This is a genomic window from Stenotrophomonas rhizophila (assembly GCF_001704155.1).
GTDB lineage: Bacteria > Pseudomonadota > Gammaproteobacteria > Xanthomonadales > Xanthomonadaceae > Stenotrophomonas > Stenotrophomonas rhizophila_A.
This window is the reverse complement of sequence record NZ_CP016294.1, coordinates 1,746,623-1,856,624: the sequence shown is the minus strand read 5'-3', so window position 1 is coordinate 1,856,624 and position 110,002 is coordinate 1,746,623. Positions and strand designations below refer to the sequence as shown.

Sequence of the window (110,002 nt, the reverse complement as noted above, 5' to 3'; positions counted from 1 at the left end):
AGCCAGCGGCTCGACCGCCTCGGCCGCACCGAAGTGAAGAACTTCGTGGTGTTTTTCGAAGGCGACCAGGTCACCCGTTGGGAAGGCGACTACTTCCCCAACAACGATGCCCAGCTGGCCCGGGACCAGGTGCGCCAGTTCGGCCGCAACCTGGCCAAGGACAAGAAGAAGCAGCGCAGCCGCTGATCCGGCGCACCGCCCGGCAATTCATTGACCGGGCGGGTGGCGACGCGGCATCAGCGCGCGCGGGCCCGCCTGCGCCGGTTGTCCTTCGGATCGGCCAGCAGGGGCCGCAGCAATTCCACGCGGTCCCCGTCGTTGAGCACCTGGCTGGCCTTGGCCAGCAGCCCATGCACGGCCACGGCCGGGCAGTCCTCGCTGCCCTCGATGGCGGCGGCGGCAATGGCGTCGGCTACGGTGGCGCCGTCGGCCAGTTCCAACGGGCGCGACTCGGCCCGGTCGGGCCAGGCCAACACCACTTCCACCCGGATCACGGCTCAGTCCTGTTCGTCGGCGACGCGGACGAAGTCATTGACCATGCGGTCGGCCAGGCCCTGGAAGCCCAGTGCCAGCGCCGGCCCCAACAAGCGTGAGTTGGGTTCGAACTCCAGGGTGAGGGTGACCTTGCAGGCATCTTCGGCCAGCGCATGGAATTCCCAGCGGCCGTGCAGGCGCTTGAACGGGCCATCGCGCAGCTGCATGTCGATGTGGTGCGGGCGCTGCAGGGTGTTTTCGGTCATGAACCAGGTGGAAAACGACCCCAACCCCAGGTCCAGCCGCGCCACCAGCCGGTCCGGACCGGATTCCAGGATCTGCGACGCCGAGCACCACCGGAAGCGGTGCGGGTAGGCCTCGATATCATTGACCAGGTCGAACATGCGGGCAGCCGAATGTTCGACCAGGGCACTACGTTTGATGGTTGGCATGCGAAGGCTTGGCTGGCGAATCGACCGCGGGGGCCCGAATCGGAGACAATAGGTAAATGAGCAAGAACAGCGGCAAGGATAAAGCAAAGAACGCGACGGCCAACAAAACCATCGCGCTCAACAAGCGTGCCCGCCACGAATACACCCTCGAGGACCGTTTCGAGGCCGGCCTGGCCCTGCAGGGCTGGGAAGTGAAATCGATCCGCGCCGGACGCGGCAACATCATCGACGCCTACGCCTACGTCAAAAGCGGCGAGATCTTCCTGATCGGCGCCCAGATCACCCCGTTGATCCAGGCCTCCACCCACGTGGTGGCCAACGACCGCCGCGAGCGCAAGCTGCTGCTCCACCGCAGCGAGATCGACAAGCTGGTCGGCAAGGTCGAACGTGACGGCTACACCATCGTCCCCACGGCGATGTACTGGAGCAAGAACAAGATCAAGCTGGAAGTGGCGCTGGCCAAGGGCAAGCAGACCCACGACAAGCGCGACGCCGAAAAGGACCGCGACTGGGCCCGCGAAAAGCAGCGCACCATGCGCCGCCACAACCGCGACGCCTGAGATCCACCCCATCCGTAGAGCCGGGCCCTGCCCGGCTGCCCTACCCGCCCCAACTGTCCGGAGCATCGCGTGACCCAGGAAATTCCCCAGGAGACCGCCCCGAGCGCGGACCCCATCGCCGTGCTCCAGGCCGACGTCGCCGCCTACGAGACCATCTTCGGCGAACTGGCCCGCGCCATGGACCCGGCCGCCCTGCTCAAGGTGCTGACCTACACCCTGCGCAACGCCAAGCGCGTGGCCTCGGAGGCCCAGAGCTACGACTCGCTCGAGCACCGCCGCCTGGTCGCCCGGATCGAGGCCCTGATGGCCCGGGCCGAACCCGAAGCCCGCAAGCAGGCCATGACCCAGCGCAACGCCCAGAACCACGACCGCAAGGTCCGGGCCAAGCACCAGGCCGACAGCAAGCGCCAGCGCGAAGGCCGGTAGATCCGACAGGGCCGTGACGTTTTCAGGTGACTGTTCAGCTGAATCGGAGTAGGATCAGTCCCATCAAGTAACGTCTGGGTCGCCAGACGCCTTGCAGTTCTTGAAGAAACCGGGGGTGCATTGGTTTCGACGGGGGTTGTGAAGTCACTTGGTGCATGCCGAGGGGGCAGCTTTCCTCGTTAATCCAGCAGCAAACTTCTAGTTGCCAACGACGACAACTACGCTCCGGTCGCTCTCGCAGCCTAAAAGCTGTTTGAGTTACCTTCTGCCGACTTAGGCGGAGCCCCGAACCCACTTGTGTCCATGCTCGTCGGTGTAGGGTCATTATCATGGAATCGGTCGTGATGGCTGCCTGTCAGTCGCGACCTAACCTAAAGCAGGCTGATCCTGGGGTGCGTTTCGCACACCGTACTGCCACAGGACGACACCAAACGGTGAGCTAAGCATGTAGAACTGGGGATGGAGTGCCTTCGGACGGCGGTTCAATTCCGCCCACCTCCACCAATGACGGGCCCGCAAGGGTCCGGAGAAGCCCGGGAATCCTCGCAGAGGGTCCCCGGGCTTTTTGCTTTTTTAATCCTTGATTCAGCGTCGCATCCCTTAACATACCGTCCGGTCGGTATCTTAAAGCGAGCACGCCATGTCTCCCCTGTTCACCGCCTACCTGTTCCTTGCCGGCGCCATCGTCTCTGAAGTGACCGCCACCCTGCTGCTGCAGAAGACCGAGCAGTTCACACGGCTCGCCCCCACCGTCACCATGGTGCTGTTGTACGGACTCTCGTTCTATCTGCTCAGCCATGCCCTGAAGACACTGCCGCTCGGCATTGCCTACGCGATCTGGGGCGGCCTGGGCATCGTGCTGACACTCATCGTCAGCGTCACGGTCTTCAAGCAGACCCTCGACTGGCAGGCGGTTACGGGCGTGGCGATGATCGTCGGCGGCGTAGTGATGATCAATGCGTTCTCGAAGGCGGCCGCGCATTGAACGCCGAGCTCAAACGACGCAGGCAGCCAGCCCTCGTCCGCGCGGCGCTGCTGGATGCGGTGGTCCACGAAGCGATCGTCGGCGGGTTGGCGGGCGTGACGGTGGTGGGCGTGGCAGCGCGCGCCGGTGTCAGCAAGGGCGCGTTGTTCCATCACTTTCCCAGCCGTCAGGCACTGCTGGAAGCGGCCTACGCCGAGTGCCTGCTGCGTTTCGACCGCGAACTGGATGAGTGCATCGCACGCGATGGCGCCGGGGCCGGTCGTTTCACGCGCGCCTATGTCACGGCCACCTTCAACGCAATCAATGCACCCGAGCGCGATTGGGCCCGGTTCTCGTTGACCGCACTGGTCGAGCCGGCCTTTGCCGATCTGTGGCGCACCTGGCTGACCGCCCGCCTGCACAACGCACCGTCGGAACGCGAGGATCCCCGGTTGCGGGCCGCCCGACTGGCGGCCGACGGCTTCTGGCTGCAGATGCTTACCGACCCCGAGGCGCAGAGCGCGCCAGGCCGGACCGATGCCCTGCTGGCCTGCATCCTGGCCTTGGCGTCTCCTGCCACGTAGCGGGAGCACCTGACACGTTCACGGCAGCGTGAACTTCCGCGCCATGCGGGTCGGCCACAGCGAGGTGAACTGCGCGCCGCCGACCAGGCGGTAGGCGGCGGATACGCTGTGCATCACGCCCATACGTTCCAGCACATCCTTGGCCTTGCGAAAGGTCGGGCGCGGGTCTGCGGTTCCCATGAACAGGTTGATCTCTTTCGCGCTCACGTCGTAGCCGTCCAGTTTCGCTGCGCTGCCCAGCGCCGCGCCCAGGTCCGCCTCCAAGGTCGCCAGGAAGGCCTCGTCGTCCAGCGACTTCCGCCAGAATTTGATGATCAGCTCGTATTCCATGGGGCGTGCAGCCAGTGATGGGGACTGCCCAGAGTACGCTACCGCACCTTCCACAGGTCAGCGGCGCAGTAGCGCCACACGCCGGGCAGCAGATACATTCCCGCCACGATGAGGGCTACTGCCACCCACATCGTGAGGATTTTTGCCCATCAGTACGCCGGGTGGACGCTTATACGCTGACCTGCCGGCCTGTTCCACTGCCAGCACTCACGCTCTGAACACCCATCGTGGTCGATGTAAGGGTGAGACCCGACACCCCGCCGTTCCGGAGCGCGAGCGCTGCCCACCTGCCGGCATCCTCCATGCCGCAATGATCTCGATGAATGCCGCCTCTCTACCAGTCAGCTTCCATTAGCGTTGTCGATTGCAGCGTGCAAGGCCATACGTAGGATCGGCGCCCTCCCCGCGCCCCCTGCGCCTGTCGTGATGCCTTTGCCTGTGCCGACGATGTCCCGTTGCCCGATGCTGCCCGCTGTTAATTCCGTTGCGCTTCAGAACGCCGCTCCAATCTCATCGCACGCGCATCCAGCTGCAACCCCCAAGCAGGTACACAACTGCGTGCAGGCACGGCCAATCCTGCACGTGCCGCTGATCGGCGTGCCGCGCGCGCGGTTATTGGCATTGGCCGACGCCCTTGCGCAGGGGCCGATCGACACGGCGCTGCTGCAGTCCCTGCTCGAGGGTGGACTGCCCGGCACCCCATTGGGCACTGCACTGTCGGAGTGGCTCGCCGCACGGTGCGCCTTGCCGGCCTGCAGCCAGGACGAAGCGGCGGCATGGCGCTGCGTGCTGCAGTACGCCCTGCACCTGCCGCAAGCGCACTGGGAGGTGGAATGCATGGCCGAACGGCCGCGCCTGCACGCCGCCACCGCCGCCCGCGATCCGCTGCTGCAGTACCTGCACGACGCGCTTTACCGCCCCTTGGAGGTCGCGCCGGGCGCGTGGCAGTCACATCTGGCAGCGCAGCGTGGGCAACAGGCAGGCACCGATGCGCGGCAGCTTGCGCGGCAGCATCAGCGCTCGCGGTTCCTCGGCCAGGACACACCCGCGCGCCATGCATCCATGGCCGCGCAACTCGCGCAGCTCGCGCCGGATGCATCGCCGCAGACCCTGCAGCGGGCGCTGCACTGCATTCGCCAGCACGAGCAGCGCGATGCAGGGCTGCTCGACCTGCGGGCGGGATTGCCGGTGGTGTTCTCCGAGGCGCGCGATGCCGCGTCTATGGCGGCGATCCGGCAACGTCTGGCCGCCTTGCAGCGCGGTACGGCCGAGGTGCAGTTCCAGGCACCGACAGCGGCTCCCGCGCTCGCCGTGGCATTGCTGGAGGTCGCGCGCGAGGCCAGCGTCGACCTGCCCGCCTGCGTACAGCCGCTGGGCCGCTACGACAGCGCCTCGCGCGCGCTGGTCAGCCTGCTCAGCGCGCCATTTCAGCTGCAGCATCTGCTGAAGACCGGCTTCGACCTCAGCTTTGCGGCCGCATCCGGCGCCGCCCTGCTGGACGGCACGTCGCTGCCGCGACCCGACGCGGTGGCGAACGCGGCGCAGCCGCTCGGGCAAGGCGGCGCGTGGGCCGGTCCGGTCGATGCCGTCGTGTGCACACCGGTCGCGGGCCATCCGGGGCTGGCCGATCATGGCCGTGCGCTGCTGGGCCGCCAGCGCCCCAGTACTGCCATTGCCGTGCCCGGGCAGTGTTGGGAGCAACGGCACCGGGTGCCCGGAATGCTGCGCGAGCAGGCCGCCGCAATCGGCGACTTCCTGGCGGCGCAGCCGAGCGGGCCGGCGGCCGCGACGGTGGCGGAAGACCGACATCCGGCGCCGCTCGATCTGGTGCGGTGGCAACAGGCAGCGCTCGCCCCGTGCGCCGCGGCAGGCGCTTTGACCGACCTGGGCATTCCCGTGTCGAGTGCATCCCCGTCCGCGGGGGTGTTCAATGGCGCCGCCGCGCAGGCGATGGTGCCGGTACAGGGCAGGCTGCCGCTGCCGCTGCTGGCGCCACTGATCGATCGCCTCGCCCCAGGCGATTGGTGGGACACGCTGGACTGGCAGGTTCCGCGTACGCCTGGCGGCCTGCATGCGGCCGTAAACGATGCCTTCGCGCAGGCCGGCCTGGACCTGCAGCACCGCGCCCCCGATCCGGAAGCGCTTGCGGCTTTCTTCGATTCGCCCCCGCTGCGCGCGTGGTACGCCGCGTTGCAGCGCCTGCCGATGCTGCCCGAGGATGCGCGTCGGGACCTGGCCGACGGCGGCAACCTGGCACGCGCGTATGCATTCACCCGTATGCTGGAGCTGCTCACCCACACGGCGCGTGCCACGGGCGAACGGCGCGCACTACATGGCCTGGCCGGTATCGGTCGTGCGACCGCAACATTCCTGCAGGCGCAGGAGCCGGGCGTCGTCGCCGACGCGCAGGCGCACTTCGATGCACTGGCCTGGACCACCGATACCGTTGCCGGCCGACTGGCGATACCGCTGACCGAGGCGCAGCTGCAGGCGCACCGCACCCGCATGCACCAGGCCTACGGCTGGCCCCTGCCGCATGGCGCCAGCGTTGCCGACATGCGCGCCTGGCTGGTCCAGGCACAGCCTGCGCTGCTGGACGAGACCGGCTTCAACCTGCTCGACCGTGCCGACACGCTGCTGGCCGACCTGCTGGTCACGCTGCGCCGGGACCTGGATCCGCTGCGGTTCGGCGCAGGCTGGGTCTGGCGCGGGAAGGCACCGACCGCAGCCGACTGGCGCGATCACCTGGAACGGAAGGCGGCCGTTACAGGCACGCACTGGGTCACGGAACTGGGCGCGCTGTTCCATCGCATCGCCGCCTCGTTGGCCCGTTATGAGGATCTGGAGCCACCGCCGCAGTCGTTGATCGATCCCCGCCGCAACGACCTGCGCGTACTGACCGGCGCACTGATCGCACCGGTGCTGCATCTGTATGCAGGCGTTGACCTGCCGATGGCGCAGGCCGATCCCTGGTATCGACGGGCCTACCCGGCGTTCTCCGGGTTCTTCGCCTGGACCGGCGGCGCCCGCGCGTCCAGCGCCCTGGCGCGCCTGGAGGCGCTGGACCTTGCAAATACGCCCGAACGACTCCGCCCCCTGCTGCGACCGATGACCGTGACGCTGCCCTTGCCGGCTGCCGTGCTGCAGCACCTGCTCGGTCGCGACCGGATCGCGGACGATCCGCAGCAGCAGGCGCGCGACCTGCTGCGCCTGCAACGCGGGGGTGAGAGCCTTCAGTTGGTGGCGCAAGCCGTGGAGATCTCGGTGGACGAGGTCACCCCCGAGCTGGTCCACGGCTTCTACCGGCAGCTGGCAGCGGCGCCCGGGGCGGACGCGCTAGGCATCTGGCGCGACCGCTTCCAGCGCGGATCGATCTGGCAGCTGTCGCCGGACGAATGGCTGACCCTGTTGCCGGACAGCGCGCTGGCGGCGCTGTGGCGCGCGCCGGGCATGCGCAGCAACCGCGAAGGCGTGGTCCACACCGTCAAGCATGCCATCGCCATCACTGCGGACGCGCGCACCTCCGCGCCGATGCCCACTCTGTGGACCCGGATCATGGACGCGCCGCAGGCGCTGGACCTGTGGTGCGCCAGTGACGATGCGCAGCAGCTCGTCTGGCAGCGCCTGCTCGGCTCGGTGGCCGGGCGCAGCGCGGGATCACGCCTGGACCGCCAGACGCCATTGTCGGCCAGCACCTGCGCCGCCCTGCTTGGCGCGTCGGCCGAAGCACAGCTGGCAGTCCCCGGCGTCCGTTGGGACGTGCCGGGCGATCCGGCCGTGGACAGTGCACCGGTGTTGTCGCTGGCGATCGAGCTGCGCGCGCGCCATCCCGCGCTGACCGTCGATGAAGCCCTGGCGTTCGGTGCAGCGTTGCTGCCGCCCGCGTTACGCGCCGCGCCGGCCCCGCGTGCACCGCTTTCGTTCCCCGTGCTGCCCCAGGGCAGCACATCCGATGCGGGGGCCCACAACCCTGACGATGCGGCCCTGCCTGAATTCGCGTTGCGGGCGCCGCCGGAACGCCCGCACGCCGCCGGGCCCCATGCAGTGGAGCTGCCACCGCTGGATGACCTTCTCGAGCAGTTCGGGCTGTCGCTGCTGCACCCCGATGAGCACGATGGCAGCGATGCCGAGCCACTGACTGCCCCCGATGCCTGGGCGCTGATGTCGCGCACGCGCCAGTTCGCGGAAGTGTGCCGACCGCTGCTGGCCGAGGCGGGGTGGCTGGGCGGCGACGGTGAACCGGAGGTCTCGATGCGCGGCGCGCAGACGCTGCTCGCACAGCGGATGCTGGAGCGCTACATTGGCCGTGCGCGAATCGACGGGTTTCGTGAGCGTTTCGCCGCCCCCGCGGTAGTGGAGGTGCCGGTCATCCAGCTCGTCCACGAACTGCGCGCCAGCATTCTCGACACGAACATCAACGCGTCGCCTGCGGCACTGGAGGTGATGTACTGGCTGTTGACCAGCGAGCTGGACCAGCCCGCGTTGCAGGTGGGCGGTGTACCCGACTGGCTCACGTACGGCCGCTCGCTGCAGAGCGTGGCGCTGCGGCACGGCGCAACCCTGCTGGAGGCCATGCAGCCCGGTGCCTGCAGCCGCGTTGGTTTCGATGCGGTCTGCGCGCTGCCCGCGCAGTTGGCGCAGCCCGCAATACCGCCCGGCGGGCACGACGACCTGCATGCGATCTGGGCACGCGCGCTGGTGCCGGCGGCGCTGGCGTATGCAACCGCACATGGCGGGATCGGCAACCTCACCCGGTTCGAGGCGGCTACCGGCCAGCAAATGGCCGATGCGCTCGTTCTGCTGAAGGCCGACCAGGACGCACATGCAGTCCACGTACAGCAGCTGGCCAGCCCGCCGCCACAGCGCATGGCGATCGCCGCGCAGACCCTGCGCGAGGCCGGCGTGGAAGAGGCGCTGTGGTCGCAGCGACCGGCCGACATCGGCGACGCCCGCCTGGCACGCCACGGCATCGTGCCCTCACGCCTGCTCGGGTACGCGTTGCATCTGTACGGACTGGACACACCGGATGGGCCGGGCGCTGGCGTGGCCGGCGATCCACGCCCGCGTGCAGTGGTTACCAACAACGACACGCTGCAGGCGCTGGTGGTGGCCGACGCCTGGGTTTCAACCAATGGTCCAACCACGGCCAGCCGTTTCGAGAGCGCCTTCGACGCCTGGCAACGCACGGTCGAAACGGGGCTGGCAGGGTTGATCGGCACGGTACTGGACGGCCTGCCTGCTGCCGATCGGCAGCTGATCGAACGCGCCGAATGCACGCCCCTGCGCGTGGGCTGCGATGAGCGGCAGGCCGACCATGGGCTGCTGCTGCGCTGTCGGCCCCCGGAGCCCGGCGCTGAACCGGTGCACTTCGAGATCATTCCCCAGGCGGGCGTGGCGCGCCGCGTGTGGCAAGCCGATGCGCTGGGCACTCTGGTCGATTTCAACGGCCTGTTCGACGGCGCGGTCCAGCGCCGTCGCGATGGCGACCAGCTCACGCCATTGGCTGGATTGACCCTGACCCCGTACAGCGTCACGGTCGCCGGTGACGGTGTGCGCACCTATCCCCGCGTCGCCACCGCTGCCGCTGCGCACCTGTGGCAGGCACGGCTGGACCAGGCGCGCACGGACGAGTTGGGCCACCTCACCGGGCTGGAAGAGCGTCGCCAGCAGGAGCTGCACCGGCTCAATCTGCTGGCCGAGGCCCTCGCCCCCTTCTACCAATGTGTCGAGGAGCTGCGGGCGGGTGAGCTGTCGGCCGGCACCCTCTTCGGCTGCGCAATGGACGCTGCCTCGATGTTGGTGCCGTTGAACGAATTCCTTGCCACTACGGTGTGCATGGTGCGCACTGCCGGCGAACGCGGCATCCAGTCGATTGCCGCCGAAGCGGGAAGCGCCTTGCAGGCACTGGGCACATCGCTGGTGATGGCAGGCGGTGTGGGCACCGTGCGCGACGTGGCCAAGGGCAGTTTGTGGTTCGGTAGCCATGCCTGGAACCTCGCACTGCAGGGCGCGGAGTGGTTGAAGCAGGTGCTGCGCAGCAGCCCGACGGCGGAACGCACGGCGCTGGCGTTTGAGCAGGCGCTGGCAAGCGGCGGCGTGCCGGAGGCGGACCTGCAGGCACGACGCGCGCTGACGCCGTCGTTGGCCGAGGCACGACTGTCCGATGGACGCACGGTGCTGGCCATGGCCCGAGGCCGCGCGTGGCACCGCTACGACGTGTACAGCGGTCAGCCCTACGGGCCGGCGCTGGAGGCATTCACACTGGAACATGGCCTGCCGCCATCGCTTCCCGTCACGCGAAGCGAAAACGGACTGCAGGTCGCCATCGGCGATACACCGGCGCAGTTCCTCGATCACGGCCGCGACGACTGGGAAGTGGTGATCCGAGACCAGCACTACCGGCTCACTACCGCCGGCGATGCATTCGAACGGATCGACAAGCCGGAGGATCGCGGGCTCGCCGGCCGATGGCGAGAGGTGCCGGTACGCTGCCGGCCACGCCGATCGCTGGAGGCTATACCCTGCGTGCTGCAATCGCGGCTGCGGTTCGTACCAGATGCGGCCAAGGACCTGCAGACCGACGCACTGCGGCCTGCGCGCCTGCAGGGCATTGCCGCTGCCTCGCGGGAATTCACCCTGGACCTGGCCCATACGGCACCTGAAGGCGAAGGCCCCCTGCGCCTGATGGTGCACAAAGGCCAGGTCTGTTCGTATACGCCGGGTCCGAAAACGCCACAACTGGTGCCGGTGCCGGCCGCGGTGCGTGAGGCCCTGGGCCTGCCCGCCAGCGTGATGTATCCCGCTACGCTTCAGGGCACGCTGGCGGACGCGCGTACGTTCGGCCTGCCCGGATCGCTGGCGGACGCGGACATCGACCGTCTGCAGCAGCGGCTGCCCGTGGTGGATGTCGGCGCACTGGTGAAGGGAATCGACGATGCGCGCCGGCTGCGCGCGATCCGTATCGAGTCGCCGTTCCAGCGCGCCCTGTGCATCGAACCGGACGACGGCGTGTTCTACCACGCCGCGCTGCCGGCAAGTGAGGACGCGGGAACCTCCCTGCACTTCACCCGCCTCGAACCGGGCCGTGACGACACCGAAATCAACGAGTTCCTGCGCGCTTCGGAGACCTATCGTGTGCAGCTGCTGCGCCCCTATCTCGAGCAGGACCGGGAGAACATCGCGCGGCTGGTCTTCGGTTACATACAGCCCACGTTGAGCCCCGAGCTCGCCGAACGTTTCCCGACCTACGAAGCGTACGTGTCGTGGTTCGCCGACCGCGGACGTCCCGATGTGCTCGGCCGCTATGCGGACAAGGTGCTCACCGGTCAAAGCGAGCAGCGCACATTCCTGCGCCTGGCCCGCCAACGCGTTCCCGACTGGAAAGCGTTGGGTAGCGCCAGCGAGGAGGAACGGGCGTCGGTGGCCGAGTTCCTCAACGCACTGCTGCCGGCCACCGGCGGCAAAGGCGCCTGGTCGGGCATCGATGCGGCGGCGCTGGCCCTGCCCGAGGCGGGGCGGCCGATCCTGGACCATCTGAAAGGGGCGAACCTGGCGTTTGCAGAGGTAGTGGAATCGGACGGGACCCGCACGATTTACTACGCCCTTTCCGGCGGAAAACGCGCACGCAACATCCACCTGCGCACAAACCCGAGCCTGCCCGACGGTACCCGCTTCGTGGATGCCCGCGCTGCCATGCAGGGGGTGGCACCGTTGCCCGAGATCACCAGCCTGCCGGTGCTGCGCCATGCCGATGACACCCGCACGCTGGTGTTCGACCGCAGTGTGGATTCCGAGCGATTGATTGCCAGCTGCATGGGCACGCACCGAAACGTGGTCAGCTTCAGACTGAGCACGATACTGGGCGCCTGCCCGTCCTGCGGCGGCGTGGTCATCCCGCAGATGCGTGAAGTGTTCCCAGACGCGCAGACATTCTCCGTCCGCTACCTGGAGGAATACGGGACGCCCTCCCCGGCTTCCATCGAACCCGCACTTCCCGAGGCAGTCCACACCGTACCGTCTCCGGAACTGCTTACCTTTTTCCGACAGTGGCGGCAGGACCGCGGCCTGTCGTGAAGGCAACGCAGCCCTGTACGGCACGGCGGCGTTAGGACATGCTTGGGCTACTGCGCCCTGCGTGCCAGTGCCCACCCCGAGGCCTGCATGGATTTCCTCAAGCTGCTGCGTTCGCTCGAAGAGTTCCTGTACGAGCTCTGCACCTGGTTCCTGTTCTTCCCGCGCACGCTGTACCGGGTGGTGATGCATCCGCGGCGGATGGCGCAGTACGTGAACACCGAACTGACCCAGAAGCTGGAGCGCCAGTTCGACGATGCGATCAGCCCGCCGATGTTCCTGATGCTGGCGGTGCTGGTCGCGCACGGGGTGGAGCTGCTGATGCACCAGACCGTGGCCGGCACCAGCGAGCTGTCGCGCACGGTGATGGGCAACGAGGAAAGCCTGCTGCTGTACCGCTCCATCACCTTCGCGATCTGGCCGCTGATCGCCACCGTGCACCTGCTGCGCCGCAAGCGCGTGCCGATGACCCGCGAATCGCTGCGCCGCCCGTTCTTCATGCAGTGCTACCTGACCGCGCCGTTCGCGGTGGCGCTGTCCACCAGCATGGTGTTCGTGCGCCTGCCCGGCGAGCTCTCCACCACGCTCGGGATCGCCACCGGCGTGATCTCGGCCGGCTGGTACCTGGTGGTCCAGGCCGGCTGGCTGAAGGTCGCCCTGCAGCGCTCCTGGCTGAACTCGGTACTGTCGGCGCTGTGGGTGTTCGCGCTGGGGACGGCGATCAACATGACGGTCGGGATCGTGCTGCTGGGCAGCTGAGCCGCTGCCCGCCGCTGCCGCCAACGTCCGCATAGTCGGGCCCGGTCATTCCATGGCACCCTCTGCAAACGATTTCACGGAATGGAGGGATTCCCATGCTGTCTGCTTTTCGTCGTCCGGCCCTGCTGGCCCTGATCGCGCTGGCGTTGCCGCTCGGCTGCGCCCTGGCCAAGGCGCCCGAGCCGCTGCGGGTGATGTCATTCAATGTCCGCACCCCGGTGGACACCGAGCCGAACAAGCGCTGGGAGGACCGTCGCGATGCGATGGTGGCGCTGCTGCGCGAGCAGCACCCGGTGGTGTTCGGTACCCAGGAGCTCAAGACCAACCAGGCCGACTACCTGGTGCAGCACCTGCCCGGCTACCGGTGGTTCGGCGAGCCGCGTGGGCCCGGCGACAATGAGGAGCACATGGGCGTGTTCTACGACAGCGCCGCATTGAAGGTGGTCGAATCGGGCAATTTCTGGCTGTCCGATACACCGGAGGTGGCCGGCAGCATCACCTGGGGCAACCTGATGCCGCGCATGGTGACCTGGGCGCTGTTCGAACGTGCCGCCGACGGCAAGCGCTTCTACCTGTACAACACCCACCTGCCCTACCGCGATGAAGACGAGCCGCGCCGCGTACTGGGCGCCAAGCTGATCACCCAGCGCCTGGCCGCACTGCCGAAGGACATCCCGGTGGTGGTCACCGGCGATTTCAACAGCGAACCGGGCAGCACCACGTATGCGGCGTTCACCACTGGGCTGGCCGATGCCCGCAAGCTGGCACGCAAGGTCGAAGGCCCGCGCCTGACCTTCCAGAACTTCAGCGATACGCCCACCGCCGAGATCGACTGGATCCTGGTCCGCGGCTTTGGTGTGAACCGATTCGCTACGCTGGACCAAAAACCGGGCGGCGTGGTGCCGTCGGACCACTACCCGGTCCTGGCAGAACTGGTGTTCCCGGCCGCGTCCACGCCTTGATCGGTAACGCGTGACGCTCAACGGAGCACAGGCGGTTCCCGGAAACCCAACGGCAGTCGATCGGGATGCGAAGCTACCCCCGGCGCAGGCCCTCGAGTGCTTTGCACAGGGCCTGATGCTGTTCGCGGGCCTGGCAGATCCGGGCGCTGATGGCCAAGAATACGCCGACGCCCACTACGCCGATGCCGAGCAGGCTGTCGGGCAAGCGCGCGAAGCCAAGGCTCACGGTGAGGGCGGCGACAACCAGCAACACAATCACGCCTGGGGACAGTCCAGAGGACGCCGAAGCCTGTTCTTCCTTTCCCGCACGTGGCGGCTTCCAGCAATTCCGTTGCATTACACATATCCCCGGGCAGGGACTGTTTTTAGCACCGGGTCGCTCCTACCCGGCAGAGGCAAAGCCGTCAGCGCGGGGTTCTCCGGTACGCCATTGCGGCGAACCATTACAAAAGGTGCAGGGGGCGACTGTTGCCGCCCCCCGCGTTCCTTCACCGCATCGTGCCGGCCACCGCCGGCGGGGTTGCATCCTGCTGCTGGCCCCAACCGCCCAGCGCCTTGTACACACCGACCACGCTGACGTTCACTGTCGACTCGGCCGCCGCCAACGCGTCATCCGCCGCCAGCTGGGTGCGCTGTGCATCCAGCAGGGTCAGGAAATCTTCCGACCCTTCGCGGTAGCGGATCTGCGCCAGCTGTTCGGCACGCCGGGCGGCCTGCGCCTGCTCGGCGACGATGGCCAGGCGGGCCTGCTGCTTGGCATAGCGGGTCAACGCGTTTTCGGTGTCTTCCAGCGCCAGCAGCACCGCCTTCTCATACTCGGCCGCCGCGCCGTCGGCCTGGGCCTTGCTGGCCCGCAGGCGCGCCTTCACGGTACCGAAATCGAACGCGGCCCAGCTGATCGACGGGGTCACAGACCACGCCTTGTTGTTGCCGTTGACCAGCCCGCTGGCATCGCCGGACAGGAAGCCGACAAACCCGCTCAGGCTGATCCGCGGGAACAGATCGGCGGTGGCCACGCCAACCCGCGCCGTGGCGGCGGCCAGGCGACGCTCGGCGACGCGCACGTCGGCACGCTGGCGCAGCAGGTCGGTGGTATCGCCGAGCGGCAATGCCTTGGCATACGGTGCGGCATCACGCGGTTCCAGCAGCGTGTCCAACGCGTCCGGGCGCTGCCCCAGCAGCACCGCCAGGCGATGCCGCGACTGCACTTCGGCCACTTCCAGCAGCGGAATGTCGGCCTCGATCGCCTTCAACCGCGCCCGGCTGCTCTGCACGTCCAGTTCGCTGCCCGCCCCCAGGTCCCACCGGGTTTCGGTGAGCTTCTGGGTGTCGCGCAGGTTCACCAGCGTGCGCTTGGCGACTTCGATGCGCTTCTGGGTGCCGCGCAGTTCGAAGTAGTTGCGCGCCACTTCGGCGGCCACCGTGACCTGGGCGTCGGCCAGATTGTCCTGCTCGGCGCCCAGGTCCGCACGCGCCGCTTCGGCGGCACGGCGCTGGCGACCGAACAGATCCAGCTCCCAGCCGGCGTCAAAACCAAGCTGGTAGGTTTCGCTGAAGACACGCTCGCCACCGGCGGTCAGGTCCGGCTGCTTGCGGCGGTCGTAGCTGCCGCCGCTGGTCACGTGCGGCAGCTGGTCCAGGCGCTGCTCGACGAACACCGCACGGGCTTCGCGCACGCGCGCCATCGCGATGCGCAGGTCCAGGTTGTCGCCCAGAGCGTCGTGCACCAGTTGTTCCAGCACCGGGTCATCGAACTGCGCCCACCAGCTGGCCACCGGCGAGGTGGTGCTGAACACCGGCGCGGCGGCGCCCTGCAGGACCACCGGCTGCGCCGGTGGTGCCTGGTAGTTGGGGCCGACGCTGACGCAGCCGGCCAGCAGCGCGCTGGCAACGGCGGCGGTCAACACACGGATCACCATGGCAGCACCTCACCCAGGTAGGTGAAGCTGCCGTTGGGGCCGTCGGCGCCGATCAGCGCCATGCCCACGCTGGAGCGCGCGCCATCGGCAATTTCGATCTCGCCTTCGCCCCGGTTCATGTCGGTCTTCACGTAGCCCGGGTGCACGGTGTTGACCTTGGTGGTGCCCTCGCGCAGCTCATAGGCCAGCTGCACGGTCCAGGCGTTCACCGCGCTCTTGGACGCGTTGTAGGCCGGCACCGCGAAACCGTAGATCGGTGAACCCGGCTGGCTGTGCAGGGTCAGCGAGCCCAGGATGCTGGACACGTTGACGATACGCCCGGCCGGCGATGCCTTGATCAGCGGCAGGAACGCCTGGGTGACCGCAATCACGGCGAACACGTTGGTGTCGAAGGTCTGCCGCCAGGTGTCCAGGGTCTGCGCCGACGGCGCCAGCGCGGGGTCGTCGAGCAGGATGCCAGCGTTATTGACCAGGATGTCCAGCCGGCCATGGCGGTCGGTAACCTCCTGTACGGCGGCAGCGATGCTGGCGGCATCACCGACGTCCAGCTGGATCGCCTCCACCGGCAGGCCTTCGGCCTGCAGCTTCAGCGCTTCGGCCACGGCGGTGTCGCGCTTGCGCCCGGCCAGCAGCGTGTGCACGCCGGCCTGGGCCAGCTGGCGGACGGTTTCCAGGCCGATGCCACGGGTGGCACCGGTGACCAGGGCGATCTTGGAAGTAGCGGTATTCATGGGTGATTCCTCGTAGGGGTCGGGATCAGTGATGCAGGGTGGATTCGCCGTGGGTGACCAGCTTGCCGCCGCCATTGCGGCTGACGAACTTGCGCAGCGCCACGTAGAACACCGGGGTCAGGAACAGGCCGAACAGGGTCACACCGAGCATGCCGGCGAACACGGTGATACCGGTCACAGAGCGCACCTCCGCACCGGCGCCGTGCGACACCACCAGCGGGATGGTGCCGGCGATGAACGCGATGGAGGTCATCACGATCGGACGCAGACGCAGGCGGCACGCTTCCAGCGCGGCTTCCACGATCCCCTTGCCGCCCATTTCCAGCTCGCGGGCGAATTCGACGATCAGGATCGCGTTCTTGCACGCCAGGCCCATCAGCACCACCAGGCCCACCTGCACGAACACGTTGTTGTCACCGCCGGTCAACCATACGCCGAACAGGGCCGACAGCAGCGTCATCGGCACGATCAGGATCACCGCCAGCGGCAGCGACCAGCTCTCGTACAAGGCGGCCAGCACCAGGAACGCCAGCAGGATCGCCACCGGGAACACGATGAAGGCGGCCTTGCCCTGGGTGGCCTGCTGGTAGCTCAGGTCGGTCCATTCGGTGGTCATGCCCACCGGCAGCACCTTGGCGGCGATTTCGGTCAGGTTGTTCATCGCTTCGGCCGACGACAGCAGGCGCGGGTCGGCTTCGCCGGCCAGGTCCGCGGCCGGGTAGCCGTTGAAGCGCAGCACCGGGTCGGGGCCGTAGGTTTCCTTGACGGTCACCATCGAACCGATCGGCACCATCTCGCCACGGTCGTTGCGGGTACGCAGCTTGCCGATGTCTTCCACGCTGTTGCGGAACTGGCCGTCGGCCTGGGCGATCACCTGCCAGGTACGACCGAACTCGTTGAAGTCGTTGACGTAGGACGAACCCAGGTAGGTCTGCAGGGTGTCGAACAGCTCGGTGAGCTGCACGCCCTGCGCCTTGGCCTTGACCCGGTCCACTTCGGCATCCAGCTGCGGCACGTTGGCCTGGTAGCTGGTGATCGGGAAGGCCATGCCCGGGGTCTGCGCCACCGCACCCTGCATCTGGCTCACCGCCGTCTGCAACGCACCGTAGCCCAGGTTGCCGCGGTCTTCGATGAACATCTGGTAGCCGTTGCCGTTGCCCAGGCCCAGGATCGGCGGCGGCATCATCGCGAAGGCGAAGCCTTCCTGCAGCCCGGCGATCTTCTGGTTGATCTCGGCGTTGATCTCGGCAGCGGTGCGACCATGGCGCTCGTTGAACGGCTTGAGCGGAATGAACGCCACGCCGGTGTTGGGCGTGTTGGTGAACTGCAGCGCGTTCAGGCCCGGGAACGAAATGGTGTGCGCCACGCCCTCGGTTTCCTGGGCGATCCTGGCCACCTTGCGCAGCATTTCATCGGTACGGGCAATGGACGACCCTTCCGGCAGCTTCACACCGGCAATCAGGTACAGCTTGTCCTGGGTCGGGATGAAGCCCGGCGGCACCACCTTGAAGATGAAACCGGTGGCGACCAGCAGCACCGCATACACCAGGAACACCGCACCACGACGACCGAGGATCTTCGACACGCCGCGCTCGTACTTCTCCGAGCTGGACTTGAAGAAGCGGTTGAACGGACGGAATACCCAACCGAACAGGCGGTCGATGATGCGGGTGGGGCCATCCTTGGGCGCGTCATGCGGCTTGAGCAGGCGCGCGGCCAGGGCCGGCGACAGGGTCAGCGAGTTGATCGCCGAGATCACCGTGGAGATGGCGATGGTGACGGCGAACTGCTTGTAGAACTGGCCGGTCACACCGGACAGGAATGCCATCGGCACGAACACCGCACACAGCACCAGCGCGATCGCGACGATCGGGCCGGACACTTCCTTCATGGCCTGGTGCGCCGCGGCAAGCGGGGTCAGACCTTCTTCGATGTTGCGTTCGACGTTTTCCACCACCACGATCGCGTCATCGACCACGATGCCGATCGCCAGCACCAGCCCGAACAGGCTCAGCGTGTTGATCGAGAAGCCCAGCACGTACAGCGCGGCAAACGTACCCACGATGGACACCGGCACGGCGATCAACGGAATGATCGAGGCGCGCCAGGTCTGCAGGAACAGGATCACCACCAGCACCACCAGCGCGATGGCTTCCAGCAGCGTGGAGACCACCGCCTTGATCGAGTCGCGCACGAAGATGGTGGTGTCGTACACCGCTTCGTACTTGACGTCGTCCGGGAAGGTCTTCTGCATCTCGTCCATCGTGCCGATCACCGCATCGCGGATCTCCAGCGCGTTGGCACCCGGGGCCTGGAAGATACCGATGCCCACCGCGTTCTTGCCATCCAGCTGAGAGCGCAGGGTGTAATCGCCGGCACCCAGTTCCACCCGGGCCACGTCGGACAGCCGCACCACTTCACCGTCGGTACCGGCCTTGAGCACGATGTCACCGAACTCCTGCTCGCTGCGCAGGCGGCCCTGGGCATTGATCAGGGTCAGGAACTGGCTGTTGGGCATCGGCTCGGCGCCGAGCTGGCCGGCCGAGACCTGCACGTTCTGTTCGCGCATGGCGCGCACCACGTCGCTGGCGGTCAGGCCGCGCGCGGCCACCTTGTCCGGGTCCAGCCAGGCACGCATGGCGTAGTCGCCGCCACCGAAGATCTGCGCGTCGCCCACGCCCTGGATGCGCGCCAGCGCGTCCTTGACGTGCAGGCGGGCGTAGTTGCGCAGGTACAGGGTGTCGTACTTGCCCTTCGGCGAGGTCAGGTGCACCACCATCAGGAAGGTGGGCGACTGCTTCTGGGTGGTCACACCCTGCCGCCGCACATCTTCCGGCAGGCGTGCCTGGGCCTGGGCCACGCGGTTCTGCACCTTCACCGCCGCATCGTCCGGGTCGGTGCCCGGGCGGAAGGTGACGGTCATCTGCAGCACGCCGTCCGAACCGGCCACCGACTTGAGGTACATCATGCCCTCAACGCCGTTGATCGCCTCTTCCAGCGGGGTGGCCACGGTTTCGGCGATCACCTTCGGGTTCGCACCCGGGTACACGGTGCGCACCACCACCGAGGGCGGCACCACTTCGGGGTACTCGCCGATCGGCAGCATGGGTATGGAGATCAGGCCGGCGGCGAAGATCACGATCGACAGCACCGCCGCGAAAATCGGCCTGTCGATGAAGAAACGGGAAAAGTCCATTAGGGGATTCCTGGGTTTTCACCAACGCCGGCGTGCAGCACCCCTGCCGCTGTCGAAGACGACAGCGGGAGCGGTGCCCCACGGGGCGTTGAAAGACACGGTAGAGCCGACCATTGGTCGGCTGCTCTTCAATTCAATGCAACAGGCGCAGCCGCCGCAGCCGGCTGCATCGCAACCGCCTTGGCCTGCACCGGCATCCCCGGCATGAACACCTTCTGCACGCCATCGATGATCACCCGGTCGCCGGCCGCCAGCCCCTGCTGCACGATGCGCAGGCCTTCGGCGGTGCGGCCCAGCTGGATGTCGCGGCGCTGCGCCTTGCCTTCCTTGTCGACCACGTACACGTACTTGCGGTCCTGGTCGGTGAGCACGGCCTTGTCGTCGATCAGCATGGCCTGGAACTCGCCACTGCCGAGCAGCTGTACGCGGGCGAACAGCCCCGGGGTGAAGGCGCGGTCGGCGTTGTCCAGCAGTGCACGCACGCGGATGGTGCCGGTGCTCCGGGTGACCTGGTTGTCCAGGAAATCGACCTTGCCTGCATGCGGGAAGCCCTCTTCACCGGACAGGCCCACCTTCACCGGCAGCTCGCTGTCACGCTCGCTCGGGCGCTCGCCCTTGCGTGCCATCTGCGCGTACCGCAGGAAGGTACCCTCGTCGGCATCGAAGTACACGAACACGGTATCCAGCGAGACCAGCGTGGTCAGCACGCTAGCGCTGTCGCCCGCGGTGACCAGGTTGCCGGCGGTGACCATCGCGCGGCCCGCGCGGCCGTTGATGGGCGCGCGCACCTTGGTGAATTCCAGGTTCAGTGCCGCCGCATCCAACGCGGCCTGCGCGGCCTGCACGTTGGCACCGGCCTGGTCGGCGGCGGCGCGGCGCTGCTCCCAGGATTCGGTGGAGATGGCCTGCTGCTCGGACAGCTTCTTGGCGCGCTCGGACTCGCTGCGCGCCAGGGTGGACTGGGTGCGGGCGCGGGTGAGTTCGGCACGGGCGCGGTCGTACTCGGCCTGGTAGCTGCGCGCGTCGATGGTGAAGAGCACATCACCCTTCTTCACTTCGTCACCTTCGACGTAGTTGACCTTGTCGATGTAGCCGGACACGCGCGGGCGCAGTTCGACGCTCTGCACCGCCTCGACGCGGCCGCTGAAGTCGTCCCACTGGCTGACCGGCTTGACCAGCACCGGCGCGGCGCTGACCTGCGGCGGCGGCGGGCCGGCGGTTTCGGCCTGGCTGCCGCTGCACGCGGTCAGCACCGCGGCGGCCAGGATCGACACGCCGGCCATGGCCAGCCGTCGGGAGAAGCGATGCGGAGTGGAATTGGAGGAAGTCATGGAATGCATCCGTACGTAGGGGTGGTCAAAGAAAAACAAAATCACGTGGTACTGCCGGGGGCGGTAGCCTGGGACCTGAACCTAGGTAAAGGTCAAGCGACACCGGCGATGTCGCGCCAGGCGGGAGGTCGGTCCAGTTGCAGCAGTCCACGCGGAAGTTCCGCATCGCGGGTGTCGCAGCGCACGATGGCGCGGTTGTCGACGCAGTTGTCGAGCAGGGAAACCACGCGGCGGCCGACCAGCAGCGCGCTCGGCCATTCGATGCACGCGTTCGCGGCGTTGCTCGGCGTGCACACCGGGTTGCACACTTCCAGCATCTGCGCGCGCACGCCCAGGGCCTGCGCTTCCTGGTGCAGCACCTGCGCGTACATGCGCGTGGCGGCGCCGGTGATGGAGCTTTCGCCATAGCCGGCCCACGGCTTGAAGCCGGCCGGGCTGCCGACCAGCACATAGCGGCGCGGGTGGCCTTCACTCTGCAGCAGCGGCAGCAGGCGGCGGCCGGCGTGCACGTGCGGCATCACGTCGGCCTGCAGCGCCTGCAGCAGCGCATCGCCGCTGCGGTCGATGACCCGGCCGCGGTTATAGGGGCCGCCCATTGCATCGATGACCGCAGCAAGCGTGCGCGGCCGCTGCGCGATGCGTTCGGCCAGGGCCAGCGCCGAGCCATCGTCGGCGAGCGAGCCCAACAGCGTTTCCAGCCCCGGCTCGTCGGCAAACTGCTCGCGCAGCGCTGCAAGCCGGCCCGGGTCGCGGCCAGCCACCAGGACCGGGCTGCCGGCCTCAAGCAGCGCAGCCACGATGCCCTGCCCGACGCTGCCGGTGCCGCCAAGCACCAGCACTTCGGGGGCCAGTGTCCCGTTCATGGGACTTTAACTCCCGTCGCCGGGATAATCCCAATTCGGCCCAGTCGGCCGCCGCTGCGGGCACCAAGGCGCAGGCTGCCGCCGCGCTGCAGGTTGGCGGGCGGGGTGAACTCGCGGAAAGCCTTGCCGGAGAAGGCCGAGGGGCGCTTTTCAACGGTCAGGGCCAGGTCCAGCGAGGGCGTGCGGCCGCCGATGACGCGGCCTAGAATGTTCTGCAACCACATGGTTGGCGTCCTCCAATTCGGGAATGGCGCCAGATTAGTCCTCGAACTCCCCCTTGATTAGTCCGAATTAAGGGGAATAATCGTCCCGTACCCGGCACAATCTTTCGGGCACCCTACCCATCCCCCGATATGGACTCCGTCATGGCCCACGATCTCAACGACACGCTGATCTTCGTCAAGGTGGTCGAGCAAGGCAGCTTCATCGCCGCTGCCAACGCGCTCGGCCTGCCCAAGACCACCGTCAGCCGCAAGGTGCAGGAACTGGAAACGCGCCTGGGCGCACGCCTGCTGCACCGGACCACGCGCCGGCTGGGCCTGACCGAGGCCGGCTCGGTGTACCACGAACATTGCCAGCGCATCGCGCGCGAGCTGGAAGAGGCCGAAGGCGCGGTCAACCAGCTGCAGTCCGGCCCACGCGGCTGGCTGCGCTTCACCGTGCCCTATTCGATCGGCATCACCTGGATCGCACCGCTGCTGGGGCAGTTCCACGCCCAGTACCCGGAGATCCAGCTGGACATGCACCTGGGCAACGAAAAGCTCGACCTCATCGCGGGCGAAGCAGACCTGGCGCTGCGCGTGGGCGCCCTGCCCGATTCGAACCTGGTGGCGCGCAAACTGGGCAGCCTGCGCACGCAGGTGTTCGCCAGCCCCGCCTACATCGAACGCTACGGCGAGCCGCTGCACCCGGACGAACTGCAGTTCCACCGCATCCTGGCGATGCGCAAGGCCCGCAACCTCAACAACAACCGGTTCTTCTGGCAGCTGGGCGAGAACGGCGGCGACCTGCGCGATTTCCCGGTCAATCCGCTGCTTGTGGCCAACGATCCGTCGGCGCTGAATGGCGCGCTGGTCTGCGGTGAGGGGCTTCTGCTTACCGGCGATGTGATGGCCAAGCCGTTCATCGAATCGGGCATGGTGCGCCGTGTGCTGGCGGGCTGGACCGGCCCGGAAGTGGACTTCAACGCGGTATTCGCCGGCGGCCGGCTGGTGTCGCCGAAGGTGCGCGCGTTTGTCGATTTCCTGGTGGAAAAGCTCAACTTCGACGCCAACTACATGCTGGCCCAGTGCCCGGCGGCGAAGCTGGCCAAGCAGCAGCAGAAGGAAGCCGAAGCGGAGCTGCAGGAGACCGGGAAGCGGATCCTGGAGACGGTGACCGCCTGATCGTCGCGGTGGTGCGGCAGGCGGAGCCGACGGGTAGAGCCGACGGGTAGAGCCGACGGGTAGAGCCGACTGTTAGTCGGCTACGCGCGAAGCGCGTCTTCCTGCATGCCGACGATTCAGCGGACGGTGTAGCCGACTAACAGTCGGCTCTACAGAAAATGCCGCCCGTTGGGGCGGCATTTTTGCGTTGCATCGTCATGGCCGATGCAACGCAGCAATAAAAGGCGCTTGCGCCTTTTATTGCTGCAACGGAATCACGCGGATTTCCACGCGGCGGTTCTTGGCGCGGCCGGCGTCGGTGCTGTTATCGGCGATCGGGTAGGCCTTGCCGGCACCCAGCGTCTCGATACGCACGCTCTGCACGCCCTGGGCGGTCAGGTACTGCGCAACCGAATCGGCGCGTTCCTTGGACAGCTTGTTGTTGACCGCGTCACTACCAATGCTGTCCGTGTGGCCAACCACTTCGATCATGGTCTGGTTGTATTCGTTCAGCGTGCTCGCCACGCCGTTGAGCGCACCGTAGAACTGCGGCTTCAGCTGCGACTTGCCGAAGTCAAAGGTCACGCCATCGGGCAGGTTGAGCACGATGTTGTCGCCCTGACGCTGCACGTCAATACCAGTGTTGGCGGTGCGCTCGCGCAGCTCACGTTCCTGCTTGTTCTGATACGCACCCACGCCGGCGCCGGCAAGCGCGCCAATACCCGCACCCACCATCGCGTGCTGGCGACGTTCGGTCGCGCTGTCACCGGTCAGCAGGCCGGCGGCCACGCCGATGGCGGTACCGATCAGCGCGTTGCGGCCGGTGCGGCTCTGCTGGTCGACCGGGTTGCCGTACTGGTCGCTCTGCACGTACGAACCACCGGTGGCGCAGGCCGACAGGGCGGCAGCGGTCATCAGGGCCAGGGCCACGTTGCGGGGTGCGGATCGGATCATGTGTTTTCTCCTGAAGTGCCGGCGGTCGGCGTGCGAACGGCCAGAAGCATAAACACGCCGACGCGATGCCGGCATGATGAACACGCACGGATTCGGCATTTCGTTCAGGTTTCCGGCGTCAGCCGGTGTGCCGATACGCGGCCAGCGCCGCCTCGCGGCCGGCCGCCAGATCCACCAGTGGCACCGCCGGATAGCCCGGCGCCAGCTCGGCCAGCAACGACGGCGACTGCCACGGTGCGAAGCGTGCCTTCACCGGCAACGGCGCCAATTCGGGCACCCAGCGGGTGATGTAACGCGCATGCGGATCGAACTTCTGCGACTGCGTGACCGGGTTGAATATCCGGAAATACGGCGCCGCATCCGCACCGGTGCCGGCCACCCACTGCCAGCCCATGGTGTTGTTGGCCAGGTCCGCATCCACCAGTGTGTCCCAGAACCAGCGCGCGCCGTGCAGCCAGTGCTGGCGCATGTGCTTGCACAGGAAGCTGGCCACGATCATCCGCACGCGGTTGTGCATGTAGCCGGTGGCCCACAGCTCGCGCAGCCCCGCATCGACGATCGGTACGCCGGTACGCCCCTGCTGCCACGCCTGCAGCTGTGTCGCATTCGGCTTGGCCCAGCTGAAGTTCGCGAACCGCGGGTTGAGGTTCTGTTCGGGGGTCTGCGGGAAGTGGTGCAGCAGGTGGTAGGAGAACTCACGCCAACCCAACTCACGGATATAGCCATCGATGTCGCCATCGCGGCTGGCACTGCGCTCGGCTTCCAGCCGCCGCACGATCTGCCACGGTGAGATTTCGCCGAAGTGCAGGTGCGGCGACAGCAGTGACGTACCCACGCGGTCGGGCAGATCGCGCTGCTGGCGGTAGCCGTTCAACGCACCGTCGATGAACACCGACAGCGCTTCCTGCGCGCCGGTTTCGCCGGGTTGCCAGTGCTCCCAGAAATGCGTGTCCCAGTCCAGCGTCGGCGCCAGTCCCAAGGTGTTCAGTGCCACGCCTTTCGCAGCGTGCCCCGGCAGGGTCTGCGGCAGCCGGGTGGCCGCCGGAATGTTCATGCGGGTGAGCGCACTGCGCCAGAACGGAGTGAATACCTTGTAGGGCCCACCCTGCAGCGTGGCGATATCCCACGGCTCGAACATCAGGCTGCCGTTGCAGCTGGTCGCCTCGATGCCCTGCTCGCGCAGTTCGCGCTTGATCCGGGCATCGCGCGGTTGCGTGGCCGGTTCGTACTTCCGGTTCCAGTACACCGCCTCGGCGCCAGTTTCTTCGATCAGCGCCTGCAGCTGCGCCCGGCTGTCGCCCTGGCGCAGCACCAGCGCCGACCCGCGCGCACGCAGGTCCGCATCCAGCGCGGCCAGCGAGCGGTGGAGCCATGCGTTCGACGCACCGCCCGGCGCCCACGCACCCTCCTCGTCCGGTGCATGGATGTAAACCGGCACCGGGGTATGCCCGGCCTCCAGCGCGGCCTGCAGTGCCGGGTTGTCCTGAAGACGGAGATCACGGCGGAACCAGACCAGAGCTACCGACACAAGCACTGCCTACGCTGAAAGAGAGCCACATGATAGCCATCTGGAGTGAAGGCATTGCACGCGCCCTTCGCGCCACGGCGATGTCCCCTGCACCGCTCGTGCACGGCTCAAGCGGGAAGGTGGGCACATGCCCCAGCCGGTCCCTGCCAAGGCAACACCTCGTGGTCGCCGGCGCCTTCTCTCCACTTTCCGGAACCACGCCCATGACGCCGATCCAGCCTGCTGTTGCTTATTCCGCTGACGTGGAACAGCGCGCGCCTGACGAAGACGCCACCATCGCCGAACTGGTGGAGGTATTCACCCGCATGGCCGGCGTGGTTGCCGAGCATGAAGGCCATGCGCACCGTGCGGTGCACGCCAAAGGCCATGCACTGCTGCGCGGGCGCTTCCGCGTGCTGGATGGGCTCTCGCCCGAACTGAGCCAGGGCCTGTTCGCCAGCCCTGCCGACTACGATGCGCTGGTGCGGTTGTCCTCGCCCCCGGCCGAACAGCTGCCCGATACCGTCTCTACGCCGCGCGCGATGGCCGTCAAGATCATGGATGTGCCCGGTGCGCGCGTGGAGGGAGGCGATGAGCAACACAGTCAGGACTTCCTGATGGTCAATGGACCGGCGTTCAACACGCCCGGCATCAGCGGTTTTCTCCGTTCGGCCAAGCTGCTGGCCGCCACCACCGAGCGCATGCCGCGGACCAAGCAGGTGCTCTCGGCCACGCTGCGCGGTACCGAGGCGGCGCTGGAGGCAGTGGGTGGCCAGAGCGCATCACTGAAGGCGCTTGGTGGCGAACCGCAGCACCATCCGCTCGGCGAAACGTTCTTCACCCAGGTCCCGTTCCGCTACGGGCCGTACATGGCCAAGTTCTCGTGGGTGCCGGTGTCACCGGCACTGGTCGCGCTGACCGGGCAGAAGCTGCCTTCCGAAGCCGATACGCAGCGTGAGGCGGTGGCCGCGTTCTTCGCCCAGCCCGGCGCCGTGGCCGAGTGGGAGCTGCGCGTGCAGCTCTGCCGCGATCTTGAAAAGATGCCGATCGAAGACGCTTCGGTGGTCTGGCCGGAGGAACTCAGCCCGTTCCAGCCGGTAGGTCGGCTGGTGGTCGGTGAGCAGTCATCCTGGAACACCGACGCCGAGGCCAGCGAAGACCGCCTCGCCTTCGCTCCCTGGCACGCGCTGGCGGCCCATCAACCGCTGGGCAACATCAACCGCGCACGCCGGATCGTGATGGCCGCCTCGCGCGACTTCCGCGCCCGCTTCAACCGTTGTCCCATCCACGAGCCTTCGGCACCCAACGTTTAGTGCCACGCCCTGCGTGGCGGCTTCACACGCGCACGCCAGAGCGCACGAGCCGAAGCTCATCCAACCCCTGCTCGCGCGTGATCGCGTCGCGGAGGTGCAGCTCACGCCGCGCCTTGCGCGTATCCAGCGTCACTTCAACCGCCGAGGCAGCGAACTGCTGCCGGGTCAGCGGACCGCGTACCCGTCCACCACTCACTGCCGCCAGTACATCGCCCAGCGATGCCAGTGCCCACAGCAGCGCGCGCGGGACCGACTTTTCCGGCGCGGCGATCCCCTGCGTTTCCAGCAGCGCGGTGATGAAGGCACGGAACTGGACAGGCTGCTCGTCGGCGATGAAATAGACCTCGCCCGGTCGTGCATGGCGCAGCGCTGCCGAGACAGCCGCGCACAGGGTCGCGATGTGGGTGGTGGAGGTCAGGTAGTTGCCGCCCGAAATCCAGGCAAGCTGTCCGCTCCGCGCCGCGTCGCACAGCTGTGGCAGTGCGGTGGTGTCGTCGCGGCCCCACACGAACCGTGGGCGCAGCACGCTGACCGCAAGGTGTTCGCTGTTGGCCGCCAACGCAACCCGCTCCGCCTCGGCCTTGCTGCGCGAGTAGCCACCGATGGAGCGGCGTGGCAGTGGCGTGCGCTCGTCCACGCCTGGCAACGCGCGCCCGCTGGCCAGCACCGACTCGGTGCTGAGCAGGAGCACGCGGGCGACGCCCGCCTGTCCGGCGGCGTCGATCACCCGGCGCGTGCCATCGACGTTGACACGATGCTGGCGCCCCCCACCGGCCACATGGTCGGTATCGGCGGCCGCATGGACAACGGCGTGGCAGCCCTGCATGCCCGTGGCCAGGTCACCCGAGAGCAGGTCGGCGCGGAATGCCCGTGCGCCGCGCTGTTCGACTGCGCGCGCCGCTGCTTCGCTGCGCGCCAAGGCCACCACGGCGTGGCCCTGGGAGACCAGTGAGGTGATGAGGTTGCGACCGACATAGCCACTGCCGCCGGTAAGGAAAATCCGCTGGAGAGAAGACATGGGGGGTCCTGCAGCCGCTGCCGGGCCGCATTGATGGGTGGGAGAGAAGACAGGTGGGCGTAACGTCGCCCCAAACCGATGGATCAGTCAGGCGGTACCTGCTCCACCAGCCACGCGATGTCCCGCAGCAGCTGTTCCCGCTGTTGCACGGGCCAGCGGTGGTAGTCGAGCGCTTCGAGAAGTTTCAGTCCTTCCAGCGCCAGGTACGCCAGCATCGCGCCACGAGGCTGCTGCGAGGTGGTTTCGACCGCCTCGATCACCTCGCGCTGGTGTTGCTGGAACGGCCCGCGCAGGCTCGAGTCGCCGGCCATGGCCGCCACCAGGCTCAGGGCGACCGGTCGGAAGGCGTCCGGCAGCGGCTGTGCAGCGGCCGCCAGCCGACCCTTGATGACCGGACTGTCATGCGCGGGCACCGCGTCAACCGCGGCCTGGTTCTGGGCACGGTCCCGCTGCAGCGCGCGCACCAGTACGGCCTGCACCAGTGCGGTCTTGCTGCCATGGTCGTACAGCACGCTGGCCTTGCTGATCCCGGCCTCGGCTGCAACGGCCTCCAGGGTAAGCCCGGGAACGCCATGGCGGGCCACCACCCGTTCGGCGGCGTCCAGCAGGTGATTCGGGTCGATGGAGCGCGGTCGGGCCATGCGTTTACCAATTAATATCCGTCCGGATGGATATTAATGGGTCGCCAACCAGGGGTCAATCCACGGAAAGCGCGGACCCCTGCAGGCTTTCCCGCGCGGTGTGGCCGAAGCACCGCTGGTACTCGCGGCTGAACTGCGACAGGCTCTCGTACCCGACGGCAAGCGCCGCCGTGGTCACGTTGACGGCCTGGGTTTCGAGCAGCCGCCGTGCTTCGAGCAGACGCAGCTGCTTCTGGAACTGTAGTGGCGAGATCCCGGTAACCGCGCGGAAGCGTCGGTAGAACAGTGACACGGACATGTTGCTGGCCGCCGCCAGCGACTCCACCTGCAGCGGCTGTCGGAAATGCCGGCGCAGGTGCACCACCGCTTCGGCAATCCGGTGCAGCGTGCCTTCCGGGCGCGCCATTGCCGCAACCTCCGGGCCGGTTGGCCCGGTCAACAGCCAGTAGCTGAGTTCGCGCGACAAGGTGGGCACCAGCACCGCCGCCGCATCGTCGATACGCACCGCTTCAACGATGCGTGCCACGCAGTCCAGCAGCGGCGCTGGCAGGGTATGTACGCTGAGGCCGGAGGCTGCGGCGAGGGCTGACGGCCCCGGATCCAGCCCGGCCAGCACCTGCTGCAGCACACCCGTGTCCAGCTCGATCGAGACGCCCATGAACGGCTGTGCCCGGCTGGCCGTCAGCACGCGCCCACTTGCCGGCATCGCGATCCCGGTCACCAGTCCCTGTCCGGCACGGTAATCGAGGCTGCGTCTTCCGGCCAGAACCTGCTTTGCCCCCTGCACGACCACACCCAACGCGGGCCGGTACAGCGCATGGGTGGGCATCCGGGCATGGCGGGTAGTCGATACGATCACGCCCGGCAGCGGCGACAGTACACGGTCGCCCTCTCCGGCCGAACGGCTCAGGAGGCTCTCCACTGCGTCATGCAGACGCGTCAGCATGCCACCCCCGCACGGAGGGGTGCAGGATCAGGCAAATGCCTGCGCGTAACCGGCAAGAGCGCGGCGCGGCGCCCCGCGATCATGCCTGCTCGTTCCCCTCGTCTGGTTATCGCATGCACACTGGCTCTCCACTTCTCCCCGCCCGCGTGGCCCTGGTCACCGGCGGCAACAAGGGCATTGGCCGCAGCATCGCGATGCAGTTGGCCACGCGCGGCTGGGACGTGATCTTAACGTACCGCAGCGACCCCGCCGCCGCCCGCAGCGTGGCCGCGGACATCGCACGTCAGGGCCGCGACGTGATGACCCTGGCGCTGGACGTCACCGACAGCGGGAGCTTCCCGGCATGCCTGGACACGATGACCGGTTGGCTGCAGTCCCGAGGCCAGGGCCGGAAGCTCGACGCGCTCATCAACAATGCCGGCGCGCACGCACCGGCACCGTTCGGTGCAATCACCGCCGATGACATCGACCTTCTGCATGCGCTGCATTTCAAGGGTCCGCTGCTGCTGACCCAGGCGCTGTCACCGCTGCTGGCCGACGGAGCGCGCATTGTGAACCTGTCCAGCAGCCTCTCCCGCCACACCGCCGCCGGCAGCCTCGTCTACGCCGCCATGAAGGGCGCGCTGGAGGTGATGACCCGCTACCTGGCGCTGGAACTGGGTCCGCGCGGCATCACCGTCAATGCGGTGGCACCCGGCCCCACGCAGACGGATTTCTTCGGCGGCGCGGTGCGCGACAACCCCGACGTGCAGCGTTATGTCAGCGACCACACCGCCCTCGGGCGCCCGGGCCACGCCGAGGATATCGGGGCGATGGTGGCCGCGCTGGTCGGGCCCGACAACCACTGGGTGACCGCGCAGCGGATCGAGGTGGGCGGCGGGATCCTGCTGTAGGCCCGCGCGGTGCTGAGGCTCAATCGCCCTTGGCGCGGCGCTGCTGCGCGTCGAAGCGCTGCATTGATTCGCGGATCAGCACCTTCGCTTCGGCCGCGTTGCCCCAGCCGCTGAGTTCCACCGGATTGCGACCTTCGGGCAGGTCCTTGTAGACGCGGAAAAACGCTTCGATGCGCTGGCGTTCGATCAGCGGCAGGTCCTGCAGGTCGCGGATGTTGGCGTAGGTCGGGTCGATCTTGTCGGTCGGCACGCCGATCACCTTTTCATCGTGCTCGCCTTTGTCGACCATCTTCAGGTAGCCGATCGGGCGGAAGCGCACGATCACGCCGGGGTGCAGCAGTTCGCGGGTCAACACCAGTGCATCCAGCGGGTCGTTGTCGCCGGCCAGGGTGCGCGGCATGGAGCCGTAGTTGGCCGGGTACGCAACCGGCATCGACTGGAAGCGGTCGACGTGGACCAGGCCGTCTTCCTTGATTTCGTACTTGGTGAAGCTGCCGGCCGGGATTTCCACGGCCAGGTTGGCTTCCTCCGGCGCTTCCTTCGGCTGGGCGGCCAGAAAGGGGTGCAGCACCGCGTTGCTGGCGAGGCTGGCGCCGGTGAGCAGCAGCAGTGCGGCGGCCAGGGCGATCAGGGCAAGCTTGGGTTGCGGGTTCATGGCAGTCCTTATTCCCAGCAGCGGTCGGCACGACCCTTCAGGGTCTGGGTGCGCGTGCAGTCGCGGGGGGCGATGCGGCCCTCGGTGAGTTCGGTCTTGCGCTTGCTGCCGTCGGCCTCGCGGTTGAGTTCGAAGCCGTCGTACAGGCGGCCGGTGACCGTACGGGCTTCATAGCGCAGGTGCCGTGGATCGATCGTGAGCACCTGGTACAGCTGGGTGTCCTCACCGACCGGCGCCATCGTCGCGCGCGCTTCGTCGGACAGCCGGTACTGCTTGGGGCCGGCCACGGTCACCACGTACTGCGGCGTGGCCGCCTGGCCTTCGCCACGGCGCCCGTAGGTGTGGTCGTGGCCCTGCAGCACCAGGTCCACGTTGTGGCGGCGCACCACCGGCAGCAGCACGTCACGCAGCTCGGCGTTCTCGCGGCCCTCGCGCGGCGAATAGAACGGCTGGTGCAGCAGCACGATGCTCCACGGCTGCGGGTTGTCCGCCAGCACCTTGTCCAGCCACGCCGCCTGCGCCTGGGCCGTGCCCAGGTCCAGCGCCGAGGTGCCGTCCAGCACGGCGATGCGAACGCCCTGGTAGTCGAACCAGTAGGTGCTGGTGGACGCGGCATCCACGCCGTTGCGCGGCAGGGCGAAGGTCACCGGCCAGTGCCGGCCCAGCACGCGGCGTTCCTGCGGGGTGTCTTCGAATTCCTCGAAGTACTCATGGTTGCCGATCGCCGGTGCCACTGCGGTTTCCTGCGGCAGCCAGCCGGCGGCAGCGAACCACTCGCCCCACTCGCTGTCGTCCACGCCGTCACCGCCACTTACCAGGTCACCGGCAAACAGGGTCAGGCGCGCGTCCGGTGCGGCCTTGATGCCGGCACGCAGCACGCGCGAGACGTGGCTGACGTTCTTGTTCTGGGTGTCGCCGAAGTACAGCAGGGTCAGTGGCTGGTCGGCGCGCCCGGCGGTGCGCAGCTGGTTCCAGGCGCTCCAGGTGCCGTTGCCCTGCACCCGCCACAGGTACAGCGTATCCGGCGCCAGGCCAGCGACGTCGGCACGGTGATGGTGCGAAGGGCCCAGTTCGGTGTCCAGCGCCGTGGTCACGGCGGTAACGCGCCGGGGCGTGCCGACATCGGGCGAGTCGCCGGCAACCACCCATTCCAGCAGCGGCGTGCTGACGCTGGTATCGGTACGCCACGCCACGGCGAAGCCGCGCGATGCGTCCTGCGCCGGCGATGCCACGATGCGGTCCGGGAAGCCGGTCGCCGCGTAATGCCGGTTGCCGGCCGGCACCTGGGTGTTCGGTTCGGCCTTGCCCTCCGGCCTGGCCCAGCTGGACGCGCTGCCCAGCAGCAGCACTACCGCGAGCGCGCGGGCGCATGCATGGATACCGCTCACTTTGCACACTCCAGCGGCAGCGACAGCTGTTTGGCCACGCTGGCCCAGTCGAACGCGACCACGCCCTGGTCGTCATGCACGGCATACAGCGCGCCGTGCGGGAAGCGCGGCGAGGCGGCCTGGTCCAGCCAGATGCCGTCGGTATTGGCCACCGTGTTGCCCTGGAACGCGCCGACATGCTTCAGCGTGTGGCGGTCGAACAGGTGGAACACGCTGCGATCCTTGCCCTGTTCGGTGGTGATCCACCAGCCGTCCTTGCCGCAGGTGCGCAGCATCACGCCTTCGGCCTGGGCCTTGAACGCATCGCGGCCGAAGGTGGTGCCGCTGAATTTCCCTTGCAGCGAGTACACCTTGATTTCGCTGGCATAGGTTTCGTCTTCTTCGGCGATCAGCAGGCGGTCGTTGGCCGGATCGCCCCAGATCGATTCAACCACGCGCAGGGCGCCCTTCTCGCTGGTGTCGCCGATGCTGCCGACCAGGCTGGCCTGCGCCTTGCCGTCCGCCACCTGCAGTGCGTAACGACGCACGCGCTTGTCCAGTTCGGCCAGCGGCGGCAGCACGTCGTTGCCCTGCGCATCTTCGCCGGCATCGTAGGAATCGGTCACGTACACGTCGTAGCCGCTGGCCTGCTTGTTGACCCACAGTCCATACGGCTTGCGCAGGTCATCGGCCGCGAACGTCCCCAGCGGGGTGAATGACGGCAGCTGCAGCACCTGCACGCGGTGGTTGTCGCGCTCCACGATCAGCACCAGGTCATCGACCACGGCGATGCCGTTGGGGCGGACGAACTGGCCCGGCGCGGTGCCGGTGCTGCCGACATCGCGCAGGTGCGCGCCGGTCTGGCCGTCATAGACCACCAGCTTGTCAGTGGCCTTGGCCGTGGCAATCAGCCACGCTTGCCCTTCCGGCGAGGTCCAGCTGGCCGGCGAATCGATGTTGTCGGCCGGGGTCATCGGGGTGAGGAACGCTTCGGCCACGGTGGCCACCGAGCGCCCGGTAGTCGCCGCCGCCGGGTCTGCTGCCGGTGCGTTCGATGCCGCCGGTGCCGGAGTGACGGCCGGTTTGCAGCCAGCCAGCACGGCCAGCGCGAGCAGGCCCAATACGGGACGTGCGCGCATCACAGGGCCACCTTCAGGCCGAGCGCGTAGGTGCGGCCGTATTCTTCGTTCTGCAGGGTGCGCGAACGCACGCCCTGGTAGAGCTCCAGCGGCTTGTCGAGCAGGTTCTGCGCTTCCAGGTACACGCTTACGTTCTCGGTGATCTTGTAGTCCAGGCTGAAATCGAGCTGGGTATTGGGGGCCACGAAGATGTCGTAAGCGCGGCTGTCGCCCAGCGTATCCAGGTACTCGCTGCGGTAGACGGCGGCAAGGCGGGTGCTGAAGCCGGCCTTCTCGTAACCCAGGTGTGCGCTGTACACGTGCTTGGAGGCACGCGGCAGGGTGAAGTCCTCGTCGGCACGGCCATCCAGGCCCGGGTCGAAATCGGTGTCCAACCAGGTGCCGCTGGCACCGACCAGCAGGCCATCCCAGCCGGCGGGCAGGAAGCTGAGCTGCTGCTGCCAGTTGAACTCGGCGCCGTAGACCTTGGCCTTGTCGCCGTTGATCACGCGGGTGACGTCGAAGCCGGGGTATTCGGGATCGCTGTCGCTGACGGTGTTGACGATGTAGCCGTCGATGGATTTATGGAACAGGCCCAGCGAGAGGATGCCGGTGCTGCCGATGTAGCGCTCGAACGACAGGTCCACGTTGCTGGATTCGTACGGATCCAGTTCCGGGTTGCCCAGCCGCACTTCCTCGTCGCCGCGGTTGTAGCCGATGCGCGGGGCGATGTCGCCGAACGACGGGCGCGACACGGTCTTGTTGGCGGCTGCACGCAGCACCCAGTCGCTGCCGGCGTCGTAACGCAGGTGCAGGCCGGGCAGCACGTTGGTGTAGCTGCGGTCGGCGCTGAGCGGGGTCACGGTGTAGCTGCGGCCGTTGGCGGCCACGTCCACCTGGTTGCCGGTGGCCTGGAACTGGGTGTTTTCCACGCGCACGCCGCCGATGATGCGCAGGTTGCCGACGTCCCAGGTGCCCATGGCATAGCTGGCGAAGATGTCTTCGCTGGCCGTGTAATCCTCTTCCAGCGAGGTCATCGCATTGGCGCCGACATCCTGCGGGCGGGCACTGTACTGGCTGCCGAACCGGGCCCAGTAGCGACGCATCGCATCCGAGCTCATGCCCTGGCCGAGGCTGCCGCCACGATGGTCGGGCGTGGTGGTGGTCCAGTCGGACAACGCCACGTCCGGACCCACGCGCAGTTCGCGCTCGTCGGTGTCCACGTCGCGGTCGCGCCAGCGGCCCAGCAGGCCGAACTTGTAACTGCTGTTGTCGCCGTCGAAGCGGATGTTGACCTGGGCGCTGTGCTCCTTGTCGTCCACGCGCTTGGGCGAGACCACGAAACGGTCGAAGTCGTAGTTGCCGTTGTCCATCCAGTTGGCATCGCTGAGCGTGTAGCGCGGGATGCCGCTGTTCTGGTCCACGGTGGCGGCCAGGTCATCGCCGTTGTACTCGAAGCGCGCTTCCATCTCGTCGTTGACGCGTTCTTCGGTACGGGTGTAACCAACCTTGTAATCCAGCACGGCGTTGGTCAGGCGGTTCTCGCCGCCCAGGCTGGCGGCGAAGGTGTTTTCCTTCTTGGTGCGGTAGCGCATGCGCTTCTGGATCGCATCGGCCGGCAGGTCGTCGACCCGGAACTGGTTGTTGCCCAGCGCGGTGACCTCGCCATCGCCGAAGTTGAAAATGGTGCGCTGGCGGGTTTCGGCGTCGTCGAACTGGCTGTACAGGGTGCGCAGGTAGTACTGGCTGTCTTCGCTGGGGCGCCAGTCGAAATTGAGGTTGGCGCCGATGCGCTTGCGCTCGATCTCATACTTGCGGTGCTGCAGGCTGTTGGCGAACAGCTCGTCTTCGCTGCCGCCGTCGAATTCGCCGTACTCGACTTCGCTGTTGTCGGACTCGAACCTGCGGTTCTGGTAGTTCACGCCCAGCGCCACGCCGAAGGTATCGGCGAACACTTCGCTGTAATTGAACGCGGCCTTGGGGCTGGTGTGCCCGGACAGCTCCTGGTGGCTGGCTTCGATCTTGCCGCGCAGGCTGCGCCCGTCGCGGTCGAACGCCGAGGCGGACTCGACCAGGATCGCGCCGCCGATGGCATCGCCCGGCATGTCCGGGGTCGGCGACTTGACCACGCGCAGGCGTTCGGTCGAGTCGGAGGGGATCACGTCCAGCGGTGCGGCGCGGCTGGAGTCTTCCGGCGTGCCCACGGCGACGCCGTCGATGCTGACGCTGTTGAGGTTGGCATCCAGGCCCCGCACCACCACGAAACGGCCCTCACCCTGGTCGCGGGTCACGCTGACGCCGGGCAGGCGCTGCAGCGATTCGGCCACGTTCTTGTCCGGGTAGACGCCCATGGCATCGGACGATACCGCGTCCTGGATGGCATCGCTGCTGCGCTTGAGGTCGACCGCGCGGGTCTGCGATTCCAGCTGCGGGCGCACTTCCACCCGGTCCAGCTCGGTGGCTGCGGCAGCGCCGGCGAGCTCCCCGCTCGCGGCGGCCACGGCAGGCGCGGTGGACAGGACCAGCAACGACAGGCTGATGGCCAGCCCCAACGGCGATTTGTTCTGCACGGCTTCCCCAACGGTGTAAAGGTTGGGTCAGCACGGTATGTCCGGGAGGTTGCATGAACGTGACACCGGTGGCGATTGTGACGCTCGGGGGCGGGCTATGGCCGGCCATGGCACCGGTGCGGCAAAATGGCGTTCTCCCCGTTTTGTTGGCATTCCCATGAAAATCGTCGAAGTTCGCCACCCGCTGGTGCAGCACAAGATCGGCCTGATGCGCGATGCGTCCCTGAGCACCAAGGACTTCCGCGAGCTGGCCAACGAACTGGGCGGCCTGCTGGCCTACGAGGCCACCGCCGACCTGGACACCGAAGCGCACACCCTTTCCGGCTGGGCCGGCCCGGTGACCGTGCAGCGCATCGCGGGCGCGAAAATCACCGTGGTACCGATCCTGCGCGCCGGGCTGGGCATGCTCAGCGGCGTGCTGTCGCTGATTCCGGCGGCGCGGGTCAGCGTGGTCGGCCTGCAGCGTGATGAGGAAACCCTGCAGCCGGTGCCCTATTTCGAGCGCCTCACCGGCCGCCTGGAAGAGCGCGATGCGCTGATCCTGGACCCGATGCTGGCCACTGGCGGCACCCTGATCGCCACCATCGACATGCTCAAGCGCGCCGGGGCGCGGCGGATCAAGGGGATTTTCCTGGTGGCCGCGCCGGAAGGCATCGCGGCCGTGCAGGCGGCGCACCCCGATGTGGAGATCTTCACTGCCGCGATCGATGCGCGGCTCAACGAGAAGGGCTACATCCTGCCGGGCTTGGGCGATGCCGGTGACCGCATCTTCGGGACCCGCGTGGCCGGTTGATCCGCGCGCCGTCAGGCCAGCGCGCGGGCCTTCAATTCACCCTGTTCGTGGGCGGTACCGAACCGCCCTTTCTCATCGCGGGTGACCTGGGCCAGCGCGCATTCGGGGTCGTGGGTAAAGAACAGGTGCACGTTGCGCGCCAGCTTGTCTTCCAGGAAGCTGCGTTTCTCGTCGATCAGCAGTTCGGCGTTGCGGTCGTAGCCCATGGTGATCGGCACGTGCACCCATGAACGCCCGGGAATCAGGTCCGCACAGAACACCACGCCACCGCGCGGCTCGCCCTGGACCTGCTCGGGGCCGACGATCTCGGCCAGCATCAGGCCCGGGGTGTGCCCGTCGCTGAAGCTGAAACGCACGCTTGTGCCCAGCGTGCGCGAATACGGTCCCTGCACGATCTCCAGCCGCCCGCTGTCGCGCAGCAGCTGCGGCAGTTCGGGAATGAAGCTGGCGCGGTCGCGCGGGTGCGGATCCAGCGCGCGTTCCCAGTGCTCGGCACCGACCAGGAAGGTCGCGTTGGGGAACAGCAGCTCCGGCGCGCGGCCTTCGCTCCACGGCGCCAGCAGGCCGCCAGCGTGGTCGAAATGCAGGTGGCTGAGCACCACCACGTCGATGTCCTCATGCTCGAAGCCGGCTTCGCGCAACGATTCGATCAGCACGTGGCTGGGTTCCTGCACGCCATAACGGTCGCGCAGCTTCGGCTCGAAGAACGCGCCGATACCGGTTTCGAACAGCACGGTCCTGCCGGCCAACGGGCTGGCCAGCAGCGCACGGCAGGCCAGTTCGATCCGGTTGAGATCGTCCGGTGCCGCCCATTTTTCCCAGACCGCACGCGGCGCATTGCCGAACATCGCGCCGCCATCGAGCTTCTGTGAGTTACCGCGGATGGACCATAGTTTCATCGGTAAATTATCCGGCGGGCTGCGTTAATAATTCGCTATCCGCCGGCATGAAAAACCCCGCCGTGGCGGGGTTTCTGGTTTACCGTGCCGCCGCAGGAGCGACGGCTCCCGAACCGACCGGGTTGCGCGGGTCGCTGCCCACGCTGAGCTGGTTGCTGCGGCGGTTCCACTCCACCGTCTGCAGGTTGCCCCACACATGGCTGGAGCCGCGCCCGCCTTCGGCGCTGTCGCCGGGCAGGTCGATCTTGTGGCCCATCGCCTGCAGCTGCTGGATGGTGCCCGCATCGAACGCACCGGTTTCAGCCTCGATCACGTCCGGCAGCCACTGGTGGTGGAAGCGCGGCAACGCCGCAACCTGCTGGGCGTCGAGGCCATCGTCGTAGCCCAGCACGCCCAGCAGCACCATGGTGATGATGCGGCTGCCGCCCGGGGTGCCGAGCACCACGACCTTGTCGGCCGATTCCATGAAGGTCGGGGTCATCGAGCTGAGCATGCGCTTGCCCGGCTTGGGCGCGTTGGCCGCATACCCCATCACGCCGAACGCGTTGGGCGTGCCCGGCTTGAGCGCGAAGTCGTCCATTTCGTTGTTGAGCAGCACGCCGGTGCCCGACGGAATCAGGCCCGAGCCGTACAGCAGGTTCACGGTCTGGGTGGCGCCCACGCGGTTGCCCTGCTGGTCGATGATCGAGAAGTGGGTGGTCTCGTCGTCTTCCAGCGGGGTCGGGTTGCCCGACAGCAGGTCGCTGGGGGTGGCCTTTTCCGGGTGGATGGTGGCGCGCAGGCCCTGGGCGTAGTCGCGGCTGGTCAGCACTTTCTGCGGAATCTGCACGAAGTCCGGATCGCCCAGGAAGAAGGTGCGGTCACGGAACGCGCGGCGCATCGATTCCACCACCAGGTGGGTACGGTGGGCCGGATCCATCGCCTTCAGGTCCCACCCTTCCAGGATCTGCAGCATCGAGGCCAGTGCGATGCCACCGGACGACGGCGGCGAGGCGGTGGTGATCTTCCAGTCGCGGTAATTGAACACGATCGGTTCGCGCTGCTTGACCCGGTAGCCGGCCAGCTCGTCGGCCGTCCACTTGCCACCGGCCTGCTTCACGCCGGCCAGCAGGAGCTTGCCGGTCTGGCCCTTGTAGAAGCCATCGAACCCGCCTGCGGCCAGGCGCTCCAGCGTCTGCGCCAGCTCCGGCTGCTTGAACACATCACCTTCGGCGATCGGCTTGCCATTGCGCAGGTACACCTCGCGCGTGCCGGGGTAGCGCTCCATCACTTCACGGCGCGAGGCATAGCCCTTGGCCATGCGCGCATACACCGGGAAACCCTCGCGGGCGATGCGGATCGCCGGGGCCAGCGACGCCTGCAGCGGCAGCTTGCCGTGCTTGGCCGACAGCTCCACCAGCGCCGCCGGCAGGCCGGGAATGCCGGCCGACCACGGCCCGTTCACCGACCGGTCGCGGTCCAGCTCGCCCTTCCTGTCCAGGAATGCTTCGGGGGTCGCGGCGGCCGGTGCGGTCTCGCGCGCGTCCAGCATCACATCCTTGCCGGTTTTCGCATCGTGCAGCAGGAAGAAGCCACCGCCACCCAGGCCGGAGCTGATCGGTTCGACCACTGCCAGGGTGGACGACACCGCTACTGCGGCGTCAAACGCGTTGCCGCCCTTGGCCAGGATCTCCATGCCCGCTTCGGTGGCCAGGTGATGGCCACTGGCGATGGCGGCGCCTTCAGGATGCGCGGCCAGCGTGGCCTGCGGCGCAGGCTCGGCGGCCCACAGGGCCGGTGTCCACAGCAGGAGCAGCAGCAACCAGCGACGGGAGGGGGTGTTCATTCGGGCGCAGACTCCACATAGAGTTCGGGATGATCGCGCTGGAGCCCATGCAGCTTGGCCAGCAGCGCTTCCTGGGTTTCAGGAATGTCCGGATCGGGATCGATGCATTCCACCGGGCAGACGACCACGCATTGCGGTTCGTCGAAATGCCCCACGCATTCGGTGCAGCGTGCAGGGTCGATCACGTAGATGGTTTCACCCATCGAGATGGCCTGGTTGGGACAGGCGGGCTCGCATACGTCACAGTTGACGCAGAGCTCATTGATTTTCAGCGACATGGCGTTACTCCACGCCAGTGCCGGCAGAGGAAAACCGGCCTGCGCAGCTGCGCGGGCCGGTCAACGGCGGCGTCCACGAAGGACGCCGCCCGGGCCGCGCACACGTGCGCGGCCGCCATGGCACGGCTTACTTGGCTTCGACGAAGATGTACTCGGCGCCGGTCGGCTGGACGATCGACTGGACGCGGGCGTTGTCGGCCGCCTGGCCGATGAACACCACGCGCACACCCTTCATCGAGTCGGCGGACACGTCCTTGAACACGGCCTGGATCATGTCGGCCATCTTGCCCGAGGCGGACGAACCGAAGGCCAGCATGTTGCCCGGCTGCACGCCACGGGCGACCGCAGCGGTGGCGCTCTCGACCTGGCGGTCGTACTTGGCCTGGAACTCCGGATCCGATTCCGGGGACAGGTAGTACAGGAACGGGCTGTTGGTGATGTTGCCCATGTTCTGCACGGCGACGGACTGCAGGTACTTCTTCCAGCCCGCATCGTCATCCTTGGCCGGGGCGACGAGCGCCTGCTGGGCATCGGCGACCGGTGCGGCTTCTTCCTTCTTGCAGGCGGTGAACGCCAGCGCGAACGACGCGATCAACATGGCACGCATGGTGTTGTTCATGGAGTCTCCCTCTTGGTGATGCTTGGTATGTGTGGGTCTTGGGGTTTACGTGGGGCCAGACTTCGCTTCGCGGACCTTGCGCAGCGCCTCGAGCACCGAGGCCGGCACGAAGCCGGACACGTCGCCGCCAAGACGGGCGATCTCGCGGACCAGCGAGGACGAAATGAAGCTGTGCTGCTCGGCCGGGGTCAGGAACAACGTCTCGACCTCCGGAATCAGGTGGCGGTTCATGCTGGCCATCTGGAATTCGTATTCAAAATCGGAGACCGCGCGCAGGCCGCGCAGCAGCACCCCGCCCTGCTCGGAGCGCACGAAATGTGCCAGCAGGGTGTCGAAACCGCGCACTTCCACGTTGCGGTGGTGGGCCAGCGCATCGCGCGCCAGCGACACCCGCAGTTCCAGCGGCAGCGACGGACCCTTGGACGGGCTCTGCGCCACGCCGACCACCAGCTTCTCGAACAACGGCGCGGCCCGGTTCACCAGGTCGATGTGACCGTTGGTGATCGGATCGAAGGTGCCCGGGTATACGGCGATGCGGCGGTTGGCTACGGTCATGCGGAAGCTACGCGTTCTGATCTGGTGAAAGTGTAGCAGTGGCGCGCCTGTACAGGGCAAAGCGGACCTCGCGGGTACCGCCCTCCCGGTGCAGCAGCCAGCCCGGCGGCAGGCGCAGGGTCTGCCCGGCCGGCGACTCCAGGTACAGCCAGGCATCGGCCGCCAGGTGCGGCCCCAGCCCGGCCAGGACGGCCTCCCACAGCCCGTCGGCGAACGGCGGGTCGATGAAGGCGATGTCGGCCAGCCCCGACGGCCGCTGGCCCAGCCAGTGCAGCGCATCGCCCTGGACCACCTCGATCTGGCCCTGGGCGCCCAGCCTGGCCACCGATTCGCGCAGCTGGCGGGCCAGCGCGGCATCGCGCTCCACCAGCGTGGCCTGGGCCGCCCCGCGCGACACCGCTTCCAGTCCCAGCGCGCCGCTGCCGGCGAACAGGTCCAGCACCCGGGCCCCGCCCAGGCGCGGCATCAGCCAGTTGAACAGGGTCTCGCGGACCCGGTCGCTGCTGGGCCGCAGGCCCGGCGCGAGCGGCACCGGCAGCTTGGTATTGCGCCATTTGCCGCCAATGATGCGGACCTGGCCTACGGGGTGGGATGCGGGGGAACGTGAATTCATCCGCCAAGAATACCGTGACCCCATTGAAACGCTGCCATCTTGAAATCGGGACAATCCGTCCTTACCCCTTGTGCAGCCGCCGCGCCGGGCGCGGCACCGTCCAAGGAGCACTCCCCGATGACCGAGCAGACCCACAAAGAAACCCTGGGCTTCCAGACCGAAGTGAAGCAGCTGCTGCAGCTGATGATCCACTCGCTGTACTCCAACAAGGAAATCTTCCTTCGCGAGCTCATCTCCAACGCCGCCGATGCCTCGGACAAGCTGCGCTTCGAAGCGCTGACCCAGCCGGGCCTGCTCGAAAGCGATGGTGAACTGCGCATCCAGGTCAGCGTCGACCCGCAGGCACATACCCTGACCATCGACGACAACGGCATCGGCATGAGCCGCGACGAGGCCATCGCCCACCTGGGCACCATCGCCAAGTCGGGCACCGGCGACTTCCTGCGCCAGCTGTCCGGCGACCAGAAGAAGGACTCGCAGCTGATCGGCCAGTTCGGCGTCGGCTTCTACAGCGCGTTCATCGTGGCCGACCAGGTCGACGTGTACTCGCGCCGCGCCGGCCTGCCGGCCAGCGAAGGCGTGCACTGGTCCTCGCGTGGCGAGGGCGAGTTCGACGTGGAAACCATCGACAAGCCCGAACGCGGTACCCGCATCGTGCTGCATCTGAAGGACGACCAGCAGGACTTCGCCGATGCCTGGCGCCTGCGCGGCATCATCAAGAAGTACTCCGACCACATCGGCCTGCCGATCCAGATGGCCAGGGAACACCACGGCGACGACGCCCCGGCCGAAGTCGAGTGGGAGACCGTCAACCGCGCCAGCGCGCTGTGGACCCGCCCGCGCACCGAGATCAGCGACGCCGAGTACCAGGAGTTCTACAAGCACGCCGCGCACGACCACCAGGATCCGCTGGCGTGGAGCCACAACAAGGTCGAAGGCAAGCTCGAGTACACCTCGCTGCTGTACGTGCCCGGCCACGCGCCGTTCGACCTGTACCACCGCGACGCGCCCAAGGGCCTGAAGCTGTACGTGCAGCGCGTGTTCGTGATGGACCAGGCCGAGCAGTTCCTGCCGCTGTACCTGCGTTTCATCAAGGGCGTGGTCGATTCCAACGACCTGTCGCTGAACGTGTCGCGCGAAATCCTGCAGTCCGGCCCGGTCATCGATTCGATGAAGTCGGCGCTGACCAAGCGCTCGCTGGACATGCTGGAGAAGCTGGCCGCCGACAAGCCCGAGGTGTATGCCGGGTTCTGGAAACAGTTCGGCCAGGTGCTGAAGGAAGGCCCCGCCGAAGACTTCAACAACCGCGAGAAGATCGCCGGTCTGCTGCGCTTCGCCTCCACCCATGACGCCAGCGGCGAGCAGAACGTGTCGCTGGCCGATTACATCGGCCGCATGATCGAAGGCCAGGACAAGATCTACTTCCTGACCGGCGACAGCCACACCCAGGTCAAGGACAGCCCGCACCTGGAAGTGTTCCGCAAGAAGGGCATCGAAGTGCTGCTGCTCACCGACCGCATCGACGAGTGGCTGATGGGCTACCTGACCGAGTTCGACGGCAAGTCGTTCGTGGATGTGGCGCGTGGCGACCTCGACCTGGGCGCGCTGGAAACGGCCGAAGACAAGCAGGCGCAGGAAGCGGCCGCCAAGGACAAGCAGGGCCTGGTCGAGCGGATCAAGGGCGCGCTGGGCGATGACGTGGCCGATGTACGAGTGTCGCACCGCCTGACCGATTCGCCGGCCATCCTCGCCATCGGCGAACAGGACCTGGGCCTGCAGATGCGCCAGATCCTGGAGGCCAGCGGCCAGAAGGTGCCCGACAGCAAGCCGGTGTTCGAGTTCAACCCGGCCCACCCGCTGATCGGCAAGCTGGACCAGGAAGCCGATGCCGCCCGCTTCGGCGACCTGAGCCGGGTGCTGTTCGACCAGGCCGCGCTGGCTGCGGGCGATACGCTGAAGGATCCGGCGGCTTATGTGCGCCGGTTGAACAAGCTGTTGCTGGAATTGTCGGTTTAACGCGGTACGTGGTGGCCGGCACCGCTTGGGCCGGCCAACGGCCGGCGCTACGAATTGCTGCGTGGCCTTTGGGGTCGCGGTTAACCAACCCTGGGCTTCGGATGCGTCTCGGTAGCGCCGGCCGTTGGCCGGCCCAGGCGGTCCGTCACCGTGCGACCCGTCCGCCGCTCCACGCGGGCCTTACGGGCCCGGGTGGTAGCATATCCCCCTGATTTCAGCGCCGAATCCCATGCTCAGTTTCTTCCGTCGCAAAAAGCCCCAGGACGCTCCGCAGGACGCGCCCAAGACCCAGCACTACACCGCTGAGGAACTGGCCGCCGCGTTCCCGTCCGCCGCCACTGAGGCCGAGCCGGTCGTACCGGCTGCCGCGCCCGCCGTCGAGCCCACGCCCATCGCAGCACCGGTGGCGACGCCCGGCGTCGACGCAGCCGCTCCCGTTAGCACGCCAGCGGCCCAGGTCGATGCACCCCGCATCGAAGCCGTGCAGGCGGCACCCACCCCGCTCTATCCGCCCGCCCCGGTCGTGGTCGCCACTGATATCGTGCAGGAAGCGGTGCAGCCGCTCGCCGCCCCGACCGCCTTCGATGAAGCGGCACCCGCCGCGCCCGGCAAGACCGGCTGGCGCGACCGCCTGCGCAACAGCGTCATCGCACGCAGCTTCGGCGGCCTGTTCTCGCGCAATCCCAAGCTCGACGACGACCTGCTCGATGAGCTGGAAACCGCCCTGATCACCGCCGATGTCGGTGTCGGTGCCACCACCGCACTGGTGGAAGGACTGCGCAAGCGCATGAAGGCGCGCGAATTCACCGACGCGAACGCGTTGTTGAGGGCGCTGCGCGCCGACCTGATCGCGATCCTGCAGCCGGTCTCCCGCCCGTTGGTGATCGACCGCAGCGCAAAGCCGTTCGTGATCCTCACCGTCGGCGTCAACGGCGTCGGCAAGACCACCACCATCGGCAAGCTGGCCAAGCGCTTCAAGGACGATGGCCACAGCCTGATGCTGGCCGCCGGCGATACCTTCCGCGCCGCCGCCGTGGCGCAGCTGCAGGCCTGGGGCGAGCGCAACGGCGTGGCCGTGGTCGCCCAGGGCCAGAACGCCGATGCCGCCTCGGTGGCATTCGATGCGCTGCAGGCCGGCAAGGCACGCGGCACCGGGGTGCTGATCGCCGATACCGCCGGCCGCCTGCATACCCAGGGCGGGCTGATGAACGAGCTGGGCAAGATCCGCCGCGTGCTGGGCAAGATCGATGAAAGCGCGCCGCACGAGGTGCTGATGGTCATTGACGGCACCACCGGCCAGAACGCGCTCTCGCAGCTGCGCCAGTTCCATGCCGCAGTCAATGTGACCGGCCTGGTGGTGACCAAGCTGGATGGCACCGCCAAGGGCGGCGTGGTGTTCGCGCTGGCGCGCGAATTCGGCATTCCGATCCGCTTCGCCGGCATCGGCGAGCGCCCCGAAGACCTGCGCGTGTTTGATCCGGAAGCGTTCGTGGATGCGTTGCTGCCGGAAGCGCTGGGCGGTTGATGTCGCCCGCCATCGCCGACGCGTTCGTCGATCGGCTGCTGCCGTGGTTCGACGGCCATGGCCGGCATGACTTGCCCTGGCAGCATCCGCGTACGCCGTACCGGGTGTGGTTGTCGGAAATCATGCTCCAGCAGACCCAGGTCGCCACGGTCATCCCGTACTTCCTGAAGTTTCTTGCCGTGTTCCCCACCCTGCCCGACCTCGCCGCCGCCAGCAATGACGCGGTGATGGCGCAGTGGGCCGGCTTGGGCTACTACGCCCGCGCGCGCAACCTGCATGCCGCCGCGCAGCGCTGTGTCGAACTGCACGGCGGCGAGCTGCCGCGCGACGTCGATGCACTGCATGCACTGCCGGGCATCGGCCGCAGCACCGCCGGTGCGATCCTCAGCCAGGCCTGGAACGACCGCTTCGCGATCCTCGATGGCAACGTCAAGCGTGTGCTCACCCGCTACCACGGCATCGAAGGATTCCCCGGCCTGCCCGCGGTGGAAAAGGTGTTGTGGGCGCTGGCAGAGCTGCACGTGGAGCATGTTCCCGGCGGCCGTCTGGCCGATTACACGCAGGCGCAGATGGACCTGGGCGCCACGGTCTGCACCCGCAGCCGGCCAGCCTGCGTGATCTGCCCGCTGCAGGACGACTGCGTGGCGCGCCGCGAAGGCCGCAGCGACCAGCTGCCCACCCCGAAGCCCAGCAAGGTCCTGCCCGAACGCGAGGCGGTGGCGCTGCTGCTGCGCGATGCACAGGGCCGCGTGCTGCTGCAGAAGCGGCCGGACACCGGCATCTGGGCGCAGCTGTGGACGCTGCCGCAGGCCGACAGCGGCACCGCGCTGCAGGACTGGTTCGATGCGCACGTGCTGGGCTCGCTGGAAGATGCCGAAGAGCTGCCGGTGCTGCAGCACACCTTCAGCCACTATCGCCTGCACCTGCAGATCCTGTCGCGGCAGGTGGATGGCCTGCGCAATGACATTGCTGGCCTGCGCTGGGTCCCGGCGCGGGAGCTGCCCAGCCTGGGTCTGCCCGCGCCGATCCGCAAACTGCTGGAAAACGGAAGTAGCCGTAAACTACGCGCTGCAACGACTTTGAAGAGGATCGACTAGCCCATGGCCCGCACCGTTTTCTGCCAGTACGAACAACGCGACACCGAAGGGCTGGATTTCGTGCCCTATCCCGGCGAGCTGGGCCAGCGCATCTTCAACGGCATCGGCAAGACCGCCTGGGCCGCGTGGCTGGCGCACCAGACGATGCTGATCAACGAAAACCGGTTGTCGCCGCGCGATCCGAAGCATCGCGCGTTCCTGGAAGAAGAGCTGGTCAAGTACCTCTTCAGCGGTGGCGCCGAGAAGCCGGCCGGGTTCGTCCCCGAGGCCTGACAGCAGCGACCGGCCTATTCCGCCGGCGGCGTTTGCCCCGCTTCGCGCTCCTGCACCTGCGCCTGGCGCATTGCCTGCTCCGAGGAGCGCAGCGCCTTGACGTCCAGCGGGCGGATCGCGCCGATGAAGCACGGGACGCTCGGGCCGTGGTTGGGATCGCGGACCAGCACCCGGTCGAAGCGCGATGACACCTGGCCGGTCTGGCTGGTCAGCCCGATTGCGGTAGCGTAACTGAGCCCGTAACACGGGCCGCGCAGTTCAATGAGATAGGCCTCGCTGGGGCGGGTCCACACCGCCAGCGCGCTGTCGCCCAGTTCGGTCCAGCCATTGAGCGAGCCGAAGTAGCGCATCGACGGTTGCGGCGGGCCGGCGTGGGCGCGGTACAGCTCCAGGCGTTCGGCGCTGCTCAGGCGGCCGGTGGCACAACCGGCCAGCACCAGACCCATTGCAACAATGGCGACAAGCGTTTTCATGGCACCTCCGCGGTGGGGAACAAGGCGATCATGCACCCGCTGCCGCCGGCCCGCAGGTTCGGGCGGGCGGCTGTTCAGCCGCCAGCTCAGACCTCGGCGTGGGCCAGGGCGTGCAGCCGGCCTTCGCGCAGTTCCAGCACGCGGTCCAGCTTGCGCGCCAGGCTGCGGTCGTGGGTCACCAGCACCAGGCTGGTGTGGTGGGCGCGGTTGAGGTCCAGCATCAGCTCGAACACGGTCGCGGCGGTCTTGTCGTCCAGGTTGCCGGTCGGTTCGTCGCCCAGCACGCAGGCCGGGCGGTTGACCAGCGCACGGGCCACGGCGGCCCGCTGGCGCTCGCCACCGGACAGCTCGCCCGGCTTGTGCTCCAGGCGGTGGCCCAGGCCCACCGATTCCAGCAGTGCCTTTGCGCGCGAGCGGGCATCGGCGACCTCCTCGCCGCCCAGCAGCACCGGCATCATCACGTTTTCCAGCGCGGTGAATTCGGGCAGCAGGTGGTGGAACTGGTACACGAAGCCCAGCGCGCGATTGCGCAGGCGGCCGCGCTGGCTGTCGGACAGCGACGACATCTGGTTGCCGGCCACGAACACTTCGCCGGCGGTCGGCGTGTCCAGCCCGCCCAGCAGGTGCAGCAGCGTGCTCTTGCCGGCGCCGGAGGCACCGATGATGGCCACCGTCTCGCCGGCGGCCACGCTCAGGTCCAAGCCGTTGAACACCGGGGTCTGCATGCGGCCTTCGGCGTAGGTCTTGGCCAGCCCCTGCGCGCGGATCACTTCGTCGCCGCGGTTGATCGGCTCATTCATAGCGCAGGGCCTCCGCCGGCTGGGTGCGGGCAGCGCGCCACGCGGGGTACAGGGTGGCCAGGAAGCTCATGACCAGCGCGATGACCGTGATGATGACGATGTCCGGGGTCTGCATGTCGGTCGGCAGGCCAGTAATGTAGTACACGTCTTCGGGCAGCAGCTTGACGTTGAACAGCGTCTCGATCGCACCGAGGATGCGCTCCAGGTTCAAGGTCAGGGTGATGCCGCCGACCACGCCGAGCACGGTGCCGAAGATGCCGATCAGCGAGCCCTGCACCATGAAGACCTGCATCACCCCGCCCGGGGTCAGGCCCAGGGTGCGCAGGATCGCGATGTCGGCCTGCTTGTCGGTGACCAGCATGACCTGCGAGGACACCAGGTTGAACGCGCCCATGGCGATGATCAGCGAGAGCAGGATGCCCATCACCACTTTTTCCATGCGCAGCGAGTGGTAGAGGTTGGCGTTCTGCTGGGTCCAGTCGCTGACCCGGTAGCCGCCGCTGAGGTTGTGGGCCAGATCCACGCCCACGTCCAGCGCCTTGTCCATGTCATGCAGCTTCAGGCGCACGCCGGTAACCCCGTCCATGCGCAGCACGCGCTCGAGGTCGGCCATGTTGGCGTAGGCCACGCCGCGGTCGATCTCGTTGTAGCCGGCCTCGAAGATGCCGCTGACGGTGAAGCGCTTCAGCCGGGGCATCGCGCCCATCGGGGTGCCCTGCACTTCAGCCAGGGTCACCAGCACGGTGTCGCCGACATCCACGCCCAGCCAGATCGCCAGTTCCTGGCCGACCAGCAGGTTGTAGCTGCCTTCCTTCAGGCTGTCGAAGCTGCCCTTCTTGAGCTTGGTGTTGATCACCGACACCGCCGGCTCCAGCGCCGGGTCGATACCCTGCACGATCGCACCCTGCACGCGGGCGCCGCTGAGCATGGCCTGGATCTCGATGTACGGCGCGGCACCGGCCACGCGCGGATCCTTGTGGGCCACTTCCACCGCATGCTGCCAGTCCGCCATGGGCGCGCCGTCGGCGGTGATCGTGGTATGTGCGGTCATCTGCAGCAGGCGGTCGCGAATTTCCTTCTGGAAACCGCTCATCACCGCCAGCGTGGTGATCAGCACGGTCACGCCCAGCGCGATGCCGAGGATCGAGGCCATGGAGATGAAGGAGATGAAGCCGTTGCGACGCTTGGCCCGCAGGTAACGCAGGCCGATGGCTACTGGTATGGGTTTGAACATGCAGGTACGCCGGACAATTCACCCTATGGTGCCATCACGGAGGTGAACGCGGAATGGGACGGGCCCGGATCGCCAGTCGCAGTTCACGTCGGCGCGGCGGCGGCAGGGTGTCGGGCCAGAAGAGGCAGGCCTGCCGGCGGCCGTGCTGGCGCCAGCTGAGCTGCAGCAGCGGGCCGCGGTCATGCAGGGAGATCCCTTCCACCGGCTCGCCATCGATCTGGACCGGGCTGTCGCCGGGCGGAATCAGGATCGAGCGCATCGGGCGGCGGCGATAGCGCCAGCCCTGCAACGCGCCGCCCGCCGCGGCCAGCAGGCCCAGCGGCCAGTGCGCGGCGGCAGGCAATCCGCTGGCCTGGACGGACCAGGGCAGCAGCAGGGCAAACAGCAGGTGCGCGGCGGTCTGCCAGCGCGACGGGCGCCACTCAAGCCGGCAGAGCGCGGATCCGGGCGATGAGGGCGGTGAGCTCGGCATCCGGGCATACCTCGTAACCCATGAACCAGCGCCACAACTTATCGTCTTCGCAGTCGAGAAGCCGCAGGAAAACCTCGCGCTCTTCGGTCGGTGCAGTGGCCCATTCGCGGTCGAGGTAACGCTCGAAAAGCTGGTCGAGCTCGCGCATGCCGCGGCGGCAGCGCCAGCGGAGTTTCTTGAGGAGGGTGGCTTCGTCCATTTCGGTGATTCCAGACTGGAGCACGTCATCCGGGTGCGCGGCAGTACACGGGCGCGTGGCGACGCGCTGAAAACAAAGGCGCCCCCTATGTCAAGGGGGCGCGGCTTCGCCGTCATGCCTTGGCAGCCACGCAGGGCGTGGCTCCACGATCAGGCGCGGCGCGCCATCATGAGCTTCTTGATCTCGGCGATCGCCAGCGCCGGGTTCAGGCCCTTCGGGCAGGTCCGGGCGCAGTTCATGATGGTGTGGCAGCGGTACAGCTTGAACGGGTCTTCCAGGTCGTCCAGGCGCGCACCGGTGTCTTCGTCGCGCGAGTCGACGATCCAACGGTAGGCCTGCAGCAGGATCGCCGGGCCCAGGTAACGCTCGCCGTTCCACCAGTAGCTCGGGCAGCTGGTCGAGCAGCACGCGCACAGGATGCACTCGTACAGGCCGTCCAGCTTCTTGCGGTCTTCCGGCGACTGCAGGCGCTCACGGTCCGGCGGCGGCGGGGTCTGGGTGCGGATCCACGGCTTGATCGAGGCGTACTGCGCGTAGAAGTGAGTCAGGTCCGGTACCAGGTCCTTGATCACGCTCATGTGCGGCAGCGGGTAGATCGGCACTTCGGCCTTGCCGCAGTCGGCGATGGCGCGGGTGCAGGCCAGCGTGTTGGTGCCGTCGATGTTCATCGCGCACGAACCGCAGATGCCCTCGCGGCACGAACGACGGAAGGTCAGGGTCGGGTCGATCTCGTTCTTGATCTTGATCAGCGCGTCCAGGACCATCGGGCCGCAGGCGTCCAGATCGATCTCGTACGTATCGGTCCGCGGGTTGCTGTCGTCGTCGGGACTCCAGCGGTAGATCTTGAAGGTACGGGTGTTCTTCGCACCGCTCTTGGCGGGGAAGTGCTTGCCCTTTCCGATCTTGGAATTCGTTGGGAGGGAAAACTCGGCCATGGCTGTTCTCGTTGGCTCAGGCGGCTCGCGCTGCAATGCAGGCGCGGCTGGCTCGGAAGGTGAGGAAATCGATCCGCATGGCGCTTAGTAGACGCGCGGCTTGGGCGGGACCACGTCCACGTCCTTGCTCAGCGTGTACATGTGCACCGGGCGGTAATCGAAGCTGCACTTGCCGTTGTCGTCGACATTGACCAGCGTGTGCTTCTGCCAGTTGACGTCGTCGCGGTCCGGGAAGTCCTCGTGCGCGTGTGCGCCACGGCTTTCCTTGCGCTGTTCGGCCGAGTTGATCGTCGCCACCGCGTTGAGCAGCAGGTTGTTCAGCTCGTAGGTTTCGATCAGGTCCGAGTTCCACACCAGCGAACGGTCCGACACCTTGACGTCCTGGAAGGAGTCGAAGATCTCCGACATCTTGGCGCAGCCCTCTTCCAGCGTCTTGCTGGTACGGAACACCGCCGCGTCGTTCTGCATGGTGCGCTGCATGCGGTCGCGGATGACCGAGGTCGGGGTGTCGCCGTTGGCGTAACGCAGCTTGTCCAGCAGGCCCAGCGCCTTGTCGCACGCATCCGACGCCAGCGTCTTGTGCGGCTGGCCCGGCTTGATGGTGTCGGCGCAGCGGTTGGCCACCGCACGACCGAACACGACCAGGTCGAGCAGCGAGTTGGAGCCCAGGCGGTTGGCGCCGTGCACAGACACGCAGGCTGCTTCGCCGATGGCGTACAGGCCCGGCACCACGGCATCGGGGTTGTCGCCGACCTTGCGCACCACTTCACCGTGGTAGTTGGTCGGGATGCCACCCATGTTGTAGTGCACGGTCGGGATGACCGGGATCGGCTGCTTGTGCACGTCCACGCCGGCAAAGATCCGCGCGCTTTCGGCAATGCCCGGCAGCTTGTCGTCGATCACGCCCGGGCCGAGGTGGGTCAGGTCGAGCAGGATGTGGTCCTTGTGCTCGCCGACGCCGCGGCCTTCGCGGATTTCGATGGTCATCGAACGCGACACCACGTCGCGCGAGGCCAGGTCCTTGTAATGCGGTGCGTAGCGCTCCATGAAGCGCTCGCCGTTGCTGTTGCGCAGGATGCCGCCTTCGCCGCGCACGCCTTCGGTGATCAGGCAGCCCGCACCGTAGATGCCGGTGGGGTGGAACTGCACGAACTCCATGTCCTGCATCGGCAGGCCGGCACGCATGACCAGACCGCCGCCGTCGCCGGTGCAGGTGTGGGCCGAGGTGGCGCTGAAGTAGGCACGGCCGTAGCCGCCGGTGGCCAGCACCACGCCGTGGGCGCGGAACAGGTGCAGCGAGCCGTCGGCCATGTCCAGCGCGAGCACGCCGCGGCAGACGCCTTCCTCATCGAAGATCAGGTCGAGCGCGAAGTACTCGATCATGAAGCGCGCGTTGTGCGCCAGCGACTGCTGGTACAGCGTGTGCAGCATGGCGTGGCCGGTACGGTCGGCGGCGGCGCAGGTGCGCTGCGCGGACGGACCTTCGCCGTACTTGGTGGTCATGCCGCCGAACGGGCGCTGGTAGATCTTGCCGTCTTCGGTACGGCTGAACGGCACACCGTAGTGTTCCAGTTCGATGATGGCCGGAATCGCTTCGCGGCACATGTATTCGATCGCGTCCTGGTCGCCCAGCCAATCCGACCCCTTGATGGTGTCGAAGAAGTGGTAACGCCAGTCGTCTTCACCCATGTTGCCCAGCGCGGCGGAAATACCGCCCTGCGCGGCCACGGTGTGCGAACGGGTCGGGAAGACCTTGGTCAGGCAGACCGTCTGCAGGCCCTTGGCGGCCAGGCCGAACGTGGCACGCAGGCCGGCGCCGCCGGCGCCCACCACGACCATGTCGTATTTGTGTTCCGTAATCTTGTAAGCGGACATCTACTCTGGATTCCTGTCTTGGTGCCTGACTCAGGCAACGCCGAGCGCAATGCGGGCGACCGCAAAAACACTGACGATCGCGCCCAGCACGGCAATGAACTTCACCGTGGTCTGCAGCGCCAGGGCCAGCAACGAATTATGGATGTAGTCTTCCAGCACGACCTGCAGGCCCAGCTGGGCGTGCCAGAACATGGCCACCAGGAAGCCCACCAGCAGCACCGCGTTCCACGGCTTGGACACCGCGTCGGCGGCGGTCACGTAATCGGCGTTGACCAGGCTCAGCACGAAGATGAGGAACCAGATGGTCAGCGGGACCAGCGCGGTGGCGGTCAGGCGCTGCAGCACGAAGTGCTCGGTGCCGGTCTTGGCCGCGCCCAGGCCACGCACGTTCTTCAACGGGGTACGGAACTTGTTCATGCGGTCGCTCCCATGAAGACATAGGCCCAGACCAGCGCGGTGATCACCAGGCTGGCGATGACCGACATCCAGCTGCTGCGCACGAAGGCCGGAATGCTGAAGCCGATCGCGAAGTCCTGCACGATATGGCGGATGCCATTGCACAGGTGGTAGGCGAAGGACCAGGTCCAGGCGAACAGGAACAGCTTTCCGTACCAGCTGCCGGCGTGGCCGGTGAAGCAGTTCCAGGATTCAGGACCCATCATCAGGGCGAGCAGGCCGCCAGCGATGATCAGGGCTCCAACAGACAGAAAGATGCCGGTGGCTCGATGCAGGATCGAGGTGGCCATCTGAATCTGCCAGCGATACACCTGAAGGTGCGGGGAAAGGGGACGTTCTCTGGCGGCCATTCGCTGGGCTCGTTGTCTCGGCTGGGCGGCACAATTGCCGCGTTGGCTCAATGCTGATCAGAAATCGATGCAGCGTCCGTTTTTCTCCCAATCGCCATACCGCACCGGATCCAGTCCGCCGCGGCCACCGATCTCCACAGGCGCCACCGGCGTAACGGCGAGCGGCTGCTCCTCCGGTACCAGCGGGGCTTCAGGATCGATATCGGGAGTGGGGGTTGTTTGGCCTATCATGGGTGGTCTCGCAACGCACAAATTTTAGACCCCGTTCACGTGCCTGACAACCTGCCCTTCGATTTCAGTGGTTTTCCGCGCCTTTCCGGTCACGCGCTGCTCAGCCTGCGCGGTGTGGATGCGGCGGCGTTCGCCCATGCCCAGTTCGCCAGCGATGTCACCGCCCTGCCCGTCCAGCACTGGCAGTGGAGCGCCTGGCTGAGCGCCAAGGGCCGCACCCTTGCTGTGTTTCAGCTGTTGAAGCTGGACCAGGAGCACGTACTGCTGGTGCTGGCCGACGGCGACGCCGATGCGATTGCGTCGCAGTTACAGCGCTTCGTGTTCCGCCGCAAGGTCAAGATAGAGGTGCGCACCGATCTGGCGGTGGCCGGCAGCTTCACCGCGCCGGAAGCGGCGTCTGGCGCGGCAATTGCGCTGGAGGGTGACGCGCTGGAGCTGGATGTGGGCAGCGATGCGTTGCCGCGCACCCTGAAGATCGCACCCGCGCCCGCGGATGCATCGCCGGCCGATGCCGCGTTCGAACTGGCCTGGCGCCAGTCCGACCTGCGCTACGGGGTGCCGCGACTGACGGCCGACCAGCGCGAACAGTGGACCCCGCAGCAGCTGGGCCTGGACCGCCTGAACGGCTACAGCGTCAAGAAGGGCTGCTACCCGGGACAGGAAATCGTGGCCCGCACCCATTTCCTGGGCAAGGCCAAGCGCGCCCTGCAGCTGCTGCGCGTGGCCGATGGCACCGCCAGTGGCGCGAAGGTCGAGCAGAACGGCGCCACCGTTGGCACGGTGGCGAGCGTGGCCGGAGACCTGGCGCTGGCGGTGCTGCCGCTGGAGATGGCCGAGGGGGCATTGAGCGTTGGCGGCGCCGAAGCCCACGGCGTCCCATTGCTGGACGGCCTCGCCCGTTGACGGGCGACACGACCAACGGTCGTGTCCTACCAACGTTCCGTCTCCCGGTAGGTCACGACCGTTGGTCGTGACCGGATCCATCACGCGTCGTGGTTCAACCGCTCGCCGGAATCCGCATCGAAGAAATGCAGCCCCTGCGGCTGGATCGCCACGCGGATGGTGCCACCCACCGCCGGCAAGGCCTGCGGCGCGACGCGCATCACCAGCGCCTGGTCGCCATGGGTCATGTTGACGAAGATCTCGTTGCCCACCGGCTCGATGCCGTCGATGGTCGCTTCAAACGCGTTGGCATCGCCCGGCACGGCCGGCTGCAGATGCTCCGGCCGGACCCCGACCGCCAACGTCCGCCCGATCCAGGACGGGTCGATGGTCGCAGCGCCCAGCGGCGCGCGCAGCGTGCCTTCCTGCACTACTACCCCGCCATCCACGCGCTGGAGCGTGCCGCGCAGCACGTTCATCGCCGGGCTGCCGAGGAAGCCGGCCACGAACAGGTTGGCCGGGCGGTCGTACAGCGCCATCGGCGTGTCGATCTGCTGGATCACCCCGTCCTTGAGCACCACGATCCGCTGGCCCAGGGTCATCGCTTCCACCTGGTCGTGGGTCACGTAGATCATCGTGGTGCCCAGCTTGCGGTGCAGCTGCGCAATCTCGGTGCGCACGCTGTGGCGCAGCTTGGCATCCAGGTTCGACAGCGGCTCATCGAGCAGGAACACCGCCGGTTCGCGCACCAGCGCACGCCCCAGCGCCACGCGCTGGCGTTGGCCGCCGGACATCGCCTTGGGCAGTTTGTCGAGCATCTCGGTCAGGCCCAGCGTCTGCGCCGCTTCATTCACGCGCTTGGCGATGGTCGCCTTGTCGTGGCCGCGCAGCTTCAGCCCGAAGGCCAGGTTCTCGGCCACGGTCATGTGCGGGTACAGCGCATAGCTCTGGAACACCATGGCGATATCACGGTCCTTCGGCGCCACGTCGTTGACCACGCGGTCGCCGATGCTCAGCGTGCCACCGCTGATTTCCTCAAGGCCGGCGACCATGCGCAGCAGGGTCGACTTGCCACACCCCGACGGCCCCACCAGGACCATCAATTCCCCATCGGCCACTTCAAAGGTCGCGCCCTGGACGGCCACCTGGCCGTTGTCGTACACCTTGCGCACGCCCTGCAACTGCACTTTTGCCATATCACCCATTCCAGTCCGCCCGCTGCCGGGCTGTTGATGCGGAACTGCCTTCGGCCCTCCCGATGGCAGGTCGATGGCGTGGTGCCGCATGACGGCGACCACTGCAATCGAATACAGTCTGCTCATTCTGCCATGTAAACGTTTTCACGTGGCAGTATCCAATGGTCGGTCATGACCGCGTCGCCGTCAGGACGTGACATGCCCCATGATGGGCGGGCCCGCACCTGTTCATGTTGCGATTGCAGCAACCGGACACCGCGGCCAGCTTGACCCCCGAGAACATAGACGAGAAGCGATTGACAACGATGTCACCCGGATCTGAAACTCGAGCGATGCACGATACCCTCTTCCTGTTTGGCGCCACCGGCGACCTCGCCCAGCGCTACCTGTTCCCTTCGTTGCTGCGCCTGCTGGGTGACGGCCTGCTGCCGGAAGACTTCAAGGTCCGCGCACTGGCACTGTCCCCGCACGACACCGACGCATTCCGCCAGATCCTGCGCCCGCGCCTGCAGCAGGCGATGCCGGCGGCCAGCCTGGATGACATCCAGTCGCTGCTGGACCGCATCGACTACCGTTCGGTGGACCTGCGCGATCCGCAGTCGGTGGCCGACTCGGTCAGCGACCTGGTCGACCGCAAGTGCGTGAGCTACCTGGCCATTCCGCCGGGCCTGTACATCTCCACCTGCGAGGGCCTGGCCCTGGGGGGCGCGCTGGCCGCGCCGGCACGCCTGATGCTGGAAAAGCCGATCGGCAGCGACAGCGCCAGCGCCGAACAGATCCTGACCACCATCGGCCAGTGGATCGACGAAGACCGCGTGTTCCGCCTGGACCATTACCTGGGCAAGGCGGCGGTGCAGAACCTGATCGCCCTGCGCTTCGGCAACACGCTGCTTGAGGCGGTGTGGAACCGCAACTACATCGAATCGGTGCACATCCTGGTCGCCGAGAGCGAAGGCGTGGATGGCCGCGATGCCTACTACGCGCGTTCGGGCGCGCTGCGCGACATGGTCCAGAGCCACATCCTGCAGCTGCTGTGCCTGGTGGCGATGGAACCACCGGCGTCGCTGGAAGCCGACCGCATCCGCGATGAGAAGGTCAAGGTGCTGCGTGCGCTGCGTCCGCTGGATGCCAAGCATGCCGCGCGCGACAGCGTGCGCGGCCGTTACACCGCCGGCACCATCAACGGCCAGCCCGCGCAGGCCTACCAGCCGCCGGAAGGCAGCGATGTGGAAACCTTCGCCGGGGTCACCGCGCATATCGACAACTGGCGCTGGTCCGGGGTGCCGTTCCACCTGGTCACCGGCAAGCGCCTGGCCGAGCGCACCACCCGCGTGGTGGTCAACCTCAAGCCGGTCACGCATTGGCTGTTCGAACGACCCGACCGCGCCAACGCCACGCCCAACCGCATCACCTTCCAGCTGCAGCCGCAGGAAAACATCGAGCTGGGCCTGATGAGCAGCCTGGCCGGCCCGGAGTGGGGCGCGCTGGAACTGCACCCGCTGGAACTGGAACTGTCCGTGCCGACCGGCCTGCACCGCCGCATCGCCTACGAGCGCCTGTTTCTGGATGCCTTCAACGGCAACCATGCGCTGTTCGTGCGCGACGATGAAGTGCGTGCCGCCTGGGCCTGGATCGACAGCGTCAGCGATGCCTGGAAGGAAGCGCAGCTGCCGCTGCAGCCCTACCCGGCCGGCGAATGGGGCCCGGAACAGGCGTTCGGCTTCCTGCCGGCCGATGTGGATGCCGAGGCCAACCGCAAGGATCGCGCATGACGGTGTCGACCCAACCGGCGCTGGTGGCCGATATCGGGGGCACCAACGCCCGCTTCGCGCTGGCCGACACCAGCCTGGCCGCGCCGCTGCTGAAGGACAGCATCCGCGAATTCGTGGTCGCCGATTTCCCGTCGCTGGGCGATGCCGCACGGCATTACCTGGAGCAGATCGGCGCCGAAGCACGCCGTGGCGTGTTCGCCGTGGCCGGCCGCGTCGATGGTGACGAGGCGCGCATCACCAACCATCCGTGGGTGATCTCGCGCATGCGCACCGCGCACATGCTCGGCTTCGATGGCCTGCACCTGATCAACGACTTCGCCGCGCAGGCGATGGCGATCTCGCTGCTGCAGCCGCAGGACGTGGTCCAGGTCGGCGGCGCGGCGTGGGTACCGGGCCAGCCCGGCCAGCCGCGCAACTACGCGGTGATCGGCCCCGGCACCGGGCTGGGCGTGGGCGGGCTGATCCTGCGCCACGGCCGCTGCTACCCGCTGGAAACCGAAGGTGGCCACGTCAGCTTCCCGCCCGGCACGCCGGAGGAGATCCGCATCCTGGAGATCCTGTCCGAGCAGTTCGGCCGCGTCTCGAATGAACGCCTGATCTGCGGGCCGGGCCTGGTCAACATCCATCGCGCGGTGTGCGAGATGGCCGATGTCGACCCGGGCCAGCTGCAGCCGGTGGACGTCACCGCGCGCGCCCTGCATGGCGACCCGCAGGCGATGCGCACGGTGGACCTGTTCTGCGCGGTGTTCGGCGCCATTGCCGGCGACCTGGTGCTGATCCAGGGCGCGTGGGACGGCGTGTTCCTGACCGGCGGGCTGGTGCCGAAGATGCTCGATTCCCTTCAGCATTCCGGCTTCCGCCAGCGCTTCGAACACAAGGGCCGGTTCTCGTCGATCATGGCCCGGGTGCCGTCGCTGGCGGTGATGCACCCGCACGCGGGCCTGCTGGGTGCGGCCGCCTACGCAGCCGACCTCGAACGCGACCTGCCAGGAGGCGCCGCATGAACGCACTTGAAGATTCCAACCGCTTCACCCTGATCCGGCACACCGACGCCGATGCGTGGATCGAGACGATCGCAGCCGAAATGGCGCAGATCCTCAACCATGACATCGACGCTGCCGGCCGGGCCCGGATGCTGCTCTCCGGCGGCACCACGCCGGCACCGGTGTACCAGGCGCTGGCCGAACTGGACGTGCAGTGGGACCGGGTCGAAGTCAGCCTGGTCGACGAGCGCTGGCTGTCGCCGCAGGACCGCGACAGCAATGCCTGGCTGGTTCGCCAGAGCCTGCTCAACCGCGCCGAGGGCGCACACTTCGATCCGCTGGTGCGGGTGGGCAAGCCGTTGCCGGAATGTGTATACACCGCCAACCTGCAGGCGCAGCACACCGAGGCACCGTCGTTGGCGGTGTTCGGCATGGGCAACGACGGGCACACGGCATCGCTGTTTCCCGGCTCGAAGGACCTGGCCCGTGCGCTGGAAAGCACCCTGCCCTACGCCGCGCTGGATGCCACCGGTTGCCCGGGATCGAACCAGTGGCCGCTGCGCATCACGTTGACGCCGCACGGCATGCGCCAGTGCCGCCAGCGGCTGCTGCTGCTGCGAGGCAAGCAGAAGCTGGAAGTGCTCAAGCAGGCGCTGGAAAGCAACAATGCAGCGCTGTATCCCATTCTCAACGCGATCGATCTCGATGGCCGCCCGACGCTGCGCATCCACTGGTGCGACTGATTCGATGCCGCTGTCACTCCGCTCGCCCTCTCATAGCCGGTAGCCAATGAGCCTGCACCCCAAACTCCATGCCATCACCGAGCGCATCGTCCAGCGCAGTGCCGCGTCGCGCGCTGCGTACCTGGCGGGCATCGACGCCGCGCTGCGCGACGGCCCGTTCCGTTCGCGCCTGAGCTGCGGCAACCTGGCCCACGGCTTTGCGGCCTGTGGCCCGACCGACAAGAGCCGCCTGCGCGGCGGGGTCACGCCGAACCTGGGCATCATCACTGCCTACAACGACATGCTGTCGGCGCACCAGCCGTTCGAGCATTACCCTGAAATCCTGCGCGAGACCGCCCGTTCGGTAGGCGCGACGGCGCAGGTCGCCGGCGGCGTGCCGGCGATGTGCGACGGGGTCACGCAGGGCCGTGGCGGCATGGAGCTGTCGCTGTTCTCGCGCGATGTGATCGCGCAGTCCACGGCGATCGGGTTGAGCCATGACATGTTCGACAGCACCGTCTACCTGGGCGTGTGCGACAAGATCGTGCCGGGGCTGTTGATCGGTGCGCTGGCGTTCGGCCACCTGCCGGCGATCTTCCTGCCGGCCGGGCCGATGACGCCGGGCATTCCGAACAAGCAGAAGGCCGAGGTGCGCGAGCGCTACGCGGCGGGCCTGGCCACGCGCGAGGAGCTGCTGGAAGCCGAAGCGGCGTCGTACCACGGGGTGGGCACGTGCACGTTCTACGGCACGGCCAATTCGAACCAGACGCTGCTGGAAGCGATGGGCGTGCAGCTGCCGGGCGCGTCGTTCGTGAATCCGGAAACGCCGCTGCGCGATGCGCTGACGCGGCATGCGGCGGTGCGTGCGCTGGAAATCTGTGCGCTGGGCGATGATTTCCGGCCGTTGGGCCGGTTGATCGATGAGCGCGCAATCGTCAATGCGGTGGTCACGCTGATGGCCACGGGCGGTTCGACCAACCACACGATCCACTGGATCGCGGTGGCGCGGGCGGCGGGCATCGTGCTGACGTGGGACGACATGGACCAGCTGTCGCAGCTGGTGCCGCTGCTGGCGCGGGTGTACCCGAACGGCGAGGCGGACGTGAACCGCTTCGCGGCAGCAGGCGGCACGGCGTTCGTGTTCCGTGAGCTGATGGACGCGGGGCTGATGCACGCGGACCTGGTGACGGTGGCCGAAGGCGGCATGCGCCAGTACACGCAGGATCCAGCGCTGCGCGACGGTGCGCTGACGTGGATCGAGGGCATTGCCGAGAGCGCGGACCGGGAGGTGGTGCGCGGGGTGGCCGAGCCGTTCGAGGCACAGGGTGGGCTGCGGCTGCTGCGCGGCAACCTGGGCCGTTCGCTGATCAAGCTGTCAGCGGTGAAGCCTCAGTACCGGACGATCGAGGCGCCGGCGGTGGTGGTGGATGCGCCGCAGGTGTTGAACAAGCTGCATGCGGCGGGGCTGCTGCCGCAGGATTTCGTGGCGGTGGTGCGTTACCAGGGGCCGCGTGCGAACGGGATGCCGGAGCTGCATTCGCTGGCGCCGTTGCTGGGGCTGCTGCAGAACCAGGGCCGGCGCGTTGCGCTGGTGACGGATGGTCGCTTGTCGGGCGCGTCGGGCAAGTTCCCGGCGGCAATCCACATGACACCGGAAGCCTCGCGCGGTGGTCCGCTGGGGCGGGTGCGCGAGGGCGACATCATGCGGCTGGATGGTGAGGCGGGCACGCTGGAGGTGCTGGTGGACGCGGCCGAATGGGCAGCGCGCGAGCAGGCACCGAACACGGCACCGGCGGCGAACGATCTGGGCCGCAACCTGTTTGCGATGAACCGCCGCCTGGTGGGTCCGGCCGACCAGGGCGCGATTTCGATTTCGTGCGGTCCCGCTGCGGACGACGGCGACATGTGGAATTACGATGCCGAATACGAGCTGGGCAACGATGCTGCTGCAGCGTTGGCCCCGCACGAAGCCAAGGACGCCTGAAGCGAAAAGCACAAGCGGCGGTGGTATCGCCTGATGTGAGGCCGCGCTGGGGGCCCGCTACGGGACACGCCGTAAATACGTCCTTGTAGGCTCGTAGAAAACATCCATGTTTTCTACGGTCCCTACGCGGACCCCCACCGCGTCCTCACCACACATTGCGGCGCCTCCCTCAAATGCATGCCCCTGGTAGCGCCGACCGTTGGTCGGCCCACGCGGTCTACAACACCCCGGCAATCGGCAGGCGTTGAATCCTGCCATCCAATGCTTCGAACAACCGAAAGGCTTCTTTATGACCATCGCCGAACATCAAAAACGCGCTGAATCCCTCCTCCTTGCCGCCGGCATCCTGCCGGTCGTTACCGTGCATACCCTCGACCAGGCACGCGCGGTCAGCGCGGCGCTGTTGGAAGGGGGCCTGCCGGCGATCGAGCTGACCCTGCGCACGCCGGTGGCGATGGAGGCGTTGGCAATGCTCAAGCGCGAGCTGCCGGATGTGGTGGTGGGTGCGGGCACGGTGCTCACGGTCGAGCAGATGCAGCAGGCCATCGATGCGGGCGCGGATTTCCTGGTGACGCCGGGCACGCCGGCGTTCATGGCCGATGCGCTGGCGGAGGCGCCGTTGCCGGTGGTGCCGGGTGCGGCCTCGCCGACCGAACTGCTGGAGCTGTATCGTCGCGGGTTCCGGGTGTGCAAGCTGTTCCCGGCCTCGGCGGTCGGCGGGCTGGCGATGATCAAGGGCCTGGCCGGTCCGATCCCGGACCTGAAGCTGTGCCCGACCGGCGGCATCACGGAAACCACGGCGGCCGAATACCTGGAGCAGAAGAACGTGGTCTGCATCGGCGGTTCGTGGATGGTGCCGGGCCACTGGATCGAGAACGGCGAGTGGGACAAGGTGCGCGACAGCGCGGCGCAGGCGGCGAAGATCGTGGCGCGGGTCCGCTCGCGCTGAACGAAAAAGCCCGGGAATTCCCGGGCTTTTTTTTGGAGCGCGAGGCGGGCTTACATCGGCCGTGACGGGTCCACCAGGCCGTACTGGCTGGCCATGCGCGCCAGCGCGATGTTGTCGTGGATGCCCATCTTCTCGAACAGGCGCGCCTTGTGGGTGTTGACGGTCTTGGCGCTCAGGCTCAGGCGCTTGGCGATGTCTTCCTGGCGCAGGCCCTGGGTCAGCAGCAACGCCACTTCCAGTTCGCGCGGGGACAGGCTGTCGAACGGCGACTGGCTGCCTTCGACGTTGGACAGGGCCAGGTTCTGGGCGATGCTGCTGCCCAGGTAACGCCGGCCGAGCGCGGCGTCGCGCACGGCGCGCAGCAGTTCCTGGGCGTCGCAGGCCTTGCCGATGTAACCGGACGCACCGGCTTCGAGCAGGCGCTTGGGCATCGGGCCGTCTTCCAGCACGGACACGATCACCACGCGGGTGCCGTGGTCGCCACGCACCACGCGTTCGGTGACTTCCATTCCGCTTACCCCGGGCAGGTGCAGGTCGCACAGCACCACGTCAGGGCGCAGCAGGCGGATCGCAGGCAGCGCGTCTTCGCCGGATTCGGCTTCCCCCACCACTTCGATGTCCGTCTCATTGGACAGGATCATCTTCATGCCGGTTCGCACCAGCGCGTGGTCGTCCACCAGATACACTCGAATCGTCATCCCACCCACCTTCGTCCAAACGCTGCAAACCGGGGCCAGCCTAGCGACGGGGTCGGACGATAACAAGGAAGTATTTTCCCCATCAGCGCATTCTGATGCCCGCGTCACATCCGTGCCGGGCTACCCCTGCCCCATGCCTATCACCCCAGGCCATATCGGTTTATTGGACCTATGACGGTCCGCGGAAACCCCTGCCGCATCCGGCCCGCTCCCAGCAGGCCGGTCAGTGCCGGCGGCGCCAGGGATGGCGGCGGCGGAACATCACCAGGAAACACCCTACCACCCAAACCAGTGCGGCACACCATCCGGCCAGGATGTCGGACGGGTAATGCACGCCCAGGTAGATGCGTGACAGGCTGACCGAGCCGGCGAACAGCACGCCGAACACCAGCGCCGGCCAGCGCCAGCGGGTGTTCCAGGCCAGCAGCACCAGCACGGCGGCGAGGGTCATCGAGCCCATGGCGTGGCCGCTGGGGAAGCTGTAGGTACTTTCCGGGGCGATCGACTCCCACAGGGTCGGCCGGTCGCGCTGGAAGAACTGCTTGCTGCCGATGTTGAGCAGGGCCGAGCCGGCGAAGCTGAGCGCGGCAAAGCTGGCTTCACGCCAGCGCCGGCGCACCAGCAGCACGGCCACGATCAGGATGTCGGCCGGGATCACGCCCCACTGGTAGCCGATCCGGGAAATGAGCACGAACGCGGCATCCAGGCTGGGCCGGGCCACGTCATGCATTTTCCACAACAGCGGGGCGTCGAAGTAGAACGCCTCCAGCTCATGCACTTCGTCGGCCAGGGCCACGAACCCGGCCAGCGGCAGCAACACGCCGGCAAACAGCAGCACGAAGCGCCAGGCATTGCGCGCCATCCAGTGGCGGACGCCGGCGGCCGGCTCCGGCGCGGCCAGCACGGCGGGCTTATCCGACGCTTCGGACATACTTGCGTTCGACGTACTCGTCGATCAGCGCCACGAATTCCTGGGCGATGTTGTCACCGCGCAGGGTGACCGTCTTTTCGCCGTCGACGAACACGGGTGCGGCCGGCGTTTCACCGGTGCCGGGCAGCGAGATGCCGATGTTGGCGTGGCGCGATTCGCCCGGCCCGTTGACGATGCAGCCCATCACGGCCAGGGTCATGTTTTCCGCGCCGGGATGGCTCACCTTCCATTCGGGCATCTTGCCGCGCACGTGGTTCTGCACGACCTTGGCCAGCTCCTGGAAGAACTCGGAGGTGGTGCGGCCGCAGCCCGGGCACGCGGTGACCAGCGGGGTGAAGGCGCGCTGGCCGGTGGTCTGCAGCAGTTCCTGGGCGACGATCACTTCCTGCGTGCGCGACTGGCCCGGTTCGGGCGTCAGCGAAATGCGGATGGTGTCGCCGATCCCCTCCTGCAGCAGCACGGCCAGCGCCGCCGAGGAAGCGACGATGCCCTTGCTGCCGATGCCGGCTTCGGTCAGGCCCAGGTGCAGGGCGAAGTCCGAACGCTGGGCCAGGTCGCGGTACACGGCGATCAGTTCCTGCACGCCGCTGACCTTGGCCGACAGCACGATGCGGTCGCGCGGCAGGCCCAGTTCCACGGCGGTGTGCGCCGAATCCAGCGCTGAACGGATCAGCGCTTCGCGCAGCACCCGGCCGGCGTCCCACGGCTGGGCGCGCTGGCTGTTTTCGTCCATCAGGCGCGCGGCCAGCGACTGGTCCAGCGAACCCCAGTTGGCGCCGATCCGGACTGGCTTGTCGTAGCGGATCGCGAACTCGATGAGCTGCGCGAACTGGGTGTCCTTCTTTTTGCCGAAGCCGACGTTGCCCGGGTTGATCCGGTACTTGGCCAGCGCTTCGGCGCAGGCCGGTTCCTGGGTCAGCAGCTGGTGGCCGTTGTAATGGAAGTCGCCGATCAGCGGGACCTCGATCCCCATCATCCGCAGCTTTTCCACGATGCGCGGAATGGCGGCGGCCGACTCGGGATTGTTCACGGTCAGGCGCACCATTTCCGACCCGGCCCGCCACAGCTCGGCCACCTGCTTGACGCTGGAGGCCACTTCGGCGGTGTCGGTGTTGGTCATCGACTGGACCACCACGGGGTGGCCCCCACCCACGACCACGCCCCCGATTCGGACAGGCTGGGTCTGGCGGCGGGCCCACACGGTGGTGTCGGAAGGTTGGGTCGGTTGGCTGACGGCGTCGTGCATTCCCCATTTTAACGCACCCGCGCGCCCCCGATGCGGCCGATTGTCGCAGGCAGTCAACCGCGCAAGCGCATACGATGGCAGCCGATGACCGGTACCGACGCCCCCTTCCTACGCACCCTCTGCAGCCTGCGCTGGCTGGCCGTGGCCGGCCAGGCCGCGACCATCCTGGTGGCCAGCTGGGTCCTGGGGCTGGAGCTGCCGCAGCTGCCGCTGTGGTCCGGGGTGCTGGTGCTGATCCTGTTCAACCTGTACGCGCAGCTGCGCGTGCTGGATGCCGATACCGCGCCGCTGACCGCGTTCTGCCACATCCTGGTGGACGTGGCGGTGCTGACCTGGATGGTGGGCTGGAGCGGCGGGGTGGGCAATCCGTTCGGCTCGCTGTTCCTGATCCTGATCGCACTGGCCGCGCTGGCCCTGCCGGTGCGCTGGACGCTGGCCGTGGCCGCCGCCTGCCTGATCGGCTATGCGGTCAGCGGCATCTTCGGCAAGCCGCTGCCGCATGGTTACTTCACGGCCATGGACCTGCACCAGTGGGGCGTGGTGGCCAACTTCCTGCTGTCGGCGGCGGTGGTGCTGGCCTTCGCCACCCGGCTGGCGATGGCACTGCGCCGGCGCGAACACGAACTGGCCCTGCTGCGCGAACGCTTCGCGCGCAACGAAGGCATCGTGGCGCTGGCCACCCATGCCGCCTCGGTAGCGCATGAACTCAACACCCCGCTGGCGACCATGACCCTGCTGGCCGACGACATCGCCGACCAGACCGACAACCCGGAAGTACGTGACGATGTCGACACGCTGCGCGAGCTGCTGGTGCAGTGCCGCGAACGGGTGCTGGCGCTGGCGCGCCCGGCCGCCGGCCAGGCCCGCGGCAACGCGCCGGTGACCCTGCCGCAGGTGCTGGAGCAGTGGCAGCTGGTGCGCCCGACCATCACCCTCCGGCGCAACGAGGATGCCCCGCTGCAGCAGCCGCTGGACCCGGGCATCGGCCATCTGCTGATGGTACTGCTCAACAACGCCGCCGACGCCGGCGAACAGGCCGAACGGCCGCAGGTGGACCTGACCCTGCGTATCGAAGGCAGTGACCTGATCGGCGAAGTGCGCGATTACGGGCGCGGCTTCGACGCACGCGATGCGGTGCTGCCCGGCACCCTGTTCAACAGCGGCAAGACCCAGGGCATGGGCGTGGGCCTGGCCCTGTCCCATGCCACCATCGAGCGCCTGGACGGCGAGTTGTGGATGCGGCCGGCGCAGGGCGCCGGCACCCGCGTCGGCTTCCGCCTGCCCCTGGCTGCACCGGAGATTTCGCCATGAATACCCCCACCCTGCCCGCCTCCAGCCACGGCCTGCTGGTCGATGATGACGAACTGTACCTGCGCACGCTGCAGCGCAGCCTGGCCCGCAAGGGGCTGGAAACGGTGACCGCCAGCGACATCGCCTCGGCGTTGGTGCTGGCGCGGCAGCAGCCGCCGGCCTACGCCCTGATCGACCTGAAGCTGGGTTCGGAATCCGGGCTGGCTCTGATCCAGCCGCTGCGGGCACTGCGCGAGGACATGCGCATCCTGCTGGTGACCGGCTACGCCAGCATTGCCACCGCGGTGGAGGCGATCAAACTGGGCGCCGATGACTACCTGCCCAAGCCGGCCACGGTGCCGATGATCCTGCGTGCGCTGGGCGAGGAAGACGACGGCCCGGCCGACGATGGCGAGATGGAGCCACCGGATGCGATGACCCCGATCAGCCGCCTGCAGTGGGAACACATCCAGCAGGCGATGCATGAAACGGGCGGCAATGTGTCGGCGGCGGCGCGCCTGCTTGGCATGCACCGGCGGTCGTTGCAGCGCAAATTGGCCAAGCGGCCCAGCCCGGAGCGCGATCCGTCGCGCGAAGGGCGGTAGCCCCGGCCGTTGGCCGGACCACGGACTACCTGGGCCGGCCAACGGCCGGCGCAACCAAGGTGATCAACCGCGCAGTTTTTCCAGCAGCTCCAGCGTCACCGGATCGGTGATGCCATGCGCTTCACCCTGCAGCGCCGGCAACAGCTGGCTGGCCAGCTGCTTGCCCAGCTCCACGCCGAACTGGTCGAAGGCGTTGATGTTCCAGATCAGCGACTGCACGTACACGGCGTGTTCGTACATCGCGATCAGCGCACCCAGCGACTGCGGGGTCAACGCATCCAGCAGGATCAGCGTGCTCGGGCGGCCACCCGGGTACTCGCGGTGCGGATCGTCGCTGCCCTGGCCGTTGGCCAGTGCTTCGGTCTGCGCCAGCAGGTTGGCCATCAGCGCCTGGTGGTTGATTTCATACGGGTCGTCGTTGTGCACGCAGCCGATGAAATCGGCCGGGATCACGCTGGTGCCCTGGTGCAGCGCCTGGAAGAAGCTGTGCTGTACGTCGGTGCCTGCCCCGCCCCACCACACCGACACGGTGTCGCTGCCGACCGGGCTGCCGTCGAGCTGCACGCGCTTGCCCAGGCTTTCCATCACCAGCTGCTGCAGGTAGGCCGGCAGCAGCGCCAGGCGCTGGTCGTAGGTCATCACCGCATGCGTGGCATGGCCAAGCAGGTTGCGGTTCCAGATGTCGGTCAGGGCATGCAGGACCGGCAGGTTCTGCGCCAGCGGCGCACTGAGCGCATGCGCGTCCATCTCGGCCGCGCCGGCCAGCAGCTGTTCGAAGCGCTCGAAGCCGATCGCCAGCGCGATCGGGAAGCCGACCGCCGACCACAGCGAATAGCGCCCGCCCACCCAGTCCCACATCGGCAGCACGCGGCCGGCGGCGATCGAGAACGCCTTGGCGGCACGCTCGGGATTGGCACTGACGGCGTACAGGCGCTCGCTGCCGCCCAGCCAATCGTGCAGGATCTGCCCGTTGAGCAGGGTTTCCTGGGTGCCGAAGGTCTTGGAAATCAGGATGCCGGCGGTGGTGGCCGGGTCCAGCGTGGCCAGCGTGCGCTGCATGGCGGCGCCGTCCACGTTGGAAACGAAATGCACGCGGAAGCGCGCGCCGGTGACCGGACGCAGCGCGTCGGCGACCAGGCGCGGACCGAGGTCCGAACCGCCGATGCCGACGCTGACGATGTCGGTGACAGGGGTCTTTTCCAGCGCGGCGATCAGTTCGCCCATCTGCGCACGCACCTTGGCGGCGGTGGCGAAGGCGTCAGCGGCAACCGGCGCACCACTCACATCGCCACGCAGGGCGGTGTGCAGCGCGGCACGGCCTTCGGTGACGTTGACCGTCTCACCGCGGAACAGGCGCTGGAAGCCGCCGGCGACATCGCGCTCGGCGGCGAGCTGCAGCAGCGCGTCCAACGCCGCGCGGTCGTACTTCTGCCGCGCGAAGTTGGCATACAACGGACCGACCCGCAGCCCCAGCGATTGTGCGCGACCGGGTTCGGCGGCGATCAGTGCGGGGATGCTCGCGCCACGCAGGCGCTGGGCATGGGAGTGAAGCGGGTCGAATCCGTTGGTCTGTGTCATGCGGCCTGGGTCGGGATGCTGTCGTTGGTGTGGGAGATCTGGTTGTTGCCGTCCACATATACCAACTTCGGCCGGAAGCTGTCAGCTTCTTCTTCACTCATGCTGGCGAAGGCGGCAATGATGATGATGTCGCCGACCTGCACGTGGCGCGCGGCGCCGCCGTTGAGCGAGACCACGCCGCTGCCCGCTTCGGCGCGGATGGCATAGGTCGAGAAGCGCGCACCGTTGGTGACGTCCCAGATGTGCACCTGCTCGAACTCGCGGATGCCGGTGGCCAGCAGCAGGTTGTCATCGATGGCGATGGACCCTTCGTAGTTCAGCTCCGAATGGGTCACGGTGGCGCGGTGGATCTTGGTCTTGAGCAGGGAGAGGTGCATGGCACGGGACGACGTAAAGGAAAGGGAAATTCTAGCACCCGGGCACCGGGCGGCAGGGGTTTCCACCCGCCCGCTGCCGGCGGTTCAGGCAGATGAGGGTCGCTGCCGCCAGTGCTGACTTTTTTGCGGCATTCGACGGTTGGCTGATTTGCCGGGCTTCGCCCGGCAGCTGACGATTTATGGCGAACAGCTGGTTGCCAGCAGTTTCCCTGGCTTGGCGGGACGGTGCGGGTTTGCGGGGGACGCCGTGAACCCATCCTTGGGGGCTTGGTCGCGGCATCCATGCCGCTCACACCCCCGCAAACCCGCCCCGACCCGCCTTTTGACAGTGTGTCGTTGCCACGGGAAAAGCGGAGGACGGCCGTTGGCCGTCAACTGGCCTCGATTTGGGTCATGCGTAACCGAACGTTGATCCGTTCACGGCGGTTGTTTGGGAACCAACCCTACCGGGGTCGCGGCGCCCGACTGTTGCCGACCAACGGTCTGCATTCCGCGTTTCCCGTGGCCTAAAGCCAACTGTCGGAGGGTCGGCCGGGGCGGGTTTGCGGGACCGTAGAAAACATGGATGTTTTCTACGAGCCCCCATGGACGGGTTCACGGCGTGTCCCGCAAACCCGCACCGGTCGGCCCAGCTCAGACCAAGGCTCAGCTATCGGCTGTTTGCCAGATTGCGTGAAGCAGTCGGCCTTGGGGCCGACTGCCAAGGATCCAGCGCAATCCCTTGCCGGCGCTCACCCGATCGCTATCAGAACTCGAGGTTGTCGATCAGCCGGGTGTTGCCGATGCGCGCGGCGATCAGGGCGACGCGGTTGCCGTCTTCACTGTCGGCCGGTTCGGACAGGTCCGGCTTGCGGACCACGGCGTAGTCGACCTGGAAGCCGGCAGCCTGCAGGGCCGCGGCGGCTTCGGCTTCGATCAGGCTGCGGGTCTTGCCGGTGATGAAGCCTTCGCGCATGCCCAGCAGCACCTGGTGGATGGTGGTCGAGACCGGGCGCTGTTCGGCGTTGAGGTACTGGTTGCGCGAGCTCATGGCCAGGCCATCGGTTTCGCGCACGATGTCGCCGCCCACGATCTGGATCGGGAAGGCCAGGTCTTCCACCATCTGGCGGATCACCGCCAGCTGCTGGTAATCCTTCTTGCCGAAGGCAGCCACGTCCGGCTGGACCTGGTTGAACAGGCGCGAGACCACGGTGCACACGCCGTCGAAGTGGCCCGGGCGGTGGGCGCCTTCGAGCAGGCTGGAAATGCCCGGCACGTTCACGCTGGCCGCCAGCTCCACGCCGAACGGGTACATCGATTCGACCGTGGGCAGCCACAGCACGTCACAGCCGGCCTGCTCCAGTCCGGTGGTGTCGGCTTCCGGGGTGCGCGGGTAGCGGGTGAAGTCTTCGTTCGGGCCGAACTGGGTCGGGTTGACGAACACGCTGGAGACCACGCGATCAGCGTATTGCTTTGCCAGGGTGACCAGTGAGTAATGGCCGGCGTGCAGGTTGCCCATGGTGGGGACCAGCGCGACGCGCAGGCCCTCGCGCTTCCAGCCGTTGACGACGGCGCGCAGGCGGGAAAGTTCGGTGACGGTGTCGATCATGAGGCGTAGGCGTGTTCTGCGTCGGGGAAGGAGCCGTCGCGCACGGCGTCGGCATAGGCACGGACCGCGCCGGCGACCGACCCGCCTTCGGCAAGGAAATCCTTGACGAACTTGGGACGGCGGTGGCCGCTGTCCAGGCCGAGGAAATCGTGCAGCACCAGCACCTGGCCGTCGCACTGCGGGCCGGCGCCGATGCCGATGGTGGGCACCGACACCGCGGCGGTGACCTCTGCAGCCACCGGCGACGGCAGGCATTCGAGCACCATCATGCTGGCGCCGGCCTCGACAACGGCCTTGGCGTCTTCAACCAGCTGGCGGGCCGCATCGCCGCGGCCCTGCACGCGGTACCCGCCCAGGCGCAGCACCGACTGCGGGGTCAGGCCCAGATGCGAGCAGACCGGGATCTCGCGATCCACCAGGTAACGAATGACGTCCAGCTTGAAGCCGGCGCCTTCGATCTTGACCATCTCCGCGCCGGCCTGGAGTAGGCGCAGCGAGGCCTCGAACGCACGCTCAGGGGTGGCGTCGGCGCCGAATGGCAGATCAGCGATCAGCAGCGCGCGGGTCAGCACCCGGGCCACGCAGGCGGTGTGGTAGACCATGTCGTCGGTGGTCACCGGCAGGGTCGAATCGTGCCCCTGCACCACCATGCCCAGCGAATCGCCGATCAGGATCAGGTCGACGCCATTGGCGTCGAACGCACGCGCGAAGCCGGCGTCGTAGGCGGTCAGCATGACCAGCTTCTGGCCGTTGCGCTTGGCCTCGGCCAGTGCGGGGACGGTCCAGGGCTTGCTGTCTGCGTGGGTACTCATGAGCTGATAACCGGTGGCGATAAGCCCCGCATTATCCTCCTATTGGCGCGATCCCGCAGGCCTCGATACGCATCGCAGCGTCCCGCACGCGGCCCTGCCCCGGAATCATCGCCCCAGGGGCGATCTCGGCCAGCGGCAGCAACGCGAACGCGCGCTCGTGCAGGTAGGGGTGCGGCACCTTCAGCTGCGGCAGGTCGATCACCGCCTCGCCGTACAGCAGCAGGTCCAGGTCGAGCGTGCGCGGGCCCCAGTGCACGGCCGCATCGCGGACCCGGCCAAAGTCGCGCTCGATGCCCAGCAGGGCCTCGAGCAGTGCGGTCGGTTCCAGCCCGGTGTCGAGCAGCGCGGCGGCATTGACGAACGCCGGCTGGTCTTCATTGCCCCAGGCCGGCGTGCTGTACAGCTGCGAGCGCGCCTGCAGCGTGGTCAGCGGCAGCGCGGCCATGGCCGCGAACGCCGCGCGCAGGGTCTGCGCGGCGTCGCCGAGGTTGGCGCCCAGTCCAATACAGGCCAGGGTCACGACTTACTCGCCTGCGGCGCCACCGGGACGACGACGACGGCGGCGGCGCTTGCGCGGTGCCCCGTTTTCGTCCAGCTCGCCTTCGGCCTGCGCGGCGTCCAGCGTGGAATCCAGCTCGGGCCCGGACTGCAGCTGGGCTTCGCGCCAGAACTCCACATCGGCCTGGTGCTCGCTGGAGGCCACCTGGCGCAGTGCCAGGAAATCGAACGCGGCACGGAAGCGCGGGTGGGTCAGGGTGCGCACCACGCGCTTGCGCTGGCGCGAGCTGAAACGGCCCTGCAGCAACCAGATTTCCTGCATCGGCAGCGAGAACCGGCGCGGCAGCGCGATGGTGGTCAGCTGGTGCAGGGTGACCCGGTCGGCGGCACGGCGCTGCGCTTCTTCCAACTGCACGCCCTGCTTCTGCAGGGTCGCCAGCGCGCGGCAGAACGCCGGCCACAGCAGCAGCGCGAACAGGAACGAGGGCGAGACCGGCTCGTCGTTGGCCACGCGCTGGTCGGTGTTGTGCAGGCCTTCGATGACCATGCGGCGCAGCGCGCCACTGCGGTTGCTGCGCAGCGCGGCGGCACTTTCCGGGAACAGCACGTCGAGCAGGCCGTAACGCTCCAGCCCCTCGAAGCTGGCCACGCCGTGGCCGGACAGGAACAGCTTGAGCACTTCTTCGAACAGGCGGGCCGGCGCGGCTTCGCCCAGCAGGCTGGCCAGGCGCGGCAGCGGTTCGGCGCTGGCGTCGTCGATCTGGAAGCCCAGCTTGGCGGCCAGGCGCACCGCGCGCAGCATGCGCACGGGATCTTCCTGGTAGCGCTTTTCGGGATCGCCGATGAGTTTCATCAGGCGCGCCTGCACGTCTTCGAAGCCGCCGGTGTAATCGCGCACCGAGAAATCCTCGATGGCGTAGTACAGGGCATTGCAGGTGAAGTCGCGGCGCACCGCATCGTCTTCGATGCTGCCGTACACGTTGTCGCGCACCAGCATGCCGTTTTCCATCTCGCGGTCACCGCTGCCATCGTCGATGTTGGCGCGGAAGGTGGCCACTTCGATGATTTCACGGCCGAACACCACGTGCGCCAGGCGGAAGCGGCGCCCGATCAGGCGGCAGTTGCGGAACAGCGACTTGACCTGCTCCGGCGTGGCATCGGTGGCCACGTCGAAATCCTTGGGGTTGCCGCCGACCAGCAGGTCGCGCACGGCGCCACCCACCAGGTAGGCGCCAAAGCCCGAGTCGCGCAGCCGGTACAGGACGCGCAACGCGTTGGGGCTGATGTCCTTGCGGGAGATGTTGTGCTGGTCGCGGGGGATCACGCGCAGACTGAACGGTGATGTAGCGGAGGAATTGATGTTGGCGCTTCCGGTTGAAGTTTCGGGATTGCCCAATGGCATCGAGGTCCATATACTAGCGCGCTGCGCAGTTCGCGACAAAGCATGCTCCCTTCGTCTAGAGGTTAGGACGTGGCCCTCTCAAGGCTAAAACAGGGGTTCGAGTCCCCTAGGGAGCACCATTTGACGCGCCAGCCGACGAAAAACCCCGCCTAGGCGGGGTTTTTGCGTTGTGGGGCCGGGCCTCAGCCCTCCATCTGCTCCAGCTCCTTGCCCTTGGTCTCGCGCACGTAGCGCAGCACGAAGAAGATCGAGGCCACCGCCGCCACCGTATAGATGCCGTAGGCGCCGGCCAGGCCGATGCCGGCCAGCAGGATCGGGAAGGTCACGGTGATGGCGAAGTTCGAGGTCCACTGGGCCGCGCCGGCCACGGCCAGGCCCGAACCGCGGATCTGGTTGGGGAACATCTCGCCCAGCATCACCCACATGACCGGGCCCCAGGACATGTTGAAGAACACCACGTAGACGTTGGCCGCCACCAGCGCCAGCCGTCCCATGCCGTCGGACAGCTGCAGGTGGCCATCGGCCAGGGTGCCGCTGGCAAAAGCCACCACCATCAGCGCCAGCGCCACCGACATGCCGACCGAGCCGACCCACAGCAGCGGCTTGCGGCCGACCCGGTCGATCAGCACCACGGTCAGCAGGCAGGCGCCGATGCTGAGCGCGCCGGACAGCACATTGATCAGCAGTGCGTCGTTTTCGGAGAAGCCGACCGCCTGCCACAGCACCGCGCCGTAGTAGAACACCACGTTGATGCCGACCAGCTGCTGGAACACGGCCAGGCCGATGCCGACCCAGACGATGGTCCGCAGCTTGCCGGTGCCCTTGTCGACCAGGTCCGACAGCCGCGGGCGGTGCTGGTCCTGGGCCAGCGAGCCTTCGATCTCGGCAATCTTGGCCTGGGCCTCGGCCGCGCCGTACAGGCGGGTCATCACGGCCAGCGCATCGGCGCGACGCCCCTTCACCACCAGGTAGCGCGGGCTTTCCGGGATCCCCAGCAGCAGCACCAGGAACAGGGCCGACGGAATGGCCTGCATCCAGAACATCCAGCGCCAGGCTTCCTGGCCCAGCCACAGCGGCTCGGTGGAGGCGCCGGCAGCGCGGGCCAGCAGGAAGTTGCTCAGGAACGCGCAGAACAGGCCGCTGATGATGGCGATCTGCTGCACGGTGGCCAAGCGCCCGCGGTACCGGGCCGAAGCCACCTCGGCGATGTAGGCCGGCGACATCACGCTGGCGGCGCCCACCGCGAAGCCGCCGATCACGCGCGCGATCACGAACGCCAGCGAGCTGTGCGCCGAGCCGGCGCCCAGTGCCGACAGCAGGAACATGACGGCGGCGATGATCAACACCCCGCGCCGGCCGAGGCGGTCGCCCAGACGGCCGGCGAAGAAGGCGCCGATCGCGCAGCCCAGCAGCATGGAGGCGACCTCGAAGCCGATCCCGGCCTCGCTGGACTGGAAGGTCTGCTTGAGGCCATCGACGGTGCCGTTGATGACGCCGCTGTCGAAGCCGAACAGGAAGCCGCCGATGGTGGCGACGCAGCTGATCAGCACGATGAAGGAGGTGTTCTCGCCGCGGGCGGCGTTGGCTGCAAGTGTGGTGGACATGAAGGGTCCTGGCAGGAGTGGGACAGCAACGGGTCAGCGCAGCGGGGTCTCGTCCGGCAGGTTCTCACACGCCCTGCCTGCCCACAAAGGGCTGCCAGGGCCTGATCTGCCTGCGTCTTGGCCGCCCGGGTGTCTACCGGTAGGCATCGGCATCTAACCGCACCCACCGGCTCCGGCGCATCGTGCACTGCGACAAAGCCACAACTGTTCTAGAATTGTCCGGCTTACTGTCGGATCCAGATCCAGCCATGCCCTTTGTCGTCACTGAAAACTGCATCAAGTGCAAACACACCGATTGCGTGGAAGTGTGCCCCGTGGATTGCTTCCACGAAGGCCCGAACTTCCTGGTGATCGACCCGGATGAGTGCATCGACTGCACCCTGTGCGAGCCCGAATGCCCGGTCAACGCGATCTTCCCCGAAGACGACGTGCCCGCCGGGCAGGAAAAGTTCGTGGAACTCAACGCCGAGCTGGCCAAGGCCTGGCCGGTACTGACCGTGCGCAAGGACCCGCCCGCCGATGCCGGCGAGTGGGACGGCAAGCCGGACAAGCTCCAGTATCTGGAGCGGGGATAGGCAAAAAGGCGCCGTTGGCGCCTTTTTTGTTTGGATCGGTGGCCATCTGGAACCCACCGGGCCTGTAACGGTTCGGGGCCCATGGTTGATTGATCCGGATCCCAATGGGCCCGTAACAATTCGTAGCCCCGGCCGTTGGCCGGACACCGCGCGCAGCGCGGCCCAAGCGTCCGGAGCCGATGGGTTATCGCTTGCGGCCAACATCCCGGCGTTTAAAGGTTCCGAAACCGCCCGTCAGGCGTTCATGACGCCTGATGCACGGTTTCGTTTTGGTTGCACACCCGGATGTACGGTCGCGACCGACAGCATGTCAGGCTCCGGACCCTTGGGCCGCGCTGCGCGCGGTGTCCGGCCAACGGCCGGGGCTACGAACCGTTACGTAACGCCCGCAAATCGGGATCAATCAACCATGGGTGGGCAACCGTTACGGGCCCATTGGGAACTGGATCAACCCACCATCTGCCCGGGACCGTTACGGATTGCCCCGAACGTTTACCGGCCCACCCGGGCCCACAGGCCCGGCCGGCGGCCGGACCCTTGTCAGCATCATTGCGCCAGCTTCGCCTTCAGCTCACCCAGCAGCTTGGTCGGCGCAGCACCGGTAGCCGGCAGGCCGCGCGGGTCCACGGCCGAGATGTAGGCGCCGGCTTCGACTGCGACCACGCGGACCAGGAAATCGCTGCCTTCGAAGGCCACGTCGTAGGAGCCCAGCAGCTGGGCCTTGCTGGCGACCTTCACGCCCTCAACCGACTCCAGCGCCGTGCCGACCTTGCCGAACACCTCGTCCTTGCTGCCCGGGACGGTGAAACCGGCATTGTTGGCGGCCGGCGCCTGGGACGAGGCCGGCTTGGCGGCCTGCGAGGCCAGCACCGGCACCTGCGCGGCCGGGCTCGCGCCCGGGGCGTTCAGATCCGGCGGGATTTCCAGCGGGCGCACTTCCGGCGCCAGTGCGTAGTCGCCCTTGACGCCGCGCTTGCAGCCGGTGACACCTGCCAGGGTGGCGGTGGCCAGAATCGCGAACGACAGCACGCGGATGGCGGAAACGGATTGACGCATGTGAATCTCCTGGGTCAGGCCACTGATGTCAGTGGCTGGAAAGGGCTTCGAGCGCACCGATGTCGGTGGCCAGGTGTTCGGCGGCGGCGTGGTGGGCGGCCGACAACGACAGCAGCGGCAGGCGCAGGCCGTGGCCGATGCCGATCCGGCGCAGCAGGTCTTTCACCGGGATGGGGTTGGGTTCCACCCCGCAGAATTCATGGAACGGCTCCAGCCGGGCGTCCCAGGCCTCGGTGGCCTCGCGTTCGCCGGCCGCGGCCAGGTCGCACATGCGCCGGTAGGCACCCGGCAGCGCGTTCGAGCCGACCGAGATCAGCCCGTCCACCCCCGACAGGATCGAACGGGCGGCCGTGCCGTCATCGCCACTGAGGATCGCAAAGGTCGGCGACCGCAGCGCCAGCAGCGCCTGGACCCGGCCCACATCGCCCACCGCTTCCTTGATGCCCACGATGTTCGGGTGCGCGGCCAGCTCGGCCACCGTTTCCGGCAGCATGTCGCAGCCGGTGCGGCCCGGCACGTTGTACAGGATCACCGGCAGGCCGCCCTGGTCGGCCACCGCCCGATAGTGGGCGATCAGCCCGGCCTGGGTCGGGCGCACGTACGGCGGGGTCACCACCAGCGCGTGGGTCGCGCCGCTGGCCGCCGCCCGGCGGGTCTGCTCGATCGTTTTGGCGGTTCCGGACAGGCCGGTACCCGCCAGCACCGGAACCCGCCCGGCCACGGTTTTGACCGCACTGCGCAGCAGCTGGTCATATTCGTCATCGGACAGGGTCGCGGCCTCGCCGGTCGACCCGGCCACCACCACCCCGTGAACGCCACCCTCCAGTTGCAGGTGCAGCAGACGCTGCCAACCGTCGGGATCCAATGCGCCATTGGCCTGGAAAGGCGTGGCCAGCGCGGTGATGAGACCGGAAAGGGACAAGGAAACGATGCTCGGAAGTAAGGGGGACGAACGCCGCTGGAAGCGCGGTCGGACGTACGTTGCATGTTACTTGCGGGTCGAAAGCGCGGGCAAGTATGCTGGACTCCGGCGAACGCGCCGTCGTCGGCGCCGTTCAGACTCATCCCGCATTACCGGAACCACCTTGACCGACACCACGCCGCGGCCTGCGCCGACCGAAAACCATCTCCTGATCAACGCCTACACGACGCATCCGGAGTCCCCCCTGCTGCCCGTCACCCGGCGCATCGCCGACAGCGGCTGCAACCTGGTCGATGCCCGCCTTGCCACCGTGGGCCGCGATGTCTCCGTCACCGCCCTGGCCACCGGCTCCTGGGACTCGGTGGCCAAGCTGGAAGCCATGCTGACCCGGCTCGAGCGCGAGGAAGGCCTGAAGCTGGTGTGGTACCGCACCGGTGCCAAGCAGGCACAGTCCAACCTGCTGCCCTACATCGTGGAAGTGATCGCCGCCGACAAGCCCGGCATCCTGTTCCAGCTGGCCGATTTCTTCGACCGCCAGGGCATCACCATCGAAAACCTGCAGAGCACCCGCTACCGGGCCATGCAGACCGGCGCGGAAATGTTCTCGGCGCAGGTCACCATCGGCGTGCCCGCCAACATGCACATCGCCGCCCTGCGCGACGATTTCCTCGAATTCTGCGACCACCTCAACCTGGACGCGATCATGGATCCGATGAAGTTCTGACGGCTTCGCGCGTTCATCACCAACGCGCGGTGTTTCATGCAGTTGTAAGACGCGTCACTCAGGCTCCGCAGCAAGGACCTCATGAACAACGGCGATACCCTGAACAGCACCACCCTCGCCCTCCCGCTGGCCCTGTCCGGCGGCGACCACACCACCCTCGGCGATCTCGCCGGCCAGTGGCTGGTGCTGTACTTCTACCCCAAGGACAGCACCCCGGGCTGCACCACCGAGGGCATCGACTTCAACGCCCTGCTGCCGGCGTTCAAGCGTGCCGGCGCCCGGGTGTTCGGCGTCTCCCGCGACTCGGTCAAATCCCACGACAACTTCTGCGCCAAGCAGGGCTTTGCCTTCCCGCTGGTCAGCGATGGCGACGAAGCGCTGTGCAGCGCGTTTGATGTGATCAAGCTGAAGAACATGTACGGCAAGCAGGTGCGGGGCATCGAACGCAGCACCTTCCTCATTTCTCCCGACAGTCGTATCGTGCAGTCGTGGCGCAAGGTGAAAGTGGCCGGCCACGCCGAATCCGTCCTTGAAGCCCTGAAGGCCGCGAAAGCCCAGTGATCCACCTGTACCCCACAATGGCCATCACCCTGCCCCGCAGGTCGTGATGGCTTGTCCCTGTTCTGCCACCAGGAAATGACGATGACCCGAGGCAAGCGCATCTACGTTCTGGATACCAACGTGCTCATGCACGATCCAACCGCGCTGTTCAAGTTCGAGGAGCATGATGTCTACCTGCCGATGCAGGTGATCGAAGAGCTGGACAACGGCAAGAAGGGCACGTCCGAAGCGAGCCGCAACGCCCGGCAGGTGAGCCGCTTCCTCAACGAGCTGGTGCAGGCCTCGGGCCTGGACAACCTGGCCGACGGCATTCCGCTGCAGCGCCCGAACGGGTTGCAGCTGCGCGGCAAGCAGAGCGTGGGCCTGCTGCGCTTCCAGACCAGCCATTTCGATGCCGGCAAGAGCTTCGGCGCGGTCATCCCGGACAACGCCATCCTCGGCGCGATCCTCGCCTTGAAGGAACAGGTGCCGGAGATTCCGGTGGTGTTCGTCTCCAAGGACATCAACCTGCGGATCAAGGCGGCCATCGCCGGGATCGTGTCGGAAGACTACGAGAATGATCGCGCGCTGGACGATTTCAGCCTGCTCTACACCGGCGCCACCGAGCTGCCGGAAGACTTCTGGAAGAAGCACACCGACGACCTGCGCAGCTGGAGCGACAAGGGCCGCACCAGTTACGAAATCCTGGCCAAGGATGACGAAGACTGGCATCCCAACCAGTACGCCTACCTGCCGGGCGACGATGAAGTCGAACTGCGGGTGGCCAAGGTCGATGGCAGCGGCAAGGTGATCCTGTCGCTGGTCAACGATTTCCGGCATGGCAGCCATGCGGTATGGGGCATCAGCGCACGCAACCGCGAGCAGAATTTCGCGCTCAACGCGCTGATGGACCCGGAGATCGACTTCGTCACCCTGCTCGGTACCGCCGGTACCGGCAAGACCCTGCTCGCGCTGGCCGCCGGCCTTGCCCAGACCATGGACCAGCAGCGCTACCGCGAAATCATCATGACCCGCGCCACGGTCAGCGTGGGCGAGGACATCGGCTTCCTGCCCGGCACCGAGGAGGAAAAGATGACCCCGTGGATGGGCGCACTCACCGACAACCTGGAAGTGCTCACCCACACCCAGGAAGGCGGCGCCTGGGGCCGCGCAGCGACCAACGACCTGATCGCCAGCCGGATCAAGATCCGCTCGTTGAACTTCATGCGCGGCCGCACCTTCCTGTCGCGTTACCTGATCCTGGACGAGGCGCAGAACCTCACCCCCAAGCAGATGAAGACGCTGATCACCCGTGCCGGCCCCGGCACCAAGATCGTCTGCCTGGGCAACGTCGAACAGATCGACACGCCCTACCTGACCGAAACCACCTCGGGCCTGACCTACGCGGTGGACCGCTTCAAGAACTGGCCGCACAGCGCGCACATCACGCTGCGCCGTGGCGAGCGTTCGCGCCTGGCCGATTACGCTTCGGAGGTGCTGTGAACCGTTCCCTGTCCCGTGCGTTGCTGCCACTGGCGCTGGCGGCCGTTGCAGCTGCCTGCACGCCTGCCAACACCCGCCCCGGGGCCACCGTGCCGACGGCGGTCAAGACCGGCCAGTCGTGGGTGGTCACCCGCCCGCTGGTGGTTGCCCAGGTCCTGGATACCTGCTCGCGTCCCAGCCCCGGCCAGACGCCGGGGCGGGTGACCGGCTACTGGGCACCCAGCCGCCAGCAGATCGAACAGCTGGAAAGCCGGTTGCCCACACTGGAAGCGCAGGTACCCAACGTCACCGATTTCGACCGCCAATATGTCGGCATCGAAGTGGAAGGACGCAAGCTGATCTACCTCAACGCCTTCCACCTGCCCGACCACGGCGACATGGACCCCGCCCGCGAAGCGATCCGCGTGTGCGATGGTGGCAACCAGTTCTGGGGCGCGCTGTTCGATCCGACCAATGGCGAGTTCTCCGAGCTGCAGTTCAACGGCGGCTTCGGCGGGTAGCGCCACGCCCTGCGTGGCTGCCGCCACGTCCGGGGCGGCATGGCACAATCGCGAAATGAGCCCTTCCACCCCCGTGTCCGTCCTCACCATCGCCGGTTCCGATTCCGGCGGTGGTGCCGGCATCCAGGCCGACCTGAAAGCCTTTGCCGCGCACCGCGTGCACGGGCTGTCGGCAATTGCCGCGCTCACCGCACAGAACACCCGCGGCGTGACCGCAGTGCACGTGCCGCCCCTGGATTTCCTGCAGGCGCAGATCGACGCCTGCTTTACCGACTTCGACATCCATGCGGTCAAGCTGGGCATGCTGGCCAACGCCGAGGTGATCGGGCTGGTCGCTGATGCGCTGGAGAAGCATCGCCCCACCCACGTGGTGCTGGATCCGGTGATGGTGGCCACCAGTGGCGCGCGCCTGCTCGAAGACAGCGCCCTGGACGCGCTGCGCACGCGGCTGCTGCCGCTGGCCACGCTGCTTACCCCGAACACCCCGGAAGCCGAACTGCTGCTCGGCCGTCGCATCGTCAGCGCCGATGACGCAGAGGATGCCGCCATCGCACTGCTCGACCTCGGCGCCGGTGCGGTATTGCTCAAGGGTGGCCACATGGCCGAAGGCGCGCGCGTGATCGATCGCTACTTCGATGGTGTCACCCGCGAGGAGTTCAGCCACGCCCGCCTGCCGGTGGACGCGCATGGCACCGGCTGCACGCTGGCATCGGCGATCGCCGCGCAGCTGTGCTGCGGGTTGTCGCTGCCCAACGCCTGCGAAGCCGCCATCGACTACGTCGCGCGCGGCCTGCAGGGCGGCTACACGCCCGGCCGCAGCGAAGTGCTGGTGCTGGATCACTTTGGCGCGGCGCGCCCGGCATGACGCGCGCGCTGGCGGTACCGGTCCAGAGCGACGATGGCCATCGCTTCGAACTGATCGGGCGCGTGCCCGCGCAGCCGCGCGCGCAGCTGCTGTGGCTGCCGGCGCTGGGCGTGTCGGCGCGCAATTACCAGGCGTTCGCCGATGCACTGGCGGCATGCGGCATCAGCGTGTTCCTGCACGAGTGGCGCGGCAACGGCAGCAGCAGCCTGCGCCCGTCGCGCACGCAGGATTGGGGCTATCGGGAAATCCTCGAGCAGGACCTGCCAGCCAGCCTGGCGGCGGTGCGCCTGCACGGCAACGTGCCGCTGATCATCGGCGGGCACAGCCTGGGCGGGCAGCTGGCCTGCGTGTTCGCCGGGCAGCACCCGGACCTGTTCGCCCGGTTCTGGCTGGTGGCCACCGGCACCCCGTTCTGGCGAACGTTCCCCGCCCCGCGCTGCTGGGCCCTGCCGCTGGTGTACCGGTTCCTGCCGTGGCTGGCGCAGCGCCAAGGCGTCCTGCACGGGCGCCGGCTCGGCTTCGGGGGCACCGAGGCGCGTGGCCTGATTCGCGACTGGGCACGCGTGGGCCTGAACAACCACTACGCCGGCACCGGCATCCACGCGGACCTGGAGGGCGGCATGCGGCGACTGCGCGGCCAGGCCAGCGCGGTGGTGATGGCCGACGACTGGCTCGCTCCGCCAGGCTCGATGCAGGGGCTGCTGGTGAAGCTGCCCCAGGTCGTTTCCACATTGTCGGTCCTGCCCGCAGGCGCACTGGGAACCCGGGCAGATCACTTCGCATGGATGAAGTCGCCGGAGGCCGTGGTGAAGGCGCTTTTTCATTCATTTGAATGAAGTCCTTCACAAAAGCGTTGACGGATGCGGCGTCGATCCGCATAATTCCGCTCCTGTTGACGCGCCCGTAGCTCAGTTGGATAGAGTACCTGGCTACGAACCAGGCGGTCGGGAGTTCGAATCTCTCCGGGCGCACCATCAACAGGCTGGCAGTTTTCGCCTCTGCCGGCAGCAACACCACAACGTGATGTAAATGCGCCCGTAGCTCAGTTGGATAGAGTACCTGGCTACGAACCAGGCGGTCGGGAGTTCGAATCTCTCCGGGCGCACCATTACATCGCGGCAACAACCAGATAATGCAAGCGCGCCCGTAGCTCAGTTGGATAGAGTACCTGGCTACGAACCAGGCGGTCGGGAGTTCGAATCTCTCCGGGCGCACCATTGCATCGAAGACGAAAAAGGGCAGCCACGGGCTGCCTTTTTCGTGTGTGCGTTCATGACCGGATCGGGTCGCCGGCACGTACCGCCGACATGGCCATCCGGTCCGCTTCGCGCGGGATCTCCGGCGCCGGGCAGCTGCCACCGGCATGCTCGTCATGCGCCAGCCAGTCATCGACCACGCCGCCGAGCAGGTCCAGCCGAAGTGGCAGGGTGATGTGGTCTTCGCCACGCATCTCGATGTAATGCACGCGCGGGCTGGCGGCGGCCAGCGCACGCCCCTGGTCCACCCGCACGTGTGCGTCATCCTGGCCGTGCAGCAGCAGCACGCAGGCGCGCGTATCGGCCAGCGCACGGGTCACGTCCACCGTGTCCAGATCCAGGTCCAGACGCTGGCTGGCGGCAGCGATCACCGCGTTGATGTCCTGCCCGCCATAGCGCCAGCGACCGTAGGCGGCCATCGCCTGCGCCTTCCACGCGGTGGGCTGCAGCGACATCAGATGCGGAATCATGCTGCGGATCGCCTCGCCGGCGTTGGCGAACGATTCCATCGCCACCACACCGGTGACCCGATCGCCGAGCTTGTCGGCGGTGAACAGCGCGGTTGCCGCGCCGTAGGACACGCCGAACAGGTACAGCGGTCCGACCACTTCCCCGCGGCGCTGCAGCGCGTCGATCACATCGATCACGTCATCGGATTCGAACGTGCCGTAGCCCGACGGACCGGCACCGGAATGGCCATGGTTGCGCAGGTCGATGGTCACCACCCGGTAGCCGGATTCGGCCAACTGCAGCGACCACGGCAGCATCGAATCGCCGTTCATCATCCAGCCGTGCAGCAGCACCACGGTGCCACGCGGCGCCTGCGGCTGGAACGGCTGCGGCAGGGCCAGCTGCAGCCCGGTGCTCAGGGGCTCGCCGTTGTCATGCTGCTGCGCCAGGTAGTGATAGCGCAGCCCGTAGCGGCCCGGATCGAAGGCGCGCCAGAACAGCGGCACGCCGGCGCGGCCGGTCACGAACCCATGGCGGTTGGGGACCGCCTCCACCGCTTCGGCGATGCGCGCGGTATCGAGCAGCGTGGAAACGCCGCCGGGCGCGACCAGCCGGTCGCTGAGCGAGGTGGAGGCAGCGGATGAGGTGAGCGATGAGCACGCGGCCAGCCACAGGCCGGCCCCGGCCAGCGCGAGCAGCAGCAGGCGTTTCATGGGCACAGGAGTTCACATTGAGCCGCGCAGCGTAGCGACGGCGCGCCGGGCGCTCTACCGCAAACAGATGACCAAACCGTGACACCCCAGCCGCAGTTCAGCCATCGGCGGTCACAGCCATGCCGACATCTGCCCCCACCACCCCTCCATCAACCCGGGCTGGCGCATCCGCTCGCGCCACCAGCGCAGCGCCGCCCCCTCCTCGCCGGTGCGCCAGGCCAGCCAGAAGGTCTCGTCCGGCTTGGGCTCCTCCACCTGCCGCACCACCAGCCGCCCCTGCGCCACCGCTGCCTGCACATAGGGTTCGGGCAGGAAGCCGAAGCCCAGCCCCGCGCACTGCAGGCGGAACTTGCTGACCGTATCGGGCACGGTCACCGTCTCTTGCCCCATCAGCAGCCCGACCGTGCGCGGCAGCAGCCGGCGCGCGGAATCGGCCACGGCAATGGCGCAGTGCGCGGCCAGCTGTTCCCGCCCGAGTGGTTCCGGCAGCGCCGCCAGCGGGTGTCCCGGCGCCACCGCGAACACGAACCGCACCACGCCCAGCGGCTCCACCACGTAGCCACCGCCACTGGGGCCCTCCCCGGCTGCGCCGACCAGTAGATCCGCACGCCGGTCCAGCAGCGCCTCCCACGTACCCGACAGGGCTTCGCTGATCAGGCGGATCCGGGTCTGCTCGGCGACTGTGCTGAAGGCGCGCACATCCTCGGCCAGCAGCGCCGGCTGGAACAGCGAATCCACCGCCACGGTCAGCTCGGCCTCCCAGCCGGAAGCCACCCGCCGTACCCGCATCTCAAGCTCGCGGGCGGCGCGCAGCAGGTGCCGGCCCTCGTCCAGCAGCGCGACCCCGGCCTCGGTCAAATGTGCGCGCGGGCCAATCCGGTCGAACAGCTGCACCCCCAGGTCCTGCTCCAGCTTGGAGACGGTGTAGGAGATGGTCGAAGGCACCTTGTGCAGCTCCTTGCCGGCCGAGGCGAACGAGCCACGGCGGTCGATGGCATCCAGGATCTGCAGGGCGTCGAGGCTGAGCTTGAGCATTCGAATTTTTCGATGATGGCTTGCAAAACTATCCGTTTTTCAATCGGCAGGCGCAAGCGGATACTGGCGCCAACAGGAAAGGGGCAGCCACTACCGCCCCGGACCGCCATCGAAACCATCGAACACCCGAGGAGAACCACCATGCTGCAGATCCGCAAGAGCGCCACCCGTGGCCAGGCCAACCATGGCTGGCTGAACTCCCAGCACACCTTCTCCTTCGCCGGTTACTACGACGCGCGCTACACCAGCTTCGGCCCGCTACGCGTGATCAACGAAGACAAGGTGATCGGCGGCCAGGGCTTCGGCACCCACAGCCACAGCAACATGGAGATCATCTCCTACGTGCTGGGCGGCGCGCTGGAGCACAAGGACTCGATGGGCACCGGCTCGGTGCTGCGCTACGGCGACGTGCAGCGCATGAGCGCCGGCAGCGGGGTCAGCCACAGCGAGTTCAACCACTCGGCCGACGAGACCGTGCATTTCCTGCAGATCTGGCTGTTCCCGGATACCGAGAACATCGCCCCGAGCTACCAGGAAACGCATTTCGCCCCGGACGCCAAGCGCGGCCAGTTGCGCCTGATCGCCTCGAAGGATGGCCGTGACGGTTCGCTGCTGATCCACCAGGACGCCAACATCTACGCCACGATCCTGGACGGCGACGACCGCGCCCACCTGGCCCTGGCCCCGCGCCGCGGCGCCTACGTGCAGGTTGCGCGCGGCCAGCTGCAGGTCAACGGCATCACCCTGGACACCGGCGACGCGCTGCAGATCACCGACGAAGCGCAGGTGACCCTGGAAAATGCCAGCGACGCCGAAGTGCTGGTGTTCGACCTGCCGCTGTAACCGCAGCGGCCCTCACCAACGCCCCGAGCTGATCGGGGCGTTGTCATGTCTCGGCTCAGGACCCGGGCACCGGGGCGTCGTCGGCAATCAGCTTCGCCTGCTTCAACTCCGCCCAGAGCGCGGGCGGGATCGCCACCGACATGGATGCCACGTTGGCCTGCACCTGTCCGGGCGTGCGTGCACCCGGAATCACCGCAGACACGACCTCTGGCGCATCCGCGAACTGCAGCGCCACGGTGCGCAGGTCGACGCCGTGGCGGTCGCAGATGGCCTGCACGGCCGCACGCTTCTTCGGCGCCCACTCGGGCACCTTGCCGTCGTAGAGGTACCGATCGCGGCCGGCCAGGTAGCCGGCGAGCAGCGGCGCACCCACCACCACCGACGCACCGTGCCGGGCGATGGCCGGGAAGGTGTCGTGCAACGCCTGATCGTGGTCGAGCAGCGAGTACTGGCAGGCGAGCAGGAAGATATCCGGATCGGCTTCCTGGATCGCGCGCAGCGCCGGCTCCGGGCGGTTCACGCCAAATCCCCATCCCTTGATCAGGCCTTCCTCGCGCATCCGGGTCAGCGCGGGCATCGCGCCCTTGGCGGCCTCGGCGAAGCGCTGCTCCCACGGCACGCCAAGGTCCTTCTCGTTATCCGGCGACAGGTCGTGGATGAAGACCACATCCAGCTGCGCGACTCCCAGCCGGTTGAGGCTGTCTTCCACCGAACGACGAACGCCGTCGGCGGAATAGTCATAGCGGTAGTGGAACGGCGACGGGTCTTTCCACATGGTGTCCTGCAACTCGCCAGCGGTGGCGGTCAGCAGTCGGCCGACCTTGGTCGACAGCGTGTACTCACCCACCGGGTGGTTGTGCAGGTGATGCCCCATCCGCCGTTCGCTCAGGCCCAGGCCATACCAGGGCGACGTGTCGAAGTAGCGCACACCTGCGGCATAGGCTGCGGCCAGGGTCTGTTCGCTTTGCGCATCGGTGGCTGGGGCAAAGCCGTTGCCGATGGCCACCCCGCCCAGCCCGAGGCGCGTGCGCGGCCGAAAGCGCCCGCCCTTGGCGGCGGCGTGGGTGGCCAGCGGCTGCGCGGCGCTGCGGCCACGTGTTGGCAGCACGCTGCCGGGCGCGGCGGCGCCGGACTGCGCCAGCAACGGTGAACTGGCCAATGCGGCGGTACCGGCAGCGGCGGCGGAAAGGAAGTGGCGACGTGCGTTCACGGCGACTCCGGGTGCGGGGGAGCAACCACCCTCGCAGAATGCCAGTGCACGGCGTGCGGGCAACACGTCAACGCTGCGGCAACAGCACACAAAGAAAAAGGCCTTCGTACTTGCGTACGAAGGCCTTTTCTACAACTGGCGGAGCGGGAGGGATTCGAACCCTCGATACAGTTTTTGGCCGTATACTCCCTTAGCAGGGGAGCCCCTTCAGCCACTCGGGCACCGCTCCAGTATTCTGGTTCCGCCGCTTCGATGTTTCTTCTCAGCGGGGGCGCGAAGAATAACGTTTTTCACACCCCGAGGTAAAGCCTTAATCGGAAGAATTTTCACTTCCCGATGCATTCGGCTCGTCGCCTCGCTGGATGCGCTGGTAAATCTCTTCGCGGTGCACGGCCACGTCCTTCGGGGCGGTGATGCCAATACGCACCTGATTGCCCTTGACGCCGAGCACGGTGACGCTGACGTCGTTACCGATCATCAGGGTTTCGCCAACACGGCGAGTCAGGATCAACATTTTTGCAAGTCTCCAGGGAACCGGTGGATTTTCCCGACCGGCTCGGCGCCCAGCCAAGGAACGCCACACGACAAAGGGAAAAGATTAGCCATAGTACCGTCAGCCCTCCTGCGCCATCAAGGAGCAGGAGGATTCAGGCGTTCAGATACGAGGGGTGACCCAGTCGACGACGGCAGCCAGTGCAGAAGCAAGGGCGGGCCCGTCCTCGCCACCACCCTGGGCGAGGTCCGGGCGGCCGCCGCCCTTGCCCCCGATCTGACTGGCGATGTGGGACAACAGTTCCCCGGCCTTTACCTTGCCCGTTGCACTGCCGTTCACGCCGGCGACCAGGGCCGCCTTGCCGTCCTGCGTGCCGGCCAGCACGATCACCGCATCGCCCAGCTGCTGCTTGAGGCGGTCGATCGCTTCGCGCAGTGCCTTGGCATCGAAACCTTCCAGGCGCGCGGCCAGCACCTTGACGCCTTTGACCTCAACTGCGCCAGCGCCCAGGTCGGCGGTCGCGCCCGCCGCCTGCTTGGCCTTCATGGCCTCCAGTTCGCGTTCCAGCTTCTTCTGGCGCTCGCCAAGCTGGCGGATCTTGTCGACCACTTCGCCCGCATTGCCGCCGAGCAGCGCGGCCGCTTCGGCCAGCTGGGCTTCTTCGTGGGCCACGTAGTCCAGCGCGCCCTGCCCGGTCACCGCTTCGATACGGCGCACGCCCGACGACACGCCGCCTTCGGAGGTGATCTTGAACAGGCCGATGTCGCCGGTGCGCGTCACGTGCGTGCCACCACACAGTTCAGTGGAGTAATCGCCCATCTTCAGCACGCGCACGTTTTCGCCGTACTTCTCGCCGAACAGTGCCATCGCGCCGAAATCGAGCGCTTCCTGCATGCCCATGTTGTGCACTTCGGCCGCATTGTTGGCGCGTACCTGCTCGTTGACCTTGCGCTCGATCACGGCAAGGTCCGCGGCACTGATCGGCTGGAAGTGCGAGAAGTCGAAGCGCAGGCGGTCCGGTGCCACCAGCGAGCCCTTCTGCTGCACGTGGGTGCCCAGCACTTCACGCAGTGCGGCGTGCAGCAGGTGGGTGGCCGAGTGGTTGAGGATGGTGGCGCCGCGGCGCTTGTCGTCCACCACACCGCCCAGCACGTCGCCCACCTTCAGGCTGCCCTGGGTGACAGTGCCGACGTGGCCGTGGAACTGGCCCGCGAACTTCTGCGTATCGGTGATCTGCAGCTGCACGCCGTTGCCGGCCAGGCTGCCGGTGTCGCCCACCTGGCCACCCGATTCGGCATAGAACGGGGTCTGGTCGGTCAGCACGATGACCTCGTCGCCGGCCTGCACCGCGTCCACCGGGCGCCCGTCCTTGAGCAGGGCCACCACGGTCAGGCCGTCGGCCTGCAGGCGGTCGTAACCCAGGAACGTGGTGGGCTTGAGCGTGGCGACCAGCTCGGCCGACAGCGTCACGCCGCCACCGAACTTGCCGCCCTTGCGGCCGTCCTCACGCTGCTTCTCCATTGCCGCATTGAAACCGTCGATGTCCACGGTCAGGTCGCGCTCGCGCGCGATGTCCTGGGTCAGGTCGAGCGGGAAGCCGTAGGTGTCATAGAGGCGGAAGGCATCCGCGCCCGGAATGACGCCATTGGTCACCTGCGCGGCGACGTCGTCGAAGATCTTCATGCCCGAATCGAGCGTCTGCGCGAAACGCTCTTCCTCGGCCTGCAGCGCACGCACCACGGTATCGGCCTGTGCAGGCAGTTCCGCGTAGGCCTCGCCCATCTGCTCGACCAGGGTCGGCACCAGCTTGCTGAAGAACGGCTGGCGCACGCCCAGCATCCAGCCATGGCGCAGGGCGCGGCGGATGATCCGGCGCAGCACGTAGCCGCGGCCTTCGTTGGACGGCAGCACGCCGTCGACGATCAGGAACGAACAGGCACGGATGTGATCGGCGATCACGCGCAGCGACTTGTTCTCCAGGTCGGACATGCCGGTCAGTTCGCTGGCCTTGCGGATCAGCGCCTGGAACAGGTCGATCTCATAGTTGGTGTGCACGTGCTGCAGGATCGCGGCCAGGCGTTCCAGGCCCATGCCGGTGTCCACGCACGGCGCCGGCAGCGGCACCAGGGTGCCGTCCGGCTGGCGGTCGAACTGCATGAACACCAGGTTCCAGATTTCGATGTAGCGGTCGCCGTCTTCATCCGGCGAACCCGGCGGGCCACCGGCGATATGGTCGCCATGGTCGTAGAAGATTTCGGTGCACGGGCCGCACGGACCGGTATCGGCCATCTGCCAGAAGTTGTCCGAGGCAAACGGCGCGCCCTTGTTGTCGCCGATGCGCACGATGCGTTCTTCCGGAATGCCGACCATGTCGCGCCACAGCGCGTAGGCCTCGTCATCGGTCTGGTAGACGGTGACCAGCAGGCGGTCGGCCGGCAGCTTCCAGACCTGGGTCAACAGCTCCCAGGCCCAGGCAATGGCGTCCTTCTTGAAGTAGTCGCCGAACGACCAGTTGCCCAGCATTTCGAAGAAGGTGTGGTGGCGCGCGGTGTAGCCGACCTGGTCCAGGTCGTTGTGCTTGCCGCCGGCCCGCAGGCAGCGCTGCACGTCCGCCGCGCGCACGTAGCTGCGCTTTTCGGCGCCAAGGAACACGTCCTTGAACTGCACCATGCCGGAGTTGGTGAACAACAGGGTCGGATCATTGCCCGGCACCAGCGGTGCCGACGGCACGATGGTGTGGCCCTTGCCCTTGAAGAACTCAAGGAAATCGCTGCGGATCTGGGAGGTAGTGAATTTGACGGGTGCGTTCATGGGGGCTGGCTTCATGCGGGCCGGCCGGTCCTTCGCACACAGCCCCAATGGCCGGGTGTCGAGAGCAGGACCGCCGAAACCACAAAGGGTATCAGGCCCGGGCCCCCGGGACACGTCCGGGTGACGGGCGCGCTGCGCGCCCTTCAGTCATCCGGGTCGTAGCGGGTGGCACGGCGGATGGTGTCGCCATCGAACCCGCGGCGGGCCAGCAGATCCGCGGCTTTGCGGCGCTGGGGCAGCTCCTGGGGGCCGGCCTCGCCAAAGCGGCGGCAGACCAGGTCCCGGGCGTTCTCTGTCCAGTCGCCTTCGAAGGTGTCCATGGCGGCGGCGACCTGCTCGCTGTCCAGCCCATGGGTGCCCAGTTCGGCGCGGATGTGGAGGGGGCCATAGCCGGTGTTCGCACGGATGCGGACCAGGTTCTCGGCAAAGCGGGTGTCATCCTGCCAGCCGGCCTCGGTGAGCTTGTCCACGGCGGCAGTGGCGGCGTCGCTTTCGATGCCGCGGGCAGTGAGCTTGCGGGTCAATTCCTTGCGCGAATGCTCACGGCGTACCAGCAGGCCCAGCGCGCGTTGGACCGGGGTCTGTTCACGGACGCGGCGCTTGCGGCCGGGTGCCGGGGCGTCTGGGTCGTGCATGGGCACCTCGATGAAATGCGCCGTCCGTGGCGCTCCCCCCGTCGGGGGAAGGTTGAACCCCCGGGACAGGGCGAGCGTCACTGACGGCGCTGCCCTGCCCCGCAGGAAACTTACTCGGCGTCGTCGTCACCGTCGCTGTCACCGCTCTCGCGGGCAGCCTCGGCCGGCTGGAACTTCTCGCGCAGCTCGGCTTCCAGGCGCTGGGCCACCTGCGGGTTGTCGCGCAGGTAACCGCGGGCGTTGTCCTTGCCCTGGCCGATGCGCTCTTCGCCGTAGCTGTACCAGGCACCGGCCTTCTCGACCAGCTTGGCTTCCACGCCCATGTCGATCAGTTCGCCTTCGCGGCTGATGCCTTCGCCGTACAGGATTTCGGTGATGACCTGCTTGAACGGCGGCGCCAGCTTGTTCTTGACGACCTTGATCTTGGTCTGGTTGCCGATGATCTCGTCGCCCTTCTTGATCGCGCCGATTCGGCGGATGTCCAGGCGCACCGAAGCGTAGAACTTCAATGCGTTGCCGCCGGTGGTCACTTCCGGGCTCTGGCCCGGCATCATCACGCCGATCTTCATGCGCAGCTGGTTGATGAAGACCACCAGCGTGTTGGAGCGCTTGATGTTGCCGGTCAGCTTGCGCAGCGCCTGGCTCATCAGGCGGGCCTGCAGGCCCGGCAGCTGGTCGCCCATTTCGCCTTCGATTTCGGCCTTCGGGGTCAGCGCGGCGACCGAGTCGACCACCACGATGTCCACCGAGCCGGAACGGACCAGCATGTCGGCGATTTCCAGCGCCTGCTCACCGGTATCCGGCTGGGACAGCAGCAGGTCGTCCACGTTCACGCCCAGCTTGGCGGCGTAGATCGGGTCCAGCGCGTGCTCGGCGTCGATGAAGGCAGCGGTGCCGCCTTTCTTCTGGCATTCGGCGATCGCCTGAAGGGTCAGGGTGGTCTTGCCCGAGGACTCCGGACCATAGATCTCCACGACACGGCCCTTCGGCAGGCCGCCGATGCCGAGCGCGATGTCCAGCATCAGCGAACCGGTCGGGATGACCTCGACGGCCTCGATGACACGGTCGCCCATGCGCATGACGGAGCCCTTGCCGAACTGCTTTTCGATCTGGCTCAGGGCGGCGGTCAGGGCACGCTTTTTGTTCTCGTCCATCGGATTGGTCCTTGCAGAGGTCATGTCGTTGGAGGTGTTGTCTTTGGAGGTCTTCTTGGCCACGGGGTCACTTTAAGGTTGGCGTATCGCACAGGCTGAGATTCTGCCCGGCGTTCGGAAAAAAATTATCGGACATCCGTACCAACCTCAGCCAAACCAGAGAATCGCCACAAAAGACCGTGCATGTCGTGCGTTGAAGGGATCAGCGGTTCGGGCGCAGCAGCCCGCAATAGAGGCCTTCAATCGCGAAGTCCTGGTCGGGCAGCACTTCGATCGGCTTGTAATCGGGGTTGCGCGGCAGCAGCCGGATCCGGTCCTTGCCCATCTTCAGCAGCTTGACGGTGATCTCGTCATCAATGCGCGCCACCACGATCTGGCCCGAGCGGGCGTCGCGGGTACGGTGCACGCCGATCAGGTCGCCGTCGAAGATGCCTTCGTCGATCATCGAGTCGCCCTGGACCTTGAGCAGGTAGTCCGGCGCGGGCGAGAAGAACACCCGGTCCAGCACCACGAAATCGTCCGAGCCGATGTCCGCCCCGATCGGCAGGCCGGCCGCGACCCGCCCCAGCACCGGCAGGCGCAGCACGTGGTCGGGCAGCGCAGCTGCCGGCAGCGAGGCCGGCAGCCCGTCCTGCAGCGGCGGCGCCTGGACCAGCCGGATACCGCGCGCCTGGCCGGGAATGCGACGGATCGCCCCGGCCTGCTCCAGCGCTTCCAGGTGGTACTGCGCGGCCCGCACGCCCTTGAAGCCGAACGCACGGGCGATTTCCGTCTGCGACGGCGGCGCGCCGTCGGTCTCGATGCGCTCGGCGATCAACTGCAGGATCGCCTGCTGGGTATCGGTAAGGTCCATGGTTAGTAGTAATACTACTAACACCCGAAAGTTTCAAGGCTCCGGACGAAAAAGCGAAGCAGAACCCACCGTATCCAGATCCCAACGAAGGCCCGTAGCAATTCGTAGTGCCGACTGTCAGTCGGCAACCGCGCGCAGCGCGGCCGGGTGTCCGAAGCCGCACCCGCCCCTCTTCCGGCCATCCGTCCAACGTTTAGCGGTGCCGTAGCCGCCGGTCAGGTGTCATGACGCCGTCCGAAGAGCAGCCGACCAACGGTCGGCTCTACCGCCCCGACCGCCAGATCGACACCAGTATCCACACCCCGCAGAACCCCGCCCCCACGAACCCGGCCACGCCCAGCGCCAGCAGCCAGCGGCTCGACAGCCCACCCACGCTGTGCATCACGATCGACGACCCGATGATCAACGCAGCGGTGACAATCCCCACCACCAGCCGGTTCGCCGCCCGGTTGACCTGCTCGCCGAAGCCCTGCAGCGCAGTCGTCTCCACCTTCATCTGCAAACGGCCCCGCCGCGCCATCTGCACCAGCTGGCGCACATCGCGCGGCAGGTCACCGGCCAGGTCCAGCAGCCCGGCCACGCTGCGCTTGCCGCGCTTGAGCAGGGCCGACGGCGCGAACCGTTGCCACATCACCCGCTCCAGGAACGGGCGCGCGGCGGTGGCCATGTCGAACTGCGGGTCGAGCTGGCGGCCCATCCCTTCCAGCGTCAGGAACGTCTTGATCATCAGCGCGAGGTCGGCCGGCAGGGTCAGCGCGTACTGGCGCAGCAGCTGGGTGATGTTGCCCAGCATCAGGCCCATGTGCAGGTCCTTCAGCGGCACGCCCCGGTACTGGTCGACGAAGGTACTGATGTCCTGCTGCAGCCGCGATTCGTCCACGTCCACGCCACCGGACCAGTCCAGCAGCACGTCGGTGACCGACTCTGGCTCCTGGCTGACCAGCCCGTGCAGCAGCTGTGCGACCTGGAAGCGGCGCTGCTCGGAGATCGCCCCGACCATGCCGAAGTCGATCACGCCGATCCGGCCATCACGCAGGTAAATGATGTTGCCCGGGTGCGGGTCGGCGTGGAAGCAGCCGTCCTCGAGCACCATCTTGAGCACGATGCGGCCGCCGGTGCGGGCCAGCCGGACCCGGTCGAGCCCGGCCGCATCCACGCCGGCGAGGTCGCGGCCGGGGATGCCGTCCACGAAGTCCTGCACGTTGAGGCTTTCGCAGGTCCACTGCCAGTGCACCTTGGGAATCAGGATGTCGTTGCGCCCGGCGAAGTTGCGCGCGATGCGCTCGGCGTTGCGGCACTCGGCGGCGAAATCCAGCTCGCGCCGCAGCGACACCTGGAACTGCTGGACCACCTCGGCCGGCCGGTAGCGGCGCATGTCCGGCAGGCGCGCTTCGACGATTTCGGCCAGCCGCGCGAGCAGGCGCAGGTCGGCTTCGATCACCTCGCGGATGCCGGGGCGGCGGATCTTCAGCACCACCTCGCTGCCATCGTGCAGTGTGGCCCGGTGCGCCTGGGCCAGCGAGGCCGCCGCCAGTGGGGTTTCATCGAGCCAGGCGAACACCTCGGTAGCCGGCGCGCCCAGGTCGGCTTCCAGCTGCTCGCGGACCTGCGCATACGGCAACGCCGGCACCGCGTTCTGCAACTCGGAGAATTCGGCGATCCAGTCCGGCGGGAACAGGTCCACGCGGGTGGCCAGCACCTGGCCGAGTTTGACGAAGGTAGGGCCGAGTTCTTCCATCGCCCGGCGCACCCGCACCGGGGCGGTCATGCGCAGGATCTGCTGGGTATCGTTCCAGTGCAGCAGGCGGCCGGCACGTTCCAGCACGTCGGCCAGGCCGATGCGGCGCACCAGGTCGCCGAAGCCATAGCGGATCAGGACCGAGGCGATTTCCTGCAGACGCCCCAGGTCACGGACGGTTCCCAGCGTTTCCCACATCGGTGCACCCTCGTTCGACAGCAGGGCTCAGGATGTCACAGCGCCGGGAAAATTCCCGTCAGCGCCTGCTGCACGGTCTGCCGGCGGATGGCTTCGCGGTCGCCCTCGAACTGGAACAGCTGCGCACGGGCATAGCCACCGCGCTGCTTCCAGCCGATCCAGACGCTGCCCACCGGCTTGTCCGGGCTGCCGCCGCCGGGGCCGGCGATGCCGGTCACGGCCACGGCCATGCCGGCACCGGAATTGACCAGCGCGCCGGACACCATTTCGAGCACGGTTTCGCGGCTGACCGCGCCGAACTGCTCCAGGGTCTGCGCGCGCACGCCCAGCAGGCGCTGCTTGGCCTCGTAGCTGTACACCACCATGCCGCAGTCGAAGAACGCCGACGAGCCGGCGATGTCGGTCATCGCCTTGGCGATCCAGCCGCCGCTGCAGCTTTCGGCGGTGACCAGCTGCAGCGCAGCCGCTTGCAGCTGCTGGCCGACGTCACGGGCCAGGTCGCCGAGTTCGGCATCGGTGGGGACAGTCACGGACTCACCATTCGGGCAGTTTTTCCGGAAGCAGTGCGCGGATCGGCGCGCCGTCGTCGGCGGCAGCCAATTTCTCGGCTTCGGCGATCGGGATCTCGACCTGAAGCAGCCAGCCGTCCTCGTCGCTGCGTTCGCCGCGCACCACTTCCAGCTGGTGCAGGCGCGAACGCAGGCGACCGGCGGTCGGCGGCAGGCGCAGGTCGCCGCTGACGTGCTGCAGGCCCAGGCGCTTGCCCAGCACCGATTGCAGCAGATCCAGGCCCAGCCCATCGCGGGCCGAGATCCAGACGCGTTCGCGGCGTGCGGTATCGGGAATACCGTCCTGGGCGTCGTGGCGGACCTCGCTGCCTTCGATGCGGTCGATCTTGTTGAACACCAGCAGCTGCGGCAGTTCGCCCGCACCCACTTCGTTGAGCACTTCGTCGACCTGCGCGATGCGCTCCTCACGGTGCGGATCGGCCGCATCGACCACGTGCAGCAGGAAGTCGGCCTCGCGCGCTTCGCTCAGGGTCGCGCGGAACGCGGCCACCAGTTCGTGCGGCAGGTCGCGGACGAAGCCCACGGTATCGGCCAGCACCACGTTGCCGCCGGGCACCGCGATGCGGCGCACGGTCGGGTCCAGCGTGGCGAACAGCTTGTCGGCGGCGTACGCCTCCGCACCGGTCAGTGCATTGAACAGCGTCGACTTGCCGGCATTGGTATAGCCCACCAGCGCCACGCGCGGCAGTTCGCTGCGCACGCGGGCACGGCGCATCTGGGTACGCTGCACTTCTACCTTTTCCAGCCGCTTCTGCAGCTGTTCCACCCGCTTCTGCAGCAGGCGGCGGTCGGTTTCGAGCTGGGTTTCACCCGGACCGCGCAGGCCGATGGCACCGCCGCGCTGGCGCTCCAGGTGGGTCCAGCCACGGACCAGCCGGGTGGACATGTGGCGCAGCTGCGCCAGCTCCACCTGCAGCTTGCCTTCGTGGCTGTGCGCACGCTGGGCGAAGATGTCCAGGATCAGGCCGGTGCGGTCGATCACCCGGCGCTCCAGGAAGCGCTCCAGGTTGCGCTCCTGCGAGGGCGAGAGCGCATGGTTGACCAGCACCAGGTCGGCGCCGGTGGCCTCGGCGGCCGCCTTGATCTCGTCGAGCTTGCCCGAGCCGATCAGGATCGACGGGTTGGGCCGGTCGATGCGCGCGGTCAGGGTGGCGGCGATGCTGGCCCCGGCAGAGCGGGCCAGATCGGTGAACTCTTCCAGCACATCGTCTTCCAGCCGGCCGGAATGCGGCTGGATCAGGAGCGCGTGTTCGCCTCGCTTGGAACGGTCAAACACGCGCGTCTCCGCAGTTGCTTACTTCATTCAACGTCGTCTTCTTCCTGGGCGCCGTCGGCGCCACCTTCATTGGACTGCACATAGCCACCACCGGGGCCCACCCGGACGTTGCGTGCCGGCACCACGGTCGAAATGGCGTGCTTGTACACCATCTGGCTGACCGTATTGCGCAGCAGGACAACGAACTGGTCGAACGATTCGATCGTTCCCTGCAATTTGATGCCATTGACCAGATACACCGACACCGGCACGCGTTCGCGCCGAAGTGCATTCAGAAACGGATCCTGCAGCGATTGCCCCTTGGACATTGCACACTCCTCATTATTGTTTTTATGGTCTTCCGGCAACTGCCACGGCCCCCGCCACCGGAACCCCCGATGGTACACGGGCCAAGGGCAAGGCGCTGTGGCTCAACGGGCAACAAAGGCCGCTACGGCATCTGCCAGGGAATCCCCGTCTATATGGGGATCGAACCAGCGTGCATCAAGCTCGCCGCGCAGCCAGGTCAACTGGCGCTTGGCCAGCTGCCGGGTGGCCTGGATGGCCTTGTCGCGGAAGTCGCGGGCACTGCCCTGCCCGTCCAGGAATTCCCAGGCCTGGCGATAGCCGACCGCCCGGACCGCCGGCAGGTCCAGCGGCACGGCCGCCGCCGCCATCTCCGGCAGCGCACGCAGTGCCCGCACCTCGTCCAGGAAACCCTGGGCGAGCATGTTGTCGAACCGGGTTTCGATGCGCTGGTGGAGCACGCTGCGCTCGCGCGGGGCCAGCACCAGCTTCAGGCAGCGCACCGGCAGCCGGTCAACGCCGGGCAGCTTCTGCCATTCGCTGATCGGCGTGCCGGTCAGGCGATACACCTCCAGCGCCCGCTGGATGCGCTGCGGGTCGGTCGCATGGATGCGCGCTGCGGCGGCGGGGTCGATCCCGGCCAGCTCAGCATGCAGGGCGGGCCATCCGCGTTCAGCAGCTTCGGCACCAATCGCCACGCGGGTAGCCGGGTCAGCCGGCGGCATCGGCGACAGCCCCTGCAGCAGCGCGCGGAAGTACAAGCCGGTGCCGCCTGCCAGGATCGGCATGCGTCCGCGCGCGACGATGTCGGCCACCACGCGGGCGGCATCAACGGCGAATTCCGCCGCTGAATAGGTCTGCCACGGATCGCGCAGGTCGAGCAGGTGGTGTGGCGCCTGCGCGCGCTCGGCGGCATCGGGCTTGGCCGAGCCGATATCCAGCCCGCGATACACCAGCGCCGAATCCACGCTGACGATCTCTCCGTCCAGTTGCCGCGCCAGTGCGATGGCGGTGGCGGTCTTGCCCGACGCGGTCGGGCCCATCACCGCGATCGCCAGCGGGCGCCGGTCGGCGCCCATCAGCCCTCGTCCGGCCAGCGCGGCATCGCCGGCGCGGCATCCACCCGCGGCATCGGCACCGCGTCGACCGCTGCCCACACTTTCAGCGCGTCCACGGTGGCGGCGACGTCGTGCACGCGCAGGATCGTCGCGCCGCGCTGGGCGGCGATCAGGTGTGCGGCGACCGAACCGGCCACGCGCTCGCGCGGCGCCTCGCGCCCGGTCAGTTCGCCGATGCTGCGCTTGCGCGACAGCCCGGCCAGCATCGGCACGCCCAGTTCCAGGAAGCGCGCCGAGCGCGCCAGCAGGATCATGTTGTGGTCGGTGGTCTTGCCGAAGCCGAAACCCAGGTCGATCACCAGGTTCTTCTTTGCAATGCCGGCCATCTCGGCCGAGAACATCCGATCGACCAGGAAGCGGTGCACCTCGGCCACGACGTCGTCGTAGTGCGGGGTGTCCTGCATGCTGCCGGGCTCGCCCTGCATGTGCATCAGCACCACCGGCACGCCCAGTTCGGCGGCGGCGGCCAAGGCCCCGTCCTGCCGCAGTGCATGGATGTCGTTGATCATGCCGGCACCGGCGGCCACGGCCGCGCGCATCACCTCCGGCTTGAAGGTGTCGATGCTGATCGGCACCTGCGTCTGGCGCGCAAGCTGTTCGATCACCGGGACCACCCGGCGCAGCTCTTCTTCCAGTGGCACCGGTGCGGCCCCGGGGCGGGTCGATTCACCGCCGATGTCGAGCAGGTCAGCGCCTTCGGCCACCAGCTGCAAGCCGTGCGCGACCGCCGCTTCGGTATTGTCGTGCGCGCCGCCATCCGAGAAAGAATCCGGGGTGACGTTGACGATGCCCATGACGCGCGGGCGGTCCAGCCGCAACACACGGCCGCCGCAGTCCAGCTGGGGAGAAGTATCGAACATGGGCCTTCCACGAAATACGCCAGCGCCTAGTTTACGCCGGCGTACTCCGATAACCCGCGGCCTGCGGGGTTTGGCCGGCTAGAAATCGCCCAGTTTGGCCTCGTCGGTCGGCTTGGCCAGCCATTCGGCAAGGTCGTTGCCGATGGCGGTGACAACCCGTTCCAGCACGTCGCAGGAGCCTTTGAACCCGCCGAATGCGCCGCCGCGGGAAACACGTCGCGCGGTCACGGTGGCAACCTTCTGGCCGTCCTGCGTCAGCACGCCGCGCACGGTTGCCGACTTGAAGTGACCGCTGAAGGCGTTGCCGGCACTCTGTGCCTCCACCAGCTCCAGCTTCAGCGCCCGGCCCGTGGAGACGGCCTCCGCATCGAACGCGATCGTATTGCCGAATTTCGGGGCGTTGCTGCCCAGCGCGGTTGCAAGCTGCGCCCCCATGCGGCATTCGGCCTTGATGTTATCGGCGATGTAAGCGGACTCCGAGAACGGAATCGGATCCTGCACGTGGATGGTGTCCGCCATGGCAGGCGTGGCAAGGCAGAGCAGCACGGCTGTCGCCGCGTACCGTGAGTGACGCATGGTATTCCCCCTGGAATGTTGGCCGCGGCTGCCTCATGCAACCGCGCCCGCGCATCGTGCCGATTGCCACGCAGCGGCGCAAGGGCTCAGCGGCGGCGGCGCTTGCGGTCGAGGTACAAGGTCTTGGCCACGCTCAGGCCGATGCCGATCACGATCCCTACGATGCCTCCGAGCAGGTAGTTTCCACTGAGCAGGCCTGCGGCGGCACCGACCACCGTGGCGATCACCATTTCCGTGGTGTGCGAGACCGGGGGCGGCGGCGTGGACATGGATACTCCGGGACAGGTGTGGGGCAAGCTACATTGTCGCCCGGATCGCCCGCGCCAGAAACGATGAAGGCCGGGTTTCCCCGGCCTCCATGCGTTACCTGTTCATCGTCAGAGCTGTTCGGCAGGCCCGGCGATCGGCGTCACCGGACGGGCGTCGCCGCCCTTGTCGTTGTTGTTGCTGCCACCGTCCTTGTTGGACTTGCCCCAGCCCATCGGCGGCGGCGGATCGCGGCCTTCCATGATGGCGTCGATCTGCGGCGCATCGATGGTCTCGTACTGCAGCAGCAGCTGGGACATCGTGTGCAGCTTGTCGAGGTTGGCCGTGACCAGCTCGGTGGTGCGGGCGTAGGCCTTGTCCAGGATGCTGCGCACCACTTCATCGATGCGGCGCGCGGTATCGTCGGACACGCTCTTGTGCTGGGTCACCGAACGGCCCAGGAACACTTCATCGTCCTCTTCGCCATAGGCGATCGGGCCGAGCTCGTCGGACAGGCCCCACTTGGTGACCATGTTGCGGGCCATCTTGGTGGCGCGTTCGATGTCGTTGGAGGCACCGGTGGTGACCTTGTCGGCGCCGAAGATCAGCTCTTCGGCGACGCGGCCGCCGTACAGCGAGCACAGCTGCGATTCGATCGCCACGCGGTTCATCGAGTACTTGTCGCCTTCCGGCAGGTACATGGTCACGCCCAGCGCGCGACCGCGCGGGATGATGGTGACCTTGTAGACCGGATCGTGCTCGGGCACCAGGCGGCCGACGATGGCGTGGCCGGCTTCGTGGTAGGCAGTGAGTGTCTTTTCTTCCTCGCTCATGGCCATCGAACGACGCTCGGCACCCATCAGGATCTTGTCGCGGGCACGGTCGAAGTGCTCCATGCGCACTTCCTTCTCGTTGCCGCGTGCGGCAAACAGCGCCGCCTCGTTGCACAGGTTGGCCAGGTCGGCGCCGGAGAAGCCCGGGGTACCGCGCGCGATCACCATCGGCTCGACATCGTCGGCCAGCGGCAGCTTGCGCATATGCACCTTGAGGATCTGCTCACGGCCCTTGACGTCGGCCAGCCCGACCACGACCTGGCGGTCGAAGCGGCCCGGGCGCAGCAGCGCCGGGTCCAGCACGTCGGGACGGTTGGTGGCGGCAATGACGATCACGCCCTCGCCCCCCTCGAAGCCGTCCATTTCCACCAGCAGCTGGTTCAGGGTCTGCTCGCGCTCGTCATGACCGCCACCCAGGCCGGCACCGCGATGGCGGCCGACGGCGTCGATTTCGTCGATGAAGATGATGCACGGGGCCTGCTTCTTGGCCTGCTCGAACATGTCGCGCACGCGGCTGGCGCCGACGCCGACGAACATTTCCACGAAGTCCGAGCCGGAGATCGAGAAGAACGGGACCTTGGCTTCGCCGGCGATGGCACGGGCCAGCAGGGTCTTGCCGGTACCCGGCGGGCCGACCATCAGCACGCCGCGCGGGATCTTGCCGCCCAGCTTGGTGAACTTGGTCGGATCGCGCAGGAAGTCGACCAGTTCGCCGACTTCTTCCTTGGCTTCGTCGCAGCCGGCGACGTCGGCGAAGGTGACCTTGATCTGGTCTTCGCCCTGCAGCTTGGCGCGCGACTTGCCGAAGGACATCGCGCCCTTGGCACCGCCGCCACCGCCCTGCATCTGGCGCATGATGAACAACCAGAAGCCGATGATCAGGATGACCGGGAGGAAGTTCATCAGGATCGCGCCCAGCGAGATGCCGCTGGACGGCTCTTCCTGGACGATTTCCACGTTCTTGGCGCGCAGGATGTTGATCAGGTCGCGGTCCATCGGCGCGGTGATCGTGGCCGACTGGCCGCTGCGCGTGGTGTACGAGATCTGGTTGGTGCCGCTGCGCATGTCGCCGCTGAAGGTGACCTTCTGGACGTTGCCGCCATCCACCTGGTCCAGGAACTGCGAATACGTGGCGCCCTGGGCACCGGCGCCGCTGCTCTTTGGCGAGAAGCTCTGGAACACCACCATGAGCACCACGGCGACGACCACCCATAGCAGGAGGTTCTTGGTCAAGTCGTTCATCCTCATTGGCTCCGGTGTTCCTCTAATGCCTGACGCAATTGGTATGGTTGAGCTTACTTGATCTGGGTGCGTTTGCCCTGCCCCAAGGCATACACCTCGGGCGAGCGCTTCCGGGACGCTTCAGGCTTGCGGATCACGACCTTGTCGTACCGGCGGCGCATCTCGCGCACGTAGTCGTCAAAGCCCACGCCCTGGAACAGCTTGATCAGGAACGCGCCACCCGGCTTGAGATGGTTGTCGGCAAAATCCAGCGCCAACTCGGCCAGGTGCATCATCCGCGGTTGGTCTACCGCGTCCATACCACTTTTATTGGGGGCCATATCCGAGAGCACAAGGTCTACCGGCTGGTCCCCGAGCATGGCTTCAAACTGCGATAGGACGGCCTGCTCCCTGAAGTCCCCGTGAAGGAACTCCACCCCGGCCAGCGGCGGCATCTCCAGGATGTCCAGCGCCAGCACCCTTCCGGTGTCGCCGATCTGGCGCCGGACCTGCTGGGACCAGCCCCCCGGGGCGGCCCCCAGGTCGACCACGACCATATGCGGCTTCAGCAGCCGGTCACGCGCGAGCAGCTCCTCCAGCTTGTAAGCCGCGCGCGAGCGCATGCCCTCGGCCTGGGCCTTCTTCACGAAGGGGTCGGCGAAGTGTTCTTTCAACCAGCGTTGGCTGCTCTTGCTGCGGGAAACCATTGGAGATAGGGCCGGACGGGGTGGTCATGATACCCTGATCGCCCCAGTTAACCGCTTGTTCCTGAATGTCTATTGTCCTGACCTCCTCCCAGACCCGCTTCCTCCGCGGCCAAGCCCATGGTCTGAACGCCCTGCTGCAGATCGGCGGCAAGGGGGTCACGCCGGCCTTCCTGGCCGAGCTGAACGAGGTGCTGGAGCGCCACGAACTGATCAAGGTGAAGGTGGCCGCGGAAGACCGCGATGCACGCGACGCCATGATCGCCGAGCTGGTGCAGGCCTCCGACAGTGCGCTGGTGCAGCGCATCGGCCACGTGGCCGTGCTCTACCGCCCCAGCAAGGAACAGCGCCAGATCGTGCTTCCGCGCGGCTGATCGCCATGCAGCTGAACCACGAAATCCCGGATTTTGCCTATGCGTTCCGCATCGTCGGCGCCGACTCTGTGGTTTTCGAGGACCGCGTGAACGCCGGCACCCGGCGGGTGGTGAAGAGCTTCATCGTCACCCCGCAGGCATTGCTGGAAGATTGGCCGGCACCCGCCAGCGTCAAGGAGCTGACCCCGGACCACCTGGCCACGGTGCTGGCCCAGCAGCCGGAACTGGTCATCCTTGGAACGGGGGAAAAGCAGCAATTCCCATCTGCGGCTGTCATGGGGGCCTGTCTGACCCGCAACATCGGCATCGAGGTCATGGACAATGGAGCGGCCGCCAGGACATTCAACCTGCTTGCGGGTGAAGGCCGCAACGTAGCGGCGGCCATCCTCCTGCCGGGCTGAAATTGGGTGATTCCGTTCAGAAAAGGCTGCCGTTGGCAGCCTTTTTTGTGGGTTCCGCCACGGTAGCGCCACGCCCTGCGTGGCTGCGCGATCACTTGGGGGGCAGGTACAACAGCGGGTCGACCGGCTTGCCGTTGTAGCGGATCTCGAAGTGCAGCATGTCGCGGGTGGTACCGGTGCGGCCCATCTCGGCGATCTGCTCGCCGGCCTTCACGCTCTGGCCTTCGTTGACCAGCCGCTTGCGGTTGTGGCCGTAGGCCGACAACCACTGATCGTTGTGCTTGATGATGATCAGCTCACCGAAGCCGACCAGCCCGGCACCGGAATAGACCACCACGCCCGATGCGGTGGCGCGCACCGGCTGGCCGCTGCTGCCGGCGATATCCACGCCCTGCTTGGTGACATCGGCGCCGACGAAGCGGCCCACCAGCGCGCCATCGGCCGGCCAGCGCCAGTCGATGTTGCTCTTGATGGCGGTGGTCGGCGACGGCGTCGGCGCAGGCGCAGGCGTCGAACCGGTGCCCGGGCGCGGCGCGGTCACCACGGTGGTCGGCGCACGGCCCGGGCTGCTGCCGGGGTACAGGCGGATGACCTGCCCGGGATAGATGGTGTACGGCTCGGCCAGCCCGTTCCAGGCGGCCAGGTCGCGCGGGGTGATGTTGTGGATGCGTGCCAGCGCGTAGAGGGTGTCGCCCCGGCGCACCACGGCGGTCTGCCCCGGCTTGGCCACCGACGTCTGCGGCGTGGTGTGCGTGGTGCGCCCGCCGGACGGCTTGACCACCGTGGCGGTGCCGCAGGCACTCAGGGTGGACACCACCAGCAGCAGGGCGGTCAGCCGTGTGGCCCCGCGCATACGATCAGCACTCATGCGAACTTCGCTCTCCAGACAAGCCAGGCCACCAGACCCACCACCAGTACGGTGGCGATCCAGCCCAGCGGTTCAATCCAACGCCGCAGCGCGGCTTCGGCGCGCGCCCCGCCAATGCGGATCACGGCCGCCAGCACGTACACGCGCTTGCCCCGCCCGATCAACATGCTCAGGAAGTACTGCGGCAGCGGCACGCCGACGATACCCGATGCCCACGTGAAGACCTTCATCGGGATGGGCATGAAGCCACCCAACACCAGGAAGGTGAACACCGCCCACGGGGATTCGGCCATCTTGGCCTGCACGATGGCGATGCCGCCTTCGATGCTGGTCAGCATGCCCATCGCCGCAAACAGCGGCTTGACCGCTTCAAACGCGTAGTGGCCCAGCGCATAGCCGACCAGCGCACCGGCCATCGAGCCGGCCAGGCTGAGCGTGGCGAACCACCACCCGCGCTTGGGTTGGGCCACGCACATCGGTGCCAGCATCACTTCGGGCATCACCGGGAAGATGATCGCCTCGATGAAGCTGAGCACCGTCAGGTAGGTCGGGGCGCGCTCGTGCGCGGCCCACTTCATCGCCCGCTCGTACAGCGGACCAAAAATCTTCATGACGCAACGCTCCTTGGAATCAGTCCAGCATGCCAGACAGCAGCGGCACGAACGTGACCGGTGCCAGTACCTGCTGTTCAACGCTGCCGTCGTCGCGGCGGGTCAGCTGGATCAGCGACTGCGCCCCTGCCCCACCGACCGGCGCGACCAGGCGCCCGCCCACGGCCAGCTGCTCGACCAGCGCATCGACCAGCGCCGGCGCGGCCGCGGTCACCACGATGGCGTCGAACGGCCCGTGTTCGGCCCAGCCGATGCGGCCATCGTCGTGCTTGCTGCGGATGTTCATGCCCAGCGCACGGAAGCGCTTGCGCGCCTGCCGCAGCAGGTCGCCGATGCGCTCGACGGTGTAGACCTCCAGCCCCAGCGCACCGAGTACGGCCGCCTGGTAGCCCGAGCCGGTGCCCACTTCCAGCACCTTCTTCGGCGCCGACTGCAGCACCGCTTCGGTCATCCGCGCCACCACCCACGGCTGGGAGATGGTCTGGCCGTGGCCGATCGGCAGTGCGGTGTCTTCGTAGGCGCGCGAGGCCAGGGCCTCGTCGATGAACAGATGCCGCGGCACCACCCGGATCGCATTGAGGGTGGCTTCGTCGGCAATGCCGCTCTCGCGCAGGCGTTCGACAAGGCGGTCGCGCACGCGCTGGGAGGTCATGCCAATCCCGACCGCTTCGGGCTGCAGGCGCAGGCGCTGACTCATGCCGGCCGGTCCAGCGCGGCGGTCAGCCCGCCTACCCAGCTGGCGACCTTCTCCAGTGCCTGGTAGCGGGTCAGGTCGACCTGGATCGGCGTGATCGAGATGAATCCGTTGCGCACGGCATGGAAGTCCGTGCCCGGGCCCGAATCCTGTTCGCGCCCGGCCGGGCCGATCCAGAACACTTCATTGCCGCGCGGGTCGCGCTGGGCAATGCAGCCTTCGGCACGGTGGCGGTTGCCCAGCCGGGTCACTTCGAAGCCACGCACCTCCGCCCACGGCAGGTCGGGCACGTTGACGTTGAGGATGGTGTCGGCCGGCAGCGGGTCGGCCTTGAGCCGGGTGACGATCTCCACCGCGGCACGCGCGGCGGTTTCAAAATTGCGCGGGTCGTGGTTGTGGGTGACCAGCGACATCGCCACCGCCGGCAGGCCTAGGAAACGCCCTTCCATCGCCGCCGACACGGTCCCGGAGTAGATGACGTCATCGCCCAGGTTGGCTGCGTTGTTGATGCCCGACACCACGATGTCCGGGTCGTATTCGAGCAGGCCGGTCAGCGCCAGGTGCACGCAGTCGGTCGGGGTGCCGGCTACCGAACAGGTGGAGTGGTCGATGCGCTTGACCCGCACCGGCAGGTCCAGGGTCAGCGAATTGCTGGCGCCGGAGCGGTCGCGGTCGGGGGCGACCACCATCACTTCGTGGCCGGCCTCGCGCAGCACGGAGGCGAGCATCCTGATGCCGGGGGCATCGACGCCGTCGTCGTTGCTGACCAGGATCCGCATCTGGGTTTTAACCGCTTGATTGTTCAAGACTTCATTTCCATCACTTTCCAGCGTTGGCGGGGCCGGCCTTCACCCGTTTCGGGATCACCGACCGCGCAAGTGCGTCAGCTATTGTGCCGCAAGCGGGCAGATCGGCCTACCCCGGCGGGAGGTAGGCACGGCCGATTCAGGGCATTAGGCTGTACGCATGTCACATCCTGAAGACGAAGATCCGGCCGCACTGTTCCGCGCCGCCATCGGCGAGGTCACGCCGCTGCGCAAACCGGTGGCTGCGCCACCGGCGACACCTCGACCGAAGCCGCGTGCGCGCATGGCCGAACAGGACGAGGACGCCGCGCGCGGAGAATTCGCCCGGCTGCTTCGCGACAGCAGCCCGCTGGAGGCCGGCGACACCGCCAGCTACCGGCGCGAGAACCTGCCGGCACGGATGTTCCAGCGGCTCAAGCGCGGCCAGTATTCGGTGCAGGACGAGCTGGACCTGCACGGTGCCACGGTGGCCCAGGCGGAGACGCTGCTGCGCCAGTTCCTGCTGGAAGCGCATGCGCACGAGCACGGCTGCGTGCGCATCATCCACGGCAAGGGGCTGCAGTCCGACGGCGGTGCGCCGGTGTTGAAGAACCTGGTGGACCGGCTGCTGCGCCAGCGCAATGACGTGCTGGCGTTCCATTCGGCGCCCGCCGGGCAAGGCGGGACGGGCGCGGTATTGGTGCTGTTGGCGCGACGGTGATCGCCCGCACCACGTAGAAATCAATCGTTCGACGAAGCGCTGCTGGCGTCGTCCACCGGACCCAGCTCGTGCAGCACGGCGGTGGCATAACACCCCGGCGGCAGCGCGAAGGTGAGCTCGAGCACATCTGCTTCCAGCCAGCGGTGCTGCAGGTTGGCCGGGCGCAGGCGCAACGCGCGGCGCTCCTGCTTCAGGCGCGCGCCTTCCAGCCCGGTGCGCAGCTGCAAGGATTGCTCGTCGCTGATCGCGCCCAGCTCCAGCGCGGCGGCGGCGCCGCTGCTGCGCAGCTCACCCTCGCCCCACAGCGGACCGCTGGGATGGATGTCGAAGCGACCCAGGCGATCCGCCAGCAGGTCGGTCCACGGTTCGGGACCGAACACGCTGCGGCTGCCATCGAGCATCCACACTTCACCCTCCAGCGGGCTGTCCCAGTTGCCCTGCGCCACGCGCTCGGCCAGCACCTGGTTGAACAGCGCCGAGCGCGCGGCCGAGAGCAGCAGCGAGCGCTGGTCGGGGCGCACGCGGCGGCCGCCAAACATGGCCAGTGCGGCCGGCACGTTGCCACCATCGCGGCCGAAGCGCTGCTCGCCGAACCAGTTCGGCAGGCCACGCGCGGCGACCAGCGACAGCCGCTCGTCGATCGCCTTCGCCTCGCCCTGCACGCTGCGCAGCACCAGCCGGAACCGGTTGCCGGCCAGCGCTCCGCGCTGCAGCTTGCGGTTGTGCCAGGTGGACTCGACCACCTCCACCTCATCCGAGGCCAGCAGCGCGATGTCAGGCGCGATGCGCTTGGGCAGGTGCACGCTGAACCGCTGCGTGGTGACCGCATGCCGGTCCTTCATGCCGGCATAGCTGACCGCCATGTCCGGCAGCCCCGCCCACTTCGCCAGCAGCTTGGCCACATGCACGGTGTTGGCACCACGCTTGCGGATCGTCAGCAGCAGGTGCTCGCCTTCCCCGGTGGGCTCGAACGCCGGCAGTTCGTCCACCTGGAAATCTTCCGGGGCGGTGCGGATGTCGGCGCGCAGAAGCGGCTCGCCGAAGGCCAGCGGCAAGGGGATCACAGCGCCACCAACAGCACGACGGCCTGGGCAGCGATTCCTTCGCCGCGCCCGGTGAAACCGAGCTTCTCGGAAGTGGTGGCCTTGACGCTCACCGCATCCAGCGCGATGCCAAGCAGTCCGGCAATGCGCTCGCGCATGGCCAACGCATGCGGGCCGACCTTGGGCCGCTCGCAGATCACGGTGATGTCGGTGTTGCCGACCTGCCAGCCGCGTTCGCGCAGCAGGCTGTTGCAGTGATCAAGGAAGCGGCTGCTGTCGGCATCCTTCCAGCGCATGTCCGACGGCGGGAAGTGCTGGCCGATGTCGCCGAGCGACAGCGCGCCCAGCATGGCATCGCACAGGGCGTGCAGGATCACATCGCCATCGCTGTGCGCCAGCACGCCGCAGCTGTGCGCGACGCGCAGGCCGCCGAGCATGATGTGGTCGCCCTCGCCGAAGGCGTGGACGTCATAACCCTGCCCGATGCGGACCGGAGGAAACGGGGTGTTCATGGCAAAAAACCTGCGGTGATGGCCGGCGCGGAAGGGCTCAGGAGCCGCGGCGCGACAGCTCGAATTCGAATCGGGACAGATCGGCCGGGGTGGTGACCTTGAAGTTGTCCTCGTTGCCCTCGACCAGCAACGGGCGCAGGCCCTGGCGCTCCATCGCCATGGCGTCGTCGGTGACGTCCACGCCGGCGGCGGCCGCGTCCTGCAGCGCGCGGGCCAGCTGGTGGCGGCGGAACAGCTGCGGGGTCAGCGCGCGCCACAGGCGCGCACGCGGCTCGGTGCCATCAATGCCGCCGTCGTCGCCGGCCCGCTTGAGGGTATCGCGCACCGGCGCGGCCAGGATCGCGCCGACCGGATCGGCACGTCCCACTTCCAGCAGGCGACCGAGGTCGGCTGCGGCCAGGTTCGGCCGCGCGGCATCGTGGACCAGCACGAAATCGTCGGCCCGCACGCTGTCAGGCAGCGCCTGCAGGCCGGCCAGCACCGAGGCGGCGCGGGTCGCCCCGCCGGTGCAGGTCAGGATCGGTTTGTCGGCCAACGACTGCCAGCCCGGCCAGTCGACATCGTTCTCGGCGATGACCACCATCACCCCGGCCACGACCGGGTGTGACAGCAGGGCTTGCAGGGTGTGCGCCAACAGCACCCGGTCGCCTGCGACCAGGTACTGCTTGGGCGTGTCGCTGCCGAAGCGGGTACCTCGGCCGGCGGCCGGAACCACGGCCCAGACACTGCCCATCAGGGCACGTCCGGGTGTGGCGCGTTCGGGTCGGCGGCCAGCGCCGGCGCGCGCGGCGCCGCCACCGGAGCGTTCTCGACCACGCGGTAGAACTTCTCACCGGGCTTGATCATGCCCAGCTCGCTGCGCGCGCGCTCTTCGATGGCGGCCTCGCCTTCCTTGAGGTCCTTGACCTCGGCCGCCAGCGCATCATTGCGCTGTTGCAGGCCGGCGTTGTCGCGCTTCTGGGATTCGACCTGGGCTTCGAGCGACATCACTTCTCCCGAATTGCCCGGGCCGAACCAGAAGCGGTACTGCAGCCATGCCAGCAGTACCGCGAGCACCAGCAGCAGCCAGCGCCAGTTGCGCATGCGGATCAGCGCTTCAGCGACACGAACGCGTCACGCCCGGCGTAACGCGCGCCGGCACCGAGGGCTTCCTCGATGCGCAGCAGCTGGTTGTACTTGGCCACGCGGTCGCTGCGGCACAGCGAGCCGGTCTTGATCTGGGTGGCGGTGGTGGCCACGGCGATGTCGGCGATGGTGGTGTCTTCGGTTTCGCCCGAACGGTGCGAGACCACCGCAGCGTAGTTGGCGTGGTGCGCCATGGCGATCGCTTCCAGGGTCTCGGTCAGGGTGCCGATCTGGTTGACCTTGATCAGGATCGCGTTGGCGGTGCCGGACTCAATGCCTTCCTTGAAGATCTTCGGGTTGGTCACGAACAGGTCGTCGCCGACCAGCTGCACCTTCTTGCCGATGCGGTCGGTAAGCAGCTTCCAGCCGGCCCAGTCGTTCTCGGCCAGGCCGTCTTCGATGGTGATGATCGGGTACTGGGCGGCCCAGTCGGCCAGGAAATCGACGAACTGCTCGGAGGTCAGGCGCTTGTTCTCGCCCACCAGGTTGTACTTGCCGTTCTCG

General features: G+C 67.4%; 111 protein-coding genes, 5 tRNA genes and 1 other RNA gene (2 of these 117 cut by a window edge). 40 read left to right on the top strand and 77 right to left on the bottom strand.

All coding sequences use genetic code 11. The features are described from left to right. On the top strand, positions 1-186 hold the 3' portion of the coding sequence (locus BAY15_RS08480; protein ID WP_068851142.1) for an outer membrane protein assembly factor BamE. The gene continues 210 nt to the left of window position 1, outside the view; only the last 186 of its 396 coding nucleotides appear in the window; its start codon lies off the left edge, out of view; its stop codon occupies positions 184-186. 50 nt (positions 187-236) lie between these two features. Here the strand turns inward: BAY15_RS08480 and BAY15_RS08475 are convergent, their stop codons facing one another. After that, positions 237-494 carry an RnfH family protein gene (locus BAY15_RS08475; protein ID WP_068851139.1) on the bottom strand — a complete coding sequence of 86 codons (258 nt, stop codon included), beginning with the start codon at positions 492-494 and terminating at the stop codon, positions 237-239. Positions 495-497: 3 nt separating this feature from the next. Continuing rightward, positions 498-926, bottom strand: a complete 429-nt coding sequence (locus tag BAY15_RS08470) for a type II toxin-antitoxin system RatA family toxin (RefSeq protein ID WP_068851136.1) — start codon at positions 924-926, stop codon at positions 498-500. 56 nt (positions 927-982) lie between these two features. Here BAY15_RS08470 and smpB point away from each other — a divergent pair, with 56 nt between their 5' ends. From smpB to BAY15_RS08445, 5 genes are all read left to right on the top strand, one after another. Next, positions 983-1,486 carry an SsrA-binding protein SmpB gene (gene smpB, locus BAY15_RS08465; protein WP_068851133.1) on the top strand — a complete coding sequence of 168 codons (504 nt, stop codon included), beginning with the start codon at positions 983-985 and terminating at the stop codon, positions 1,484-1,486. A gap of 69 nt (positions 1,487-1,555) precedes the next feature. After that, the gene (locus BAY15_RS08460; RefSeq protein WP_068851130.1) at positions 1,556-1,912 is read left to right on the top strand and encodes a hypothetical protein; all 357 of its coding nucleotides are present in this window, start codon (positions 1,556-1,558) and stop codon (positions 1,910-1,912) included. A gap of 111 nt (positions 1,913-2,023) precedes the next feature. Then, positions 2,024-2,416: a transfer-messenger RNA gene (gene ssrA, locus BAY15_RS08455) on the top strand. A gap of 136 nt (positions 2,417-2,552) precedes the next feature. Continuing rightward, positions 2,553-2,897, top strand: coding sequence for a DMT family transporter (locus BAY15_RS08450; RefSeq protein WP_068851127.1), 345 nt, complete (start codon positions 2,553-2,555; stop codon positions 2,895-2,897). Then, complete coding sequence (locus BAY15_RS08445; protein ID WP_068851124.1) at positions 2,894-3,460, top strand: TetR/AcrR family transcriptional regulator; 567 nt, start codon at positions 2,894-2,896, stop codon at positions 3,458-3,460. Before BAY15_RS08450 ends, BAY15_RS08445 begins: the two co-directional genes overlap by 4 nt. Before the next feature lie 18 nt (positions 3,461-3,478). On the opposite strand, the gene BAY15_RS08440 is transcribed toward BAY15_RS08445, so the two are convergent. After that, a complete protein-coding gene (locus BAY15_RS08440; protein ID WP_068851121.1) occupies positions 3,479-3,790 on the bottom strand; it encodes a hypothetical protein in 312 nt (103 codons plus the stop codon). Between the two features lie 447 nt (positions 3,791-4,237). On the opposite strand from BAY15_RS08440, the gene BAY15_RS08435 reads away from it, so the two are divergent. The 3 genes from BAY15_RS08435 to BAY15_RS08425 all read left to right on the top strand — a co-directional run bounded on the left by BAY15_RS08435 (position 4,238) and on the right by BAY15_RS08425 (position 13,581). Beyond that, positions 4,238-11,863, top strand: coding sequence for a deaminase domain-containing protein (locus BAY15_RS08435; RefSeq protein WP_157771709.1), 7,626 nt, complete (start codon positions 4,238-4,240; stop codon positions 11,861-11,863). Positions 11,864-11,950: 87 nt separating this feature from the next. Then, entirely contained in the window at positions 11,951-12,619 is a 669-nt protein-coding gene (locus tag BAY15_RS08430; RefSeq protein ID WP_068854630.1) for a hypothetical protein, read from the top strand. A gap of 95 nt (positions 12,620-12,714) precedes the next feature. Then, the gene (locus BAY15_RS08425; RefSeq protein ID WP_068851115.1) at positions 12,715-13,581 is read left to right on the top strand and encodes an endonuclease/exonuclease/phosphatase family protein; all 867 of its coding nucleotides are present in this window, start codon (positions 12,715-12,717) and stop codon (positions 13,579-13,581) included. Between the two features lie 73 nt (positions 13,582-13,654). Here the strand turns inward: BAY15_RS08425 and BAY15_RS08420 are convergent, their stop codons facing one another. The 7 genes from BAY15_RS08420 to BAY15_RS08390 all read right to left on the bottom strand — a co-directional run bounded on the left by BAY15_RS08420 (position 13,655) and on the right by BAY15_RS08390 (position 21,845). Next, the gene (locus BAY15_RS08420) at positions 13,655-13,840 is read right to left on the bottom strand and encodes a hypothetical protein (RefSeq protein ID WP_306298147.1); all 186 of its coding nucleotides are present in this window, start codon (positions 13,838-13,840) and stop codon (positions 13,655-13,657) included. Between the two features lie 229 nt (positions 13,841-14,069). Further along, positions 14,070-15,500, bottom strand: coding sequence for an efflux transporter outer membrane subunit (locus BAY15_RS08415; RefSeq protein ID WP_068851111.1), 1,431 nt, complete (start codon positions 15,498-15,500; stop codon positions 14,070-14,072). Beyond that, positions 15,494-16,231: an SDR family oxidoreductase gene (locus BAY15_RS08410; protein ID WP_068851108.1), complete on the bottom strand. Its 738-nt coding sequence runs from the start codon at positions 16,229-16,231 to the stop codon at positions 15,494-15,496. Before BAY15_RS08410 ends, BAY15_RS08415 begins: the two co-directional genes overlap by 7 nt. A gap of 25 nt (positions 16,232-16,256) precedes the next feature. Continuing rightward, positions 16,257-19,427, bottom strand: a complete 3,171-nt coding sequence (locus BAY15_RS08405) for an efflux RND transporter permease subunit (protein WP_068851105.1) — start codon at positions 19,425-19,427, stop codon at positions 16,257-16,259. Positions 19,428-19,555: 128 nt separating this feature from the next. Continuing rightward, a complete protein-coding gene (locus tag BAY15_RS08400; RefSeq protein ID WP_068851102.1) occupies positions 19,556-20,758 on the bottom strand; it encodes an efflux RND transporter periplasmic adaptor subunit in 1,203 nt (400 codons plus the stop codon). A gap of 92 nt (positions 20,759-20,850) precedes the next feature. Further along, positions 20,851-21,621 carry an SDR family NAD(P)-dependent oxidoreductase gene (locus tag BAY15_RS08395; protein WP_068851100.1) on the bottom strand — a complete coding sequence of 257 codons (771 nt, stop codon included), beginning with the start codon at positions 21,619-21,621 and terminating at the stop codon, positions 20,851-20,853. Next, a complete protein-coding gene (locus BAY15_RS08390; RefSeq protein ID WP_068851096.1) occupies positions 21,618-21,845 on the bottom strand; it encodes a hypothetical protein in 228 nt (75 codons plus the stop codon). The genes BAY15_RS08395 and BAY15_RS08390 overlap by 4 nt, the downstream gene beginning before the upstream one ends. A gap of 141 nt (positions 21,846-21,986) precedes the next feature. On the opposite strand from BAY15_RS08390, the gene BAY15_RS08385 reads away from it, so the two are divergent. After that, complete coding sequence (locus BAY15_RS08385) at positions 21,987-23,006, top strand: LysR family transcriptional regulator (protein WP_068854629.1); 1,020 nt, start codon at positions 21,987-21,989, stop codon at positions 23,004-23,006. Positions 23,007-23,243: 237 nt separating this feature from the next. On the opposite strand, the gene BAY15_RS08380 is transcribed toward BAY15_RS08385, so the two are convergent. Together BAY15_RS08380 and BAY15_RS08375 are read right to left on the bottom strand one after the other, a co-directional pair. Then, positions 23,244-23,939 carry an OmpA family protein gene (locus BAY15_RS08380; RefSeq protein ID WP_068851093.1) on the bottom strand — a complete coding sequence of 232 codons (696 nt, stop codon included), beginning with the start codon at positions 23,937-23,939 and terminating at the stop codon, positions 23,244-23,246. Between the two features lie 118 nt (positions 23,940-24,057). Then, on the bottom strand, positions 24,058-25,467 hold the full coding sequence (locus tag BAY15_RS08375; RefSeq protein WP_068851090.1) for a cryptochrome/photolyase family protein: 1,410 nt from the start codon (positions 25,465-25,467) through the stop codon (positions 24,058-24,060). A gap of 203 nt (positions 25,468-25,670) precedes the next feature. On the opposite strand from BAY15_RS08375, the gene BAY15_RS08370 reads away from it, so the two are divergent. Further along, positions 25,671-26,759, top strand: a complete 1,089-nt coding sequence (locus tag BAY15_RS08370; protein WP_068851087.1) for a catalase family protein — start codon at positions 25,671-25,673, stop codon at positions 26,757-26,759. 22 nt (positions 26,760-26,781) lie between these two features. Here the strand turns inward: BAY15_RS08370 and BAY15_RS08365 are convergent, their stop codons facing one another. From BAY15_RS08365 to BAY15_RS08355, 3 genes are all read right to left on the bottom strand, one after another. After that, positions 26,782-27,777 carry an NAD-dependent epimerase/dehydratase family protein gene (locus tag BAY15_RS08365; RefSeq protein ID WP_068851084.1) on the bottom strand — a complete coding sequence of 332 codons (996 nt, stop codon included), beginning with the start codon at positions 27,775-27,777 and terminating at the stop codon, positions 26,782-26,784. A gap of 83 nt (positions 27,778-27,860) precedes the next feature. Next, positions 27,861-28,418, bottom strand: coding sequence for a TetR family transcriptional regulator (locus tag BAY15_RS08360; protein WP_068851081.1), 558 nt, complete (start codon positions 28,416-28,418; stop codon positions 27,861-27,863). A gap of 55 nt (positions 28,419-28,473) precedes the next feature. Next, positions 28,474-29,364 (bottom strand): AraC family transcriptional regulator, encoded by an 891-nt coding sequence (locus BAY15_RS08355; protein ID WP_068851078.1) that lies wholly within the window; start codon positions 29,362-29,364, stop codon positions 28,474-28,476. 113 nt (positions 29,365-29,477) lie between these two features. On the opposite strand from BAY15_RS08355, the gene BAY15_RS08350 reads away from it, so the two are divergent. Then, positions 29,478-30,257: an SDR family NAD(P)-dependent oxidoreductase gene (locus tag BAY15_RS08350; RefSeq protein WP_068851075.1), complete on the top strand. Its 780-nt coding sequence runs from the start codon at positions 29,478-29,480 to the stop codon at positions 30,255-30,257. A gap of 19 nt (positions 30,258-30,276) precedes the next feature. On the opposite strand, the gene BAY15_RS08345 is transcribed toward BAY15_RS08350, so the two are convergent. The 4 genes from BAY15_RS08345 to BAY15_RS08330 are packed head-to-tail and all read right to left on the bottom strand — an operon-like array spanning position 30,277 to position 35,967. Beyond that, positions 30,277-30,912, bottom strand: a complete 636-nt coding sequence (locus BAY15_RS08345; protein ID WP_068851072.1) for an inorganic diphosphatase — start codon at positions 30,910-30,912, stop codon at positions 30,277-30,279. An 8-nt stretch (positions 30,913-30,920) separates the two neighbouring features. Next, entirely contained in the window at positions 30,921-32,261 is a 1,341-nt protein-coding gene (locus BAY15_RS08340; RefSeq protein WP_068851069.1) for a purple acid phosphatase family protein, read from the bottom strand. Positions 32,262-32,296: 35 nt separating this feature from the next. Further along, positions 32,297-33,418, bottom strand: a complete 1,122-nt coding sequence (locus BAY15_RS08335; RefSeq protein ID WP_068851066.1) for a phytase — start codon at positions 33,416-33,418, stop codon at positions 32,297-32,299. Next, positions 33,418-35,967 (bottom strand): TonB-dependent receptor, encoded by a 2,550-nt coding sequence (locus BAY15_RS08330; RefSeq protein WP_068851063.1) that lies wholly within the window; start codon positions 35,965-35,967, stop codon positions 33,418-33,420. The genes BAY15_RS08335 and BAY15_RS08330 overlap by 1 nt, the downstream gene beginning before the upstream one ends. Before the next feature lie 157 nt (positions 35,968-36,124). On the opposite strand from BAY15_RS08330, the gene upp reads away from it, so the two are divergent. Continuing rightward, the gene (gene upp / locus BAY15_RS08325) at positions 36,125-36,760 is read left to right on the top strand and encodes a uracil phosphoribosyltransferase (protein WP_068851060.1); all 636 of its coding nucleotides are present in this window, start codon (positions 36,125-36,127) and stop codon (positions 36,758-36,760) included. An 11-nt stretch (positions 36,761-36,771) separates the two neighbouring features. On the opposite strand, the gene BAY15_RS08320 is transcribed toward upp, so the two are convergent. The 6 genes from BAY15_RS08320 to rsmD form a co-directional block, all read right to left on the bottom strand. Then, positions 36,772-37,659 (bottom strand): MBL fold metallo-hydrolase, encoded by an 888-nt coding sequence (locus BAY15_RS08320; protein ID WP_068851057.1) that lies wholly within the window; start codon positions 37,657-37,659, stop codon positions 36,772-36,774. A 79-nt stretch (positions 37,660-37,738) separates the two neighbouring features. Then, positions 37,739-39,484 carry a gamma-glutamyltransferase gene (gene ggt, locus BAY15_RS08315; protein WP_068851054.1) on the bottom strand — a complete coding sequence of 582 codons (1,746 nt, stop codon included), beginning with the start codon at positions 39,482-39,484 and terminating at the stop codon, positions 37,739-37,741. Beyond that, entirely contained in the window at positions 39,481-39,762 is a 282-nt protein-coding gene (locus tag BAY15_RS08310; protein ID WP_068851051.1) for a YfhL family 4Fe-4S dicluster ferredoxin, read from the bottom strand. The genes ggt and BAY15_RS08310 overlap by 4 nt, the downstream gene beginning before the upstream one ends. Positions 39,763-39,889: 127 nt before the next feature. Then, positions 39,890-40,381 carry a hypothetical protein gene (locus BAY15_RS08305; protein WP_068851048.1) on the bottom strand — a complete coding sequence of 164 codons (492 nt, stop codon included), beginning with the start codon at positions 40,379-40,381 and terminating at the stop codon, positions 39,890-39,892. Positions 40,382-40,426: 45 nt separating this feature from the next. Further along, positions 40,427-40,936: a pantetheine-phosphate adenylyltransferase gene (gene coaD, locus BAY15_RS08300; RefSeq protein WP_068851045.1), complete on the bottom strand. Its 510-nt coding sequence runs from the start codon at positions 40,934-40,936 to the stop codon at positions 40,427-40,429. Positions 40,937-40,943: 7 nt separating this feature from the next. Further along, positions 40,944-41,549, bottom strand: a complete 606-nt coding sequence (rsmD, locus tag BAY15_RS08295) for a 16S rRNA (guanine(966)-N(2))-methyltransferase RsmD (RefSeq protein WP_068851042.1) — start codon at positions 41,547-41,549, stop codon at positions 40,944-40,946. 117 nt (positions 41,550-41,666) lie between these two features. Between rsmD and htpG the strand changes: the two genes are divergently transcribed. The 4 genes from htpG to BAY15_RS08275 all read left to right on the top strand — a co-directional run bounded on the left by htpG (position 41,667) and on the right by BAY15_RS08275 (position 46,460). Further along, positions 41,667-43,565, top strand: coding sequence for a molecular chaperone HtpG (htpG, locus tag BAY15_RS08290; RefSeq protein WP_068851039.1), 1,899 nt, complete (start codon positions 41,667-41,669; stop codon positions 43,563-43,565). A 229-nt stretch (positions 43,566-43,794) separates the two neighbouring features. Next, positions 43,795-45,090: a signal recognition particle-docking protein FtsY gene (gene ftsY / locus BAY15_RS08285; protein WP_068851037.1), complete on the top strand. Its 1,296-nt coding sequence runs from the start codon at positions 43,795-43,797 to the stop codon at positions 45,088-45,090. Then, positions 45,090-46,187 carry an A/G-specific adenine glycosylase gene (gene mutY / locus BAY15_RS08280; RefSeq protein WP_068851033.1) on the top strand — a complete coding sequence of 366 codons (1,098 nt, stop codon included), beginning with the start codon at positions 45,090-45,092 and terminating at the stop codon, positions 46,185-46,187. Before ftsY ends, mutY begins: the two co-directional genes overlap by 1 nt. 3 nt (positions 46,188-46,190) lie before the next feature. Further along, positions 46,191-46,460 carry an oxidative damage protection protein gene (locus BAY15_RS08275; RefSeq protein WP_068851029.1) on the top strand — a complete coding sequence of 90 codons (270 nt, stop codon included), beginning with the start codon at positions 46,191-46,193 and terminating at the stop codon, positions 46,458-46,460. A 14-nt stretch (positions 46,461-46,474) separates the two neighbouring features. On the opposite strand, the gene BAY15_RS08270 is transcribed toward BAY15_RS08275, so the two are convergent. The 10 genes from BAY15_RS08270 to BAY15_RS18835 all read right to left on the bottom strand — a co-directional run bounded on the left by BAY15_RS08270 (position 46,475) and on the right by BAY15_RS18835 (position 53,485). After that, positions 46,475-46,933 carry a DUF6491 family protein gene (locus BAY15_RS08270; RefSeq protein ID WP_068851026.1) on the bottom strand — a complete coding sequence of 153 codons (459 nt, stop codon included), beginning with the start codon at positions 46,931-46,933 and terminating at the stop codon, positions 46,475-46,477. A gap of 86 nt (positions 46,934-47,019) precedes the next feature. After that, on the bottom strand, positions 47,020-47,733 hold the full coding sequence (gene lolD, locus BAY15_RS08265; RefSeq protein WP_068851023.1) for a lipoprotein-releasing ABC transporter ATP-binding protein LolD: 714 nt from the start codon (positions 47,731-47,733) through the stop codon (positions 47,020-47,022). Beyond that, positions 47,726-48,967 carry a lipoprotein-releasing ABC transporter permease subunit gene (locus BAY15_RS08260; protein WP_068851020.1) on the bottom strand — a complete coding sequence of 414 codons (1,242 nt, stop codon included), beginning with the start codon at positions 48,965-48,967 and terminating at the stop codon, positions 47,726-47,728. Before BAY15_RS08260 ends, lolD begins: the two co-directional genes overlap by 8 nt. Positions 48,968-49,001: 34 nt before the next feature. Beyond that, entirely contained in the window at positions 49,002-49,439 is a 438-nt protein-coding gene (locus BAY15_RS08255; RefSeq protein ID WP_068851017.1) for a hypothetical protein, read from the bottom strand. Continuing rightward, entirely contained in the window at positions 49,390-49,638 is a 249-nt protein-coding gene (locus BAY15_RS08250) for a succinate dehydrogenase assembly factor 2 (protein WP_068851014.1), read from the bottom strand. The genes BAY15_RS08255 and BAY15_RS08250 overlap by 50 nt, the downstream gene beginning before the upstream one ends. A gap of 149 nt (positions 49,639-49,787) precedes the next feature. Next, positions 49,788-50,573 carry a succinate dehydrogenase iron-sulfur subunit gene (locus BAY15_RS08245; protein ID WP_068851011.1) on the bottom strand — a complete coding sequence of 262 codons (786 nt, stop codon included), beginning with the start codon at positions 50,571-50,573 and terminating at the stop codon, positions 49,788-49,790. A gap of 84 nt (positions 50,574-50,657) precedes the next feature. Beyond that, complete coding sequence (gene sdhA, locus BAY15_RS08240; RefSeq protein ID WP_068851008.1) at positions 50,658-52,448, bottom strand: succinate dehydrogenase flavoprotein subunit; 1,791 nt, start codon at positions 52,446-52,448, stop codon at positions 50,658-50,660. A gap of 30 nt (positions 52,449-52,478) precedes the next feature. Next, positions 52,479-52,865 carry a succinate dehydrogenase, hydrophobic membrane anchor protein gene (sdhD, locus tag BAY15_RS08235; protein ID WP_068851005.1) on the bottom strand — a complete coding sequence of 129 codons (387 nt, stop codon included), beginning with the start codon at positions 52,863-52,865 and terminating at the stop codon, positions 52,479-52,481. Continuing rightward, positions 52,862-53,254 carry a succinate dehydrogenase, cytochrome b556 subunit gene (gene sdhC, locus BAY15_RS08230; RefSeq protein ID WP_068851002.1) on the bottom strand — a complete coding sequence of 131 codons (393 nt, stop codon included), beginning with the start codon at positions 53,252-53,254 and terminating at the stop codon, positions 52,862-52,864. Before sdhC ends, sdhD begins: the two co-directional genes overlap by 4 nt. Positions 53,255-53,311: 57 nt before the next feature. Further along, on the bottom strand, positions 53,312-53,485 hold the full coding sequence (locus BAY15_RS18835) for a DUF1674 domain-containing protein (protein ID WP_083214109.1): 174 nt from the start codon (positions 53,483-53,485) through the stop codon (positions 53,312-53,314). A gap of 39 nt (positions 53,486-53,524) precedes the next feature. Here BAY15_RS18835 and BAY15_RS08225 point away from each other — a divergent pair, with 39 nt between their 5' ends. Then, a complete protein-coding gene (locus BAY15_RS08225) occupies positions 53,525-54,388 on the top strand; it encodes a YgfZ/GcvT domain-containing protein (protein WP_068850999.1) in 864 nt (287 codons plus the stop codon). An 80-nt stretch (positions 54,389-54,468) separates the two neighbouring features. On the opposite strand, the gene BAY15_RS08220 is transcribed toward BAY15_RS08225, so the two are convergent. Further along, positions 54,469-55,563 carry an ABC transporter ATP-binding protein gene (locus tag BAY15_RS08220; protein ID WP_068854628.1) on the bottom strand — a complete coding sequence of 365 codons (1,095 nt, stop codon included), beginning with the start codon at positions 55,561-55,563 and terminating at the stop codon, positions 54,469-54,471. Between the two features lie 332 nt (positions 55,564-55,895). Here BAY15_RS08220 and zwf point away from each other — a divergent pair, with 332 nt between their 5' ends. From zwf to edd, 4 genes are read left to right on the top strand one after another with little or no spacing between them, the layout of a single operon-like run. Then, positions 55,896-57,335 carry a glucose-6-phosphate dehydrogenase gene (gene zwf, locus BAY15_RS08215; RefSeq protein WP_068850996.1) on the top strand — a complete coding sequence of 480 codons (1,440 nt, stop codon included), beginning with the start codon at positions 55,896-55,898 and terminating at the stop codon, positions 57,333-57,335. Continuing rightward, the gene (glk, locus tag BAY15_RS08210) at positions 57,332-58,339 is read left to right on the top strand and encodes a glucokinase (protein ID WP_068850993.1); all 1,008 of its coding nucleotides are present in this window, start codon (positions 57,332-57,334) and stop codon (positions 58,337-58,339) included. Before zwf ends, glk begins: the two co-directional genes overlap by 4 nt. Continuing rightward, positions 58,336-59,061 (top strand): 6-phosphogluconolactonase, encoded by a 726-nt coding sequence (gene pgl, locus BAY15_RS08205; RefSeq protein ID WP_068850990.1) that lies wholly within the window; start codon positions 58,336-58,338, stop codon positions 59,059-59,061. Before glk ends, pgl begins: the two co-directional genes overlap by 4 nt. A gap of 46 nt (positions 59,062-59,107) precedes the next feature. Then, complete coding sequence (edd, locus tag BAY15_RS08200) at positions 59,108-61,024, top strand: phosphogluconate dehydratase (RefSeq protein ID WP_068850987.1); 1,917 nt, start codon at positions 59,108-59,110, stop codon at positions 61,022-61,024. Positions 61,025-61,241: 217 nt separating this feature from the next. Here the strand turns inward: edd and BAY15_RS19545 are convergent, their stop codons facing one another. Then, positions 61,242-61,391 (bottom strand): hypothetical protein, encoded by a 150-nt coding sequence (locus tag BAY15_RS19545; protein WP_237334374.1) that lies wholly within the window; start codon positions 61,389-61,391, stop codon positions 61,242-61,244. On the opposite strand from BAY15_RS19545, the gene BAY15_RS08195 reads away from it, so the two are divergent. Further along, positions 61,320-61,973, top strand: a complete 654-nt coding sequence (locus BAY15_RS08195) for a bifunctional 4-hydroxy-2-oxoglutarate aldolase/2-dehydro-3-deoxy-phosphogluconate aldolase (protein WP_237334348.1) — start codon at positions 61,320-61,322, stop codon at positions 61,971-61,973. The genes BAY15_RS19545 and BAY15_RS08195 overlap by 72 nt on opposite strands. A gap of 50 nt (positions 61,974-62,023) precedes the next feature. On the opposite strand, the gene BAY15_RS08190 is transcribed toward BAY15_RS08195, so the two are convergent. The 3 genes from BAY15_RS08190 to ispG all read right to left on the bottom strand — a co-directional run bounded on the left by BAY15_RS08190 (position 62,024) and on the right by ispG (position 64,848). Further along, positions 62,024-62,671: a response regulator gene (locus tag BAY15_RS08190; RefSeq protein WP_068850981.1), complete on the bottom strand. Its 648-nt coding sequence runs from the start codon at positions 62,669-62,671 to the stop codon at positions 62,024-62,026. 223 nt (positions 62,672-62,894) lie between these two features. Further along, the gene (locus BAY15_RS08185; protein WP_068850978.1) at positions 62,895-63,602 is read right to left on the bottom strand and encodes a phosphatase PAP2 family protein; all 708 of its coding nucleotides are present in this window, start codon (positions 63,600-63,602) and stop codon (positions 62,895-62,897) included. Next, entirely contained in the window at positions 63,583-64,848 is a 1,266-nt protein-coding gene (gene ispG / locus BAY15_RS08180) for a flavodoxin-dependent (E)-4-hydroxy-3-methylbut-2-enyl-diphosphate synthase (protein ID WP_068850975.1), read from the bottom strand. Before ispG ends, BAY15_RS08185 begins: the two co-directional genes overlap by 20 nt. A gap of 84 nt (positions 64,849-64,932) precedes the next feature. Here ispG and BAY15_RS08175 point away from each other — a divergent pair, with 84 nt between their 5' ends. Then, complete coding sequence (locus tag BAY15_RS08175) at positions 64,933-66,159, top strand: ATP-binding protein (protein ID WP_068850973.1); 1,227 nt, start codon at positions 64,933-64,935, stop codon at positions 66,157-66,159. Continuing rightward, positions 66,156-66,743 carry a response regulator transcription factor gene (locus tag BAY15_RS08170; RefSeq protein ID WP_068850970.1) on the top strand — a complete coding sequence of 196 codons (588 nt, stop codon included), beginning with the start codon at positions 66,156-66,158 and terminating at the stop codon, positions 66,741-66,743. The genes BAY15_RS08175 and BAY15_RS08170 overlap by 4 nt, the downstream gene beginning before the upstream one ends. A 63-nt stretch (positions 66,744-66,806) precedes the next feature. Here the strand turns inward: BAY15_RS08170 and pgi are convergent, their stop codons facing one another. From pgi to pcnB, 6 genes are all read right to left on the bottom strand, one after another. Then, a complete protein-coding gene (gene pgi, locus BAY15_RS08165; RefSeq protein WP_068850966.1) occupies positions 66,807-68,321 on the bottom strand; it encodes a glucose-6-phosphate isomerase in 1,515 nt (504 codons plus the stop codon). Further along, positions 68,318-68,698, bottom strand: a complete 381-nt coding sequence (gene panD / locus BAY15_RS08160; RefSeq protein ID WP_068850963.1) for an aspartate 1-decarboxylase — start codon at positions 68,696-68,698, stop codon at positions 68,318-68,320. The genes pgi and panD overlap by 4 nt, the downstream gene beginning before the upstream one ends. A 745-nt stretch (positions 68,699-69,443) precedes the next feature. Further along, positions 69,444-70,286: a pantoate--beta-alanine ligase gene (gene panC, locus BAY15_RS08155; RefSeq protein ID WP_068850960.1), complete on the bottom strand. Its 843-nt coding sequence runs from the start codon at positions 70,284-70,286 to the stop codon at positions 69,444-69,446. After that, positions 70,283-71,098: a 3-methyl-2-oxobutanoate hydroxymethyltransferase gene (gene panB, locus BAY15_RS08150; protein ID WP_068850957.1), complete on the bottom strand. Its 816-nt coding sequence runs from the start codon at positions 71,096-71,098 to the stop codon at positions 70,283-70,285. Before panB ends, panC begins: the two co-directional genes overlap by 4 nt. A 31-nt stretch (positions 71,099-71,129) precedes the next feature. Beyond that, the gene (folK, locus tag BAY15_RS08145) at positions 71,130-71,618 is read right to left on the bottom strand and encodes a 2-amino-4-hydroxy-6-hydroxymethyldihydropteridine diphosphokinase (RefSeq protein ID WP_068850954.1); all 489 of its coding nucleotides are present in this window, start codon (positions 71,616-71,618) and stop codon (positions 71,130-71,132) included. Between the two features lie 3 nt (positions 71,619-71,621). Then, positions 71,622-72,992 carry a polynucleotide adenylyltransferase PcnB gene (gene pcnB, locus BAY15_RS08140; protein ID WP_068850951.1) on the bottom strand — a complete coding sequence of 457 codons (1,371 nt, stop codon included), beginning with the start codon at positions 72,990-72,992 and terminating at the stop codon, positions 71,622-71,624. A gap of 50 nt (positions 72,993-73,042) precedes the next feature. Between pcnB and BAY15_RS08135 the strand changes: the two genes are divergently transcribed. Next, a tRNA-Glu gene (locus BAY15_RS08135) sits at positions 73,043-73,117 on the top strand. Positions 73,118-73,180: 63 nt separating this feature from the next. On the opposite strand, the gene BAY15_RS08130 is transcribed toward BAY15_RS08135, so the two are convergent. Further along, positions 73,181-74,602 (bottom strand): sugar porter family MFS transporter, encoded by a 1,422-nt coding sequence (locus tag BAY15_RS08130; RefSeq protein ID WP_068850948.1) that lies wholly within the window; start codon positions 74,600-74,602, stop codon positions 73,181-73,183. A 248-nt stretch (positions 74,603-74,850) separates the two neighbouring features. Here BAY15_RS08130 and fdxA point away from each other — a divergent pair, with 248 nt between their 5' ends. Then, positions 74,851-75,177, top strand: coding sequence for a ferredoxin FdxA (gene fdxA, locus BAY15_RS08125; protein WP_068850945.1), 327 nt, complete (start codon positions 74,851-74,853; stop codon positions 75,175-75,177). 546 nt (positions 75,178-75,723) lie between these two features. Here fdxA and BAY15_RS08120 read toward each other — a convergent pair. Together BAY15_RS08120 and dapA are read right to left on the bottom strand one after the other, a co-directional pair. Beyond that, entirely contained in the window at positions 75,724-76,233 is a 510-nt protein-coding gene (locus tag BAY15_RS08120; RefSeq protein ID WP_068850942.1) for a hypothetical protein, read from the bottom strand. 28 nt (positions 76,234-76,261) lie between these two features. Further along, positions 76,262-77,155 (bottom strand): 4-hydroxy-tetrahydrodipicolinate synthase, encoded by an 894-nt coding sequence (gene dapA / locus BAY15_RS08115; protein WP_068850938.1) that lies wholly within the window; start codon positions 77,153-77,155, stop codon positions 76,262-76,264. Positions 77,156-77,318: 163 nt separating this feature from the next. Between dapA and BAY15_RS08110 the strand changes: the two genes are divergently transcribed. The 9 genes from BAY15_RS08110 (at position 77,319) to BAY15_RS08070 (ending at position 82,504) form a co-directional block, all read left to right on the top strand. Then, the gene (locus tag BAY15_RS08110) at positions 77,319-77,879 is read left to right on the top strand and encodes a glycine cleavage system protein R (RefSeq protein ID WP_019183297.1); all 561 of its coding nucleotides are present in this window, start codon (positions 77,319-77,321) and stop codon (positions 77,877-77,879) included. Between the two features lie 81 nt (positions 77,880-77,960). Beyond that, complete coding sequence (locus tag BAY15_RS08105; RefSeq protein ID WP_068850935.1) at positions 77,961-78,440, top strand: peroxiredoxin; 480 nt, start codon at positions 77,961-77,963, stop codon at positions 78,438-78,440. Between the two features lie 81 nt (positions 78,441-78,521). After that, the gene (locus tag BAY15_RS08100; RefSeq protein WP_068850934.1) at positions 78,522-79,922 is read left to right on the top strand and encodes a PhoH family protein; all 1,401 of its coding nucleotides are present in this window, start codon (positions 78,522-78,524) and stop codon (positions 79,920-79,922) included. Then, complete coding sequence (locus BAY15_RS08095) at positions 79,919-80,422, top strand: hypothetical protein (RefSeq protein ID WP_068850931.1); 504 nt, start codon at positions 79,919-79,921, stop codon at positions 80,420-80,422. Before BAY15_RS08100 ends, BAY15_RS08095 begins: the two co-directional genes overlap by 4 nt. A 55-nt stretch (positions 80,423-80,477) precedes the next feature. Next, the gene (gene thiD / locus BAY15_RS08090) at positions 80,478-81,287 is read left to right on the top strand and encodes a bifunctional hydroxymethylpyrimidine kinase/phosphomethylpyrimidine kinase (RefSeq protein WP_068850928.1); all 810 of its coding nucleotides are present in this window, start codon (positions 80,478-80,480) and stop codon (positions 81,285-81,287) included. Then, a complete protein-coding gene (locus tag BAY15_RS08085; RefSeq protein ID WP_068850925.1) occupies positions 81,284-82,123 on the top strand; it encodes an alpha/beta hydrolase family protein in 840 nt (279 codons plus the stop codon). Before thiD ends, BAY15_RS08085 begins: the two co-directional genes overlap by 4 nt. A gap of 61 nt (positions 82,124-82,184) precedes the next feature. Then, positions 82,185-82,261: transfer RNA gene (locus tag BAY15_RS08080), tRNA-Arg, on the top strand. 57 nt (positions 82,262-82,318) lie between these two features. Continuing rightward, positions 82,319-82,395: transfer RNA gene (locus BAY15_RS08075), tRNA-Arg, on the top strand. A gap of 32 nt (positions 82,396-82,427) precedes the next feature. Further along, positions 82,428-82,504 (top strand) — tRNA-Arg (locus tag BAY15_RS08070). A 53-nt stretch (positions 82,505-82,557) separates the two neighbouring features. Here BAY15_RS08070 and BAY15_RS08065 read toward each other — a convergent pair. Then, positions 82,558-83,706 carry an alpha/beta fold hydrolase gene (locus BAY15_RS08065; protein WP_068850922.1) on the bottom strand — a complete coding sequence of 383 codons (1,149 nt, stop codon included), beginning with the start codon at positions 83,704-83,706 and terminating at the stop codon, positions 82,558-82,560. Positions 83,707-83,817: 111 nt separating this feature from the next. Further along, positions 83,818-84,741, bottom strand: a complete 924-nt coding sequence (locus BAY15_RS08060; RefSeq protein WP_068850919.1) for a LysR family transcriptional regulator — start codon at positions 84,739-84,741, stop codon at positions 83,818-83,820. Between the two features lie 141 nt (positions 84,742-84,882). Here BAY15_RS08060 and BAY15_RS08055 point away from each other — a divergent pair, with 141 nt between their 5' ends. Next, positions 84,883-85,584, top strand: a complete 702-nt coding sequence (locus BAY15_RS08055; protein ID WP_068850916.1) for a pirin family protein — start codon at positions 84,883-84,885, stop codon at positions 85,582-85,584. A gap of 55 nt (positions 85,585-85,639) precedes the next feature. Here BAY15_RS08055 and BAY15_RS08050 read toward each other — a convergent pair whose 3' ends face one another. From BAY15_RS08050 to rlmE, 17 genes are all read right to left on the bottom strand, one after another. Continuing rightward, a complete protein-coding gene (locus BAY15_RS08050) occupies positions 85,640-86,794 on the bottom strand; it encodes an aldo/keto reductase (protein ID WP_068850914.1) in 1,155 nt (384 codons plus the stop codon). A 136-nt stretch (positions 86,795-86,930) separates the two neighbouring features. Next, positions 86,931-87,023, bottom strand: a tRNA-Ser gene (locus BAY15_RS08045). Positions 87,024-87,104: 81 nt separating this feature from the next. Then, positions 87,105-87,308 (bottom strand): carbon storage regulator CsrA, encoded by a 204-nt coding sequence (csrA, locus tag BAY15_RS08040; RefSeq protein WP_068850911.1) that lies wholly within the window; start codon positions 87,306-87,308, stop codon positions 87,105-87,107. A 141-nt stretch (positions 87,309-87,449) separates the two neighbouring features. Next, complete coding sequence (alaS, locus tag BAY15_RS08035; RefSeq protein ID WP_068850908.1) at positions 87,450-90,098, bottom strand: alanine--tRNA ligase; 2,649 nt, start codon at positions 90,096-90,098, stop codon at positions 87,450-87,452. 143 nt (positions 90,099-90,241) lie between these two features. Then, the gene (gene recX, locus BAY15_RS08030) at positions 90,242-90,733 is read right to left on the bottom strand and encodes a recombination regulator RecX (protein WP_068850905.1); all 492 of its coding nucleotides are present in this window, start codon (positions 90,731-90,733) and stop codon (positions 90,242-90,244) included. A 110-nt stretch (positions 90,734-90,843) separates the two neighbouring features. Next, the gene (gene recA, locus BAY15_RS08025) at positions 90,844-91,887 is read right to left on the bottom strand and encodes a recombinase RecA (RefSeq protein WP_068850903.1); all 1,044 of its coding nucleotides are present in this window, start codon (positions 91,885-91,887) and stop codon (positions 90,844-90,846) included. Positions 91,888-92,089: 202 nt separating this feature from the next. Further along, positions 92,090-92,740 carry a transcriptional repressor LexA gene (gene lexA / locus BAY15_RS08020; protein ID WP_068850900.1) on the bottom strand — a complete coding sequence of 217 codons (651 nt, stop codon included), beginning with the start codon at positions 92,738-92,740 and terminating at the stop codon, positions 92,090-92,092. A gap of 262 nt (positions 92,741-93,002) precedes the next feature. Beyond that, entirely contained in the window at positions 93,003-94,676 is a 1,674-nt protein-coding gene (ubiB, locus tag BAY15_RS08015; RefSeq protein ID WP_068850897.1) for a 2-polyprenylphenol 6-hydroxylase, read from the bottom strand. A gap of 35 nt (positions 94,677-94,711) precedes the next feature. Further along, a complete protein-coding gene (locus BAY15_RS08010) occupies positions 94,712-95,206 on the bottom strand; it encodes a CinA family protein (protein ID WP_068850893.1) in 495 nt (164 codons plus the stop codon). 4 nt (positions 95,207-95,210) lie between these two features. Beyond that, positions 95,211-96,521, bottom strand: coding sequence for a ribosome rescue GTPase HflX (gene hflX, locus BAY15_RS08005; RefSeq protein WP_068850890.1), 1,311 nt, complete (start codon positions 96,519-96,521; stop codon positions 95,211-95,213). A 23-nt stretch (positions 96,522-96,544) separates the two neighbouring features. After that, entirely contained in the window at positions 96,545-96,829 is a 285-nt protein-coding gene (gene hfq / locus BAY15_RS08000) for an RNA chaperone Hfq (protein WP_068850887.1), read from the bottom strand. 102 nt (positions 96,830-96,931) lie between these two features. After that, complete coding sequence (gene miaA / locus BAY15_RS07995; protein ID WP_068850884.1) at positions 96,932-97,885, bottom strand: tRNA (adenosine(37)-N6)-dimethylallyltransferase MiaA; 954 nt, start codon at positions 97,883-97,885, stop codon at positions 96,932-96,934. After that, positions 97,885-98,784: a dihydropteroate synthase gene (gene folP / locus BAY15_RS07990; protein ID WP_068850881.1), complete on the bottom strand. Its 900-nt coding sequence runs from the start codon at positions 98,782-98,784 to the stop codon at positions 97,885-97,887. Before folP ends, miaA begins: the two co-directional genes overlap by 1 nt. 78 nt (positions 98,785-98,862) lie before the next feature. Next, the gene (locus BAY15_RS07985; protein ID WP_083214108.1) at positions 98,863-99,303 is read right to left on the bottom strand and encodes a hypothetical protein; all 441 of its coding nucleotides are present in this window, start codon (positions 99,301-99,303) and stop codon (positions 98,863-98,865) included. A gap of 143 nt (positions 99,304-99,446) precedes the next feature. Further along, positions 99,447-99,629: a hypothetical protein gene (locus BAY15_RS07980; RefSeq protein WP_068850876.1), complete on the bottom strand. Its 183-nt coding sequence runs from the start codon at positions 99,627-99,629 to the stop codon at positions 99,447-99,449. A 108-nt stretch (positions 99,630-99,737) separates the two neighbouring features. Next, positions 99,738-101,681 (bottom strand): ATP-dependent zinc metalloprotease FtsH, encoded by a 1,944-nt coding sequence (gene ftsH / locus BAY15_RS07975; protein WP_068850873.1) that lies wholly within the window; start codon positions 101,679-101,681, stop codon positions 99,738-99,740. Between the two features lie 53 nt (positions 101,682-101,734). Next, a complete protein-coding gene (gene rlmE / locus BAY15_RS07970) occupies positions 101,735-102,367 on the bottom strand; it encodes a 23S rRNA (uridine(2552)-2'-O)-methyltransferase RlmE (RefSeq protein WP_068850870.1) in 633 nt (210 codons plus the stop codon). Between the two features lie 65 nt (positions 102,368-102,432). Here rlmE and yhbY point away from each other — a divergent pair, with 65 nt between their 5' ends. Both yhbY and BAY15_RS07960 read left to right on the top strand, forming a co-directional pair. Beyond that, positions 102,433-102,738, top strand: coding sequence for a ribosome assembly RNA-binding protein YhbY (gene yhbY, locus BAY15_RS07965; RefSeq protein ID WP_068850867.1), 306 nt, complete (start codon positions 102,433-102,435; stop codon positions 102,736-102,738). Positions 102,739-102,743: 5 nt separating this feature from the next. Next, entirely contained in the window at positions 102,744-103,139 is a 396-nt protein-coding gene (locus BAY15_RS07960; protein WP_068850864.1) for an Mth938-like domain-containing protein, read from the top strand. A gap of 91 nt (positions 103,140-103,230) precedes the next feature. Here BAY15_RS07960 and BAY15_RS07955 read toward each other — a convergent pair whose 3' ends face one another. From BAY15_RS07955 to surE, 4 genes are read right to left on the bottom strand one after another with little or no spacing between them, the layout of a single operon-like run. Then, on the bottom strand, positions 103,231-104,007 hold the full coding sequence (locus BAY15_RS07955; protein WP_068850861.1) for a peptidoglycan DD-metalloendopeptidase family protein: 777 nt from the start codon (positions 104,005-104,007) through the stop codon (positions 103,231-103,233). After that, complete coding sequence (locus tag BAY15_RS07950) at positions 104,004-104,618, bottom strand: YqaA family protein (RefSeq protein ID WP_068850859.1); 615 nt, start codon at positions 104,616-104,618, stop codon at positions 104,004-104,006. The genes BAY15_RS07955 and BAY15_RS07950 overlap by 4 nt, the downstream gene beginning before the upstream one ends. Positions 104,619-104,637: 19 nt before the next feature. Beyond that, positions 104,638-105,315 (bottom strand): protein-L-isoaspartate(D-aspartate) O-methyltransferase, encoded by a 678-nt coding sequence (locus tag BAY15_RS07945; RefSeq protein ID WP_068850856.1) that lies wholly within the window; start codon positions 105,313-105,315, stop codon positions 104,638-104,640. Continuing rightward, positions 105,312-106,091, bottom strand: a complete 780-nt coding sequence (gene surE / locus BAY15_RS07940) for a 5'/3'-nucleotidase SurE (RefSeq protein ID WP_068850853.1) — start codon at positions 106,089-106,091, stop codon at positions 105,312-105,314. The genes BAY15_RS07945 and surE overlap by 4 nt, the downstream gene beginning before the upstream one ends. A 187-nt stretch (positions 106,092-106,278) precedes the next feature. Between surE and BAY15_RS07935 the strand changes: the two genes are divergently transcribed. Then, positions 106,279-106,818, top strand: coding sequence for a Smr/MutS family protein (locus BAY15_RS07935; protein ID WP_068850850.1), 540 nt, complete (start codon positions 106,279-106,281; stop codon positions 106,816-106,818). 20 nt (positions 106,819-106,838) lie between these two features. Here the strand turns inward: BAY15_RS07935 and truD are convergent, their stop codons facing one another. The 5 genes in view from truD to eno are tightly spaced (at most 37 nt apart) and all read right to left on the bottom strand, a layout consistent with a single transcriptional unit that may run on beyond the window. Beyond that, positions 106,839-107,882, bottom strand: a complete 1,044-nt coding sequence (gene truD / locus BAY15_RS07930) for a tRNA pseudouridine(13) synthase TruD (protein ID WP_068850847.1) — start codon at positions 107,880-107,882, stop codon at positions 106,839-106,841. Beyond that, positions 107,879-108,373: a 2-C-methyl-D-erythritol 2,4-cyclodiphosphate synthase gene (gene ispF / locus BAY15_RS07925; RefSeq protein WP_068850844.1), complete on the bottom strand. Its 495-nt coding sequence runs from the start codon at positions 108,371-108,373 to the stop codon at positions 107,879-107,881. Before ispF ends, truD begins: the two co-directional genes overlap by 4 nt. 37 nt (positions 108,374-108,410) lie before the next feature. Further along, the gene (gene ispD, locus BAY15_RS07920; RefSeq protein ID WP_068850841.1) at positions 108,411-109,106 is read right to left on the bottom strand and encodes a 2-C-methyl-D-erythritol 4-phosphate cytidylyltransferase; all 696 of its coding nucleotides are present in this window, start codon (positions 109,104-109,106) and stop codon (positions 108,411-108,413) included. Then, on the bottom strand, positions 109,106-109,456 hold the full coding sequence (gene ftsB / locus BAY15_RS07915; RefSeq protein WP_068850838.1) for a cell division protein FtsB: 351 nt from the start codon (positions 109,454-109,456) through the stop codon (positions 109,106-109,108). The genes ispD and ftsB overlap by 1 nt, the downstream gene beginning before the upstream one ends. Positions 109,457-109,461: 5 nt before the next feature. After that, a protein-coding gene (eno, locus tag BAY15_RS07910) for a phosphopyruvate hydratase (RefSeq protein ID WP_068850835.1) crosses the window boundary here: on the bottom strand, positions 109,462-110,002 show its 3' end. Its footprint extends 749 nt past the window's final position; the window shows 541 of its 1,290 coding nt (coding positions 750-1,290); its start codon lies beyond the right edge, outside the window; its stop codon occupies positions 109,462-109,464.

What these genes read in the sequence shown, in the direction of transcription:
- BAY15_RS08385 (WP_068854629.1), top strand. Translation starts at nt 21,987, where the DNA reads ATGGCCCACGATCTCAACGACACGCTGATCTTCGTCAAGGTGGTCGAG.
- BAY15_RS08450 (WP_068851127.1), top strand. Translation starts at nt 2,553, where the DNA reads ATGTCTCCCCTGTTCACCGCCTACCTGTTCCTTGCCGGCGCCATCGTC.
- BAY15_RS07985 (WP_083214108.1), bottom strand. Translation starts at nt 99,303, where the DNA reads ATGGCGGACACCATCCACGTGCAGGATCCGATTCCGTTCTCGGAGTCC.
- BAY15_RS08390 (WP_068851096.1), bottom strand. Translation starts at nt 21,845, where the DNA reads ATGTGGTTGCAGAACATTCTAGGCCGCGTCATCGGCGGCCGCACGCCC.
- surE (WP_068850853.1), bottom strand. Translation starts at nt 106,091, where the DNA reads ATGCGGATCCTGGTCAGCAACGACGACGGCGTCGATGCCCCCGGCATC.
- lexA (WP_068850900.1), bottom strand. Translation starts at nt 92,740, where the DNA reads ATGGACCTTACCGATACCCAGCAGGCGATCCTGCAGTTGATCGCCGAG.
- BAY15_RS08345 (WP_068851072.1), bottom strand. Translation starts at nt 30,912, where the DNA reads ATGAACCCGCAACCCAAGCTTGCCCTGATCGCCCTGGCCGCCGCACTG.
- ispG (WP_068850975.1), bottom strand. Translation starts at nt 64,848, where the DNA reads ATGCACGACGCCGTCAGCCAACCGACCCAACCTTCCGACACCACCGTG.
- csrA (WP_068850911.1), bottom strand. Translation starts at nt 87,308, where the DNA reads ATGTTGATCCTGACTCGCCGTGTTGGCGAAACCCTGATGATCGGTAAC.
- zwf (WP_068850996.1), top strand. Translation starts at nt 55,896, where the DNA reads ATGCACGATACCCTCTTCCTGTTTGGCGCCACCGGCGACCTCGCCCAG.
- folP (WP_068850881.1), bottom strand. Translation starts at nt 98,784, where the DNA reads ATGTTCGATACTTCTCCCCAGCTGGACTGCGGCGGCCGTGTGTTGCGG.
- fdxA (WP_068850945.1), top strand. Translation starts at nt 74,851, where the DNA reads ATGCCCTTTGTCGTCACTGAAAACTGCATCAAGTGCAAACACACCGAT.
- BAY15_RS08105 (WP_068850935.1), top strand. Translation starts at nt 77,961, where the DNA reads ATGAACAACGGCGATACCCTGAACAGCACCACCCTCGCCCTCCCGCTG.
- panC (WP_068850960.1), bottom strand. Translation starts at nt 70,286, where the DNA reads ATGATCGACACCGTCACCGAACTTTCCCGCCTGCGCGCCGTCGTCAAC.
- BAY15_RS19545 (WP_237334374.1), bottom strand. Translation starts at nt 61,391, where the DNA reads ATGCACGGTAACGACCGGCAGGATGCCGGCGGCAAGGAGGAGGGATTC.
- sdhC (WP_068851002.1), bottom strand. Translation starts at nt 53,254, where the DNA reads ATGGCCGCCAGAGAACGTCCCCTTTCCCCGCACCTTCAGGTGTATCGC.
- BAY15_RS08270 (WP_068851026.1), bottom strand. Translation starts at nt 46,933, where the DNA reads ATGAAAACGCTTGTCGCCATTGTTGCAATGGGTCTGGTGCTGGCCGGT.
- sdhD (WP_068851005.1), bottom strand. Translation starts at nt 52,865, where the DNA reads ATGAACAAGTTCCGTACCCCGTTGAAGAACGTGCGTGGCCTGGGCGCG.
- miaA (WP_068850884.1), bottom strand. Translation starts at nt 97,885, where the DNA reads ATGGGCGCCGACCGGCGCCCGCTGGCGATCGCGGTGATGGGCCCGACC.
- htpG (WP_068851039.1), top strand. Translation starts at nt 41,667, where the DNA reads ATGACCGAGCAGACCCACAAAGAAACCCTGGGCTTCCAGACCGAAGTG.
- BAY15_RS08350 (WP_068851075.1), top strand. Translation starts at nt 29,478, where the DNA reads ATGCACACTGGCTCTCCACTTCTCCCCGCCCGCGTGGCCCTGGTCACC.
- BAY15_RS08085 (WP_068850925.1), top strand. Translation starts at nt 81,284, where the DNA reads ATGACGCGCGCGCTGGCGGTACCGGTCCAGAGCGACGATGGCCATCGC.
- mutY (WP_068851033.1), top strand. Translation starts at nt 45,090, where the DNA reads ATGTCGCCCGCCATCGCCGACGCGTTCGTCGATCGGCTGCTGCCGTGG.
- BAY15_RS08170 (WP_068850970.1), top strand. Translation starts at nt 66,156, where the DNA reads ATGAATACCCCCACCCTGCCCGCCTCCAGCCACGGCCTGCTGGTCGAT.
- pgl (WP_068850990.1), top strand. Translation starts at nt 58,336, where the DNA reads ATGAACGCACTTGAAGATTCCAACCGCTTCACCCTGATCCGGCACACC.
- lolD (WP_068851023.1), bottom strand. Translation starts at nt 47,733, where the DNA reads ATGAATGAGCCGATCAACCGCGGCGACGAAGTGATCCGCGCGCAGGGG.
- BAY15_RS07955 (WP_068850861.1), bottom strand. Translation starts at nt 104,007, where the DNA reads ATGAGTGCTGATCGTATGCGCGGGGCCACACGGCTGACCGCCCTGCTG.
- BAY15_RS08130 (WP_068850948.1), bottom strand. Translation starts at nt 74,602, where the DNA reads ATGTCCACCACACTTGCAGCCAACGCCGCCCGCGGCGAGAACACCTCC.
- BAY15_RS08065 (WP_068850922.1), bottom strand. Translation starts at nt 83,706, where the DNA reads ATGAAACGCCTGCTGCTGCTCGCGCTGGCCGGGGCCGGCCTGTGGCTG.
- panB (WP_068850957.1), bottom strand. Translation starts at nt 71,098, where the DNA reads ATGAGTACCCACGCAGACAGCAAGCCCTGGACCGTCCCCGCACTGGCC.
- panD (WP_068850963.1), bottom strand. Translation starts at nt 68,698, where the DNA reads ATGCACCTCTCCCTGCTCAAGACCAAGATCCACCGCGCCACCGTGACC.
- BAY15_RS08305 (WP_068851048.1), bottom strand. Translation starts at nt 40,381, where the DNA reads ATGAACAACACCATGCGTGCCATGTTGATCGCGTCGTTCGCGCTGGCG.
- BAY15_RS08440 (WP_068851121.1), bottom strand. Translation starts at nt 3,790, where the DNA reads ATGGAATACGAGCTGATCATCAAATTCTGGCGGAAGTCGCTGGACGAC.
- BAY15_RS08470 (WP_068851136.1), bottom strand. Translation starts at nt 926, where the DNA reads ATGCCAACCATCAAACGTAGTGCCCTGGTCGAACATTCGGCTGCCCGC.
- ggt (WP_068851054.1), bottom strand. Translation starts at nt 39,484, where the DNA reads ATGAACACCCCCTCCCGTCGCTGGTTGCTGCTGCTCCTGCTGTGGACA.
- thiD (WP_068850928.1), top strand. Translation starts at nt 80,478, where the DNA reads ATGAGCCCTTCCACCCCCGTGTCCGTCCTCACCATCGCCGGTTCCGAT.
- BAY15_RS08335 (WP_068851066.1), bottom strand. Translation starts at nt 33,418, where the DNA reads ATGCGCGCACGTCCCGTATTGGGCCTGCTCGCGCTGGCCGTGCTGGCT.
- ispD (WP_068850841.1), bottom strand. Translation starts at nt 109,106, where the DNA reads ATGGGCAGTGTCTGGGCCGTGGTTCCGGCCGCCGGCCGAGGTACCCGC.
- BAY15_RS08380 (WP_068851093.1), bottom strand. Translation starts at nt 23,939, where the DNA reads ATGATCCGATCCGCACCCCGCAACGTGGCCCTGGCCCTGATGACCGCT.
- BAY15_RS08400 (WP_068851102.1), bottom strand. Translation starts at nt 20,758, where the DNA reads ATGACTTCCTCCAATTCCACTCCGCATCGCTTCTCCCGACGGCTGGCC.
- coaD (WP_068851045.1), bottom strand. Translation starts at nt 40,936, where the DNA reads ATGACCGTAGCCAACCGCCGCATCGCCGTATACCCGGGCACCTTCGAT.
- ftsY (WP_068851037.1), top strand. Translation starts at nt 43,795, where the DNA reads ATGCTCAGTTTCTTCCGTCGCAAAAAGCCCCAGGACGCTCCGCAGGAC.
- BAY15_RS08255 (WP_068851017.1), bottom strand. Translation starts at nt 49,439, where the DNA reads ATGCCGAGCTCACCGCCCTCATCGCCCGGATCCGCGCTCTGCCGGCTT.
- BAY15_RS08260 (WP_068851020.1), bottom strand. Translation starts at nt 48,967, where the DNA reads ATGTTCAAACCCATACCAGTAGCCATCGGCCTGCGTTACCTGCGGGCC.
- ispF (WP_068850844.1), bottom strand. Translation starts at nt 108,373, where the DNA reads ATGAACACCCCGTTTCCTCCGGTCCGCATCGGGCAGGGTTATGACGTC.
- smpB (WP_068851133.1), top strand. Translation starts at nt 983, where the DNA reads ATGAGCAAGAACAGCGGCAAGGATAAAGCAAAGAACGCGACGGCCAAC.
- BAY15_RS08410 (WP_068851108.1), bottom strand. Translation starts at nt 16,231, where the DNA reads ATGAATACCGCTACTTCCAAGATCGCCCTGGTCACCGGTGCCACCCGT.
- BAY15_RS08370 (WP_068851087.1), top strand. Translation starts at nt 25,671, where the DNA reads ATGACGCCGATCCAGCCTGCTGTTGCTTATTCCGCTGACGTGGAACAG.
- rlmE (WP_068850870.1), bottom strand. Translation starts at nt 102,367, where the DNA reads ATGGTTTCCCGCAGCAAGAGCAGCCAACGCTGGTTGAAAGAACACTTC.
- ubiB (WP_068850897.1), bottom strand. Translation starts at nt 94,676, where the DNA reads ATGTGGGAAACGCTGGGAACCGTCCGTGACCTGGGGCGTCTGCAGGAA.
- BAY15_RS08245 (WP_068851011.1), bottom strand. Translation starts at nt 50,573, where the DNA reads ATGGCCGAGTTTTCCCTCCCAACGAATTCCAAGATCGGAAAGGGCAAG.
- ftsH (WP_068850873.1), bottom strand. Translation starts at nt 101,681, where the DNA reads ATGAACGACTTGACCAAGAACCTCCTGCTATGGGTGGTCGTCGCCGTG.
- BAY15_RS08355 (WP_068851078.1), bottom strand. Translation starts at nt 29,364, where the DNA reads ATGCTGACGCGTCTGCATGACGCAGTGGAGAGCCTCCTGAGCCGTTCG.
- BAY15_RS08415 (WP_068851111.1), bottom strand. Translation starts at nt 15,500, where the DNA reads ATGGTGATCCGTGTGTTGACCGCCGCCGTTGCCAGCGCGCTGCTGGCC.
- edd (WP_068850987.1), top strand. Translation starts at nt 59,108, where the DNA reads ATGAGCCTGCACCCCAAACTCCATGCCATCACCGAGCGCATCGTCCAG.
- BAY15_RS08175 (WP_068850973.1), top strand. Translation starts at nt 64,933, where the DNA reads ATGACCGGTACCGACGCCCCCTTCCTACGCACCCTCTGCAGCCTGCGC.
- BAY15_RS08060 (WP_068850919.1), bottom strand. Translation starts at nt 84,741, where the DNA reads ATGCTCAAGCTCAGCCTCGACGCCCTGCAGATCCTGGATGCCATCGAC.
- BAY15_RS08190 (WP_068850981.1), bottom strand. Translation starts at nt 62,671, where the DNA reads ATGACGATTCGAGTGTATCTGGTGGACGACCACGCGCTGGTGCGAACC.
- BAY15_RS08320 (WP_068851057.1), bottom strand. Translation starts at nt 37,659, where the DNA reads ATGAAACTATGGTCCATCCGCGGTAACTCACAGAAGCTCGATGGCGGC.
- hfq (WP_068850887.1), bottom strand. Translation starts at nt 96,829, where the DNA reads ATGTCCAAGGGGCAATCGCTGCAGGATCCGTTTCTGAATGCACTTCGG.
- sdhA (WP_068851008.1), bottom strand. Translation starts at nt 52,448, where the DNA reads ATGTCCGCTTACAAGATTACGGAACACAAATACGACATGGTCGTGGTG.
- BAY15_RS08185 (WP_068850978.1), bottom strand. Translation starts at nt 63,602, where the DNA reads ATGTCCGAAGCGTCGGATAAGCCCGCCGTGCTGGCCGCGCCGGAGCCG.
- BAY15_RS08430 (WP_068854630.1), top strand. Translation starts at nt 11,951, where the DNA reads ATGGATTTCCTCAAGCTGCTGCGTTCGCTCGAAGAGTTCCTGTACGAG.
- BAY15_RS08120 (WP_068850942.1), bottom strand. Translation starts at nt 76,233, where the DNA reads ATGCGTCAATCCGTTTCCGCCATCCGCGTGCTGTCGTTCGCGATTCTG.
- rsmD (WP_068851042.1), bottom strand. Translation starts at nt 41,549, where the DNA reads ATGAATTCACGTTCCCCCGCATCCCACCCCGTAGGCCAGGTCCGCATC.
- BAY15_RS08360 (WP_068851081.1), bottom strand. Translation starts at nt 28,418, where the DNA reads ATGGCCCGACCGCGCTCCATCGACCCGAATCACCTGCTGGACGCCGCC.
- upp (WP_068851060.1), top strand. Translation starts at nt 36,125, where the DNA reads ATGAAAATCGTCGAAGTTCGCCACCCGCTGGTGCAGCACAAGATCGGC.
- BAY15_RS08220 (WP_068854628.1), bottom strand. Translation starts at nt 55,563, where the DNA reads ATGGCAAAAGTGCAGTTGCAGGGCGTGCGCAAGGTGTACGACAACGGC.
- BAY15_RS18835 (WP_083214109.1), bottom strand. Translation starts at nt 53,485, where the DNA reads ATGATAGGCCAAACAACCCCCACTCCCGATATCGATCCTGAAGCCCCG.
- ftsB (WP_068850838.1), bottom strand. Translation starts at nt 109,456, where the DNA reads ATGCGCAACTGGCGCTGGCTGCTGCTGGTGCTCGCGGTACTGCTGGCA.
- yhbY (WP_068850867.1), top strand. Translation starts at nt 102,433, where the DNA reads ATGTCTATTGTCCTGACCTCCTCCCAGACCCGCTTCCTCCGCGGCCAA.
- BAY15_RS07935 (WP_068850850.1), top strand. Translation starts at nt 106,279, where the DNA reads ATGTCACATCCTGAAGACGAAGATCCGGCCGCACTGTTCCGCGCCGCC.
- BAY15_RS08365 (WP_068851084.1), bottom strand. Translation starts at nt 27,777, where the DNA reads ATGTCTTCTCTCCAGCGGATTTTCCTTACCGGCGGCAGTGGCTATGTC.
- BAY15_RS08405 (WP_068851105.1), bottom strand. Translation starts at nt 19,427, where the DNA reads ATGGACTTTTCCCGTTTCTTCATCGACAGGCCGATTTTCGCGGCGGTG.
- BAY15_RS08425 (WP_068851115.1), top strand. Translation starts at nt 12,715, where the DNA reads ATGCTGTCTGCTTTTCGTCGTCCGGCCCTGCTGGCCCTGATCGCGCTG.
- BAY15_RS08250 (WP_068851014.1), bottom strand. Translation starts at nt 49,638, where the DNA reads ATGGACGAAGCCACCCTCCTCAAGAAACTCCGCTGGCGCTGCCGCCGC.
- BAY15_RS07945 (WP_068850856.1), bottom strand. Translation starts at nt 105,315, where the DNA reads ATGAGTCAGCGCCTGCGCCTGCAGCCCGAAGCGGTCGGGATTGGCATG.
- pgi (WP_068850966.1), bottom strand. Translation starts at nt 68,321, where the DNA reads ATGACACAGACCAACGGATTCGACCCGCTTCACTCCCATGCCCAGCGC.
- glk (WP_068850993.1), top strand. Translation starts at nt 57,332, where the DNA reads ATGACGGTGTCGACCCAACCGGCGCTGGTGGCCGATATCGGGGGCACC.
- BAY15_RS07960 (WP_068850864.1), top strand. Translation starts at nt 102,744, where the DNA reads ATGCAGCTGAACCACGAAATCCCGGATTTTGCCTATGCGTTCCGCATC.
- recX (WP_068850905.1), bottom strand. Translation starts at nt 90,733, where the DNA reads ATGCACGACCCAGACGCCCCGGCACCCGGCCGCAAGCGCCGCGTCCGT.
- BAY15_RS08310 (WP_068851051.1), bottom strand. Translation starts at nt 39,762, where the DNA reads ATGTCGCTGAAAATCAATGAGCTCTGCGTCAACTGTGACGTATGCGAG.
- BAY15_RS07980 (WP_068850876.1), bottom strand. Translation starts at nt 99,629, where the DNA reads ATGTCCACGCCGCCGCCCCCGGTCTCGCACACCACGGAAATGGTGATC.
- BAY15_RS07950 (WP_068850859.1), bottom strand. Translation starts at nt 104,618, where the DNA reads ATGAAGATTTTTGGTCCGCTGTACGAGCGGGCGATGAAGTGGGCCGCG.
- BAY15_RS08275 (WP_068851029.1), top strand. Translation starts at nt 46,191, where the DNA reads ATGGCCCGCACCGTTTTCTGCCAGTACGAACAACGCGACACCGAAGGG.
- BAY15_RS08435 (WP_157771709.1), top strand. Translation starts at nt 4,238, where the DNA reads ATGTCCCGTTGCCCGATGCTGCCCGCTGTTAATTCCGTTGCGCTTCAG.
- BAY15_RS08100 (WP_068850934.1), top strand. Translation starts at nt 78,522, where the DNA reads ATGACCCGAGGCAAGCGCATCTACGTTCTGGATACCAACGTGCTCATG.
- recA (WP_068850903.1), bottom strand. Translation starts at nt 91,887, where the DNA reads ATGGACGAGAACAAAAAGCGTGCCCTGACCGCCGCCCTGAGCCAGATC.
- BAY15_RS08395 (WP_068851100.1), bottom strand. Translation starts at nt 21,621, where the DNA reads ATGAACGGGACACTGGCCCCCGAAGTGCTGGTGCTTGGCGGCACCGGC.
- BAY15_RS08055 (WP_068850916.1), top strand. Translation starts at nt 84,883, where the DNA reads ATGCTGCAGATCCGCAAGAGCGCCACCCGTGGCCAGGCCAACCATGGC.
- alaS (WP_068850908.1), bottom strand. Translation starts at nt 90,098, where the DNA reads ATGAACGCACCCGTCAAATTCACTACCTCCCAGATCCGCAGCGATTTC.